Below are 114,029 nucleotides of genomic sequence, written 5' to 3'. Positions count from 1 at the left end.
CCGCACCGCGGTGTACTTCGGCGACGACACATTGACCTTCCGCGAGGTCAACGACCGCGCCAACCTGATCGCCCATCACCTGCTGGCGGCCGGTGTCGCGAAGGGCGCGCACGTCGCGCTGCTGGTGAACAACGGTCTGGACTCGATTCCGATGGACTTCGCGGCCATCAAGACCGGTGTGGTCCGCGTCCCGCTGAACGCGCGGCTGTCGCTCGACGAGCACGCCGCGATGCTGGAAGGCTCGCGTGCGACCGTCGTCGTCGCCGATGCCTCGCTGATCGACCGGGCCGAGGAACTGCGCGAGCGGTTCCCGGAGCTGACGGTGCTCGGGCTCGGTGTCGTTGCGCCGGCTTCCGGGGTGGATCTGCTCGCGCCGACGTCGGAACCGGTGGGCGAACCGGACGTCGAGTTGGTTCCCGAGGATCCGACGCTCATGCTCTACACCTCCGGGACCACCGGCAAGCTCAAGGCCGTGATCCACACCCAGGCGTCCTACGGTGCGGTCGGTGCCAACATTCTGGCCAACCTGCTCGATCCCAAGCACGACTCGGTGATGCTGCACGCGGCCTCATTGATCCACGCCAGCGGCACCTTCGTGCTCCCGTACTGGATTCGCGGCGGTGCCTCGGCCATCCTCCCGGCCTTCGATCCGGCCGCGTTCGCCGCGGCCGTCGGCCGGTATCGCGTCACCGAGCTGAACCTGGTGCCCACCATGTTCGCGATGCTCCTGAGTACCGGCGTGCTCGACGACGCCGATCTGAGTTCGCTGCGCAAGGTGATCTACGGTGCGAGTCCGATGCCCGCACCGGTGCTGGAGCGGTCGATCGCCGCGTTCGGCCCGATCCTGGCGCAGTACTACGGCCAGACCGAAGCGCCGCTGGTGATCGCCGCGCTGAGCGAAGAAGATCACGCGGATCGCTCGCTGTGGGGCGCCTGCGGCATTCCGTCCGCCGACCTGGAACTGAAGCTCCTCGACGAAGACGGCAACGAGGTGGCGCCCGGCGAGATCGGCGAGATCACGCTGCGGGCACCGTTCCAGATGGCCGGCTACTACGACGCCGATGAGCTCAACGCGGCCACCTTCACGGCGGACGGCTGGATCAAGACCCGTGACCTCGCCCGCTTCAACGAGCGCGGCTACCTGGTGTTGGTCGACCGCACCAGCGACATGATCATCACCGGCGGTTACAACGTGTACCCGCGCGAGGTGGAGGACGCCCTCGCCAGCCATCCGGCCGTCGCCGAATGTGCCGTCGTCGGCGCCCCGGACGCCACCTGGGTGGAGGCCGTGACCGCGTTCGTCGCCGTCAACCCCGGCGCCGAAGTCACCGAGGCCGAGCTGATCGCGCACGTCCGCGACCAGATCGCCGCGCACAAGGCGCCCAAGAGCGTGCACTTCGTCGACGCGATCCCGAAGTCGGCGGTGGGCAAGATTCTGCGCCGCGCGCTGCGCGAGCCGCTGTGGGAGGACGCCCGATGAACGACGTGCGGATCGAACGCGACGGCGACGTATTCCTGGTGATCATGGCGCGGCCGGAACGGCACAACGCCGTCGACGGTCCGATGGCCGCCGAACTGGCTGCGGCCTTCCGCGAGTTCGACGACTCCGACGCGAAGGTCGCGGTGCTGGCCGGCGACGGCCCGTCGTTCTGCGCGGGCGCCGACCTCAAGGGGGTGGGCACCGAACGCAGCAACGTGGTGGCCGTCGACGGCGACGGCCCGATGGGCCCCACCCGGCTGGACCTGGACAAGCCGGTGATCGCGGCGATCCACGGCAACGCGGTGGCCGGCGGTCTGGAACTGGCGATCTGGTGCGATCTGCGAGTGGCCGACGACGACGTGACGCTCGGCGTGTTCTGTCGTCGCTGGGGCGTGCCGCTGATCGACGGCGGCACCATCCGCCTGCCGCGCCTGATCGGGCACAGCCGCGCGATGGACCTGATCCTCACGGGCCGCCCGGTGGACGCCGCCGAGGCGCTGTCGTTCGGCCTGGTCAATCGCGTGGTTCCGGCCGGTACGGCGCGGGAGGCCGCAGTGGCCCTGGCCCACGAGATCGCCCGGATGCCGCAGACCTGCATGCGTGGGGATCGTCGGTCGGCGCGGGAGCAGTGGTCGCTCGACGAGCCGGCCGCCCTCGAGCGCGAGTACCACCTGGGCGTCGCGTCGCTGACTGCCGACGGGCTCACCGGTGCCGGTCGCTTCGCGTCGGGCAAGGGCCGCGGCGGCGACTTCACCGATATCTGACCGCGCCGTTCGCGGCAGTGCCGCACACGGGCGGCTCCCCACCCCACAGGCGGCAGCCGGGGGAGCCGCCTGGGGGGTCGGGTGCCGCCTTCGTGTCCGGGTGACGCCTTTGCGTCGCGGTGGCACTAGGGCTGCAGCTGCAGGTGGAGGATCGGGTAGGGGCGGCCGTCGCCGTCGAGGTCGTCGCGCCCGACCTGGGTGAAGCCGTGGTGGAGATAGAAGCCGAGCGCGCCGGGGTTCTGTTCGTTCACGTCGACGGCGCGGACGCCGAGGTCGGCGATCGTCGCGCGCAGCAGCGCGGTACCGACGCCGGTGCCGCGGGCGTCGTCGGTCACGAAGAGCATTTCGAGATTGCCGTCGGCCACTCCGGCGAAGCCGACGGGCGTGCCGCGCCGTTCGGCCACGAGCAGGGTCACGGCGGGGAAGTACAGCGCGGCGAGACTGCCCTCGATGCGTGCGAAGTCGGACTCGGCGAGGAAGTCGTGCGTCGCACGCACCGCACTGCGCCAGATGTCGACGAGGGCCGGGTACTCCTCGGTGCCTCGGGAAGCGCGAATCTCGGTGTCGTGCGGGTTCGGCATGGAAGGCTTCCTTGTCGTCCGAGTCGACAGCGCGAGACTGGTCGGCAGCTCATGACCGGTCAGCAGAATGTCGTGTTGTGGTTGTCAGAGCCCCACAACCCTACACTCTGTGACCGACTGGACGCGGCGCTCGTAGGGCAAAAGCGCTGGTAGTGGGCTTTGGAAAACTATTCGAAAAAAGTTTCGACGAACGGTTGTGCTAATCGAATATGAGGCGTAACTTGGAGTTAGACGATGCGGATACCTCTGCCCGTCTGCCGAATCGAGTGGCTGCTCTGACCGACCGTCACCGCAGCTCGACCGGTTCATCGCTGTAACTACTCTCCGACCCGGAGGTGTCCCAGGTGGACGCAGCAGGCTTGACCGAACTCGCCGACTTCATGGTCGACGACGTCACCGACAACGACGACACCGTCGACAATCTCGCACGCTTCTTGGCGCGGGTTCGCGCGGTGGACGACGACCGGGAACTCCTCGCGGTGGCCGCAGCCGTGTTGCGGCTGCGCAACGTGGTCGATTACTCGCTGGCTGCGGTGTGCGCGGCGATCGAGCGGAGTGGCCTGCCCGCCCGCAAGCACGTACGGTCCGCCGCGTCGATCGTGACCGAGCTCGGTGCGGCACCAGCGGTTGCGTACCGGGCGGCCCGCATCGCATGGGCGATCGCTGATGAGGGCCTACGCGCGGTGACCCGTGGGATCCGCGACGGTGCGGTGTCGGCGGAGAAGGGCGATGCCGTCGTGACCGGTGAGGGTCACGTGGAAGGTCGCGTCGTGGATCTCTCCGAGGAGGATCGTGCGCGTGTGGTGCACTCGCTGATGGTGCAGACCACCCCGGCGCGGGTGAAGGAGAAGGCGCGCGCGTGGGCGATCAAGCTCGCGCCGGTCGAGCTCGGTGAAGGTCAGGTGCCGCTCGCTGAGCGCGACGATCTCAACGAGATGACCATGGATCGGACCGACGATGGACGCGTGGCCGTGACCATCGATCTGGACACCGTGGCGGCCGAGGAGTTGTTCGCGGCGCTGGATCCGTTGACGCGGCCTGTTCCCGAGCCGGACGGCTCGAATGACAAGCGGTCCGCCAAGCGGCGCCGAGCCGACGCGATGACCCAGGTGGTCCGCACCTATCTCGCGCACTCCGAACGCCCGGAGAGCGGGGGAGTGCTGCCGCACGTGACCCTGTCGGTGCCGGCGGCGGTGGTGATGAACGGTCAAGTGCTCGATTCGGTTGCCGGACAGACGATCTCGATCCCGTTCGCGGATTCCGACACCTCGGTGCCGTGGCTCGGGTTCGGTGGGCCGATCTCCGCGCGCACCGCGGAACTGATCATGTGCGAGGCGTCGGTGGCGATCGCGCTGCTCGATGACAACGGTGCGCCCCTGAACGTGGGCCGTGAGAAGCGACTGTTCACGCCGGCCATCCGCAAAGCGCTGGTGCTCCGTGATCGCGGGTGCGCGTTCCCTGGTTGCGGGTTGCCGCCGTCGTGGTGCGACGGCCACCACGTCGAGCATTGGGAGCACGGCGGGCAGACCTGCCTGGATAACGGCGTCCTGCTCTGCCGTCGCCACCACATGCTGATCCATCAGAGCGGGTGGGAGGTGTTCATCGGGCACGACCGGCACCCGTGGTTCGTGCCGCCGGCCGATCCGGAGCATCCGAAGCGCTTCCGGGAACCGATCCCATCCAACGCCCGGCGCACGCTGACGTTATTGCCCGGCGCGGCCTGAGCCCGCGCTGCGCCGCCTGTTTCCTGAACTGAAGTCCCAACAGCCACACAAGCGCTGTCCACCAACGACTCTCGCCTCGAGCGAGATCTAGAACATTCCAGAATGCAGTGTCGGGAGCGGGTCCCGGTGCGATGTGTTGTTTGAGAATTCCATAGAGAGTGGGTTGCCCCGGCGTCGTCAGGTCAGGAACGACGACGCCGAGGCAGCCAGGTCGAGGAGCGGCTGGGGGAAGACGCCGAGCACCATGGTCACCGCGACGCCGATGGCGATCGGCACCGAAGTCAGTGGGCTCGGCGTCACCACCAGCGGCGCGTCGTCGCGTGCCGGGCGGAAGAACATGGACACGATCACCTGCACGTAGAAGTAGGCGGCGATCGCGCTGCACAGCACGCCCACGATCACCAGCGCCCATGCGCCGGTGGCGCCGGCGGCGGCGAAGACGACGAACTTGCCGAGGAAGCCGCTGGTGAGCGGAATGCCCGCGAACGACAGCAACAGCAGAGACATCAGCACGCCCACCAGGGGCCGTCGTCGACCCAACCCGGCCCACGCGTCGAGCGCGGCTTCTTCGCGCCCAGCCTCGTCGCGCACCACCGCCAGCAACGCGAATGCGGCGAACGCGGCGAAGGCGTACGCGGTCAGATAGAAGAGGGTGCTGCTCACGCCGTCCTCGGTGAGGGTGATGGCGCCGACCAGCGCGAAGCCGACGTGACTGACCGACGAATAGGCCAGCATGCGCTTGATGTCCTGCTGCGTCACCGCCATGATCGTCGCGAGCACCATGGTGGCGATGGCGATGGTCCACAGCGCCGGCCGCCAGTCGTCCTGCAGGCCGGGGAAGGCCACGTGCAGCACGCGCAGCAGCGCGCCGAAGGCGGCGACCTTGGTGGCCGACGCCATCAGCGCGGTCACCGGGGTCGGGGCGCCCTGATAGACGTCGGGCACCCACGACCCGAACGGCACGGCGCCGACCTTGAACAGCAGCCCCACTGTCACCATCACCACCGCGATCAACGCGAGGGTGTGGTCGGCGGTGCCGTCGGCGACGGCCCGCCCGATCCGGTGCAGCGACAGCGAGCCGGTCGCCCCGTAGGCGAAGGCGGTGCCGAACAGGAAGATCGCCGACGCGAACGCGCCCAGCAGGAAGTACTTGAGCGACGCCTCCTGCGACAGCAGTCGACGACGCCGCGCCAACGCGCACAGCAGATACAACGGCAGCGACAGCACCTCGAGGGCGATGAACATGGTCAGCAGGTCGCCGCTCGCGCCGAACAGCATCATGCCGCCGACGGCGAACAGCGCGAGCGGGTACACCTCGGTGGTGTACCAGCGGGCCCGTCCGGCCCGCAGTTCGTCGACCGAGCCGGGCACGGTGGAGCCGGCCGGGGTGAACGCATCGGCCGGCAGCTCCCGGTCGTCGGTGTCGTCGGCGCCGGAACCGACTTCTGCGCCGGGCCCGCCGCCCACAGCGATGCGCGCGCCCGCGGCCGACTGCACCTGCGCCGACGCCCAGACCCGGTCCAGACGACGTTCGCCCATGAACGCCACCGACGCGGCCGCGACCAGCAGGATCACCCCCTGCAGGAAGAGAGCGGGGCCGTCGACGATCACCGCCCCGGCCATCGTCACGTGCGGCTGCGACCCGTCGACGACGGCCACCGCCACGGTCATGCCGAACGCGGCGAGCAGCCCGCCCAGGCCGAGGCCCAGTTGCGTGCGGTAACGCGCGGCGACGTCGGGCAGCAGTGCTTCGACGAGGACCCCGAGCACCGCGACACCGAACACGATCAGCATCGGGGAGAGGCGGAAGTAGTCGATGCTGGGCGCGTCGACGGCGAGGGTGACGGTGTTCCGTGCGAAAGAGCTCATCGCGTGACCTCCGTGCTGACGGTGGCCTCGACGGCCGGATCGACGAAGTCGAGCACCAGGCCGGGGAAGAAGCCGAGCACCAGCAGCGCCGCCACCAGCGGGGCGAGAACCGACTTCTGCCGCAGCGTCAGGTCGCGCAGCGGACCCGGCTGCCGCACCGCGCCGCCGAACATCCGCTGGTACGTCCACAGGATGTACAGCGCCGACAGCACCAGGGCGAGCGCCGCGAGGATCGCCGCCGCCGGATAACGCAGGTAGGTGCCGATCAGGACCAGGAACTCACTGACGAACGGCGCGAGCCCCGGCAACGACAGCGTCGCCAGCCCGGCCACCAGGAAGGTGCCGGCCAGCACCGGCGCCACCTTCGCCACACCGCCGTAGTCGGCGATGAGCCGACTGCCGCGCTGGGTCACCAGGAACCCGGCCACCAGGAACAGCGCGGCCGTGGAGATGCCGTGGTTCACCATGTACAGCGTCGACCCGCTCTGGCCCTGCGCGGTCAGCGCGAAGATCCCCAGCACGATGAACCCGAAGTGGGAGATCGACGTGTAGGCGATCAACCGCATGAGGTCGGTCTGGCCGATCGCCAGCACCGCGCCGTAGAGGATCGAGATCACCGCGAGCACCGACACCAGCGGCGCGAAGGTCTCCGCCGACTCGGGGAACAGGCCGAGGCAGAAGCGCAGCATGGCGAAGGTGCCGACCTTGTCCATCACCGCCATCATCATCACCGCGCTCGCCGGGGTGGCCGACACGGCGGCGTCGGGCAGCCAGCCGTGCAGCGGCCACAGCGGTGCCTTGACCGCGAAGGCGAACAGGAAACCCAGGAACAGCCAGTTCAACGTCGTCGACGAGGCATCCAACCCCTCGCCGGCCGCCAGCTCGCTGAGGGCCGTGAACGAGAACGTCCCGTCGCCGCTGCGGGTGGTCACCACGTAGAGGCCGATTAGGGCGGCCAGCATGATCAGGCCGCCGAGCAGGTTGTACAGCAGGAACCGCACCGCGGCGCGGGACCCGAAGGTGTCCGACGGCCCGTCGTGCCCGCGGTGGGGACGGTCGGCGCCGTAGCTGCCGATGAGGAAGTACATCGGGATGAGCATGGCCTCGAAGACGAGGTAGAACAGCAGCAGATCGACGGCGACGAAGCTCATCAGCACCATCGACTCGACGGCCAACAGCAGCGCGACGTAGGCGTGCACGCTGCGCGCGGACCGCCCGCCGTCGTGCCAGCCGGCCAGCAGCAGCAGGGGAGCCAGGCACGCGGTCAACAGCACCAGCGCCAACCCGATGCCGTCCAGGGCCAGCGAGTAGCGCGCACCGATCGCCGGGATCCAGCTGACGTCCTCGGTCAGTTGGAAGCGGTCGCCGCCGGCGTCGAAGGCGACGGCCAGACCGATCGCCCACCCGGCGGTGATCAGTGCCGCGCCGATCCCGACCTGCTTGGCCGCGGTGGCACGCGCGGACGGCAGGAACAGCACGACGACGGAGGCGACGGCCGGAAGCAGCCAGAGCACGGTGAGCCAGGGCATCGTCACAGCGCGCTCACCACCCAGGTCACGACACCGATCACGGCCGTGCCGACCAGGATCGACGCCGCATACGACCGCACGAAACCGGTCTGCAGCCCGCGGCTGAGCCGGGACAGCCCGGTCACGCCCGCACCCACCCCGTCCGGAATTCGCGCCAGCACCTCGTCCTCCACCAGCACCGCCGTCGCGGTGAGCGCCCGACCGGAGCCCTCGAAGACCGCCTCGTTCACGGCGTCGCCGTACAGGTCGCGCCGCGCGGCGGCGGTGAGCACGCCGACGTCCTGCGGCGCGACGGTCGGCACCGGCCGCATGCCGTACTGCCGCCAGGCCAGCGCGATGCCGGCGCCGACCACCACCAGCACGATGACGGTCACCGCCACCGCCGACAACGGCGACTCGTGGTGCTCGGGTGTCCCGACCACCGGCGCCAGCCAGTCGGCGAGGGTGCTGCCGATCACCAGCAGTCCGCCCGCGAGCAGCGAACCGATCGCCAGCACCACCATCGGCGCGGTCATCACCGCGGGCGACTCGTGCGGGGTCGGGGCGTCGGGGGCGTCGGCCCACCGTCGCTCGCCGAAGAAGGTCATCGCCATCACCCGGGTCATGTAGTACGCGGTCAGGCCGGCGCCGAGCACGGCCACGGTGAACAGCAGCGGGCCACGGATCCCGCCCGCGGCCAGCGCGGTCTCGATGATGCCGTCCTTGGTGAAGAAGCCGGAGAACGGCGGAATGCCGATCAGTGCGAGATAGCCGAACCCGAAGGTGACGAAGGTGATCGGCATGAGGCGCGCCAGCCCGCCGTAGCGGCGCATGTCGGTCTGCTCGTTCATCGCGTGCATCACCGAACCGGCGCCCAGGAACAGGCCGGCCTTGAAGAAGCCGTGCCCGATCAGGTGCGCGATGGCCAGCGCGTAGCCGGCCGGTCCCAGTCCGGCGGCCAGCACCATGTAGCCGATCTGACTCATGGTCGACGCCGCGAGCGCCTTCTTGATGTCGTCCTTGGCGCAGCCGATGATCGCGCCGAACAGCAGGGTCACCGCCCCGACGACGAGCACCGCGGTCTGGGCGCCCGGCGCCGCCTCGAACAGCGGCCCCGATCGGGTGATCAGGTAGACGCCCGCGGTGACCATGGTGGCCGCGTGAATCAGCGCCGACACCGGGGTGGGGCCCTCCATCGCGTCCAGCAGCCACGACTGCAGCGGTACCTGCGCCGACTTGGCGCACGCCGCCAGCAGCAGGCACAGGCTGATCCAGGTGAGCGTCGACTCGCTCGTGCCGTCGACGCCGCCCAGTACGTCGCCGAAGCCGACCGAACCGAAGGTCGCGAACATGATCATCAGCGCGATGACGAAGCCGATGTCGCCGACGCGGTTCACCACGAACGCCTTCTTGGCGGCGGTCGCCGCGGTCGGCTTGTGCTGCCAGAAGCCGATCAGCAGGTACGACGCCAGACCGACGCCCTCCCAGCCCAGGTAGATGCCCAGGTAGCCGTCGGCCAACACCAGCACGAGCATCGCGGCGAGGAACAGGTTGAGGTAGGCGAAGAAGCGACGACGGTTCGGATCGTCGGCCATGTACCCGATCGAATAGACGTGGATCAGCGTGCCGACCACCGTGATCAGCAGGACGAAGCACACCGACAGCTGGTCCAGTCGCAGCGCCGCGTCGACCTGGAAACCGCCGGAGTCGATCACCTGCCAGCCGGTGGAGACCACGGTGCGCGTGGCCTGGTCGCGGGTGATCATCGCCGCGACGGACGCGATCCCGGCGATCGCGGCCATCCCCGAGAGGGCGGTCGCCAGCAGGTGGCCCCACGTGTCGGTGCGTCGACCGCCGAGCAGCAGCACGGCCGCGCCGACCGCGGGCAGGCCGGGAATCCACCACAGCAGCGCGGCCCAGAATCCGCTCGTCACCTGCTCACCGCCTCAACAGATCGGCGTCGTCGACGGACGCGGAACGACGGGTCCGGAAGATCATCATGATGATCGCCAGGCCCACCACCACTTCGGCGGCGGCCACCACCATCGTGAAGAACGCGATGACCTGCCCGTCCAGACTCGAATGCATGCGCGCGAAGGTGACGAACGCCAGGTTCGCCGCGTTGAGCATCAGCTCCACGCACATGAACACCACCAGCGCGTTGCGGCGCAGCAGCACCCCGGACGCGCCGATCGCGAACAGGATCGCCGCCAGGTACAGGTAGTTGGCCGGGTTCACGCGTCCTCCTCCGATCCCGGCGTCAGCCGCGGCGACTCATCGAGCAGATGCGGCAGCGATCGCGGGGTGAGCATCGCGTTCACCGACGCCCGTGACGGGCGGCCGTCCGGCTCGCGCGCCGGGATGTCCACCGCGTTGTGCCGGGCGAAGACGCCGGGCGGCGGCAGCGGGGTCACCTGGCGACCGGCCCGCACCCGCGCGATCGACAGTTCACGCTGCCCGCGGCGCGGGCCGAGTTGCTGCCGGTGCGCCAGCACCATCGCGCCGAGCGTGGCGGTGATCAGCAGCGCACCGGTGAGCTCGAACGCCCACAGATAGTCGACGAAGATCAGCTCGGCCAGCGCCCGGATGTTCGCGTTGCCGCCGCCCGGCTCGGTGCCGCCGCTGAAGTCGGGGGCGCCGCGGAACGGCGCCAGGGTGGCGGTGCCGATGGCCGCGACCAGCAGGATCGCGAAACCGACGCCCAGTCCGGCGCCCAGCCAGCGCTGCCCCCGGATGGTCTCGGTGAGCGACTCCGACGAGTCCACGCCGATCAGCATGAGGACGAACAGGAACAGCATCATCACCGCGCCGGTGTAGACCACCACCTGCACCACCCCGAGGAACAGTGCGCCCTGCAGCACGTAGAACACCGCGAGAATGATCATCGTCATCGCGAGGAAGACCGCCGAGTAGACGGCGCGGGGGCTGAGCACCACGCCGAGTGCGCCGATCACCACGATCACCGCCAACACCCAGAAGGTGACCGCCTCGCCGGTGCCGGTGCGCGTGAGCTCGGCGGCCGCGAGCAGTGCCGACGTCATTGCGGCCCCACTTCGCCGCGATAGTAGTTCTCCGGCCGGGTGCCCGGCGCCATCGGATGCGGCGGCGCGTCCATGCCGTCGGAGAGCGGCGCGAGGAGCTGGTCCTTCTCGTAGATCATTCCGGCCCGGCTGGGGCCGGTCATCTCGTAGTCGTCGGTCATCGTCAGCGCGCGGGTGGGGCACGCCTCCACGCACAGCCCGCAGCCGATGCACCGCAGGTAGTTGATCTGGTAGACGCGGCCGTACCGTTCGCCCGGCGAATAGCGCTCGGCCTCGGTGTTCTCCGCGCCCTCGACGAGGATCGCGTCGGCGGGGCACGCCCACGCGCACAGTTCGCAGCCGATGCACTTCTCCAGGCCGTCGTCGTACCGATTGAGTTGATGGCGGCCGTGATAGCGGGCCGCGGTCGGCGTCTTCTGCTCCGGGTACTCCTCGGTGATCGGCTCGTGGAACATGGAACCGAAGGTGAGACCGAAACCGGCGACACTCTTGGGCAGTCGTGAGCTCTTCGGCGAGTCAGACATCGGTGGCCTCCTTCGCTGGCGGCAGGACCTGTCCGGGGAGCGGCGGCACCGGGAAGCCGCCGGCGAACGGATCGAACGGGGCGGTCGGGTCGGGCGGCACCGGATCGGGGACCGTCGACGACGTGGCGCCGACGACGCGGCCGATGGCCACCACCATCAGTGCGGTCACCACCAGGCCGACCCCGCCGAAGATCAGCCCAGACGTCCACGCGGCCATGCCGCGGGTGGCCTCGGCGATCACCGCGACCACCATCACCCACCCGAGGGCGAACGGGATCAGCACCTTCCAGCCCAGCTTCATGAACTGGTCGTAGCGCAGCCGCGGCAGCGTGGTGCGCAGCCAGATGAAGACGAACAGGAAGCACCACATCTTGATGACGAACCACAGCAGCGGCCACCACCCGGAGTTGAGGCCGCCGATCAGGCTCAGCGGCCACGGGATCTGCCAGCCGCCCAGGAACAGGGTGGTGGCCAGCGCCGACACCGTCGCCATGTTGATGTACTCGGCGAGCATGAACATGGCGAATTTGAGCGACGAGTACTCGGTGTGGAAGCCGCCGACCAGCTCGCCCTCGGCTTCGGGCAGGTCGAAGGGCGCGCGGTTGGTCTCGCCGACCATCGAGATCGCGTAGATCACGAACGACGGCAACAGCACCAGCACGTACCAGCGACCGGCCTGCCCGGCGACGATGCCCGACGTCGACATGGTGGCCGAGAGCAGGAAGACCGCGGCGAAGCTCAACCCCATCGCGATCTCGTAGGAGATCACCTGGGCGGTGGACCGCAGCCCGCCGAGCAGCGGATAGGTGGAGCCCGACGACCAGCCGGCCAGCACGATGCCGTACACCCCGATGGACGTGATGGCCAGGACGTACAGCACGGCGACCGGCAGATCGGTCAACTGCAGCGGCGTGTGGTGGCCGAAGACCGACACCGACGGCCCCATCGGGATCACCGCGAACGCCATGAACGCGGGCACCACCGCGATGACCGGGGCCAGCAGATACAGCACCTTGTCCACGCCGAACGGCGTCATGCCCTCCTTGAGGGCCAGCTTCACGCCGTCGGCCAGGCTCTGCAGGATCCCGTGCCAGCCGACCCGGTTCGGGCCGAGGCGTTTCTGCATGCGCGCCATGATCTTGCGTTCGGCGAGGATCGCGATCAGCACGGTGAGCACCAGGAAGGCGAAGATACCGATCGCCTTGGCCGCCATCAGCCACCAGGGATCGCGGCCGAAGTCGGCCAGGTCGGGGAACTCGGCGGCGTAGGTCATCGCGCCGCCCGCACCTGGACGTCGATCCCGGCGCGACCGCCGAGTCGGGTGGGCACGGTGGCACCGGGGGCGTTCATCGGCAGCCACACCGCGCGGTCGGGCATGTCGGTGATCGCCAACGGCAGGGTCACCTCGCCGCGGTCGGTGGAGCAGGTCACGGCGTCGCCGTCGCGCAGCTCGAGGGCGGCCGCGGCGGCGGGGGACAGACGCACGACGGGACGCCGCGCCGTCCCGGCCAGGTGCGGTTCGTTCTCTTGCAGCCGCCCCGCGCCGAGCAGCATCCGCCACGTGGCCAGCACGAAGGTGCCGGTGCGGCGCGGGGCGGTATCGGACGATTCTGCCGCGGCCACCGGCGCCGGGACCACCCGCTCGCCGTCCCACGGCCCGATGGCCGCGAACTCGCGGTGGATGTCCGCCGCGCTGTCGCAATGCAGGTCCACGTCGACCGCGGCGGCTAGCGCGTGCAGCACCCGATGATCGGAGAGTGTCGCGCGACCGTCGGCCGCGGCCGGCAGCGCCGCCTCGAAGCCCCGCGGGCGGCCTTCCCAGTCGACGAAGGTGCCCGCCTTCTCGGCGACGGCGGCCACCGGGAACACCACGTCGGCGAACTCGGTGACCGACGACGGCCGCTGCTCCAGCGACACGACGAAGGCGTCGCGCAGGGCACGACGACCCGCTGCCGGATCGGGCAGATCGTCCAGGTCCACCGCGCCGGTGACCACCGCGGTCAGCGCGCCGTCGGCCAGCGCGTCCAGGATCTGCGCGGTGTCCCGGCCCGGCTCGGCCGGTGGCACGACGCCCCAGACGGCGGCCAGGTCGCGGCGGGCCCGCTCGGAGGTCACCGGCCGTCCGGCGGGCAGCAGATTCGGTGCGACGCCCACGTCCAGCGCGCCCCGCTCACCGGCGCGCCGCGGCACCCAGGCGAAGCCCGCGCCGGTCGCCGCCGCCGCGTCGATCGCGGCGGTCAGCGCGCCGGGGGCATCGGTGAGACGTTCGCCGACCAGCAGCACCGCGCCCGGAACGGCGAGCTGTGCGCGCACGTGCTCCGAGGCCAGCAGTGCCGCCTCCTCGCCGGGCAGGCACGGCAGCACCGTCGCTGCGGTCTTGTCCGCACCGGGCGTCCGCCACGGCGCCAGCGCGATCACCGTCATCCCATTGCGGCGCACCGACTTTCGGAGGCGCAGATACAGGATCGGGCACTCCTCCTCCGGTTCCAGCCCGGCCAGGACCACCACCGGCGCGGCCTCGACCTGCGCGTAGGTGACGCCGATGCCGGTGCCCGCGACGTGCGCCGCCAGGAAGTCGGTCTCCTCCGCGCTGTGGCTGCGGATCCGGACGTCGACGTCGTTGGTGTGCAGCACCGTGCGGGCGAACTTGCCGTAGGCGTAGGCGTCTTCGACGGTGGCCCGACCGCCCACCAGCATCGCGGCCCGGGCCCCCGCACCGGTCAGCCCGCGCGCCGCCACCGCCAGCGCGTGCGCCCAGGACGCGGGCGCCAGCGCGCCGTCCTCGCCGCGCACCAGCGGCACCCGCAGGCGGTCGGGCGCATCGGCGTAGGTGAACGCCCAGCGCCCCTTGTCGCAGTTCCACTCCTCGTTGACCTCGGGGTCGTCGCCGGCCTGCCTGCGCAGCACGGTGCCGCGGCGATGATCGGTGCGCTGCGCGCAGCCGGCCGCGCAGTGCTCGCACGCGCTCGGGGTGGAGACCAGGTCGAAGGGGCGGGCCCGGAACCGGTACGCGGTGCCGGTGAGCGCCCCGACCGGGCAGATCTGCACGGTGTTGCCGGAGAAGTACGAGTCGAAGGGCTCGTCGGCGTAGACGCTGACCTGTTCCAGCGCGCTGCGGTCGGCGAGTTCGATCAGCGGGTCGCCGGCGATCTCGTCGGCGAACCGGGTGCAGCGCGCGCAGAGCACGCAGCGTTCCCGGTCGAGGAGGATGGCCGGCGACAGCGGCACCGGCTTGGTGTAGATCCGCTTGGTGCCGGTGAACCGGGACTGCGGTCGCCCGGCCGACACGGCCTGGTTCTGCAGCGGGCATTCGCCGCCCTTGTCGCAGGTGGGGCAGTCCAGCGGATGGTTGATCAGGAGCAGCTCCATCACACCGCTCTGCGCGCGTTCGGCCTCGGCGGAGGTGTGCTGGGTGCGCACCACCATGTCCTGCGCCACCGGGATGGTGCAGGAGGCCATCGGCTTGCGTTGCCCGCTGATCTCCACCAGGCACTGGCGGCACGCGCCGACCGGGGCCAGCAGCGGATGGTCGCAGAAGCGCGGGATCTCGATGCCGGCCAGCTCGGCGGCGCGGATCACCAGGGTGCCCGCGGGCACGGTGACCTCCACGTCGTCGATGGTCAGGGTGACCGGGTCCGGGGCGGTCACCGCGGGCCGCCGTCGGCGAAGGCGGTGGCGCGGGCCGGATCGAACGGGCAGCCGCCGGGGAAGTGGGCGAGGTACTCGTCGCGGAAGTACTCGAGCGAGCTCATGATCGGCGCGCCGGCCGCGTCGCCGAGCGCGCAGAAGGCTTTGCCGACGATGGATTCGGTGATGTCGACCAACGTCGTCAGATCCGCTTCGCTGGCGTCGCCGGACTCCAGGCGGCGCATCATCTGCACCAACCAGTAGGTGCCCTCGCGGCAGGGCGTGCACTTGCCGCACGACTCGTGGGCGTAGAACTCGGTCCACCGCGTCACCGCCCGCACCACGCAGACGGTGTCGTCGAAGATCTGCAGCGCCTTGGTGCCGAGCATGGAGCCCGCCTCGCCGACGCCCTCGTAGTCGAGGGGCACGTCCAGGTGTTCGGCGGTGAACATGGGGGTCGACGATCCGCCCGGCGTCCAGAACTTGAGGGTGTGCCCGGCGCGGATACCGCCGGCGCGTTCGAGGAGCTCGCGCAGCGTCACGCCGAGCGGGGCCTCGTACTGCCCGGGGCGGGCCACGTGCCCGGACAGCGAATACAGGGTGAAGCCGGGGGAGCGTTCGGTGCCCATCGAGCGGAACCAGTCGGTGCCGTTGCGCAGGATCGCCGGGACGCTCGCGATGGACTCGACGTTGTTGACCACGGTGGGACTCGCGTACAGACCGGCCGTCGCCGGAAACGGCGGCCGCAGCCGCGGCTGCCCGCGCCGACCCTCCAGCGAGTCGAGCAGCGCGGTCTCCTCGCCGCAGATGTAGGCGCCCGCCCCGGCGTGGATCACCAGCTCCAGATCCAGACCCGAGCCCAGCACCTGGCGGCCCAGCAGCCCGGCGTCGTAGGCCTCGGCCACCGCGGCGCGCAGCCGACGCACCACCGAGGCCACCTCGCCGCGGACGTAGACGAAGGCGTGCCGGGCGCGGATGGCGTACGCGGCGATCGCGATGCCCTCGATCAGCATGTGCGGGGACGCCAGCATCAGCGGCATGTCCTTGCAGGTGCCCGGCTCGGACTCGTCGGCGTTGACCACCAGGTAGTGCGGGGCCGGGGTGTCCTGCGGAATGAACGACCATTTGGTGCCGACCGGGAAGCCGGCGCCGCCGCGGCCGCGCAACCCGGAGGTCTTCACCAGTTCGATCACCTCGTCGGGACGCATCCGCAGCGCCGCCTTGAGGCCCTGGTATCCGTTGCGGCGCAAGTAGTTCGGCAGCGTCCACGACTGCTCGTCGTCCCAGTGCCTGCTGAGCACGGGTGGCTCGGCGGGTTCGGGGACGCTCGACGGCAGGTCGACGGTGATCATCGCTGCTCCTGTTCCGGCACCCCGGCCAGCAGACGCGCGGCCTGGCGGAACGTGCACAGCGACGGCGCCCCGCGGCTGGGCGCCACCGGGTTCCCGTCCCGCAGATCCCGCACCAGCTGCTGCGCGGACTCGGGCGTCTGATTGTCGAAGAACTCCCAGTTGACCATCACCACCGGCGCGAAGTCGCAGGCCGCGTTGCACTCCACGCGCTCCAGGGTCACCGCCCCGTCGTCGGTGGTCTCGCCGACGGCGATGCCCAGGCGGTCGGTCAGCTCGGCCAGGATCGCGTCGCCGCCGAGCACCGCGCACAGCGTGGTGGTGCACACCCCGACGAGGTGCGTGCCGGTCTCCTCGCGCCGATACATCGTGTAGAAGGTGGCGACTCCGGCCACCTGCGCGCGAGTCAATTCCAGGGTGCGAGCACAGAAGTCGATCCCGGCGCGGGTCACGTAGCCGTCGTGGCTCTGCACCAGGTGCAGCAGCGGCAGCAGCGCCGACCGGGACTGCGGATAGCGCGCGACGATCGGACCGGCCTCGGCGGCCAGGGCGGCCGCCACGTCGTCGTCGTACCGCTCCGGCCCGCCGAACGCGATGGGCGGCTCCGCGGGCGCGGTGGAGAACGTCGGGGTCACCGACAGGGGGATCCGGGACGGGGGGATCGGCTCGCTCATCGGTCGACGCCTCCCATCACCGGGTCGATACTGGCCACGGCGGTGATCACGTCGGCCACCAGACCGCCCTCGCACATCGCGGCCACCGCCTGCAGGTTGGTGAACGACGGATCGCGGAAGTGCACGCGGTAGGGCCGGGTGCCGCCGTCGGAGACCACGTGCACCCCGAGTTCGCCGCGCGGGGCCTCCAGCGCCACGAAGCACTGCCCGGCCGGGACACGGATGCCCTCGGTCACCAGCTTGAAATGGTGGATCAGCGACTCCATCGAGCCGCCCATGATCTCGGCGATGTGCGCGGGCGAATTACCCAGGCCGTCGGGGCCGACGGTCAGGTCGGCAGGCCAGGCCAGCTTGCCGTCGTCGACCCTCACCGGACCGGGCTCGAGCGCGGCCAACGCCTGCCGCGCGATCGTGATCGACTCGTACATCTCTTGCACGCGGATCAGGTAGCGGCCGTAGGAGTCGCACGCCGTGTCGGTGACGACGTCGAACTCGTAGTTCTCGTAGCCGCAGTAGGGGGCGGCCTTGCGCAGATCGTGCGGCAGCCCGGTGGACCGCAGCACCGGCCCGGTGATGCCGAGCGCCATCGCGCCGGTCAGATCGAGGTAGCCGACGCCGCGGGTGCGCGCCTTCCAGATCGGATTGTGGGTGAGGAGCGCTTCCACGTCGGCGATCTGGGCGGGCAGCCCGTCGAGCACCGCGGCGATGGACTCCACCGCGCCGTCGGGCAGATCCGCGGCCAGACCGCCGGGGCGGATGAAGGCGTGATTCATGCGGAGGCCGGTGATCTCCTCGAACAGGTCGAGGATGGTTTCGCGGGCGCCGAAGCCGAGGAACATCGGGGTCACCGCACCCAGTTCCATGCCGCCGGTGGCCAGGGCGACCAGGTGCGAGCTGATCCGGTTGAGTTCCATCAGCAGGACCCGGACGGCGGTGGCGCGGGGCGGGATGTGGTCGGTGATGCCCAGCAGCTTCTCCACGCCGAGGCAGTAGGCGGTCTCGCTGAAGAACGGTGCGAGATAGTCCATGCGCGTCACGAAGGTGACGCCCTGGGTCCAGTTCCGGTACTCCAGGTTCTTCTCGATGCCGGTGTGCAGATAGCCGATGCCGCACCGCGCCTCGGTGACCGTCTCGCCCTCGATCTCCAGGATCAGCCGCAGCACGCCGTGCGTGGACGGGTGCTGCGGGCCCATGTTGACCACGATGCGTTCGTCGGCCACCTCGCGGTCGGCGAGGGCGTCGACCAGGTCGGTCCAGTCCCGGCCGCTGACGGTGTAGTTCTGCGGGGTCACCGGTACGACCTCCGCTGGTCCGGCGGCGGCACGGTGGCGCCCTTGTACTCCACCGGGATGCCGCCGAGCGGGTAGTCCTTGCGCTGCGGATGCCCTTCCCAGTCGTCGGGCATCTCGATCCGCGTGAGCGACGGATGGCCGACGAAGACGATGCCGAAGAAGTCGTAGGTCTCGCGCTCGTGCCAGTCGTTGGTGGGGTAGACGGCCACCAGGCTCGGGACGCGCGGGTCGGCGTCCGGCGCCGACGTTTCCACCCGCAGCAGCCGGTTGTGCGTGATCGACCGCAGCGGATACACCGCGGCCAGTTCGCGGCCGGACCGCTCCGGATAGTGCACGCCGTTCACGCCGAGGCACAGTTCGAAACGGAGCAGCGGTTCGTCGCGCAGCGTCGCGGCCACGGCGGGCAGGTGGCGGCGGGCCACCACCAGCGTCAGCTCGTCCCGGTCGATCACCACCTGCTCCAGCGCGGCCTCCGGGTCCACGTCGCGGGCGCGGAGACCGGTGATCAGCTCGTCGACCACCTCGTCGAACCAGCCACCGTACGGCCGCTCCGCCGTGCGCGGCAGCGCCACCGTGGTGCGCAGTCCGCCGAATCCGGAGGTGTCGCCGGTGCCGGGCGGCCCGAACAGCCCGCTCACCGGAGCAGCCCCTTCAACTCCAGTGTGGTCGGAGCCGACAGCGCGGCGCGCTCGGCGGCCCGGGCGGCCTGCTCGCGGTGCACGCCGAGCGGTTCGGCGGCGATCTGCTCGTGCAGGGCGAGGATGGCGTTCAGCAGCATCTCCGGCCGCGGCGGGCAGCCCGGCAGGTAGATGTCGACGGGCACCACGTGGTCCACGCCCTGCACGATCGCGTAGTTGTTGAACATGCCGCCGGAGGAGGCGCACACGCCCATCGCGAGGACCCACTTCGGCTCGGCCATCTGGTCGTAGATCTGGCGGAGCACCGGCGCCATCTTCTGGCTCACCCGGCCGGCGACGATCATCAGATCGGCTTGGCGCGGGGAGGCGCGAAAGGCCTCCATGCCGAAGCGCGCCAGGTCGTACTTGCCGGACGTGGTGGCCATCATCTCGATCGCGCAGCAGGCCAGCCCGAAGGTGGCCGGCCACAGCGAGCCCTTCCGCATGTAACCGGCGAGCTTCTCGACGGTGGTCAGCAGGAAGCCGCCGGGCAGTTGTTCTTCGATTCCCATCGGTTCGGTCCCTCTCCGCTCAGTCCCACCGCAGTCCGCCGCGCCGCCATTCGTAGGCGTAGGCGACCGAGACGTTGACCAGGAACAGGCCGACGGCGAGGAGGCCGAACCAGCCGAGACTGTCGGCGGCCACCGCCCACGGATAGAGGAAGACGATCTCGATGTCGAAGATGATGAACAGCATGGCGGTGAGGTAGTACTTCACCGGAAATCGCTGCACCATCCCGGCCGTCGGCGGCAGCGGTTCGATGCCGCATTCGTAGGCTTCCAGCTTGGCGCGGTTGTGGCGTCGAGGGCCGACGACGGCCGCGAGAACCACCGAGACCAGGGCGAAGGCGAGAGCTACGGCACCAAGCATCAGGATCGGTGCGTACCCATTCATCCCCGATCAGTCCTCCTTGTGCCGCAACCGATTTCACTGCATCCGCGTGATCAGGACCACGCCTGTGACTTGCCACACACACTAGTCACGGTCGGGCGGTTCGTGGGGAAGAAACGCTCACCCGCGGGCGGTGCCGCGACGCAGCAGTGCGGTGACCTCGCGCGAGAGCGCGATCGGATCCACCGGAAGCGTCGCGCTCGCGTCGGCGCGAGACCAGTCGGCGAGCCACCGGTCGGCGGTGCGGGCGATCAATACGAGCAGCGGCGGGCACGGCTCGTACTCGTCGCGCAGCTGCTTGGCCAGTCCGAGCCCGCCGAACGGCGCGGCCTCGCCGTCGAGGATCACCAGATCCACCGTGCCGGTGTCGAGCTCGGCGAGCACGATGGGGGCGGTGGCCACCTCCAGGAACTCCAGCTCCGGCAGGTCCGGATCCACCCGTGGGCCCAGCGCGCCGCGCACGTGCGCGCGGGTGCGGTGGTCGTCGGAGTAGATCAGGACGCGGAGGACCACCCCGTCGCCGGTAGGCCGTGTCATGTGGCCGACCCTACTGCGACGATGTCCGCGGGCGGGGGGCTTAGGCTGGAATCAACGGGTCGGTCCGGTATCGGCCCCCGACAGAAGAGGAGACGGCCGATGACGGCTGCGCTGCGCACGCTGGAGCGAGCGGATCTGCCCTTCGTTCACGGGCTGTTCAACGACCCGGAGGTGATGCGCTACTGGTTCGTCGAACCGACCTATTCGCTGGCGGCGATGGAAGACCGGTACAACCAGCGCCTGCACGATGAGACCGAACGGCGCTTCGTGATCGACGACGCCGGGCGCCGCTGCGGCATCGTCGAACTGGTCAACATCGATGTGCGCCACCGCAATTGCGAGTTCCAGATCATCGTCGCCCCGGACAGTCAGGGCAACGGCTACGCCGGCGCCGCCACCCGGTCGGTGCTGCACTACGCGTTCGCGATCCTGAACATGCACAAGGTCTACCTGCTGGTGGACAACGCCAACGCGGCGGCGATCCACGTCTACGAGAAGGCCGGCTTCGTCAGCGAGGGCGTGCTCCGCGAGGAGTACTTCGCCGACGGCGCCTACCAGGACGTCACGCGGATGGCGATCTTCCAGCGCGACTTTCTCGCCGACTGAGCCCGCGCCTCGACCGCCCCCGTGGGCCGTCTGAGTCAGCCCGCCGCGTTCGCGTCGTACCGATCCCAGAACCGGGTCCGGAGGCGATAGCGCGCCTGCTCGGGGAGGTCGTAGACGTCGATCGCCTCGCACGCGTCGAGCAGCAGGGCGCGGTCGATGTCCCGGGGGATCGACGGCCGGGACAGCGCCAGCGCCGCCTTGGCCTTCTCGTCAGAACTGGTCAGGAACGACGTGAGCACTCGATCGGCGATCTGATCGGCCAGCTCCGCGGTGAGGGCTTCGGCGGCCTCGTCGCACGGCGTCGCGTCGTATTCGGCGGCCACGTAACTGGTGGTGCCGGTCGCGGAGGTGTACGCCAGGACCGGTGCGGGCGCCTTGGCCGGTGCCGGAATGGGGCGGGAGGTCGCCAGGTCGCGCGGTGACGGACCGGGCTTGGGTGCCGGTGTGGCCTCCGCCGCCGGCGCCGGTTCGGTGGGCACCACCGGGGCGGCGTCGAGCTCCACCTTGAGTGCGGCGTCGTCGATGATCGCGCCGTCGATCACGTGCAGATCGTCGACCGCGCGGATCAGATGGCGGTTCACGCCGTGCGGTCGAGTGCCGTTCACCGGTACGGCGAACAGGACCACCTGCACGCCGTGCGCCTGCGCCTCCTCGACGGCTTCGGTCAGATCGTCGTCGCCGCTGACCAGGAAGAACACGTCGGAGGTCTTGTTGCGCGCGTGCGTCACCAGGTCCAGGCCGATCCGCAGATCGACGCCCTTCTGGACGCCCTCGTAACCGAAGCGTCCGAGTCGCAGCTTCACCTTCGCGAGTTCGCCGATGCGCTGCTGCTGCGCGTCCGGCACCCCGTTGTGCGCCGAGTCGTACCAGTGCACGCGGAGCAGCGGTAGGCCCGAATGGTCCTGCGCCAACGCCACCAGGGAATCGATGAGCCGGCGGTACTCCACGTGGATGCCGCTGCGCAGCGACGTACCGGTGACCCGGGTGGCGGCCGAGGCCAGGAGGTAGCCGGTGTCGATGTAGACGGAGCAGGTCGATCGCATGCCACCCACTATGTCAGCGGGGTCCGACGCGGACCGGATTCGGTGAGCGCCGCCAGCGCCTGCTGGGCCTCCTCGAGCTCACGACTGAGGGCGTCCACCCGCTGCCGCGCCTCCTCCCGGGCCGCGTGCAACAGCGCGGTGACGGCCTCGAGCGACGACGGATCGCCGAGCCCGGCGACCGCCGCCTCCACCGCATCCGGGGACACCGGTCGGGCGCGCTGCGGCTTGCGGGCACCGCGCGCGACGGCCACCGACCAGGTGTTGTCCGGGGCGCCGTGCAGCGTCACGGTCACCGACTTGGGCGCGCTCGCCTTGGCCGGCGCGCGCTTGGGCTGAGCACTCTTGATCGGGGCGGCTCGTACCGGTGCGGGCGTCGGCGCTGCGGACGGCGGAGCAGGAGTCGGCGGCGCCGCCGCCTTCTTCGCGGGCGCCGTCTTCTTCGGGGCGGGGGCGGGCGGCGGATTCTTGCTGCGCCGGAGTTCGTCGGCCTCGAAGGGCAGTTCGTCGTCGACGCCGCGGGGGCGGACCACCACGGTCTGACCGTCCACGGAGATCACCCGCGCGGAACTGCCCGGCTCCAACCCGAGACTCGGGGTGCCCTCCACCAGGTACACCGTGGCACGTCGTCCTTCGGCGACGGCGGCAGCGAGGACCGCGAGGTCTTCGGTGGTCAGCGATCCGGTGTTCGCAGATCGGCGGCGCGGCGGCATGAGGCGGCCTCTCTTCTCGGGACGGCACCATGGGTGGGAACCGGGGACTGTGTCAACTGTTGCACACGGCGACGACGTCAGGGGGCCAGCAGTGCCGCGAGATCGGATTCGCCGCGGGCGAGCAGCGCCGCCCGCAGTTCGTCGGTCGACGCGTCCTCGGGCAGTCCGACGGCGACGGCCAGAATCGTCGAGGCCGTCGCGGGGTCGGCATCGGTCGCGCCCACGGCGGCGAGCAGCCGGTCGGTCGGCCGTTCGGCGTCGAGCACCGCGGGTTCGACGTCGAACGCGCCGTCGTCGGTGAAGACGAAGAAGGCCTCGCCGGGCGGATCGTCGGCCGCATCGGCGAAGAACCGGCGGATGCTGCCGAGGTTGGGCTGCAGCGAGGTCCACGACACCGGCTGCGCCCCGCGCGCCGACGACAGCTGGCGCGTCTCGCCGTGCTCCAACGCCAATGCGGTGGTCAGTGCGATCGGCAGGGGAGAGCCGCTGCCGCGCAGGTGCTCGGCGTTGACGGTGACCCGCAGCTTCCACGCCCGGCCGACGCGGTAGAGGTGGCGCGTCTGGGCGGGGGACTTCCGCGGCTGCGGAGCACCGTCGGCGCGGGTCACGACGCCGTCGTCGGTGCGATACGGCGGGGCCGCGGCATAGGCCACGACGCTCGCCGGCTTCACGTCGAAGCGCGGAGCGAGCTGGTCGACGAGCACCTCCAGCGGTGCGCTGCCGCCGAGGTCGTCGAGCAGGTCGCCGATGGCCGCGCGGATGGTGGCGTATTCGCGACCGCCCCACGCGCGCAGGCCCCACTGGCTGCGGCTGACCCGGATGAAGCGCTCGTCCCCGGTCATCTGGTTGACCATCGACCGGGCCGAGCGCTGCACGTGGAACGCCGCCACCAACTCCTCGGGGGTCATCGGCGCACCGTGAATCGACAGCAGGGCCGCGGCGTAGTCCTCGATGGTGCCGGTGCGGGTCAGGATCCGGTCGCGGTAGACCACCGCGCCGACCTCGGCCGCCCAGTCGGTCCGCCAGTCCGGGGTCTCGTCGGGCAGGGCGGCGCGGGTCAGGTCGGCGAACACCGCCGGGTCCACCACGCCGTACTCGTCGGCGTGGGCGTCGAGCAGCGCGGTGGTCTGGTCGCGGGCGGCGGACAGCGTGGGGGAGGCCGCCCAGACGCCGTCGACTTCGAACGGCGCTCCGATACCGACCAGAACCCGCCACAGGGGTCGGCCCACCGCGGTCACCTCCTCGCCGATCGCGGGCAGCGCGGCGAGCAGGTCGTCGAGCGGCCGGACCGCGTCGGTGATCACCACCGCCGACTCGATGAGGAACTGCGCGTCGGAGCTGCCCTCCACCCAGGCGTACAGGTCGTCGAGGCCGCGGGCCTCGTACTGTCGTACGCGTTCGCGGGAGACGCCGTAGCGTTCGCCGATCTCCTCGAGCGGCGTCCGATCGTCGGTGAGACGACGTTCGACGAAGACCTCGCGGTCACGGTCGGCGAGCGCGGCCAGTCGTTCGCTGAGCTGGTCGGCGACGTTCGCGGCGGCCGCCGCGGCGACCAGCGGACCGGCCGCGGTGAGCGCGTGCAGTCGACGGTGTGCGTCGTGGGCCACCGACGGCGCGGCGGCCGGTAGTGCGTCGAGCAGCGGCGTGGTCTGGTCCCCGGTCGCGTACCGCCACCGGGCGATGATCTCCAGATCGCGCACCACATCGTCGACGGCCCGGCGGCGGGCATCGGAATGGTCGCCGCCCACTCGATCGGCGTGCGTGGACAGCTTCACCAGGCGGCTCAGCAGCGGCAGCACCGATCCCATGCCCATGCCGCGGCTGGCGAGAATCGCGGAGGTCGTCACGTCGCGAATGCGGTCGGTGGTGAACGTGGAGGAGGCCAGCAGCCAGTTCGCGGTGCGGGTGGGCAGGTTCGGATCCGGGATGAGATCGACGCCGCCGGGCAGCAGCGGCAGCAGCTCGCCGATCGGGGTGGAGGCCTGCGTCTCCACCACCAGGACCGCGATCAGGTCGCAGTGCGCGCGGGCCACCTCCGGATCGGTGTCGGCGGGCTGGTCGTCGAGCCAGAAGAACTCCGGATCGCTGCGTAGCTCATCGAGCCACGGCGCGGCGTCGAGCCACGAGAGGACGGTGTCGTCGGCGGGTTCGGGCGAATCCGGACTCATGGTCTCCAGTGTTACCCACCGCGGGCGCGGTCGGGCGGACCGGGGGATGTTCAGGCGCGCCGACCGCCGTCGGTACGCCCACGGCGGCGGCGCGAGGAGGTTACGGTGGGGAAGATGAGCACCGATCCGCGTCCACTGTCCGAAGCCGAGGCCGCCGAGCAGCTCCCGCCGGGGTGGCGCGTCGAGAACGACCACCTGCGCGCCGACTATCGCACCGGGTCGATGGTGCGGGGGCTGGCCTTCGTCGCCGACATCGTGGCGGCCGCCGAGGCTCTCAACCACCACCCCGACCTGGATTTCCGGTACGGCACCGTCGGTCTGTCGGTGACCACACACGACGTCGGCGGCCTCACCACCGCCGATGTGCGTCTGGCGCGGCAGGTCGCCGACCTCGCGAGCGTCCAGGATCTGTCCGCCCAATAGTTCTGTCATGCCAGTAGCACGGCCCCGTAGGCGGCGAAGACCAGCAGGTGTGCGGCTCCGTGCCAGGCGGTGAGCCGGCGGGCGGTGAAGGTCACGACCGACAGCGCCAGCGATACGCCGAGCACCATCAGGTTCGCCGTCGACTCGCCGAGCACCACCGTCTGTCCGGTGACGAGGCCGATCACCAGGACCGCCGGAATGGTGAGGCCGACGGTGGAGACCAGGGCGCCGTGGCACAGATTGCTCACCCGCTGCATCTCGCCGGCCGCTCCCGCGCGGATCGCGGTCAACGACTCCGGCAGGAAGACGATGGCGGCGATCAACAGGCCCGCCAGCGGGGCGGGCGCGCCGAGCCGGCCGAGGCCGTCGTCGAGCAGGCTCGCCATGTCGTGGGACAGCAGCACGATGGGGATCGCGGTGACCACCAAGACGGTGATTCGGGTGAGGATCTCGCGGCGATGCGCGGCCCACACGTCGCCGATCGGCGGGTGCGTGGGCGTCGCGGCGGCCGCCGGTTCACGGAAGGCGTCGGCGTCCGGTCCGGTCTGGCGGTACAGAAAGGAGACGTACAACCCGAGCGTGCCGACCGCGACGACGACGGCCTGCGACGTCGAGTAGGCGCCGTCGTCGCCGATCGCCTTCGGCAGCGCGAAGGCCACCACGGTGAGCGCCACCAGCAGGGCGAGGTAGACGCCGACGCCGCGCCGATTCACGGTGAGGCGGCCGCGCCGGCGCAGGCCGCCGACCACCAGGGCGACGCCGACGACGAGGTTCAGGATGATCATCGACACGGCCATCACCGAGTCCCGGGCGATCGTGGGATGCTCGCCCGGCCCCAGCAGGATCGCCGAGATCAGCACCACCTCGATCAGCACGATGGACAGGGTGAGGATCAGCGTGCCGTAGGGATCGCCGAGCCGGTGGGCGAGCGCCTCGGCCTGGGTCACCACGCCGAAGGCGGCGACCACGATGACGGCGACGATGGCGATCAGGGCGGTGATCAGGATCGGTGCGGATGTCGGCGGGGCGAGGAGATCGCGGGAGAGCGCGAGCGCGACGACGGCGCCCCAGCCGAGCACGATGCGTGCGAGGTCTTTCACGAGTGGGTCCACTCCGGGCGGGGTCGTCCCCGCGAGGAAGGAAGCGGCCGGGTCGTCCCGGTCGGCGTGCGCGCTGCGAACGCCCCGCCAGCCTACGGCTTGGAGCGCGGATTATCGAACGTGACCTCGATGGTCTCGAAGCCCTTCTGCCGCTGGGCCTGGGCGAGTTGCCGGTAGGCCTTCTCGTCGCCCTCGGTCAGGTCGACGTCGTCGGTGAACGGGGTCAGCAGGGCGCGCGGGTACAGCTTGTCCACGCGGACGGCGTTGACCTCCAGGCAGACCACCACCAGGGCGGCGGCCAGGTAGATGAAGGCGATGAGGCCGAGGACCATCGCGAAGACGCCGTTGATCTTCTCGGTGCGCGCGATCACGTGCGCGATGTAGTAGCCGCCGAAGTGCTCGAGCAGCTGCCAGCCGGCGGCGGCGATCACCGCGCCGGGCAACACGTCGAACACGCGGACCTTGCGGGCGGTGCCGAACATGAAGGCGAAGGTGAAGACGCCGAGCGCCAGGAGCGCGGTGCCGACGCGGGTGAACAGGTCGCCGAGGCCGGTCACGTCGAACGACGCGGCCACGATGCTGATCGCGACGAGGGCGACCATCGACAGCCCCACGGTGAACAGCAGGACCAGTCCCCGCAGGCGGACCTTGATCGGGTTGGGTCGACTGTTGCGCGGCACGTCCCAGACGGCGTTCATCGCGTTCTGCGATGCCACGGCCACGCCGAGCCCGCCGTAGAGCGCGCCGATCAGGCCGATGAGGACCGCGGTGGTGCCGCCGCTGAGGGCCGCCGGGTCGTTCAGCTGCCCGCCGATCACCGGGATCTCGCTCATCGTCGAGCTCACGATCTGGTCCCGCAGGCCGGGATTGTTCTCCAGGAGGAAACCCAGAATGGTGGTGAACAGCAGCAGCAGCGGGAACAGCGAGACGAACCCGTAGTAGGTGATCAATGCGGCGAGGTAGCCGCCCTGATCGTCGAAGAACTTATAGGCGACGGCCAGGGGAAAGCCGGTCTTGGGGAAGCGACGGTGAAAGCGGTCCAGACGTTCGACGACGGACAACAGACCTCCTCGGCACACCGATGCGAGTGAGACTCCGAGCTGCGGGCAGCAGGTTCGGGGTCTCGTATCGGGGTGCCGAGTAGTGCGTCGGGCAACTCTGCCCCCAGGTCAACGACTCTAGTCAGTACCTGAACCGTGCGGGCTACGAGGTCTCCCCAAGTCGGTCGAGCATCTCAATCGCTTCCGACTGGATCGCGCCTAGATCGCGAGTGAGGTCGCTGCGGAGGGTCTGGTTGGCACGTACCGACGCATTCACGTTGTCGATCTCTCGCACCGCGGCGTCGAACTCTGCGTCGAGTTCCATCCGTACCTGCGTGAGCGTCGACCATGCGATGTCGTCGCATCGGGCCAATACTCTACCTACCAGGGCGTTCCGGCGGCGGAGCTTCTCTTTGGCAACGCGCACCTCCTCGCGCTCGTCACTCACAACTGCGTACGCTTCCAACGCGACCGGGAGGACGAAGGCACCGGCTTTTGCGAACTTTCCGATGTTGTTCGCCCAGCGGACGGCCTGCCAGGGTTCGAAATTCCATCCCGCGAGCTTCCCGACCTTGTACACGATCTGATGACCGCTGCTGCCGGCTGCTTGCTTGAGGCCGTCGCCGGCGCCCCAGGCCTTCTGGAAGCCCTTGAGGTGTTCTGCCGCTTTCGGCCCCCAGGTAGGCCTGCGTCGCTGCTTACGGCCGGTGTCGTGCACCATTCCGGTGTCGGCGGGGATGGCTTGAACCTCGACGACACCCTGGACTTCCAGCTCTCGCAGCTGGTGAGCGTAGGGCGAGGCTTCAATCTCGCGTACCTCCGAGGTGAAGTCCGCGAGTTGCGAACTCACGACAGTGTGCACTCCATCGGTGAATCGCTGGTTGGCCACCGATAACTTCGTGTTCAGTGCGTCGGAGGCTGCGTCGAGTTTGGACCAATCGGGGTTCTCCGACTCCTCGATGGACTCTGCCGCGTCCGCCAGTGTCTCGACAGCGTGGATGCATGCTGACCGAAACTCGGAGGCCTCCCGTTCGAGAGCCGACTCCAGCAGTCCACGGCGATTCGTCAGCGCTCTACGCTGTCGCGCCAGCACGGTGAGGATGGCTTGCTCGTCTGGGTCATCCGCGAGCGCGGCCGACGCTTCTCCGGCGGCCAGCGCGATCTGCTGCAGAGGAACACAGAAGCGGGCCAGCTCCCCACGCTCGCGCGCGATGCGGTTGATCGCATCCGTCACTTCCGCCATGCCGGATGCCTCGAGGCGGCGGCTAGCGCGAAGTTGATCGTTCTCATGGAGGCCGTCGAGGTAGGTCTTGGCATCACACTCGACCCACGGCACTTGATCGGCGAAGGTGCCGAGTGCGGCGCGAACCGCAGCCTCACGCACACCTGCTGCGGCGTGCAGTGTGCGGCTCTTGGTAATGACGACCACGAGCTGCGGTGCCTTCCGCAGGTCTTCGGTGATGTGGCGCAGATGCTCGACCGATCCGTCGTCGAATAGATCGACGGTGACAGCAAACAGGACGAGGTCGGCGCTGCGGAGGGCGTCTTCGGCCAGGCGGTCGTGATCAGACAGGCCGGCTTGCACCCCGGGCGTATCAACGAGGTCGACGAGTCCGTCCCAGTCGAACACTTGGACCTGATCGGTCGCGACGGCAGAGTCGATGACAACCTCTGCGGCCTCGTTGGTCAGCGCCCTGATCAACGTTGACTTCCCGCTGCTGTACTGGCCGGTGAAAACCATCCGTGGACGTTCGTGCTCGTCAATGACGAGCAGGCCGAGGAACTTCGAGCGCTCGTCCGATGGAAGCTGATCGAGCAGTGCCGTCAAGCGCTGGGAGAGCCGACTTACGGCGGCCGGGGCCGCGTGAAATAGCAGGTCATTCATGTCGGGGTGCTCCTAGTGTCGTCGGGCGAACGATGGTGACCTCGGTGCCCAGATGGTCTGAGAGTGTCGCTGACCATGCGGCCAGGACGGGTTCGGGCACACGTCCCTCGATAATGACGGAGGTTCGATCAGAGTCCGAACGCAGCGCCGTGGGCACTTGCTCCGTGAGGCCGAGTACATATGAACTGGCACGCACACCGGGCACCTCGGGAGGCGGGGTACGACCGAAGGTCATGACCTCGGGGGACGACGGTGGGAAGAGCCACGACTCCGCAAAGGATTGCTCAGTCACCTCCATCGCGATGCAGACGCCGGAGAGTCTCGTGACCCGCTTGACCGCATCAGCCAGACGCGGCCGTCCATCCACCCTGAGGAGGCACACAGCGGTGTCGTGGTCGAGCGCTGCGGTGGTGGCGCTGATGAGCTTCTGTTGCCCTGCGAGGCGATCGGCTACGTCAAGCACAGCTGTCTCCGCCTCGGCCCGCTGCTCTGCGGTGGACGACAGGTCGGCGCGGATACGTCCGATGAGCGATTCGGTCTGGCTGCGAGCCTGGCGCTCGACCTCCTCAAGAACGTTGCCGATCTCAACCCGCAGCAGTTCTCGGTTCTCCGCAAGAATTCTGCCTTTCCCGGTGAAGAGGGACTGGACTTTCTTCCGCAGCGAGCTGACCACGGCGGTGCCGATACCGCCAACGATCAGCCCGACACCCGCTCCGATCGGCCCCCCGAGTGCGCCGCCGCCGAGCGCCCCGACTTTGGCGCCCAACAGCGCCGCAGCCAGCGCACCGCCGGCACTGACGACCGCGCCCGCAGCCCGTCGTTTCCAGATACCTCGGAAGTCGTGCAGTCCATCGATCCTGGACGCGGTTGGCATTGCCATTGACCACTCCTGTTGGGCGGCGCTGTTTGCCTCGGCGATGGCTCGGGAGAGTTCGTTGAGGTGCGAGGTCACCGCCTGATCGATCTCGTCGATGAGTGATTCTTGTTCTGCTACCCATTTCTCCGACACCTGCGGCCCGAAGTCGGTGATGCTCTGGTGCCATCCGTGCCGCCGGCTAACGAGGCGAACCGTGTCGTCCTCCATACGCTGCTGGCAGGCGTTCACGAGCCGTGCGGCGCGGAGTTGCTGATCCTCGCGGAGCCCTCGCCCGACACGCACCAGTCCCCGAATCTGTTGCTCGCTGTCGGCCAGGGTGTCGCTCAGAGATTGGGCCTGTACGCGGACCTCGTCAGTGGTCCGCAGTACCCGGCGAGCGGTCCGATGGACCCGTGCCTCGCGCTCAAGCGTGGCCACGAGGTGTTGGACCCTGCTCGCACTCTGGAGAGCCGTGCCGAACTGTTCATCGGTCCGGGCTTGGCGCGCTGCCTCGGCGTGCAGCATCACCTCGGCCACCGGCCGGACTCCGGCGGCTGCGAGGTGAGCACGAATCGTGTCGAAATGCCCTTGGTACTGATCGAACACAGACGTGGGATCTTCCAGGAAGTCCTCACGATCGAGTTCGTCGAAGAGACTCGCTCGGCAGTTCAAGGCGACCACCACGGGCTTGCCTCGAAATGCTACGGCTCGCAGCGCTTGAGCTGTCTCCTCCTGGAAGGAGTCGTTGCTGGCTACCCACAGCACAAGGTCAGCGCCGGGGACCTCGGCCATCGCGAGGGCGACGTCGTCGGCACCATCTTTGGCTCCCACCCCGGGGGTGTCGACGATCTCGACATCCTGCAGATCGAGAGCGGGAGCTGCGAACACATCGCGGGACGTGCGCTGGGCGCCGACCCCGATCCGCTCCGCCGATCCGCCCGTCAGTGCGGCAAGCAGTGTGCTCTTGCCGGCCATCGTGCGGCCCATGAGAACCACGCGCATTGGTCGACCGGCAGTGGGACTATCCGCAATCGCAGCGGTGTCCACGGCTTCCCGGAGATGCGCGGTGACCTCGTTTTCCCCCAGTGCGCAAAGGCTCACTCGGTGAGCTTCGCGGAGAACCGATCGGCATCGCGCAATTGACTGTACGTGCGCGGGTAGCGGGTCGTGATCCCTCGGCTCAGCGCCGAAGAGCTGATCCCGTGCTGGTGGGCACCAATCGTGTCGCGCTTTGCCCTGCAGATTCTCCGGGCTCACGGACGGCCGCCTTGCCTCTCGCTGACCACCCCGAGGTGGGCGGCTATGCCGTCTGCGGGCAGCCACGGCATTGCCACGTTGGTCCTCCGTCGTTGCACGGCACCGAAACGAAGTAGGCCCTGACCCGCTTGTTGGCAGGTCAGGGCCTATTTTCCTTCGGGGTGAGTGACGGGACTCGAACCCGCGACAGCCAGGATCACAACCTGGTGCTCTACCAACTGAACTACACTCACCATCGGGATCTTCGGCTTCGCTTGCGCGTTGCTCGCCGATCCAGGGCTTTACTCTAGCCGCAAACTCCGATGAACTCCAATTGACTTACCTCGGTGTCGTTTACGCAGGTCCGAGGTCTGCGACGGCCGCGGTCAGCGTGTCGGCGTCCGGGCCGGGCTCCGGCACGAAGGCCACTTTTCGGTAGTAGCGGAGCTCGCGGATCGACTCGCGGATGTCGGCGAGGGCGCGGTGCGCCAGTCCCTTCTCCGGCTGGCCGAAGTAGATCGCCGGGAACCACCGGCGGCACAGCTCCTTGATGGAGCTGACGTCGATCATCCGGTAGTGCAGGAAGTTGTTCAGCTCCGGCATGTCGCGGGCCAGGAAGGCGCGGTCGGTGGCGATGGAGTTGCCGGCCAGCGGCACCCCGCCGCCGGGGATGTGCTCGCGCAGATACGCCAGCACCATCTGCTCGGCTTCGGCCACGGTGACCGTCGAACGACGTACTTCCTCGGTGAGACCGGAGGCGGCGTGCATCTTGACCACCACCGGCGGCATGGCCGCGAGCGCGGCGTCGCCGGCGTGGATCACCACGTCGACGCCGTCACCGAGGATGTTCAAGTCGCTGTCGGTCACCAGGGCGGCGATTTCGATGAGTTTGTCGGTGCCGGTGTCCAGCCCGGTCATCTCGCAGTCGATCCAGACCAGTTTGTCTTCCACGGTTCTCGACTGTATCCCTCGGTGCCTACTCGGCGTCGCCCAGCTTCGCGTAGAAGGTGCCGACGATGGGCGCGACGATGGCGCGCGGGCTGTAGCCGCCGGCCACCGACATGGCCTTCGACAGTGCCCCGGGGACGACGCGCATCTTGTTGCGCGCCAACGCATCCAGGCTCATTTCGGCGACGCGCTGGGAGGAGTGCCACAGGAAGTCGGGGACCATCTTGTCGACGATGGATTCCTCGTCGGTGCTTGGCGTCTGGGTGCGCACCGGTCCGGGGGCCAGCAGTGTCACGTGCACGCCGGTGCCGGCGAGTTCGCCGCGCAGCGACTCGCTGAAGGTGTTCACGAACGCCTTGGTGGCGGCGTAGGAGGCGTTGTTCGGAATCGGCATGTTGCCGGCCGCGGAGCCGACCATCAGGATGCCGCCCGCGCCGCGCGCCGCCATCTGCGGCAAGACGGCGAGCGTGAGGTCGTGCACGGCGTTGACGTTGAGCAGCACCTGCGCCTGCTCGTAGTCCGGGTCCAGCTCGACGAGGGGACCGAAGGTGGCGATGCCCGCGTTGTTGCACAGGATGGAGACCTCGCGGGCCTTCAGTTCCGCGCACAGCGCCGCCGTCGCGGCGGCGTCGGACAGGTCGGTGGCGCGCACCTCCACCTCGACCCCGCAGCGCCGACGCAGTTCGCCGGCCAGCTCGTCGAGGATCTCGCCGCGACGGGCGACCAGGATCAGCGAGTGTCCTCGGTCGGCGAGCACGCAGGCCAATGCCATGCCGATGCCCGAAGAGGCGCCGGTGACGACAGCGCGAGCGGAGGAGGTCGGTGCGGGAAGAGCCATGCGTCGGAGTCTAGTTCCTGGTCACCGTTCGTCCGCGATCGAGCAGTTCCACCGGCCCGGAGAGCAGACCGGCGGCGGCCGGTCGGCCGGCGAGTGCCAGCAGCAGGTGCGTCATCGTTCCGGTGACGAGTTCGCCCGCGCCCCACGACCATTCGGTGTCGACGGCGACCAGGTGCACGCCGCGCGGCGGTCGACGCAGCCGAACCACCGGCCGCTGGTTGAGCGCCAGCACCCGGTTGGCGGCGGCCGCGGCGGCGTTCGCGCGGGAGCCGGAGGTCGCCGTCGGCATCGGTTCCGGGAGTTCGCGCCCGAGGGGTAGGCAGATGTCCTGGGTGTGGACGAGGACGTCGATCAGCGGCTCCCGGATCGACACGAACGGCGCGGTCCGCCGACTGCCGACCATGCCGCGCAGTCCGGTGACGATCTCGGTGTGATCGGCGGGCAGCGCGATCGCCGACTCGCGGATCGACGCGTTGAACGAGAAGCGATTCTTCAGCAGCCACGGCACGAGGTCGCGCAGGCGTGCATGCGCCATCGTGAGGTGGGCGGCGACGTCGCGCACCCGCCATCCGGCGCACAGTGATTCGGCGGCCCACTCGGTGTCGTGGAGGTCCTCGAGGAAGTCGGCGAGTGCGGCACGTTCGGCGTCGATGTGCCACCAGATCTGATCGGCGGTGAAGGCGGTGTCAGTAGTCATGACGACCTCGAAGTTAGTCAGATATGCTGACTAAAATATACCGCCGCGCGGGTGGTGCGGTCAATGGTGGAGGGGCGTTCCATGAGCGATGTTCCGGCCGGTGACGACGCCGAGGAGCTGAACGTCGGGGTGGCGATGTTCGTCGCCCATCGCTGGCTGGAGGACCGCGCGCTGGCGGCGGTGCACCGGGCCGGCGGCACCGATGTCACCCCTGCTCAGGCGCGGTTGCTGCAGCGGGTGGATCCGCGGGGAACGCGGCTGTCCGAACTCGCCGAGCGGGCTCTGGTCACCAAGCAGACGGCGGCGACGCTGGTCACGCGGCTGGTCGCCGCCGGTTACCTAGAACGGGTCGCCGACCCCGACGACGGCCGGGCCCGGCTCCTGCGGCTCACCGACCGCGCGCGGGACCTCGCCGTAGCGGCCGATGGTGCGGTCGGCGCGGCGTTGGACGAATGGACCGCGCAGATCGGTGCCGGTCGCATGCGGGAGCTGCGCCGCACCCTCGCACGACTGCGCCCGCTGACCGATCCGTTCGGATCGGCAGCGGGCGCGGGGTCGGTGGCCTCGGCCGGGGACTCGGATCAGGGGAGTCCGGCGGCCACTTCGGTGCCCTGACGGATGGCCCGCTTGGCGTCGAGCTCGGAGGCCAGGTCGGCGCCGCCGATCACGTGGGTGGTGACGCCCGCGAGGGTCAGTGGATCGACGAGGTCGCGCACCGACTCCTGTCCGGCGCAGACCACCACGTTGTCCACCTCGAGGATCCGCTTGCCGGTCTCGTTGCCCTCCTTGTCGTGCAGGGTCAGGTGCAGGCCGGCGTCGTCGATCTTGTCGTAGACGGCGCCCGAGATCTGCTCGACGCCCTTCATCTTCACGGTGGCGCGGTGCACCCAGCCGGAGGTCTTGCCGAGCGTCTTGCCCTGACCGCCGGGCTTGCGCTGGACCATGTAGACCTGACGAACGGCAGGCAGCGGACGCGGCTTGGTGACGAAGCCGGGGGTGTCGAGGTCGTCGGTGACGCCCCACTCCTGCTCCCATTCCTTCAGGTTCAGGGTGGGGGAGTCGTCGACGGTGAGGAACTCGGTGACGTCGAAGCCGATGCCGCCGGCACCCATGACGGCGACGCGCTTACCCACCTCGCGGCGACCGAGCACGGCGTCGGCGTACGACATCACCATCGGATGATCGATACCGTCGATGTCCGGCACACGCGGGGTCACACCTGTCGCGATGATCACCTGGTCGAAGCCGCCCGCGATGATCTCGTCGGCGGTGACGCGGGTGCCCAGGTGCACGGTCACCTGATTGATCTCGAGCTGCCGGTTGTAGTACCGGATGGTCTCGTTGAACTCCTCCTTGCCGGGGATGCGTGCGGCGATGGAGAACTGGCCGCCGATCGCGTCGCCGGCCTCGTACAGGTCCACGCGATGTCCGCGCTGGGCGGCCGAGACCGCGGCCGACAGCCCGGCCGGTCCGGCGCCGATCACGGCGACGCGCTTGGCGTGGCGCGTCTGGCCCAGCGTCAGCACCGTCTCGCGGCCGGCGCGCGGGTTCAGTAGGCAGGAGACCTTCTTGCCCACGAACGCGTGGTCCAGGCAGGCCTGGTTGCAGCCGATGCAGGTGTTGATCTCGTCCGCGCGGCCCTGTTCGGCCTTGTTGACGAAGTCCGGGTCGGCCAGCAGCGGGCGGGCCATCGACACGGCGTCGACCTTGCCGTTCTCCAGGATCTCCTCCGCGAACTCGGGGGTGTTGATCCGGTTCGAGGCGATCAGCGGGATATCGACGACGTCGCGCAGCCGCTCGGTGAACTTCACGAAGGCGCCGCGCGGCACCGAGGTGACGATGGTCGGGACCTGCGCCTCGTGCCAGCCGATGTCGGTGTTGATGGCGTCGACGCCGAGTTCCTCGACCCGCTGGGCGAGCAGGGCGATCTCGTCGAACGTCTGGCCGCCGGTGACGAAGTCGGCCACCGACTGGCGCAGGATCACCGGGAAATCGCGCGGGGTCTGCTTGCGCACCTCCTTGACGATCTCGATCAGGAAGCGCTGGCGGTTCTCGGTGGAGCCGCCCCAGCGGTCGGTGCGGTCGTTGGTGCGCGGGCACAGGAACTGGTTGATCAGATAGCCCTCGCCGCCCATCAGCTCGACGGCGTCGTAGCCGGCGCGGCGGGCCAGCTTGGCGGCCTCGCCGAAGGTGCGGATGACGTGCTTGATCATCTGATCGGTCATCTTCATGTGCTTGAACGGGTGGATCGGCGACGGCTCGCTGCCGGCCGCCACCTTGATCGGGGTGTAGCCGTAGCGGCCCGCGTGGATGATCTGCAGGGCGATCTTGCCCCCCTCGGCGTGCACGGCCTTGGTGAACTCGCGGTGGCGCAGCACGTCGGCGTGGTTGGTCATCTTGCCGGCGAACGGCAGCAGCAGGCCGGTGCGCGTCGGGGAGAAGCCGCCGGTGATGATCAGGCCCACGCCGCCGCGGGCGCGTTCGGCGTAGTAGGCCGCGAGCTTCGGGGTGTCCCAGATGCGGTCTTCCAGGCCGGTGTGCATCGAACCCATGACGACGCGGTTCGGCAGGGTCATACCGCCGATCTGCAGCGGCTCGAAGAGCTTGGGGTAGTGGGCGTTAGGGGCGCTGGTCGGGGCTGACATGGCGACCTTTCTTGATCGGGGCGGACACCTCGGGCGAGGCGCTCGCTGGGCTGGGGTCGGGGTGCGCGGGGCGCGGGTCAGTGCTCGTTGTCGAGTTCGCGTTGCAGACCGGCGATGGTCTCGTCGCACCAGTCGACGGTGGCTTGCGAGGCGCGGACTCCGCCGCGCAGCACCAGGTACTGGTGCAGTTTGCGGCCGGTCAGGGCATCCGGGTCCGGGTAGTAGTCCCGTTCGAAGCCGCGGTACAGCTGGAGCTGGGCGTCCGCCTCGTCCCGGTGCGCCTTGAGTTCGCCGAGGATGCGGGCGAGGTCGCCGAATTCGGCGGCCCGGAGCTTCACTCCGAGGTCGCTGCGGAGCGGGACCAACGCGGTGGGGCTCTCGACCCACGACGTCAGCAGGGCCCGTCCGGCGTCGGACAGCGTGTAGACCTTCTTGTCCGGGCGGCCGTCCTGCACCACCGATTCGAAGGTCACCAGGCCGTCGGCGTCGAGCTTCTTGAGGGTCCGGTAGATCTGCTGGTGGGTGGCCGACCAGAAGTAACCGATCGAACGCTGGAACTGCTGTCCGATCTCGTATCCCGTCCCGGGGCGCTCGGCCAACGACACCAGGATGGCGTGTTCAAGTGCCATGCCTGAAATCTACGCCTGCACCTACGCACTATGCAACAGTGACACTATGAATCAAGGTGAATAGGCACCAGGGTTCGTATCGTCGACCGAACAGGACCAACGGCCCGAGCGAGCGCAGGCCGATCCTGATATGACTGACACCGTGACTTCTTTTCGCCGCATCGCCCTCCCCGGAAACGGCCCCGAGGACGTGGTCTGTCTGCCGGACGGACGCGTGGCAGCCGGCCTGGACGACGGTCGGCTCGTCGCCGTGACTCCCGCGACCGGCGCGGTCGAGGTGCTCGCCGACACCGCCGGGCACCTCCTCGGTCTGGAAGTACTGCCCGACGGTTCGCTCCTGCTCTGCGATCACGACTTCGGGCTCATGCATCTGGAGGGCGGCCGCGGTCGGCCCTCGGTGCTGGTCGACACCGTCGACGATCGGCCGCTGCACTTCGCCAGCAACGTGGTCTCCGCGGCTGACGGCACCGCCTACTTCACCGCGTCGTCGCAGCGCTTCCGGATCGATCAGTGGCGCAGCGACATCATCGAGCACAGCGGCAGCGGCCGGTTGATCCGACGCACCCCGGATGGCGAGGTGGTGGTGCTGCTCGACGACCTCCAGTTCGCCAACGGCGTGGTCCTGGCGCCGGACGAGTCGTACCTGCTGGTCGCCGAGACGGGGGCCTCGCGGATCACCCGCTATCACCTGACCGGCGAGCAGGCCGGTGAGGTGGACGTCCTGCTCGACGATCTGCCCGGCTACCCGGACAACCTGTCGATCGGCTCCGACGGGCTGGTCTGGTGTGCCCTGGCGTCGCCGCGAAATCCCTTGCTGGAGAAGATCTTCCGCCTCCCGCCGCGGGCACGACGGGTGCTGGCGCGGGTACCCGAGGGGCTCGGCCCCTCGCCCGAGGACGTGGTGTGGGTGATCGCCTTCGACTTCGACGGCACCGTGGTGCACGACGTGAAGCCGGCCGACGTCGACTACACCTTCGTGACCAGCGTCGCCGAGCGCGACGGCGTGCTGTACTTCGGCACCATCGTCGACAACGCGATCGGCGTCTACGCGCTCAACTGAGCCGGTCGGTCGGCGATCAGGGGCGGCAGGCGTCGACCCAGGCGGTGTCGCCGTCGACGTAGCTCTCGAACTTCCAGATCGGGACCTGGGTCTTGATCTCGTCGATCACCCGCGAGCAGACCGCGAAGGCGGCGCCGCGATGCGGGGCGGCCACGGCCACCACCACGGCGAGGTCGCCGATCGCGAGGTCGCCGATGCGGTGCTGGGCGGCGATCCGGACGTCATCGGTGCGGTGGCGTGCGAGGAGTTCCTGCAGGAACCGGTCCGCCCGCGGGTGGGCCTCATATCGCAGCGCGCGCACGGCCCGGCCGCCGTGGTGATCGCGGACGACGCCGGTGAAGGTCACCAGGGCGCCGTCGGCGTCGGTCCGTACGCGGTTCTCGCAGACGCGCGGATCGAGCGGATGCTCGACGATGTCGGATTCAGTCGCCATGTCCTGCGCCTTTCGCCAGGTCCACCAGGTGGTGCAGGAGCGGTGTGAGCACCTCCAGGCCGTCAGCCACGCCGCCCGGTGAGCCGGGCAGGTTCACCACGAAGGTGCCGCCCGCCAGCCCTGCGCGCCCACGACTGAGCGCGGCCAACGGCGTGGCCGCCCGGCCCCTGTCGCGGATCGCCTCGGCGATGCCGGGCAGTTCGGTGGTCAGCGTCGCCGCGGTGCCCTCGGGCACCAGGTCGTCGGCCGTCGGGCCGGTGCCGCCGGTGGTGATCACGACGGCCGGGGCGGTGGTGAGCACGCTGCGCAGCGCGCCGGCGAAGTCGACGTCGGCCACCACCACCACCGGATCGGGGGTGAAGCCCTGCTCGATGAGCCATTCCGCGATCCGCCCGCCGGTCCGATCGGTGCGTTCGCCGGCGGCGACGCCGGTGGAGGCGACGATGACGACGGCGCGGTCGGTGGGGTGCAGTGCGACGCGGCCCGGCGGCGGCGGGGGCGTGGCCTGTGCGGAGTGGGTGGCACGGGTCCAGCGTCCGTGCCGTCCACCGGTCTTCTCCACGAGGGCGACGTCGGTGAGCGTGGCTGCCGGGTCGAGGGCTTTGACCATGTCGTGCAGGGTGAGGCCGGCGACGGCGACCGCGGTCAGCGCCTCCATCTCGACGCCCGTCTTGCCGGTGGTGGTGGCGGTGGCGCTGATGACGATGTGGTCGCCTTCCAGCGCGAAGTCGACGGCCACCTTGGACAGCGGCAGCGGATGGCACAGCGGAATGAGGTCCGAGGTGCGCTTGGCGCCCTGAATGCCCGCGATGCGGGCGGTGGCCAGGACGTCGCCCTTGGCCACGCCGCCGCCGCGGATCGCATCGATCACCAGCGCGGTGGTGGCGAAGGTGCCGCGCGCCAGGGCGGTGCGCTTGGTGACGGCCTTGTCCGAGACGTCGACCATCGCGGCCGTGCCGTCGGCGCGCAGGTGCGTCAGGCCGCCCGGATGGGGCGGTTCAGGTGTCGCGTCGGGTGCGGTCAGGTCAGCGGCCACGTAGTCACCTCCGTGCCTGCGGCCAGTTCGGTCGCGTCGGTCTCGATCTCGATGAGCAGGTCCGCGGCGGCCGCGGTGATCGCCAGATGACTGCCCGGTCCGCCGACGGGGGAGACGGTGCCGTCGGGGTTGCGCACGCCCCGCAGGAACTGGGTCTTGCCCGGCGCCGAGGCCACCTTGCGTGCCAGAGGCGCGGTGCTCGGCTCGACCGGGGGGAGCCCGGTGACCGCGCGGAGCGCGTCGCGGAGCAGCACTTCGAAGGACACCAGGATGCTGACCGGGTTGCCGGGGAAGCAGCAGACCGGCGTGTCCTTCCAGGTGGCCAGACCCTGCGGGCCGCCCGGCTGCATCGCGATCGGCCCGAACCAGCCGTGGTCGCCGAGCAACTGCCGGACCGGCTCCCGCTCGCCCATCGAGACGCCCCCGGAGGTCAGGACGAGGTCGGCGTCGATGCACGCGGCGGTGAGGATGGTTTCGAAGTCGCCGTCGTCGCGCGCTGCGGCCACGAAGGTCACCTGCGCGCCGTGCTTCGCCGACAACGACTGCAGCACAAGGGAATTGGACTCGAAGATCTGTCCGGGCTCGGGCTTCTGGCCGGGGCGGATCAGTTCACTGCCGGTGGAGATCACCGCGACCGTCGGTCGACGATGCGCCTCGATCGTCGGCACGCCGCTGGCGGCCAGCGCACCGAGGTGGCGCGGTCCGAGGCGGGTGCCGGCGGCGACCACCAGGTCGCCGACGGCCACATCGTCGCCCGCTCGGCGGACGAAGGCGCCGGGCTCGGGACGGTGCTGAAAGCGGACTGCGCCGTCGGCCTCGTCGGACTGCTCCACCGGGATCACCGCGTCGGCGCGGCGCGGCAGCGGCGCGCCGGTCATGATGGCCATCGCGGTGCCGCCCTGCAGCGTGCGGGATTTGGCGTCGCCGGCGAAGATCCGTCCCCGGACGGGCAGCGGCTGGCCGACGGTCACGTCGGCGGCGCGGACGGCGAACCCGTCCATCGCGGAATTGTCGAACAGCGGCAGCGTGTACGGGGCGCGGACGATGCGGCTGGTCACTCGATCGAGCCCGGAGGTCACCGGGATGGTCTCGGTGCGGGCCAGTCCGGCCACGTGGGCCGCCACCTCGGTGCGGTGGTCGGCGATAGGTCTGCGCTTCACAGGCCTAACCCTAGTGTCAACCCCCAATCGTCGAGGCGGTAGACACGGAAGGCGGCACCCCCACCCATCGGCGGCCCTCCCCACCGAAGGCGGCATTCCCGGCGGCTGCCTTCGGGGCGGACTGCCGCCTGTGTGGGCCGGTGCCGCCTCCATGAGTGGGCTCGTGGTGCTCGGCGTCGGGACCCCTTCGACGAGCGCAGGAACCGGCGACCCGACGACTGCTAGCCTCGCAACTATGACCGGGTTGCAGCCGCAGACCTCAGCCGTCCTGGTGGACGGGCTGGGCAGGCGGGCACGCGATCTGCGGATTTCGCTGACCCAGGCCTGCAATCTGCGGTGCCGGTACTGCATGCCCGAGCAGGGGCTGCCGATCATGCCGCGCGAGGAACTGCTCTCGGCCGACGAAGTGATCCGGCTGGTCGACGTGGCCGTCGACGACCTGGGCATCGGTGAAGTCCGGCTGACCGGTGGCGAACCGCTCATCCGCCGGGACCTGGAGCACCTCATCGAGGGGATTCGCACCCGCCATCCGGAGCTCCCGGTCGCCCTGACCACCAACGGGCTCGGCCTGGAGCATCGCGCGCACGCGCTTGCGGCAGCGGGACTTTCGCGGATCAACGTCTCCCTGGACACCGTCGACCGGGAACTGTTCGCGACCATCACCCGCCGCGACCGTCTGCCCGACGTGATCGCCGGGATCGACGCGGCCGTCGCCGTGGGCCTGGCTCCGGTCAAGATCAACGCCGTGGCCCTCCGCGAGAACCTGCCGCACGCCGCCGATCTGCTGCAGTGGTGCCTGGACCGCGGGCTGCAACTGCGCTTCATCGAATCCATGCCGCTCGACGCCGAAGGCACCTGGCGCCGCGACGAGTACGTGACCGCGGCCGAGATGCTGGCGGTGCTCGGCGAACGCTTCGACCTGACCGCCATCGACCGCGAAGACGTCGGGGCGCCGGCCGAACGATGGCGCGTCGGCGACGGTCCGGGCACGGTCGGGGTGATCGCCTCGATGACCCGCTCGTTCTGCGGCGCCTGCGACCGCACCCGCATCACCGCCGAGGGACGCGTGCGCCCGTGCCTGTTCTCCGACGACGAGATCGACTTGCGTGCCATTCTGCGCGGCGGGGGCGACGACGCAGACCTGGCCGCAGCCTGGCGGGAGGTCACCTGGCGCAAGTCGCCCGGGCACCTGCCCGCCGACGTCCTGACCCACCCGCGTCGCCCGATGGGAGCTATCGGTGGCTGAGACCATCACCGTCAACTACTTCGCCGGTCTCGTGGACCGCACCGGCTGTGCGCGCGAGCAGTTCGCACTCGACACGCTGACCGTCGGCGCGCTGCGCGCGGCGGTCGCCGAGCGCCACGGCAGCGCGACCGGGGAACTCGTCGACCACTGCTCGGTGCTCGACGGCGACGACCTCCTGCGCGACGATGCCGCGGCGATCGGCACCGAGGTGGATCTGCTTCCGCCGTTCGCCGGTGGCTAACCGCTCGACCTCTCGGGAGGAACGAAAGATGCAGCTGTCCAACCGCTTTCGAGCCACCAGCGTTCGACCCCGGAGATTTCGGCGGGGGATGGTGGTGCTGGCGGCGGCGGTGCTGGGGTTGACGGCGCTCGCCGGCTGCTCGAGCGACGACCCCGGACAGATCCGGGTGGTGGCCGCGGCCTCGCTGGTGGACGTGATGGAACCGCTGTCGGCCGCCTACAGCGACGAGCACGACGGCGCGCAGGTGCAGGTGGACGCGGCCGCCTCGTCGGCACTGGTGCAACGACTCCGCTCGGGCGCCGACGCCGACGTGCTGATCACCGCCGACACCGCCACCATGGATCGCGCCGTGGACGACGGCCTCGCCACCGACCCGGTGGTGGTCGCCACCAACAAACTCGTGATCGTGGTGCCCGCCGGCAATCCCGGTGAGGTGACCGGTCTGGAGGCCTTCACGCAGGCCGGCACGCGCACGGTGATCTGCGCCGCCGAGGTGCCCTGCGGCCGGGCCGCGGAGAAGGCCCTCGGCGCGATCGGCGGCACCCCGCAGCCGATGACCCGCGCCGTGGACGTCCGCGCCGCCCTGGGGGCAGTGACCAGCGGGGAGGCGAACGCCGCGCTGGTCTACGAGACCGACGCGCGCTCGGCCGGCGACAAGGTCGACGTGGTGGAGTTCCCGAATGCCCCGGTCAATCAGTACCCGGCCGCCGCGGTGACCGACGAGGGGCAGGAGTTCGTCGACCTCCTGGTCTCGCCTCGCGGCCGGGAGATCCTCGCGGACGCGGGCTTCGGCCTGCCGTGAGTGCGCCACGCTCCGAGGGATCGACGCCGGGTCGCCCGGCGTCGGGCGGCACGCTGCCGCGCGCGATCTCCGGAGTCGGGGTGCTGGGACTGGTGGTCCTGGTAGGACCGCTGATCGCGCTGGCCTGGGCCGCGCCGTGGAGCCGTATGTGGACGCTGCTCACCGAACCCGCGGCGCTGCAAGCCCTCGGTCTCTCGGTGGCCGGTGCGTCGTTGGCGACCCTGTTGGCGCTGGCCCTGGGGGTGCCGTTGGCCGCGGTCCTGGCCTCCGGCGTGATCCGCCCGGTCCGGCTGGTACGACTGCTGGTGGTGGTCCCGATGGTGATGCCGCCGGTGGTGATCGGCGTGGCGCTGCTGACGCTGCTGGGCCGGCGCGGGCTGGTGGGGCAGTACCTCGACGACTGGTTCGACTGGACGCCCACCTACACCTTCGCGGCGGTGGTGATCGCCCAGCTCGTCGTCGCGATGCCGTTTCTGGTGGTGAGCGTGGAGGCGGCGCTGCGCAGCCGCAACCTCGACGCCGAGGAAGCGGCGTACACCCTCGGTGCGAGCCGGATGACCACCTTCTGGTGGATCACGGTGCCGGAGATCCGGGCCGGGATCGGCGCGGGCGCCATCATGTGCTTCGCCCGCGCGCTCGGCGAATTCGGCGCCACCGTGACCTTCGCGGGGAACGTCGAAGGGGTCACGCAGACGATGCCGCTGGCCATCTATCTGTCGCTGCAGCGCGACGACGAGTCGGCCATCGCCATGGCCGTCGGCCTGGTGGTGCTCAGCCTGCTGGTGCTGATCGGCATGCGCGGGCGCTGGCTGCCCGCCTTGAACTGAACCGTACTGCTGAGCCGTTCTCACAGGCGCCCGCCGCCCGGCGAGAGAACCTGATTACCGGGCGGAGACCCACCCGGCACGCCCCGGGAAAGTTCGGTTCGTACGCTCGCAGGAGCCTGACAGGGGTCAGCGCGGTAGGGCGAGGAGAATACGTTGGTGCACAAGAGATCTCACACGATCACCGACTGGGATCCGGAGGACCTCGAGGCGTGGGAGTCCGGGGGAGCGCGGGTGGCCCGCCGGAACCTGATCTGGTCCGTGGTGGCCGAGCACGTCGGCTTCTCCGTCTGGTCGCTGTGGTCGGTGATGGTGCTGTTCATGCCGACCGACGTCTACGGCATCACCCTCGGCGACAAGTTCCTGATCGGCGCCGTCGCGACGCTCAGCGGCGCCCTGCTGCGGCTCCCGTACACCATGGCCACCACCCGATTCGGCGGCCGCAACTGGACGGTCTTCTCCGCCTTCGTGCTGCTGATCCCGGTCGCGGCCACCATCGTGCTGCTGGCGAATCCGGGCCAGCCGCTGTGGATGTACCTGCTGTGCGCGGCGCTGACCGGCCTGGGCGGCGGCAACTTCGCATCGTCGATGACCAACATCAACGCCTTCTACCCGCAGCGACTCAAGGGGTGGGCGCTCGGCCTCAACGCCGGCGGCGGCAACCTCGGGGTGCCCGCGGTGCAGCTGCTCGGGCTGCTGGTGATCGCCTGGGCCGGGGACCGCCAGCCGTACTGGGTGTGTGCGTTCTATCTGGTGGCGCTGGTGATCGCCGGTATCGGGGCGGCGCTGTTCATGGACAATCTCGACGGCCCCGGCGTGGACCTGGCCGCCATGCGCGCGGCCGTGCGCAACCGGCACACCTGGACCATCTCGCTGCTGTACATCGGCACCTTCGGTTCGTTCATCGGCTTCTCGTTCGCCTTCGGCCAGATGTTGGCGCTCAACTTCGCCGCCGACGGCCAGTCGGTCGCGGAGGCGTCGCTGCACGCCGCTCAGATCGCCTTCGTCGGACCGCTGCTCGGTTCGCTCAGCCGAGTCTGGGGCGGCCGCCTCGCCGACCGCTTCGGCGGCAGCGCCGTGACCCTCGTGGTCTTCGTCGGGATGATCGCCGGCGCCGCTGTGCTGATCGCCGGCGGCACCTCCATCGCCGCCTGCGCGGTCGGCTTCGTGGTGCTGTTCGTGCTCTCCGGGATGGGCAACGGATCGGTGTACAAGATCATCCCGTCGGTGTTCGACGCCGCAGCCCGCGCGCTGCCGCTCGACGAAGCGGGCAAGGCCGCCTACTCGCGTTCGATGTCCGGTGCGGTGATCGGTATCGCCGGCGCCGTCGGCGGCCTCGGCGGCGTCGGGATCAACCTGGTGCTGCGCCAGTCCTACGCGGCCACCGGCGCGGCGACCTGGGCCTTTGTGATCTTCGCCGTGTTCTACGCGGTGGCCGCGGTGATCACCTGGCGGGTGTACCTGGCCGTCCCGCGTGAGCGCGGCGGCGCACCGGAGGCCGCCCCGACGTCTGCGACACTTGCTTCATGACCAACTCAGAGCAGCCGTTGACCGGCTTCACGGTGGCCGTCACCGCAGCGCGCCGCGCCGAAGAGTTCACCGCTCTTCTGGCGCGGCGCGGCGCGCGTGTGGTCGGCGCCGCCGCGATCACGATGGTCCCGCTGCCCGACGACGCGGCGCTGCGCGCGTCGACCGAAGAACTGCTGGCGCAGCCGCCGGACATGCTGATCGCCACCACCGGCATCGGTTTCCGCGGCTGGATCGAGGCGGCCGACGGGTGGGGACTGGCCGAGGACCTGCTGGCCGTGCTGTCGCGCGCCCGCGTGATCTCCCGCGGCCCCAAGCCCACCGGCGCGCTGCGGGCGGCTGGGCTGCGCGAGGAGTGGTCGCCGGACTCGGAATCCTCCGCCGAGGTCCTGGACCACCTGCGCGGCGAGGACCTGACCGGACTCCGGGTCGCGGTGCAACTGCACGGCGCCTCCGACGACTGGGACCCGAATCCCGAGTTCCTGCCCGGCCTGGCTGCGCTCGGCGCCGACGTGGTGGGGGTTCCGGTGTACCGCTGGAAGACGCCCGACGATCCGACCGCACTGGACGCGCTGATCTCCGACATCGCCACCGGCGGGGTGGACGCGGTGACCTTCACCTCGGCTCCGGCCGTGGCCTCGATGCTCGGGCGCGCTGACGAGCTGGGACTCACGACCTCGCTGCGGCAGGCGCTGCTCACGCGTGTCGAGGTCTACTGCGTCGGTCCGGTGACGGCGGCGCCGCTCGTCCGCATCGGTGTGTCGTCGGTGGCTCCCGAGCGCATGCGACTGGGCGCCCTGGCCCGCCTGGTGGCCGACGATCTGCCCGTCCGCCGCCCGGAACTGCAGGTCGCCGGACACACGCTCGGTGTCCGGGCCGGGAGCGCGGTGGTCGACGGCGAGGCGCGCGAGGTCTCGGCCACCGGTCTGGCGCTGCTCAAGGCGTTGGCGGCGCAGCCCGGTCAGGTGCGCTCTCGCGAGGAGCTGCTGGCTCTGCTGCCGGCAGCGGGCGACGACGCCCACGCGGTGGAGGTGGCCATCGGCCGCCTGCGTACCGCGTTGGGCGTCCGCGAACTGATCGCGACCGTCGTCAAGCGGGGATATCGACTCGCGCTCTGACCGCGCGCACGCGATCGCAGGCGAGACCGACGACGCGGGGATGCAGGCCCAACGGGGCCGCGACCACCTCCGCGTCGGTCTGTGCCAGGCGCTGCTGAAACAGCCCCGGCGCCAACAGGTACGACGCCACCGCCACCCGTCGGCCGCGGCCCCGCGCGGCCCGAACGGCCTCGGTCACGCCGGGGTGCGCCGACCCGTCGGCGGGCGGCGCGGCGAACCCCACCGTCACGTCGGCGCCCAGGATCTCGCCCAGGTGCCCCGCGGTGCGGTCCACGTCGGCGACGGCCAGCGGGTCCGAGGAGCCGGCCGCGGCGAGCACTATCGCGTCGTCTTCTTGCGCGCCGGCCGCTCGCAGACGCAGGGCGAGCACGGCCGCGAGATCGGGCGACGGCCCCAGCGCCGGCGTGAGCGCGGCCGCCGGATGGCCTGCGGCGTCCACGTGCGCGGGCAGGTCGACGCGGACGTGATAGCCGCGCGCCAGGAAGGCCGGCACCACCGCCACCGGTGCCGCGCCGGACTCCGCGTGCTCGTCGTCGAGCCGTCGGAGCACCTCCGTCGGCGACGGACCGAGCACGTCGACGAAGGCCGCGTGCACCGGCTCGTGCAGGCGCGCGGACATCGCCGCCGCGAGGTCGCCGATGAGGGCGACCCCGCGCGGATTGCGGGTACCGTGGGCCACCAGGACGGTGGTCATCGGAGCGTCCGATCGCGCAGAGCGTGCTCCGGGCGTTCGTCGTCGGCATCGGCCACGACGGGCACCGGCCGATAGGCGAAGCGCACCTCGGGGGAGTTCGCGACGAAGACCGTGCCGTCGAGCCCGATCCGCGTGCCGTACACCGGCACCGAGACGCCCTCGGCGTCCAGGCACCGGCCGTCGATCAGGCTGAACGCCTGCTTCTTGAGCGGGGAGTGCACCACCGGGAAGCCGTTGCGGTCGCCGACGATGCCGCGCGACAGCACCGCCGCCCGGCCCAGCGGATCGATGTTTCCGACGGCTTTGAGTCGGTCGTCGGCCAGCCGGAACAGCGCCACCTGGGCGCCGTCGGGCAGCAGCACGGCCACGCCGCGCAGCGGCTCGAGGGCCGCCAGCGGGCAGGCCGCGGTCCAGTCACGACTCCACCGGTGCAGATCGAAGGCGAGCGACATGATCAGGCTCCATTCTGGGTAGCAGGCAGCGGGGACACGGACCGCGGGGCGACGGTCGGCTGGCCGAGTAACACGGGCACCTTGCGGCCGTGGTTCTCGCCGAAGCTCACCGTCGGGTCAGGGGATTCGGGGGCGTTCACGAAGGACACGAAGCGGGCCAGCTTGGCCGGATCGTCGAGCACGCCCTTCCACTCGCAGGAGTAGCTGTCGACGTGCCGGGCCATCGCCGCCTCGAAGTCGGCGGCCAGCCCGAGGGCGTCGTCGACCACCACCTCGCGCAGGCGATCGAGCCCGCCGTCGAGCTCGTCGAGCCACGGCGCGGTGCGCTGCAGTCGGTCCGCGGTGCGGATGTAGTACATGAGGAAGCGGTCGATGTAGCGGATCAGGGTGGCGGTGTCCAGGTCGCCGGCCAGCAGCTGCGCATGCTTGGGGGTCATGCCGCCGTTGCCGCAGACGTACAGGTTCCAGCCGGCCTCGGTGGCGATGACGCCGACGTCCTTGCCGCGGGCCTCGGCGCATTCGCGCGCGCACCCGGAGACGCCCATCTTCAGCTTGTGCGGCGACCGCAGCCCGCGGTAGCGCAGTTCCAGGTCGACGGCCAGCTGCACCGAGTCCTGCTGACCGTAGCGGCACCAGTCCGAGCCGACACAGCTCTTCACGGTGCGCAGCGACTTGCCGTAGGCCTGCCCGGACTCCATGCCGCCGTCGACCAGTCGCCGCCAGATCAGCGGCAGCTGCTCCACGCGGGCGCCGAACAGGTCAATGCGCTGGCCGCCGGTGATCTTGGTGTACAGGTCGAAGTCGCGGGCGATCTCGCCGATCAGGATCAGCTGTTCCGCGGTGATGTCGCCGCCGGGCACCCGCGGCACCACCGAGTAGGTGCCGTTGCGCTGGATGTTCGCCAGGAAGGCGTCGTTGGTGTCCTGGAGGGTGGCCTGTTCGCCGCCGAGGATGTGGTCGGAGCCGGTCGACGCCAGGATCGACGCGACGGTCGGCTTGCAGATGTCGCAGCCGGTGCCGGTGCCGAACCGGCCGATGAGCCCGGAGAAGGTCCGCACGTCGCTGGCCAGGACCAGCTCGAACAGTTCGGCGCGGGACTGCGTGAAGTGCTCGCACAGCGACCGCGACTGCACCACGCCCGACTCGTCGAGGATCTTCGACAGCAGCGGCACGCACGAACCGCACGACGTTCCGGCGCCCGTGCACTTCTTCAGATCGGCCACCGTGCACGCGCCGTCGGCGACGGCCGCGCACAGGGCGCCCTTGCTGACGTCGTTGCAGGAGCAGATCTGGGCGTCGTCGCCGAGCGCCGAAAGACCCAGCGCCCCAGCCGAATCCGAGGCGGGCGAGATGAGGCTCACCGGATCGCCGGGCACGGTGGCACCGACCAGCGGGCGCAGCATGCCGTAGGCGCTCGCGTCACCGACCAGCACGCCGCCGAGCAGGACGCCTGCGTCGTCGGACAGCACCAGCTTGGCGTAGGTGCCGCCCACCGGGTCGGAGACCACCACGCTGAGGGCGCCCGGGGAGGTGCCGAGGGCGTCGCCGAAGCTCGCCACCTCGACGCCGAGCAGCTTGAGCTTGGTCGACAGGTCCGCGCCGGGGAAGGTCGCGTCGCCGCCGACGAGACGATCGGCCACCACCTCGGCGGTGGCGTAACCGGGGCCGACGAGTCCGTAGCAGCGGCCGTCGATCGCGGCGACCTCGCCGATCGCGTAGATCGACGGGTCGCTGGTGACGCCGGTGCCGTCGGTGCGGACGCCGCCGCGTTCGGCCACGTCCAGTCCGGCCGCGCGGGCCAGCTCGTCGCGGGGGCGGACACCGGCGGCGAATACCACCAGTCCGGCGTCCACCGTGCTGCCGTCGGACAGGGCGACGCGCACCCCGCCGTCGGCGCGGGTCTCGATGCTCTCGGTGGCGACGCCCAGGCTCAACGTGATGCCGAGCTCGCCGATCATCCGCGCCAGGTGCTCGCCGCCGCCGGCGTCCACCTGGTTCGGCATGAGGCGCGGGTTGTATTCGACGACGTGCGGGGTGAGGCCGAGCTGGCGCAGAGCGTTGGCCGCCTCGAGGCCGAGGAGGCCGCCGCCGATCACCACGCCGACGGCCGCGCTGTCGCGGGCCAGCGCCGCAGCGGCGTCGGCGGCGAGGTCGTCGAGGTCGTCGAGGGTGCGGTACACGTGGCGGTGCGGCCCGGCGTGGCCGGGCACCGGCGGCACGAAGGCCGACGACCCGGTGGCGAGCACCAGGGTGTCGTAGGTCAGCTGCTCGCCGTCCTCGGTGACGACGCGACGGGCCTGCCGGTCGATGGCGGCCACGCGGGTCCCGACGCGCAGGGTCACGTCGGAGTCGTCGTCGAATCGGTTGTCCGGCAAGGCGAGAGCCGCGCGGTCCCACTCGCCGACGTAGCTCGACAGCGCGACGCGGTCGTACGCGGGATCGCTCTCCTCACCGGCGATCACCACCCGGAAGCGCTGCTCCGGGTCGCGGGTGCGCAGCGCCTGAACGAAGCGGTGACCGACCATTCCGTGGCCCACCACGAGGACTGTTCGTTGCATGAGATTGCCTTTCCTGGCCGTGTGGAATCACGGTAGGAACGGCGTGTTGCCCGGATTCTGCTGCGATGTGGCCGCGCGATCACATCGAACGCACAACCGGGGCTAGGGCGGTGTGCGCAGGGGGTGTGTACAGGCGGTGCGCGCGGTCAGGACAGGCGCTGCACGCCCGCGGCGGACTCGGTGGGCGGGATCAGCGCGAGGCCCCGGTGGCCGATGGCCGACGCGAGGTGTCCGGTGCCGCGACCGGCGGTGGCCACCCAGGCGCCGGCACCGTCCGGCTCCACCGGGAGTACCCGCCAGCGGGTCGGCATGCGCAACTCGTCGGACGCGGTCAGGTCCAGGAGCTCGGGCGGGCGGGGCGCTCGGCCCAACAGCGCGTCGGTGATCGCGGGTACCAGCACGGCGGTCCCGGCCACCGCGGCGAGCGGATTGCCGCCCAGGCCCAGAAGCACTGTGCCGCTGGGCATTCGAGCCACGAGGAGAGAACCGCCCGGCCGCAGGCGGATGCCGTCGACCAGCAGTTCGGCGTCCTCGGCGGCCAGTGCCGCGCGGAGGTGATCTGCCACCCCGTGCCCGGTCGCGCCAATCACCACGATCAGGTCGGCGGGGGCGGTCAGCGCGGCGCGGAAGGCGTCGACGGTGTCGGCGAGGTGACCGCCCGCGGTGGTCTCGACCCCGGTGTCGTGCAGCAGTGCGGTGACCGGACCGGACGCGGCGTCGGCGATGGTGCCGTAGGGCAGCGGCTGCGCGCCGGAACAGTCGGCGACGACCTCGTCGCCGGAGGTGTGCAGGCGGGCGCGCACCGGCCCCCGGACCGTCAGCTCCAGCACGCGGGCCGCGCGGGCCACCGACCGGACGGCGGCGTCGGCGTCGTACCCGGCCGGGGCCAGCGCGGCACCGGCCGGCCACGCGCTGCCCGCGCGCCGGGTGTCGTCCCGGCCGGTCGAGGTCTCGGTGAGCCGGTCGCCGTCGAGGACGGTCTCCTCGTGGCGCAGCGCGCGGTCGGCCCCGGTCGGCAGGGCGGCGCCGGTGGCGATGCGGGCGGCCTGCCCGTCGGTCAACGCCGCGGTGTCGGTGTGGCCGGCCGCGCGCGGAGCGTCGACCAGTCGCCAGGGGCCGGGCCCGGCCACCGCGAAGCCGTCCATGGCGGAGGCGTCGAACGGCGGGAAGGGTTCGGCGGCGCGCAGCGGCGCCGCGAGCACCGTGCCCGCGGTGTGGTCGGCGGCCTTGACGACGGCCGGTAGCGGCGGCAGCGCGCTGCGGACGATGGCGCGCGCGGCGATCGGGTCGGGGCCGACGGCCGCGCGGCGACGCGCGTGATCCAGATCGGCGGGCGTGTCGACGTCCGCGGTGCCGGCGATCGCCCGGAAAACGGCCCCGGCCGGGAGGAGACTGCGCACCGAGGCGCCGGGCGCCGCCGCGCGGACGGCCGCCAGGGCGCGAGAAGTCCACGCGCCCAACAGGTACTGGGCATGGCCGCCCTCGTCGCTGGCGAAGACGGCCGGACTTCCGTCCTCGTCCAGGGCGCGGAGCAACTCGGCGACCTGACCGGCCGTGGCCTCCGGCAGGTCGCTCGCCAGCACCACGACGGGCACGTCGGTGCGGCCCGCGGCGTCGAGGGCGGCGAGGCCGGCCGCGATCGCCGCGACCGGTCCGGAGTACGGCGGCTCCTCGCGCGCGGTGAGCACCTGCGCGGGCAGCCGCCGATCCGGTCCCACCACCACGACGCTGCGGGCGCCGGCGACGGCGTCGAGCGCGATGTCGATCAGGCGGCGGCCGCCGACCGATGCGGCGGGTTTGTCGGCACCGGCCAGGCGGCGGGCCCGGCCGCCGGCCAGGACGATGGCGTCGAACACGGGCTGCGTCACGGTCACCGCCCGACCATACGACGCCGGTGGGCGTGGTCAGTAGACATCGCGCACGTAGCGCTTCTCGGCGCCGAGCGCGGTGACGAAGGCATCGACGGCGGCCGGGGCCAGTCGGCCCTGCTCGGCGACGATGCGGCGCAGGGCCACGTCCACGTCGCGGGCCATGCGGGTCGCATCGCCGCACACGTAGACGTACGCGCCGCGCTGCAACCACGACCAGACGTGCCCGGCGTTGGCGAGGAGTACGTCCTGCACGTAGATCTTCTCGGCCTGATCGCGGGAGAACGCGGTGTCCAGCCGGGTCAGCAGGTCCGACTCGAGGAAGCCGGTGAGCTCGTCGCGGTAGTAGAAGTCGGTGGCGCGGTGCTGTTCGCCGAACAGTAGCCAGTTGTCCCCGGATGCGCCGGTCGCCGCCCGATGGTGCAGGAATCCGCGGAACGGTGCGACGCCGGTACCCGGGCCGATCATCAGCATCGGCGCCGCGGTCTCCGTCGGCGGCGCGAAGCTGCGGTTGGGGGCCACGAAGATCGAGTACTCGGCCGCACCCGGGACACCGGAGGCGAGGAACGACGAACAGACGCCCGCGCGCCGCCCGTGCGCGCCGTCGAACCCGACCACCGAGACGGTCGTCTCCACCCGCCCCGGATCCACCGCCGGACTCGACGAGATCGAGTACAGGCGCGGCGCCAGCCGGCGCAGCACGGCCAGCCAGTCGGCGACCGACGCGGTGATCGGGTAGTCGGCGAGCAGGTCGACGGCCTGCCGGTTCCACGACCAGTCGGCGAGTCGAGCCGGGTGCTCGATCAGGTCGGCCAGCGCGGCGTCCGGGTGGCGGGCGTTGATCATCCGCACGAGGTCGACGGTGATCCGGGTGATGTCGTAGTGCTCGGTCAGGGCCTGCGTCAACGAGACCTCGGCGCCGTCGACCTCGACGAGCGTCGCCCCGTCTCGCGTGACCCTGTCGAGCCCCGTCGCGGCCAGCCACTGCGCCACGGTGTCGGCGCTGTTGCGCGGCCACACGCCCAGCGCGTCCCCCGGCTCGTAGGTCAGGGTGTCGGGCGGGAGCTCGAAAGCGAAGCGGCGTACCTGTTTCGCCGATCCGGGCGCCGACAGCAGGTCGTTGGCGACGAGGCGGGCGCGCAGGGGAGCGGCCCGCGAATACCCGGCGGCGGCCTGCGGCGCGGGGGTCGCGGCGAGTCGCTCGGCGCTGACCCCGAACGCCGAGCGCACCGCGGCCAGCCACGTGTCGGCGGGCGCATGGGAGTCGGGTTCGCACGAGCTCCGCCGGGTGAGGCGCTGCGCCTGCAGGTGGGCGAGGCGTCCGTCGAGCTTGCGGGCGAAGCCGCAGAAGTCGGCGTACGACGAGTCGCCGAAGCCGAGCACCGCGTACCGCAGGTCGATCACCTGCTCGGAAGTGGCCGCGCCCAACGCATCCCAGAGTGCGAGCGCGTCGTCGGGCGCATCGCCGTCGCCGGTGGTGGCCACCACGAACAGCACGTCGCCCCACAGGTCGTCGAGACCGACGCGGTCGGCACAGGCCAGTACCACCGGGCGACCGTCGGCGCGCAGCGTCTGCGCGCAGTGCTCGGCGTACGTTTGGGCGGTGCCAGTGGTCGACGACCACACCACCAGCACCCGATCGGCGGGCGGCGCCACGTCCTCCGTTGGCGACGTCGCGGTCTCCGACGAGACGACGACCGGGGCGGCGGTCACCGGGGCCGCGGTGACCGAGACCGCGCAGAGCTTGAACTCGGGTTGCAGAGAGTCGGCGTCGACGGCGTCGCTGGTGACGGCGTTGATCGCCTGCAGCTCGCCGCTCCAGTGCATCGGGACGAAGCACAGGCCGGGGGAGATCGCGTCGGTGAGCTGGGCGGGCAGGCGCACGGCGCCGCGGCGGGAGGCGACGTCGACCGGTGCGCCGGGGCCGATGCCCAGCGCGGCGGCGTCGTCGGGGTGCAGCTGCACGAAGGGGTGCGGATTGAGCTTCTCCAGCTTCGGCACGCGCGCGGTCTTGGTGCGCGTGTGCCACTGGTGGGCGAGCCGTCCGGTGGTCAGCAGCATCGGGTGCTCGCCGTCGGGCGCCTGCTCCCGCGGCAGGTCCGGGCGTGCGAGGAACCGGGCCCGCCCGGAGGGGGTGGGGAAGACCGGCCGCAGCGTGCCGTCGTCGGCGGGGTGCAGATAGCGGATAGGGTTGCGGTCCGCGCCGCCGGGCGGGACCGGCCACTGCACGGGTCCGTCGGCCAACCGCGCGTGGTGCGCCCCGCGCACGTCCCACCCGGTGCGCGGGTTCACGAATCGGGCGAGTTCGTCGAAGACCGCGGCGGCGTCGTCGAAGGCGAAGGCGTCGCCGAAGCCCATCGCGGTGGCCACCTCGGCGATGAGCTGCCAATCCGGGCGCGCCTGGCCCGGCGCGGGCACAGCGGGCGTGCACAGGCTGAGGGAGCGCTCGGAGTTCACCATCACGCCGGCGGCCTCGGTCCACAGCGCCGCCGGGAGCACCGCGTCGGCGTAGGCCGCCGTCTCCACATCGGTGTAGACGTCTTGCACCACCACGAACTCGGCCTGCTCCAGGGCGCGGATCACCGTGTCCCGGTTGGCCACCGAGACCACCGGGTTGGTGCAGATGATCCACACCGCTTTCACGACGCCCGCGGCCAACTGCTCGAACAGGTCGACGGTGCCGCCGCCGGCGGCGTCCGGAATCGTGTCGACCGGCAGCCCCCAGAGCGCCTCGACGTCGGCGCGGTCGCGGGCATCGAGCGCGGAACGTTGGCCCGGCAAGCCCGGCCCCATGTAACCCATCTCGCGGCCGCCCATCGCGTTCGGCTGGCCGGTCAGCGAGAACGGACCGCTTCCGGTGCGGCAGATCGCACCGGTCGCCAGGTGCAGATTGCACAGCGCATTGGTGTGCCAGGTGCCGCGCACCGACTGGTTCAGGCCCATGGTCCACAGGCTCGTCCAGTCGTCGGCTTCCGCGATCATCGCCGCAGCCCGCTCCAGGTCGGCCACCGACAGACCGGTGCGGGCGGCCACCTTCTCGACCGGATAGTCGTCGAGCAGGTTCAGCAGTTCCGGCCACCCCTCGGTGTGCGCGGCGATGAAGTCGTGATCGACGGCGCCGGCCTCCACGAGCAGCCGCAGCAGACCGTTCAGCAGCGCCAGATCGGTGCCCGGCCGGACCGCCAGGTGAAGGTCCGCTTTGGCGGCCGTCGCCGTACGTCGCGGATCCACCACGATGAGCTTCGCCCCGGCCTTGACCCGGTCCATCATCCGCAGGAACAGGATCGGGTGGCAGTCGGCCATGTTGGCGCCGATCACCAGGAACAGGTCGGCGTGGTCGAGGTCGTCGTAGCTGCCCGGCGGCCCGTCGGCGCCCAGCGACTGCTTGTATCCGGTCGCCGCGCTGGCCATGCACAGCCGCGAGTTCGACTCGATCAGGGGCGTCCGCAGATAGCCCTTGGCCAGCTTGTTCGCTAGGTATTGCGCTTCGATCGACATCTGCCCGGACACGTAGAGCGCCACCGCGTCGGGGCCGTGGACGTCGCGGAGCTCGGTGAACCGACGGGCCACGCGGACGATCTCGTCGTCGACGTCGACCGGTGTCAGCGGATCCTCCCGCGTCGCCCGGGACCATGCGGTCGTCAGTCGGCCGGGGGCGCGCAGCAGGTCCACGGTGGTAGCGCCCTTGGTGCACAGCCGACCGCGGTTGGCCGGATGATGCGGGGTGCCCGTCGACGCGGTCACGGCGTCGTCGACGACGGTCAGCGTGAGTCCGCAGCCGACGCCGCAGTACCCGCAGACCGTCGCCACGGTGCGCTCCTCGGTGATCGTCATGGCACCAGGCTGTCGCGGCGGTGTTACGCATCGGCCGACCCCGCCGTTACCCGCCGATCACGGCGATCTCACCGCCGCTCGCGGCGCCGTGTGCGGACCGACCTCGACGGCGGCGAGCCGGTGACGGGTGCCACAATGGCGGCCATGAGAGATGCAGTCATCGTAGAAGCGGTCCGCACCCCGATCGGCAAGCGCAACGGCGCGCTGTCCGACGTCCACCCCGGCGACCTCACGGCGCACGTCCTCACGCAGGTCGCCGAGCGCACCGGGCTGGATCCGGCCCTGGTCGACGGCGTGATCTGGGGCTGCGTCAGCCAGGTCGGTGATCAGGCAGGCAGCATCGGGCGCGTCGGCGTCCTCGCGGCCGGGTGGCCCGAGTCGGTACCGGCCACCGTGGTGGACCGCCGGTGCGGTTCGGCGCAGCAGGCCGTGCACTTCGCCGCGGCGGGCGTCATCGCCGGCCAGTACGACATCGCCATCGCCGGCGGCGTCGAGTCGATGTCGCGGGTGCCGATGGGCTCGGCCCGCGGCGACGGCCAGCCCTACCCGCCGTCGGTGCTCGACCGCTACGGCGTGGACGGCTTCAACCAGGGACTGGGCGCGGAGATGATGGCCGCCAAGTGGGGCCTGACCCGGACGCAGCTCGACGAGTACTCGGCGCGATCGCACGAGCGCACCGCCGCCGCCATCGACGCCGGTGCGTTCGCCGGGCAGCTGGCGCCCGTCGCAGGACTGGAGAACGACGAGGGCCTGCGCCGCGGCACCACCGTCGAATCGCTGGCCAAGCTCAAGACACCGTTCGACGCCGACGGCGTGGTCACCGCGGGCAACGCTTCGCAGATCTCCGACGGTGCGGCCGCACTGCTGGTGACCACCACCGAGATCGCGCTGGCCAACGGCTGGCAGCCGATCGCCCGCGTGCACACCGCCGTCCTGGCCGGCGACGACCCGGTGATGATGCTGACCGCCCCGATCGCGGCGACCGCCAAGGCGCTCAGCCGCTCCGGACTGTCGGTGTCCGACATCGGCGTCTTCGAGGTGAACGAGGCCTTCGCGCCGGTGCCGCTGGCCTGGCAGGCCGAGATCGGCGCCTCCGACGACGTGCTGAACCCGCTGGGCGGCGCCATCGCCGTGGGTCACCCGCTCGGCGGGTCCGGCGCGATCCTGATGACTCGCATGGTGCATCACATGCGCGACAACGGCATCCGCTACGGCCTGCAGACCATGTGCGAAGCCGGCGGCATGGCCAACGCCACCATCCTGGAACTGCTCTGATGGGTACCCACAGCGTGGAAACCGACAGCGCGGGGGCCGATCCGTTGCTGATCGAGCGCGACGGCGACGTGGTGGTCTGGACGCTCAACCAGCCGGAGACCCGCAACGCGATCTCCGACGAGGCCGTCATCGACGCGCTGGTCGGCGCGGTCGACGCCGTCAACCGCGACCCGAGCGTGCGGGTGGTGATCCTCACCGGTGCCGGCAGCGCATTCTCCGCGGGCGGCAACGTGAAGGACATGGCGGCCCGCACCGGGCTGTTCGGCGGCGGCCCGCACGAGCAGCGGGTGGGCTACCAGCTCGGCATCCAGCGCATTCCGCGCGCCATGGACACCCTCGAGGTGCCGATCATCGCCGCCGTCAACGGCCCGGCGGTGGGCGCGGGCTGCGACCTGTCGCTGATGTGCGATCTGCGGATCGCGTCGTCGAACGCCTTCTTCGCGGAGAGCTTCGTGAAGCTCGGCCTGATTCCGGGCGACGGTGGGGCCTGGTTCCTGCCGCGCGCGGTGGGGCAGGCGCGGGCCGCCGAGATGGCGCTGACCGGCGATCGGGTGGATGCGGTCACCGCGCTGGAGTGGGGGCTGGTCTCGCGGGTCACCGAGCCCGACGACCTACTGCCGCAGGCGCACGCGCTGGCCGCCCGCATCGCGGCGAATCCGCCGGTGACGGTTCGGATGACGAAGAAGCTGTTGCGTGAGTCGTCGCGGCAGAGCCTGGATCAGCTGCTGGAACTGTCGGCCACGATGCAGGCCGTCGCGCACCAGACCGCCGATCACCACGAGGCGGTCTCGGCGTTCCTGGAGAAGCGCCCCGGCCGCTTCACCGGCGAATAACACACCGGCCGGCCGCGTACGGGTATGAGTTCACTCACCTGTACGCGGCCGACCGGGACGGTGCCCCCGGCAGGACTCGAACCTGCGACCTCGGGATTAGAAGGCCCTTGCTCTATCCACCTGAGCTACGGAGGCGGGTAGCCGACAGCGAGGGTCACTATATCGCGACCTACAGTGGATCTCATGAGTATGACGACCGCGCGGCCGGACGCGACCCATGATCGGGACAGTTTGCGAGACCCGTCGAGCATGCGTCGACTGCTGATCGCCGGTCTGCTCGTCGTCGGTGCCGTCGCCGCGGTGATCGTGACGGCCGTCAGTGCGGCCACTGCGTTGAAGCTCACCGGTCTGCCGGATCCGGGCTGGGTGCCCACCTACGGCCTGCCGGTGGTCACCGTGATCGGCCAGTTGCTGGCCGCCATCGGTTTCGGTAGCGCGATCTTCGCCGCCTTCTTCGTACCGCCGCAGGCCAGCGGCGAGCTCGACATCGGCGGCTATCGCGCGCTGCGCTGGTCGTCGGCGGCCTTCTTCGGCTGGAGCCTGGCGGCGTTGGCGCTGATTCCGCTGTCGGTGGCCAACGCGAGCGGCAGCCCCCTGGGAACCACCCTCTCCGAGTGCTTCGGGAGTATCGGGCAGGGCGGCATTCTGGGCGCGTGCGGGCAGGTCGCCGAGACGCGCTATTGGCTGTGGACGGCGATCTTCGCGATCTTCGCGGCGGTGCTGGCCAAGGCCGCGATGCGGTGGGGTTGGACCATTCTGGTGATCGGCCTGGGCTTCCTCTCGCTGATGCCGTCGGCGCTGGCCGGGCACTCGTCCGCAGGCGGCAACCACGACCTCGGTACCAACAGCCTGATCCTGCACATCGTCGCCGCCGCGGCCTGGACCGGCGGCCTCGTGGTGGTGCTGGCCTACGGCTTCGGCAACGGTCGGTGGCGCACCCTGGCGGTGCGCCGCTACTCGCGGATGGCGTTCTGGTGCCTGATCGTGGTGGCCGCCAGCGGTGTGCTCAACGCGCTGGTGCGGATGACGTTCGCTGAACTCTTCACCACCACCTATGGATTGGTGGTGCTGGCCAAGTTCGTCACCCTGCTGATTGCGGGCGCCTTCGGTGCCGTGCACCGCGGGCGCACCATCGCCGAACTGGAGAAGACCGACGCCCCGCAGAAATCGCTGTTCGTGCGGCTGGCCGCGGTGGAGACGGCGGTCTTCGCGATCGCCTTCGGCCTCGGTTCGGGACTGTCCCGAACGCCGCCGCCCGTTCTGGAGACCGCGGACGTGTCGCCGGTGGAGCTCGAGATCGGCTACCGCCTCGACAGCCCGCCGAGCTTGAAGACCCTGGCCCTGGACTGGCGCTTCGACCTGATCTTCGGCACCGCCGCGATCGTCTTGGCGATCGTCTACCTGATCGGTGTGCAGCGGATGCGCCGGCGCGGCGACACCTGGCCGATCGGGCGGACCGTGGCGTGGCTGCTGGGCTGCCTCGCGCTGCTGGTGGCCACGTCGTCGGGCCTGGGCCGCTACTCGCCGGCCGTCTTCAGCGTCCACATGATGAGCCACATGATCATGTCGATGCTGGTGCCGGTGCTGCTGGTGCTCGGTGCGCCGATGACGCTGGCATTGCGGGCCATCGCACCGGCCGGTCGTGGCCAGCCGCCCGGGCCACGCGAGTGGATCTTGACCGGGATTCACAGCAAGTACTCGCGCTTCGTCACGCACCCGTTGATCGCCATCGCGGTCTTCGTCGGCAGCTTCTACGTCCTGTACCTGGGCGGGCTGTTCGAGAACATCGTGGACAACCATTCCGCGCACCTCGCGATGAACCTGCACTTCCTGATCTCCGGGTACATCTTCTACTGGGTGGTGATCGGCATCGATCCGGCGCCGCGCCAGGTGACCCCGGTCGCCAAGCTCGGCATCGTGTGGGGCTCGCTGCCCTTCCACGCGTTCTTCGGCGTCGCCCTCATGCTGACCACCGCGGTGATCGCCGAGGACTGGTACAAATCGCTGGTGCTGCCCTGGCAGAACGATCTGGCCGGGGATCAGCAGACCGGCGGCGGCATCGCGTGGGCCACCGGCGAGTTCCCGCTCATGCTGGTGATGATCGCGCTGCTGGTGCAGTGGCAGCGCCAGGACCGACGGCAGGCGCGGAACTTCGACCGCAAGGCAGCGCGCGACCACGACGCCGAACTGGACAGCTACAACGCGATGCTCGCCCAGATGCACACGCCGGACGCCGGCTCGCCGCGCGGATCGGAGAGCTCGGAGACGACGCAGGATACTGCCGCCGACGACACCGCGGATGTCTCGGCGGACGCGCCTGTGGAGAAGTCGCCGCCGGTCGCCTAGCTGCCCACAGCGTCGATCCGCGGTGTTCCGCGACGGGTCGTCGTTCGTCATCCTCGAATCGGGGAGTCCGGCACGGACTCACTGTGACACGAGACGAGGAGTGGGCGAGATGTTCGAGACCTATGCGACGGTCACCGGCCGGGTGATCACCGAACCGCGGCGGGCACAGACCAACGGGCACGGCGACGTGGTGACCTTCCGGATGGCCTGCAATTCGCGGCGCCTGGACCGTGAGTCCGGTCAGTGGAGCGACGGGCCGTCGCTGTTCCTGACGGTCAAGTGCTGGAACCGACTCGCCACGACGGTGCCCGACGCCGTGCAGCGCGGCGCGCTGATCATCGCGCACGGGGCGCTCTACACCGACGAATACGTCGGCAACGACGGCATCAAGCGGTCCTCGCTGGAGATGAAGGCGGTGTCCCTGGGACTCGACCTCGCCCAGCCTGGTGCGCGCGAGAAAACAATCGAGGCCCCGCGCAGTGGCGGGGCCCCGATCGAGGGAGAGTGGGTCGGTCTGCCGAACTAGGCGTGGACCGGGCGCGGCGAGATGCGGGTGTACGCGGTCCGCGCGTGGGTCAGCATGGTGCGGCGGTGGTACGCCAGGTTGGTGCCGACCACGGTGCGGGTGCGCTCGACGACCGCGTTCGACAGGGCGCCGGCGCGCTGCAGCTGACGGCGGATGAACGACGTCGCGCGGTGGGCCCAGGCGAACTCGGTGGCCAGCACGGCCAGACCGAGGAACAGGGTCACCCAGCCGGGGCCGGGGATGGGCAGGGGAATCATCACCAGGCCCGCGAGCATCATGACGGTGCCCACGACGCCGACCGCCAACCGATAGATCTGATTGAGGACCGGGCGCTGTCGAATGACGAAGCGTTGTTTCCGGTGCCAGATCTTCAGCCGCAGTCGCATGCGCGGGCCTCCCGAGAGTCGATGGGGTGGGGACTTTCCCTGAACCAAAGTACGGGGAAATCCACGAAAAACCAGGGGGCGAGCCGGATTGGCAGCCGATTCTCAGGAACTGCTCGGTCGTGGTTCAGACTGCCGCCACCGGTGCCGATGTGCGCATCTCGGGCCGAGCACTACACTGGAGGGCTGTTGTGACCATGTGCGGTTGAGAAGAGGTAAGGCGTGGCTGGCGAGTTCATTTACACGATGAAGAAGGTCCGTAAGGCGCACGGTGACAAGGTCATCCTCGATGACGTCACGATGTCCTTCTACCCGGGTGCCAAGATCGGCGTCGTGGGCCCGAACGGCGCCGGCAAATCGTCGATCCTGAAGATCATGGCGGGCCTGGATCAGCCGAGCAACGGCGAGGCCTTCCTCGATCCGGAGGCGACCGTCGGCATCCTCCTGCAGGAACCCCCTCTCAACGAGGAGAAGACGGTCAAGGAGAACGTCGAAGAGGGCATGGGTGAGATCGGCGTCAAGCTCGCGCGCTACAACGAGATCGCCGAACTCATGGCCACCGACTACTCCGACGAACTGATGGAGGAGATGGGCAAGCTCCAGGAAGACCTGGACAACGCCGATGCGTGGGACCTCGACAGCCAGATCGAGCAGGCGATGGACGCGCTGCGCTGCCCGCCGGGCGACTCCCCGGTGACCCACCTCTCCGGTGGCGAGCGGCGCCGCGTGGCGCTGTGCAAGCTGCTGCTGAGCAGCCCCGACCTGCTGCTTCTCGATGAGCCGACCAACCACCTCGACGCCGAGTCGGTGCTGTGGCTGGAGCAGTTCCTGGCTACCTATCCGGGCGCCGTCCTGGCGGTGACGCACGACCGGTACTTCCTCGATCACGTCGCGCAGTGGATCTGCGAGGTGGACCGCGGCAAGCTGCACCCGTACGAGGGCAACTACTCCACCTACCTGGAGAAGAAGGCCGAGCGTCTGGAGGTGCAGGGCAAGAAGGACCAGAAGCTGCAGAAGCGCCTCAAGGAAGAGCTCGCCTGGGTGCGTTCGGGTGCCAAGGCCCGCCAGACCAAGAACAAGGCGCGTCTGGCCCGCTACGACGAGATGGTGACCGAGGCCGAGAAGCACCGCAAGCTCGACTTCGAAGAGATCCAGATCCCCACTCCGCCCCGCCTGGGCAGCGTGGTGGTCGAGGTGAACAACCTGGACAAGGGCTTCGACGGCCGCGTGCTGATCAAGGACCTGTCGTTCACCCTGCCGCGTAACGGCATCGTCGGCGTGATCGGCCCGAACGGCGTCGGCAAGACCACCCTGTTCAAGACCATCGTCGGGCTCGAGGAGCCGGACTCGGGCACCGTCAAGGTGGGCGAAACCGTCAAGCTCAGCTACGTGGACCAGACCCGCGCCAACATCGATCCGAAGAAGACGGTGTGGGAAGTGGTGTCCGACGGCCTCGACTACATCGAGGTGGGCCAGAACGAGATGCCCTCGCGCGCGTACCTGAGTGCGTTCGGCTTCAAGGGCGGCGATCAGCAGAAGCCGTCGGAGGTGCTCTCCGGTGGTGAGCGCAACCGACTGAACCTGGCGCTGACCCTGAAAGAGGGCGGCAACCTGATCCTGCTCGACGAGCCGACCAACGACCTGGACGTGGAGACCCTGAGCTCGCTGGAGAACGCGCTCGAGCAGTTCCCCGGCTGCGCCGTGGTGATCTCGCACGACCGCTGGTTCCTGGACCGGACCTGTACCCACATCCTGGCGTGGGAGGGCAACGTCGAAGAAGGCAAGTGGTTCTGGTTCGAGGGCAACTTCGAAGCGTACGAGGAGAACAAGGTGGAGCGTCTGGGCGCAGAGGCCGCGCGCCCGCACCGTGTGACCCACCGCAAGCTCACCCGCGACTGAGACAAAAGTTTGCAATTGCCGTTCGGAAATGAGAAGTTTTTCCCAGAATGGGGACTTGACTCGGAGGCGGCGATAGCGAAGTGCACTCTCGTTCGACGGCGGGCACGCGGCAGGTAGCGACCCTCGGGCTGGCGCCGGCGGCGATCCAGGCGTGGCAGACGACGATCGGCGCCGAGCATCCGCTCGGCGCCGATCCCACGCGCTACCTCCATCGTGTGGGGCAGCAGGGTCTCGACAGTGAAATGGAGACCTTCGCGGTCACGGCCGACGATCCCGCGGCCTTCGAGGAGTACCTGTACTGGCGTCCGCTGACGCACCTGATGGCCTTCTCCCTGCTGCGGACCCCGTGTACCACGGACCGCACCCCGGAACTCGTCAAGAAGTTCCGGTCCGACTTCGTGCTCGTCGGCACCCAGCAGTTGGTCGGCGGGGGCACGGTGTCCGCCGGCGATCACTCGCGCACCTACAGTCATCCGCGGCAACTGGTGGCCGTCGACAACGGCGCGCCGTTCGTGCACACATCGCGCGCGGTCGCCGATCTGGCGGGCATCTGGGTGCCCACCGAACTCCTCGGGCCGCGGCCGATCGGCGGCTGGTCGATGGCGCCACTGGTCGACGACTCGCCGCTGGCGCGCGCGACCGCGGCCTTCGTCACGCGTTTCGCCAACGACGTGGCCGTGCGGCAGTCGCCGATCGATCCGGGCGCCGAACTCGCCGTCGCCGAACTGATCCGGGCGGCCCTCGCCCCGCACCGGGCGGACAGTTTCCGGGCCGCCGACAGCGAGTTGTACGTCCGGGAGGTGACCGCGCAGCTCATCGAGCAGCACTACCGCGACCCCAGCTTCGACGGGGACGCCGTCGCGCGCATGCTGTATCTGAGCAGACGGCACATGTACCGCTTCTTCGCCGACACCGAAGACACGCCCGCCGTGCTGATCGCGCGCCGACGACTGGCACACGCGCGCGACCTGCTCGTCCGGCAACCGCGAATGAGTCTGCGAGAAGTGGCGGCCGCCTCCGGCTTCAGCTCCGCGGGCACGCTGTCCAAACGCTTCAGCGCCGAGTTCGGGCTCACCCCGAGCCAGTTCCGACAGGCTGCGCGGGAGGGCGACGCCGATGCTGGTGCCTGACGCACCGGCACGGCTGTCCGGTGCCGCCGGGCTCACCGGACATCCCGCCTTCGGGTCGATCACGGCCGCCCCGCCGGGTGCCTTCCGCGCGACGGTTCAGCGGGCCGAAGGCCGCCTGGTGACCACCGAGCTCACGCGGCTGTCGCCCTGTCGGCTGGAGCAGGCCGGGGACCCCGTCGATCCCGACCCCGCCGACGAGAAGCTGCACGCGGCGGTGGCCGACACCGCGTCGACTCTGCGTCTCTGCGGCGGCGCGGTGCAGATCGAGTGCGCCGCCGGGCACCTCGTGCTCTACTCCCCGCACCGGGAACTCGACTGGACCTTCACCGAGCCGACCCGCTTGGCGGTGCTGTCGGCACCCGCGCGGCTGGTGGACCAGCGAGGTGAGGGACTTCGACGAACCGGCGCCACGGTGCTGGACACGCCGTTCAGTGCGGCGGCCGCCGAATTCGTCACGCAGTTCGTGGTGGACACCACCCGCGGCAGTCGGCCGATCGGTGTCGCGGAACAGCAGGCCGTGGTCGACCTCATCGGCGGTGCCCTCGCCCAACAGCGGCTGGCGGACGATTACGTCCTCGCCGCGGTGCGCGAGCGGATCGACCGGGATTTCGCCTGTCCGGATCTGTCGGCGTCGACGATCGCCGAGGGGCTGAGCATGAGTCTCCGCCAGTTGTACCGGTACTTCACCGATACGGGGATCACCGTCGCCGGACTGATCACCGAGCGGCGTCTCGACTGCGCACGCACTCTGCTGCAGGCACCGGAGACGGTCCGGCTGGCCGAGATCGCCGCAGCGTCCGGGTTCCGGTCCGTCGGCACGTTCCGTCGTCGTTTCGAGGCGGTCGTCGGACAGACCCCCAGCGCGTATCGCGAGCAGGCGCTCGCGCGGCGGCGGCTGGATCCGGACTTCGGACGGGTACTCGTCGAATCGCCGGAGCGCGGACCACGCCGCCCGGGTCGGCCGGTGACGGCCGCCTACGACTATGTGTGACCGGCCACGGTGACCCGACGGGCGCGGCTAGCCTCCTGAACATGGGAGGTTCCATGACCGACGATCAGTTCCCCGACGTGCCGGCCGCTGCGCAGGTCCGGTTGCCCGGCACCTCGGTGGTCGCGATCATCGACTCCGACGACGCGACGGTGGAGATCGCGGTGGTCGTCGCCGATACCCCCCTGCTGGTGGAATCGGTGCTGACCGTGGTGGAGGCCTTCGGACTGTCGGTCGCCGGGATCGAGCACCCGATCCTGCCGGTCCTGCGCGCCGACGACGGGCGGCTGCTGGCGTTCGGCGACGACTCGTCGGGGTATGACCTTTCAGGACATGACGCTGCGGCGGCCGTCGACGAATCCTGGATCAGGGTCCGCGTCTTCCGCTCCGCCGACCTCGACGCGGACCGACTGCACGCGGCCGTGTCCCGTGCGGTGGAGCTGGTGGGTGCGCTGGCCCGGGATGCCGACGCGATCGCCGCCCGGCTGACGACACTCGGGGACGTGCTCGTGGCGCCCGACGACGAACGCGACGAGTATCGCGCGCTGGTCGAGTGGATCGCCGACGGCGTGAACTTCCACATCGTCGGGTATGCGCGCGCAGACGGCGGAGAAGGTCTGGGGGTCTGGTCCGATCCGACGACGGCGCGGGTGGCGCCGCTCGACGGCGAGCACGCCGCGTCGGTCCGCAGGCGCCCGGTGATCGATCGCGGCTACCTCGCCACCGGGGTGCTGCGGACGCGATACCCGGTGATCCTGCGGTTCTTCGACGGTGCCGTGGAGCACCAGTTCGTCGGCGCGTTCAGTTCGATCGGCATCTACCAGTCCGTTCGGGACATTCCGGTGGTGCGTCGAAAGGTGGCCGAGGTGCTGGAGGCACGCGGCTACGACGAGGACTCCTTCAACGGCCTCGCGGCGGTCGAACTACTGCAGACTTACCCGCTGGTCGCGTTGTTCTCCGGCGGCGTCGACGAGATCGCGCACCGCCTCGACGAGCTGCTCGCGGCCAATGTCGATCGATCGGTGCGACTGTTCGCGCGGCGCTGCCACGACGACCGAGCGCTCAGCGTGCTGGCATTCCTGCCGCGGGACCGGTACTCGTCGGACGTGCGGGCGGCGATCATCGACGGACTGGAACGGGAGCTCGGCGGATCGCGGTCGGAGTTCGCGACGCGACTGGGCGACGGACCGCTCGCGCAACTGCAGGTGATGATGCGGGTGGACACCGGTGCAGGCTCCGAGGACGTGCGCATCGGCTCGCCCGCCCATCAGCGACTGGAACAGTTGGTGACGCAGGCGGCGGCGAGCTGGGAAGACGAGGTCCGGGCGCTGCTCGCGCCGGGCGGTCCGGCGGCCGGTCTGCTGCCTGCGGTGTCCACCCGCTACCGGGAGGAGCGTGCGCCGTCCGACGCTGCTCGCGACCTGCCGCTGGTCGTCGACCTCGCGCCGGGAGATGTGCACGTGGAGCTGCGCACCGCGGACGACGGACCGTGGTCCTTCGTGCTGTACCTGGCTGACCGGGATGCCGCCCTCACCGAACTGTTGCCCATGCTGGCCAGTCTCGGACTGACGGTGCTCGACGAGCACCCGTATCGCGTGGACCGGACCGACGGCGTCGGCGTCCGGATCTACGAGTTCACGGTGCGGCCGGCGAGTCACGTGCAGGTGGCCGATCCGTCGGTCGTCGCCGGGCTCTCGGCGCAGGCCTTCCGTCGAATGTGGTTGGGCCACACCGACATCGACGAACTCAACGAGCTCGTCCTGCGGGCGGGCATGAGCAGCGCGGAGATCGCCGTGCTGCGCACCTATGTCCGGTACCTCCAGCAGTGCGGGCTCGGCAACAGCGTCGCCCACTTCGCCGAGGTCCTCGGCGACTACCGGGCCGCGACGCGCGGGCTCATCGATCTGTTCGACGCTCGGCTCGATCCGTCGATCGACGACGCAGAGCGCGGCGACCGGCTCGCCGCCGCCGAGCAGGCCCTGGACGCGGAACTGGCCGCCATCCTCAGCCTGGAGGCCGACCGGGCACTCAGTGCGATCGCCGCCGCGATACGAGTCACGTTGCGCACCAACTTCTTCCGTGCCGACGACCCGGAATGCCGCCGGATCGACGACGGCTACGCGCCCACAGTGGCGATCAAGCTGGCGACCGCGGAGCTGGCGTTGGCGCCGGCGCCCCGCCCGGAGTTCGAGATCTTCGTGCACTCGCCGCGGGTGGAAGGCGTGCACCTGCGGTTCGGCGCCGTCGCGCGCGGCGGCTGCCGGTGGTCCGAGCGGCGCGAGGACTTCCGCACCGAGGTACTCGGACTGGTGAAGGCGCAGGCGGTGAAGAACGCCGTGATCGTGCCGGCCGGCGCCAAAGGCGGCTTCGTGGTGCGGCGGGCCCCGCTGCCCACCGGGGACGTCGCCGCCGATCAAGCCGCACTCCGCGAGGAAGGCATCGCGTGCTATCGCGCGTTCGTCGCCGCGCTGATCACGCTCACCGACAATCGGGTCGACGGCGCGATCGTCCCGCCGCGCGCGGTGGCGCGCCGCGACGGCGACGATCCGTACCTGGTGATGGCCGCCGACAAGGGCACCGCGAGCTTCTCCGACATCGCCAACGCGGTGGCCGCCGACTACGGTTTCTGGCTCGGCGACGCGTTCGCCTCCGGCGGGTCGGTGGGCTACGACCACAAGGCCATGGGCATCACCGCCCGCGGAGCCTGGGAGGCGGTGAAGCGGCACTTCCGGGAGCTGAACGTCGACGTCCAGTCAGAGGAGTTCACCGCGGTCGGGATCGGCGACATGAGCGGCGACGTCTTCGGCAACGGCATGCTCGCCTCCCGCCACACCCGGCTGGTGGCGGCCTTCGACCACCGGCACATCTTCCTCGACCCGAACCCGGAGGCGGCCGCCTCGTACGCCGAACGCGCGCGGCTGTTCGCGCTGCCGCGCTCGTCGTGGGGCGACTATCGCACCGACCTGATCAGCGCGGGCGGCGGCGTCTACGCCCGCGAGGTCAAGTCGATTCCGGTCAGCGATCAGGTGCGGGCCGCTCTGGGCCTGGCCGAGACGGTGACCGCGCTGTCGCCGCCGGAACTGATCCGCGCGATCCTGCGGTCACCGGTCGATCTGCTCTTCAACGGCGGGATCGGCACCTACCTGCGGGCGAGCGACGAGTCCGATGCCCAGGTGGGGGACAAGGCCAACGACCCGGTCCGCGTGAGCGCGGATCAGCTGCGCGTCAAGGTGGTCGGTGAGGGCGGCAACCTGGGCGTCACCGAACGCGGGCGGGTGGAGGCGGACCTGTGCGGGGTGCGCATCAACACCGATGCCCTCGACAACTCGGCGGGCGTCGACTGCTCCGATCACGAAGTCAACATCAAGATCCTGCTCGACGCGCAGATCACCGCCGGGACTCTGGTGCCGGGTGACCGCGACAGCCTGCTGGAGTCGATGACCGACGAGGTGGCGACCCTCGTGCTGGCCGACAACATCAGCCAGAACGCGGAGCTGGGCTGCGCGCGGCGCCGCGCCGACGACGAGGCCGACCTCTACGCCCGCCTGCTCGCCGAGCTGGCCGAGCACGGAGTGGACCTCGCCCTCGAGACGTTGCCGACCCCGGAGGCGCTGCTGGCACGCCGCGCCGGGGAACTGGGTCGGGGGCTCACCAGCCCCGAACTGGCCACGGTGATGGCGCACGTCAAGCTGCAGGCCAAGGCCGAACTCGTGGCGTCACCGCTGCTCGACGGTGACGTCTTCAGCCCGCTGGTGCGGGTCTACTTCCCGGTGCCGCTGCGGGAACGTTTCGCCGACGGTATCGATGGCCACAGCCTCCGGCGCGAGCTGGCGGCCACCATGCTGGTCAACCAGATGGTCGACGACGGCGGGATCACGCACCTGTTCCGCATCGGGGAGGCCACCACCGCGACGGTCACCGAGATCGCCCGCGCGTTCACCGCGGTCACCGAAGTCTTCGGATTCAGTGCGCAGATCGCCGCGCTCCGCGCCGCCGACCTCGACGCCGCGGTGCTCGACGCCATGACGCAACGAGCTCGTATGCTGCTCTCCCGTGCCAGCCGCTGGTTCCTCGAACATCGGCCCCAGCCGCTGGCCATCGCCGCCGAGGTGCGTCGCTACCGGGACGTCGCGCACCTGACCGACCAGATCGACGGGTGGGCGCGGCCGACGATCGCCGCGGACCTGGAGACGGTCAGCGCCGACTTCGTCGCCCGCGGCGCCGATCCCGACCTGGCCCGGGCCGTGGCGCGCGTGCCGTACCGCGTGCACCTGCTGGACATCGCCGATCTGGCCGAGATCACCGACCGGGCCGTGGCCGAGGTCGGCGACCTCGCCTTCGCCGTCCTCGAGCACTTCGCCATCGACGAGTTGCTGGTGGCCGTCGAGCAGCAGGAACGCCGGGACCGCTGGCACCTGCTGGCCCGCCTGGCGTTGCGCGACGATCTGCACACGCTGGTCCGCTCGATCACCTCCGCGATTCTGGCCCTGTCGGATCCGGGGGAGAGTGCCGAGGCCAAGATCGCGGACTGGGAACAGGCGCGCAGCGCCACCCTGTCGCGCGTGCTGGCCACCGTCGACGAGGTGAAGAACGCGACCGAGCCGGGCGTCGCCGGACTGACCGTGGCCGTGCGCGCCCTGCGCAGCGTGGTGTGACCGCGCGGGGGCGTCGCCGTAGGGTGGAGTGACGAGGAGGTGGCACCGTGCCGCACGACGCAGTCGAGATCGACCCGGGCAGAAGACTTTTCGAGGACAACGGGCACCGGACCCCGGACGGCTACGTCGTCCAGGTGCCGGTGCGGTGGTCGGACATGGACGTCTTCGCCCACATCAACCACGCCCGGATGGTGACACTGCTGGAGGAAGCCCGGATTCCGTGGCTCTTCTACGACGACAAGCCCACGCATCCGATGCGCAAGGGCTGCCTGGTGGCCGATCTGCACGTCAAGTACCAGGGCCAGATCCGGCACGACGAGTCGCCGATCGCGGTGACCATGTTCGTCGAGCGCGTCCGCGCCGTCGACTTCACCGTCGGCTACGAGGTGCGCCCGCACGGCGCCGCGCCGGACAGCAAGCCGGCTGTCGTCGCCAGCACCCAGCTGGTGTCCTTCGACATCGACACGCAGCGTCCGCGGCGCATCCCCGCCGAAGAGAAGGAATACCTGCAGTCGTTCCTGCGCGATCCGGCCGCGTCATGACCGAATCCGCCGCTGCGACACGGGGTTTGACCCTCGCCTCGCCCGAAGACCGCGGTGACACCGCGGCGTTCGTCGCGCGCGCGGTGCGCGTGGACGACTCCGGGGTGCTGCGTCTGCGGCGCCGCGACGACGGCCTGGTGGGCCTGTGGGTCCGCACCGGGTTCGACGTCCTGGCTACCCGCGCGGTGTTCGGCTCGCTGGAGCCGACCGACGTGGTGGCCGACGTCGGCGCGGTGTCCGCCTCGCTGGCCGCCGGCGACGACGTGGTGGCCCTGGGTTTCGCTCTGCCTGCGGCCTGGCGCGGTGCGCTGCCCGGGAGCGACGGCTTCGTGCACGTGGACGACATCCCGGCCCGCGAGCTGATCGCGTTGGCGCGCAAGGGTTCTCAGGTCGCCCGGGAGGAGTCCGGAGCCTTAGGCCCTGCCTCGTCGCTATTGGATCAGACGGTCCTCACCGCGAGTCGCGACGATACGCCGGACGAGCGCGCCGAGATCACCATGCGCGCCGTGTTCGCGTTGACCTCGATGGGCTTCGTGCGCGACGGCGACGGTCGCGAGATCACTGAGGACTCGCCGCTGACCGCGATCGCCGAGGGCGAACCGGTCCGGGTCCGGATGAGCCCGGCCTGGATCCGCGTGGACGCGCGCTACGGCTCGGTGTACCAGCGCCGCGCCCGCCTGGGCCTGTCTCTCCTGTAGTCAGACCAGCCAGGCGGCCGAGTTGGGCGCGAGCATGCCGTCGACCAGCGGGAGGCTGACCAGCAGGATCTCGCCGTGCGGCAGGGGGACGGGCGTCTGCGTGGCGTTCAGTGCGCAGATCGCGCCGCCCGGTCGCCGGAAGGCGAGGCAGCCGTCGGGGGCGCCGTACCAGTCCACGCGGGGCCCGCTGAACTCCGGCCGGTCGTAGCGGAGCTCGATGGCCTGCCGGTACAGCGACAGCGTGGAGTAGATGTCCTCCAACTGCTTCTCCACGGTGAACCGGTCCCAGTCCGCGGGCATCGGCAGCCACGTGTCCGGGTTGGTGCTGAAGCCGAACGGAGGCTCCTCGCCTTCCCAGGGGAGCGGCACCCGGCAGCCGTCGCGGCCGCGCTGGGTGCGGCCGGACCGCTCCCAGACGGGGTCGACGAGCGCCTCGTCGGGCAGTTCCACGTTCGGCAGGCCGAGTTCGGCGCCGTTGTAGAGGAAGACGGTGCCCGGCAGCGCCAGCTCGACCAACGCCATCGCGCGGGCCCGGGCGATCCCGATACCGAGTGCGTTCTCCTCCGCGCGGAGCGCGTCGTCGTCGTTGTCGGTCGCCGGGACGGGCGGTGCGTAGCGGCTCGCTTCGCGCTCGACGTCGTGATTGGACAGCGTCCATGTGGGCGTCGCGCCGACCGCGGACACCGCGGCCAGCGACTCCTCGATGGCGTCGCGGATCGCGGTCGACTCGAAGTCGACGGTGGCGAGCCGGAAGTTGAAGCCGAGGTGCAGCTCGTCCGGGCGCACGTACTTCGCGAACTGGTCGTTGGCGTCGACCCACACCTCGCCGACGTTCGCGGTGCCCGGGTACTGATCCATCACGGCGCGGATCCGCCGGTGGATCTCGTGCACGGCCTCGTTGTTGAACCGCGGGTCGTCGTCGGTGTGCTTGAGCACCACCGCGGGCTCGGTCATGTCCGGCAGGCCCGGCGCCTTGGCCATGCCGTGCGCCACGTCGATCCGGAAACCGTCGACGCCGCGATCGAGCCAGAACCGCATGGTGGTCTCGAGGTCGGCCATCACCTCGGGGTTGTCCCAGTTGAGGTCGGGCTGCTCGGGCGCGAACAGGTGCAGGTACCACTCGCCGAGCTCGCCGTCGGCCTCGCGCACGCGGCTCCACGCCGGGCCGCCGAAGACGCTCGTCCAGTTGTTGGGCGGCAGTTCGCCGGTCTCGCCGCGTCCGGGCAGGAAGTGGTAGCGGGCGCGCTCGGGGCTGCCGGGCCCGGCACCGAGGGCGGCCGAGAACCACGCGTGCTGGTCGCTGGTGTGGTTGGGCACCAGGTCCATCGTCACGCGGATGTCGCGGTCGTGGGCTTCGGCGATCAGTGCGTCGAAGTCGGCGAGCGTTCCGAAGGTCGGGTCGATGTCGCGGGGATCGGAGACGTCGTAACCGTGGTCGGCCATGGGGGAGCGCATCACCGGGGACAGCCAGATGGCGTCGACGCCGAGCAACTCGAGGTAGCCGAGCTTGTCCACGATGCCGGCCAGGTCGCCGATGCCGTCGCCGCCCAGGTCGGAGAACGACCGCGGGTAGATCTGGTAGACCACTGCGTCGGTCCACCAGTCTCCGCCGCCGGGCTGGGCCGCGAACGGCGGCACGGGCAGAACCTCGGTGGGATAGTCGGAAGTCACGCGGTGAATCCTGTCATACGGGGCTGTTCATCAGGGATTGCGCGGCCGCACGCAGATACTCCTGCAGTCGGGCGCGGTGCTCGTCGTCGAGCACGTCGGGCCCGATCGAGGCGACGGCGACGTCCATGCACCGCAGCCAGGCATCCCGCTGCGCAGGGCCGATGGTGTACGGCACGTGCCGCATGCGCAGGCGCGGATGGCCGCGTTCGTCGGAGTACGTGTGCGGTCCGCCCCAGTACTGCATGAGGAACAGGCGCAGGCGTCGCTCGGCGCCACTCAAGTCCTCCTCCGGGTACATCGGCAGCAGAATCTCGTCTTGGGCCACCTCGGCGTAGAACCGTTCGGTGATCGCTCGAAACGTCGCTTCGCCACCGACTTGCTCGTAAAAGGTCGTCACGACCCCCATTGTCCATGACTCGGTGCGCGAGCCTCGGGAACCGTCTACGACGCGCTGTAGGCCCTCCGCGCACGCAACGGGTGGAGGTGGGTTAAATTAGACAGCGAAAGACGGTCCGCAGCCCGCGGACTGGACGCGTCCGGAGCGGACGCTCGTCGAAAGGCTGACAGTGGAAGACTTGGTCGTACCCCTCGGGTTGACAGTGATCGTGCTGGTTCTGCTCGCCGTGGCCCTGTGTGTGGTGTCGATGCTGTTCTCCTCGGGGATCACGCGGCCGCGCATTCCCGAGTACACGCTGGACAAGAAGTGGGACCGCGCCCCGGCGCTGTTCAGTGCAACAGAAATCGAACCCATGGCACTGCCTCGTCATTTCGAGCCTGCCGACATCGAGGGAGGGTACGCAAGTGGCAAGTGGTGAAATCGTTTCGCAGGCCGCCGGAGTCGTCGACCTGGCCGGTCATTCCAACGCCGAGGGTCTGCCCCTCGGTGCCGCGACCACGGCCAGCGGCCGTATCTCGGCGGCGCTGTTTCCCGGCGCCACCTTCGACACGCCCCCGTTCTCGCGTGACGAACTGATCGCGCTCGACGAGGCGCTGCGCGACGCCAGCAACCTCGCCGAGGTGCGGTTCTCCGTGTACATCGGTGACTTGGGCGCCGACGTCCTGGCGGATGCCCGCGCGGTCCTCGCGCAGGCGCCGGAGCCGGCCTACGGCACCCTGATCGCCGTCTCCCCGAACACCCGCGACATCGTCGTGGTCTCGGGCGCCGAGGTGGCCGGTCGTGTCAACGACCGCGTCGCCGAACTGGGTGTGACCGCAGCGGTCTCCGCGTTCCGCGAGAACCAGCTGATCGACGGACTGGTCTCCGCGCTGCGCGTGATGGCCACCGCCGTCGCTCGCCCGTAATACACACCGCACCACCACAAGAACCGCCCCGCACCTTTCGCCAAGGTGCGGGGCGGTTCTTGTTCGGTCGGTCAGCCCGCGTCGACGGTGCGGGCCCGCAGCGAGCGCTCCACACCCGCGCGGCCCTCGACGATCAATCGGGCCAGCGCCGGCGGCAGCTCCCGCGCCAGGAAGGCGTCGGCGGCCGCCAGACTCTCCGCACTGATGTCCCACGTGGGGTACAGACCCACGACGACGGTCTGGGCCACCTCGCTGGAGCGCCGCGCCCACAGGTGCGCGACCTCGGCGAAGTAGCGCTGCGTGTACGGCTTCAACAGCTCGGACTGACCGGGGGCGACGATGCCCTCGACCATGGCACGCACCGTGACGTTGGCGACGGAATCGTCGTCGAACGCGGTGGTCCACGCCTGCTCCTTGGCCTCGGCCAGGGGACGGGCCGCACGGGCCGCGGCGGCATGTCGGGCACCGGCGGCGGTGTTGTCGCGTGCGGCCTCGGCGTCGATGGCGGCCGTGTCGATCGCACCGGCGGCGGCGAGTGACTTGATCAGCTTCCACCGCAGTTCGGCGTCCACCGTCAGGCCGGGCAGGCCCACCGAGGCCGGGTCCGCGTCGTCGAGCAGCGCCCGCAGGACCGACTGCTCCTCGGGGCCGGACACCGCGCCGCAGAGCGCGGACAGGAAGGCGAGCTGATGATCCGAGCCGGCCTCGGCGTCGCGCGCCAGCTCCAGCAGCCGGGCGGCGAAGGCGGGGCGACCGGTGGCGGCGGCCCACCCCGGTTCGCTGTAGGCCTCCAACGCGGTGGCCGCCTGCAGCAGCACGCGCTGGACCACGCCGACCTCGGTCTCGGCACCGATGCCGGCGCTCACCAGGGCCACGAAGTCGCGCGCGCGCATCTCGGCCTGGCGGGTCATCTCCCACGCCGCCGACCACACCAGCGTGCGCGGCATCGGTTCGACGATGTCGGCGACCCGCGCGGTGGCGGTGGCCAGTGATTCCGGATCGAGGCGCACCGCGGCGTAGGTCAGGTCGTCGTCGTTGAGGAGCACCAGCGCGCCGCGGTGCACACCGACCAGTTCGGGAACCTCGGTGCGCGGACCGTCCACGTCGATCTCCACCACGTGGGTCCGGGCGAGTCGGCCGTTCGCGTCGTCGGCGTAGATGCCGATGCGCATGCGGTGCACGCGGGTCTCGCCGCCGCCGGGCGCCGCGCCCTCCTGCAGCACGGCGAAGGCGGTGAACCGGCCGTCGTCGTCGACGCGGAAGTCCGGACGCAGCACGTTGATACCGGTGGTCTTGAGCCACTGATCGCCCCAGCCGGACAGGTCGCGTCCGGAGGCCCGCTCCAGTGCGCCGACCAGATCGGCGAAGGTGGCGTTGGCGAAGCGGTGGTCGTCGAAGTACTCGCGGAGTCCGGCCAGGAACGGCTCCAGACCCACGTAGGCCACCATCTGCTTGAGGACCGAGGCGCCCTTGGCGTAGGTGATGCCGTCGAAGTTCACTTCCACGGCAGCGATGTCGGGGATGTCCGCGGCGATGGGGTGCGTGGACGGCAGCTGATCCTGGCGGTACGCCCAGCTCTTCTCGACGTTGGCGAAGGTGGTCCACGCGTTGGTGTACTCGGTGGCCTCCACCTGCGACAGCACCGAGGCGAAGGTCGCGAAGGACTCGTTGAGCCACAGGTCGTCCCACCAGGTCATGGTCACCAGGTCGCCGAACCACATGTGCGCCATCTCGTGCAGGATCGTCTCGGCGCGGCGCTCGTACAGGTATCGGGTCACGCGGGAGCGGAAGACGTAATCCTCCAGGAAGGTCACCGCGCCGGCGTTCTCCATCGCGCCCGCGTTGAACTCGGGGACGAACAGCTGGTCGTACTTGCCGAAGGCGTACGGGATACCGAACGTGCGGTGGTAGAAGCCGAAGCCCTGCTTGGTCTCGGTGAACAGGCGCTCGGCGTCCATGAACTCGGCGAGCGACGCGCGGCAGAACAGGCGCAGCGGAATGGTGCCGTGCTCGTCGACGTACTCGTCGGACCACACCGCGTACGGACCGGCGATCAGCGCGACCAGGTAGGTGCTCATGATCTCGGTGGTCGCGAAGACGTGCTCGACGGCGCCGTCGGCGGCGGGGGTGGTCTCGACGGTCGCGCCGTTGGAGATCACCTGCCAGTCGGCGGGCGCCAGCACCTTCACCGAGTACGTCGCCTTCAGATCGGGCTGATCGAAGCAGGCGAACATGCGCTTGGCATCGGCGGTCTCGAACTGCGAGTACAGGTACACGGCGTCGTCGGCCGGATCGACGAAACGATGCAGGCCTTCCCCGGTGTTGGAGTACGCGCAGTGCGCGACCACCGACAGGACGTTCTCCTCGGCCAGGTGGGGCAGGGCCAGGCCCACCGACTCGTCGTAGTCGGCGACGTCGAGGTCGATTCCGTTGAGATTGGCCGAAACCAGTTGCGGCGCAACCAGATCGATGAACGTCCGGCCGCCCTCCTCTGCGGTGAAGGTCACCACCGTGTGGGAGACGAAGGTGTCCGGACCGGAGGTCAGGTCGAGGGTGATCCGGTAGTTCTGGACGTCGATGGTCGCCGCGCGCTCAGCGGCCGCAGCGCGAGTCAAATTGGGTGCAGTCACCTGTCCGACTGTAGTCCCGCGCGCGGGTGGTGGGGCGCAGCTCAGGGCGCGATGAAACCGCCCGCGCCCGGGAGCGACGGTTGGGCCGCGTTCGGGTAGGCCCGTGAGCCGATCAGGTGGGTGCTGAGCACGATCTGGCCGGATCCGGTGGCCACGTCCCGGTGGTGCGGTGTCGGGTCCAGGAAGTTGGTGCACGGTTTCACGGTGGCGTTGCCGCTGCGGCCGTTGGTGACGTTGAGCCAGTTGATCGAGACCAGGGCGCCGCCGCCGCTGGCCGAGCAGGTGGTCGCGGGGAACGGGGCGGCCAGTCGGGTGATCCCACGCGTGCCGGTGGTGGCCGCGGTGACGTTCCCGAGTGCCGGCATCGGCACCACGAGGCCGCTGAACTGGAGGCCGACGGCCGGCCACTGCACCACGGAGATCGGTGCGGAGGCGATGGTGACGGCGCCGGGCGGTGCCGCCTGGGCGGGTGCTGCGGCGAGGCCCGCCGCCGCGGCGGTGGCCACGACGGCGCCGACGACGAACGCGGCGCGGGTGGCGGTGGTCTTAGTCCTTGCTCGCGATGTAGTCATCGTGGGAGTCCTTCGACGGTTGCGGTCCCCGACCTGTAATCCAACGTAACGGTGATCACGATCTCCTGGCAACCGGCACCGGAAACCGAAGTGCTTGAATGGCTCTATGGCTGATCGTGATCGTGTGGATTTCTGGTTCGACCCGCTGTGCCCGTGGTGCTGGATCACCTCGCGCTGGATTCTGGAGGCCGCGCAGGTACGACCCATCGACGTGAACTTCCATCTGATGAGCCTGTCGGTGCTCAACGAGGGCAAGGAGATCCCGGACTCGTACCGCGAACTGCTGGCCGACGCGATGGGGCCGGTACGGGTGCTGGCCGCGGCGGCCGATCGCCACGGCGACGAGGTGCTCGGCCGCCTGTACGAGGCGATGGGCACCGAACGACACAATCGCGGCAACACCGACGCCTCGATGATCCCCGCGGCCCTGGCCGCCGCCGGACTGGACGCCGACCTCGCCGCGGCCGCCGACTCCACCGAGTTCGACGCCGCGATCCGCACCAGCCACCACGCCGGCATGGACAAGGTGGGCGACGACGTCGGGGCCCCGACCATCCACGTGAACGACGTCGCCTTCTTCGGTCCGGTGCTGTCCCGGATCCCGCGCGGCGAGGAGGCGGGCCGCGTGTGGGACGGCGTGGTCGCGCTGGCCGGCTACCCGCACTTCTTCGAACTCAAGCGCACCCGCACCGAAGATCCGGCATTCGACTAGTCCGGGCCCCGGCCGGTTCAGAATTTGGGCGGGTTCGCCAACTCGTTGGGCAGACTGCCCGGCGCCGGTCGGGCCGACGACACCGGTTCGTCGATCGGCAGGGTGTGCCCGCTGCCGATACCGCGGGTGGCCTGCCGCGGGCGCAGCACGATCGCACCGGCCCGGGTGCGGTCGCGCAGCGCGGCGGCCCGCCAGGTCAGCACCGGGTGGGTGGAGAGCAGATTCACCAGCGTGACGAAGAAGCCCTTCTCCATCACGGCCCGGTCGGCGAACTGGTCGAAATCCACCGCGCCCAACATGTACTTGCCCGCGGCCATCAGGCCGATCGCGCCGGGCGCGCCGGACGGGCGGGTGTAGTAGCCGTAGTTGTCGGCCGTGTACTCCTGGGCGCGCGAGAGCGTGGTGCCCAGGATCGGAATCGACATCACCGTGCCGGTGAGCAGCTGCCGCCAGTACGACGTGTGGCCTGCGGCGATGTGGCCCACCTCGTGGGCGATGACGAACTCCAGCGCCTCCGGGCTACGGGCCGCGCCGCCCACCTCGAACAGGTCCGAATAGATCACGATATAGCGCCGAAAACCGTGGCCGGAGGCGAACGCGTTGATCGCGCCGTTGCCGTTCACCACGTACCCGTCGGGTACATAGCGCAATCCGTAGCGCGCGGCGGCCTCGACCATCATCCGGTAGCCCTCGGGGAACTGCGTCGGCGTCATCTGCACCGCGCCGACTCGCTGCTGCGCGAACAGCACGCCGCGGGCGAACAGCACCAGGACCGGCAGCGCCAGCACCAACAGGAAGTAGTCGCTGATCTCCCCGGTCGCCACCAGCGCCAGAACCGTGGCGTAACCGCCGAGGCTCAGCAGCACCACGAGAACGAGCATCGGCACCTCCCACGGATGGAAGCGCGGCCTGCTCGAGTACACCGCGGGCGGTCGCCAGAGGGCGTCCGGACCGGGGACGTGAGGCGGCGGAACCACGACGGCGCGGTCGACGATGCCGGGGACCGAGGGGATGGGCGCGTGCGTGTCCACGACCAAACTATAGTGGCAGCATGCGGATCTACCTGGGTGCTGACCATGCCGGTTTCGAACGAAAGAACGAGATCGCCGACCATCTTCGCGCTGCCGGTCACGAGGTGATCGACTGCGGTGCGCACGAGTACGACGCCGTCGACGATTACCCGCCGTTCTGCCTCGACGCCGCCGAGCGCGTCGTCGCCGATCCGGGCAGCCTGGGCATCGTGCTCGGCGGCAGCGGCAACGGCGAGCAGATCGCGGCCAACAAGGTCAAGGGTGCCCGCTGCGCACTCGCGTGGAGCGTGGAGACCGCGCAGCTCGCGCGCCAGCACAACAACGCGCAGCTGATCGGCCTCGGCGGCCGCATGCACTCGAAGGAAGAAGCGCTGGCCATCGTCGACGCGTTCGTGGCGACCCCGTGGTCGGACGAGCCCCGGCACCAGCGTCGTCTGGATCTGATCGGCGAGTACGAGGCCACCGGCGAGAAGAACCTCCCGCAGGCCTGAGCCCGCATGCCCGAAGGTCACGCGCTGCACCGGTTGGCCCGGCGTCAGCAGCGGCAGTTCGGCGGCCAGCGGGTGCAGGTCCAGAGCCCGCAGGGCCGGTTCGGGCCGGAAGCGGCCCTGCTCGACGGCATGCGGTTCGCCACGGCGGAGGCGTGGGGTAAACACCTCGTCTACACCTTCGACGACGGCCCGGAGGCCGCGTCGAGCGCCCGCATGGTGCATATCCACCTCGGGATCTACGGCGCGTTCACCGAGGAAGAACTCCCGATGCCCGAGCCGGTGGGCCAGATCCGGATGCGGATGATCGGCGCCGACCTCGGTGTGGACCTGCGCGGCCCCAACGCCTGCGAGCTCTACACTCCGCCCGACCTCGACGCGCTGCTGGCGCGGCTGGGTCCGGATCCGTTGCGGGCCGACGCCGATCCGGCGCAGGCGGCTGCCGCGATCGCGCGGTCCCGGCGCGCCATCGGCTCGCTGCTGATGGATCAGAAGGTCATCGCCGGGGTCGGTAACATCTACCGTGCCGAGGTGCTCTTCCGCGCCGGCATCGACCCGCTGCGTCCGGGCACGTCCATCACGGCCGAGGAGTTCGCCGAGATCTGGGCCGACCTGGTGGCACTGATGGCGGTGGGCGCCGAGCGCGGGCGCATCCACGTCGTCCGGCCCGACGACGACCACGGCGCACCCGCCTACGCCGCCAACCGTCCCCGCACCTACGTCTACCGACGGGCGGGGGAGCCCTGCCGACTGTGCGGCACTCCGATCGCCTGGCAGGAGATGGAGGGCCGCAACCTCTTCTGGTGCCCGTCTTGCCAGCACTGAGCCGGCTCCCGGGACTATCAGCGACTCCTCAGGTCCCGGACGGTGCCCGTTCAGCCGGACCCGGCACAGTGGGTGCCATGCTCACCGTTCCGCGCGCTCAGCCCGTCACGGTGCTCGCCGTGGGCGGCACCGGGGAATCCTTCGTCGACGACCACCGCACCGATCCGGCCGGAATGCTGGCCGCCGTCACCGAGGCGCTCGACGCCCGGTTCGTCGCGCGCTGGGTGCCGTACCCGGCCAGCTACGGGCCGAGTCCGCGGCTCGCGGGCGACGACTACCAGACGAGCGTGGCCGCGGGCGTGGCGGCGCTGTCGGCCGCGATCGACACCGAGCTCGCCGCTGATCCGGCCGCCACACTGATGTTGATCGGCTATTCGCAGGGGGCCGTCGTGATTCGGCATCTCCTTGCGCAACACCACATTCCGGCGGTGGCTGCGGTCGGTTTCGTCGCCGACCCGCACCAGCCGCCGGGCGTCGTGGCCGGCTGCTCCGGATGGGGCGTGGCCGGACGAGGGCCCGACCTGCCGTCGTCGGTGCCCGCGTACTGGGTGGGCACGTCCGACGACGTGATCTGCAATGCCAGCCCGGACTCGCTGATCCGCGACGTCGCCGATCTGTCCGAGGGCTTCTCGGTGCGCACGCTCGGGCGCTGGGCGGGGCAGGCCTGGAATCGCGTCCGTTCGGCGGACCTGCAGAACGCCGCGGCGACCGCGGTGCGGCCGAGTCAGTGGCGCAAGGACCTCGGCCGGCTGGCCGTGGCGGCCCGCGAGGTGCGGGGTTACCTGCCGTCGCAGCTGTCGCTGCGCGGGCTGGCCTGGGCCAATCCGCTCGGCGGCCGGCACGTCAGCTACGACAGTGAGCCGTACCGTCGTGCCCCGCTGACCGACCCGGACACCACCGGCTGCGAGGACCTCGCGCACTGGTTGCAGGTGCAGGCGACGCTGGGCGCACCCGACCCCGCCGGCGCCGCGGCGTAATCACGAGTCTCCCGATGCGCAACGCGGCCCCTCCCGCGTACGGGAGGGGCCGCGTTGTCAGATCGCCGCGTTGTTAGGCCACGGGGTCGATCAGCCGTTGTACTGGCCGCCGACGGTGCCGCGCACCACGATCGGGGTGCCGGTCTCGATGTTCTCGTAGACCCAACGACCGTTCTCGGTGCTCACGTTGATGCAGCCGTGGCTCACGTTGGTGTTGCCCTGCTGGTTCACCGACCACGGAGCCGCATGGATGAAGATGCCCGAGTTGGACATGCGGGTGGCGTACTCGACGTAGGTGCGGTAGCCGTCCGGGGAATCGACCGGGACACCGTACGTGGAGCTGTCCATGTACATGTCGCGGTACTTCTCCATCGTGTGGTACACGCCGTTGTCGGTGGGGAAGCGGTCCGAGCCCATGGAGATCGGCATCTGCTTGATGTACCGGCCGTCCTTCCACCAGTAGATGGTGTGGGTGGCGTCGTCGGCGAGCGCCACGTAACCGGTCTTGGTCTTCACGTTCGGCATCGCGGGCACGCCGGGAACGGCGGGCTCGGTGGACTGCGGCTTCGGCGTGGTCTTCTCCGGCGGCGTCGGCAGACCCGGGATCTCCGGAATCTCGACGGTCGGGCCACCCGGGAAGATGGTGACCTTGTCGACCGGATTCGCGTCGGCGACAGCGGGCACGGCGAGTGACAGGGCGGCCGCACCCACGGCGACGGCGACGAGTCGGGCAGCCAGGCTGTTACGTCGGCCCGAAGTCTTGGCGTTAAGCAATGGTCAGACTTTCGTTCGATGTCATGGAAGACGTCCCCCCGAGAGACGTACAGAGAGCATCGTTACACAACCGTTGCGATCCTGCCATGTCAATCCGGCCGACCGCGTGCCGTTTCGCGGTGCCGTCGCGGGTCGAACCCGCCGGTGAGCAGCGCGGATGTCGTGTTTAACGGTCGCGGTGGCTTGTGTCACGATTATTCCGAGACGGACGTCGATCCGCCCGCGCACGGCCCGAAACCGGCAGGAAAGGGAACGGCCGACCGGTGCGAACACCGGTCGGCCGGACCGAAACGAGCGGGTGACGGGAATCGAACCCGCGTAGCTAGTTTGGAAGACTAGGGCTCTACCATTGAGCTACACCCGCGTTGCACGACGGCCTCGGAGCGATCCGAAGCGACCTGCGATCCGGAACATTACTTGAGGGTGTTCCAGATCGGCAAAACACCTCCCGCATGTGGGGGTTCGGCGGGTCGCCACGTACTATGTGCGTTTGGCCGTGCCGACCTCTGTCGCGGCCGCCGGGATGTGGCGCAGCTTGGTAGCGCATCCGCTTTGGGAGCGGAGGGTCGCAGGTTCAAATCCTGTCATCCCGACCAATCGAAGTCACCGACGAGCACAGGTAACAAAAAGGAGCACCAACGTCGTGAAGAGCACCGTCGAGCAGCTGAGCCCGACCCGAGTCAAGCTGAATGTCGAGGTTCCGTTCGAGGAGCTGTCCGGCGACTTCGACCGGGCGTACCAGGCGCTGGCCCACCAGATCCGTGTCCCCGGCTTCCGCCCGGGCAAGGCCCCGGCCAAGATCATCGAGGCGCGCGTCGGTCGCGAGGCCGTCCTCGAGCAGGTCGTCAACGACGCCCTGCCGGCCAAGTACAGCCAGGCCCTGGCCGAGACCGAGACCAACGCCATCAGCCAGCCCGAGATCGAACTCGGCGACCTGGTCCACGGCGAGCCCCTGACCTTCACCGCCGTCGTCGACGTGCGTCCGGAGATCACCCTCCCCGAATTCGCTGCACTGTCGGTGCAGGTGGATCCGATCGAGATCAGCGACGCCGACGTCGAAGAGCAGGTCGAGTCGCTGCGGTCGCGGTTCGGCACGCTGGTCGCCGTCGAACGCGGCGCCGAGACGGGCGACTTCCTGACGCTGGACCTGTCGGCGACCGTCGACGGTGTGCCGGAGCCGGACGCCACCACCGAGGGCCTCTCGCACGAGCTGGGCAACGGCGACCTGATCGACGGCCTGGACGAGGCCATCACCGGTCTGAAGGCCGGCGAGACCGCCACCTTCACCACCACCCTGGTCGCCGGCGAGAACGCCGGCCGCGAGGCCGAGGTCACCGCGACCGTGCAGTCGGTCAAGGTGCGCGAGCTGCCCGAGCTGGACGAGGAATTCGTGCAGATGGCCAGCGAGTTCGACACCGTCGACGAGCTGCGCGAGGACCTCCGCCGCCAGGTGGCCGACTCCAAGAAGTACGAGCAGGCCGGTGCCATCCGCGACGCCGTGCTCGACCAGCTGCTCGAAGAGGTCGAGTTCCCGCTGCCGGAGAAGGTCGTCGAGGACGAGCTCGAGGCCACTCAGCACCAGCTGATCCACGCCCTCGGTCACGACGACGAGCAGGTCGCCCGCTTCCTCGAGGCGCAGGGCAAGACCCGTGAGGAGTGGGACGCCGAGTCGAAGGTGGAGGCCGAGAAGTCGGTGCGCACCCAGCTGCTGCTGGACGCGGTCGCCGACGCCGCCGAGACCGAGGTGGACCAGAACGAGCTGACCCAGCAGATCATGCTGCAGGCGCAGCGCTACGGCATGCCGCCGCAGGAGTTCATCCAGCAGCTGCAGGGTGCCAACCAGATCGGCGCGCTGTACGCCGATGTCCGCCGCAACAAGGCGCTCGCCGGGGTGATCGGCGACGTGACCGTCACCGACACCAACGGCGACGTGATCGACACCGAGACCTTCTTCGGTAACGCGAGCGACGACGAGGACGCCGACGACGCCGAGGCGTGATCGACACCCCGTAAGAACGCCGGCACGCGGCCGGGACCGGACATTCCGGTCCCGGCCGCCTGCATCCGCGGGGTCCCCGCTCGGGCCGTCGGGCCCAGGTCGGTTCCGCTGTCAGCGAATCGGCGGGGTGTGCGGAACAACTGGGGGCCCAGAAGTGATTAATCTCGGTGACAGCTTTCAACCGCGGCTCGGGCCTTCGACTGTGATGGCCGCCAAGAGGAGATGGGACTTTCTACTGTGAGCAACCTGTACACGCCGCCCGCTATGAGCTCGGGGGTCGCCGGCCTGAACCTGACCGACTCGGTCTTCGAGCGCCTGCTGCGTGAGCGCATCATCTTCCTGGGCACCCAGGTGGACGACGACATCGCCAACCGCCTCTGCGCGCAGATCCTGCTGCTCGCCGCGGAGGACCCGGAACGGGACATCAGCCTGTACATCAACTCGCCGGGCGGCAGCGTCACGGCGGGCATGGCGATCTTCGACACCATGCAGCTGGCGCCGTGTGACGTCGCCACCTACGCGATGGGCATGGCCGCTTCGATGGGCCAGTTCCTGCTCGCCGCAGGCGCCAAGGGCAGGCGCCACGCACTGCCGCATGCGCGCATCATGATGCACCAGCCGTCGGCGGGCATCGGCGGCACCGCGGCCGACATCGCCATTCAGGCCGAGCAGTTCGCGGCCACCAAGAAGGAGATGAACCGGCTGAACGCGCAGTTCACCGGTCAGCCGCTGGAGAAGATCGAGGCCGACGCCGATCGCGACAAGTGGTTCACCGCCGACGAAGCCAAGGACTACGGCATCGTCGACCACGTGGTCACCAGCGTCGCCCGCCCGGGCGCATGATCTCGGCCGTCCGCCCGACCCACCACCTCATCGGAGAACCCATGTACAACGACCTTCCGGCCGACGTCCGCGCCGGCATTCCCGATTCGGCCCTCGCGCTCAAGCAGATCCAGGCGCGCTACATCCTGCCGTCGTTCATCGAGAACACCCCGAACGGCCAGCGCCAGTACGACCCGTACGCCAAGCTCTTCGAAGAGCGCATCGTCTTCGTCGGCACGCCGATCGACCAGACGGTGGCCAACGACGTGATGGCGCAGCTGCTGGTCCTGGAGAGCCAGGACCCCGACCGCGACATCACCATGTACATCAACTCGCCGGGCGGCAGCGTGCCGGACATGCTGGCGATCTACGACACCATGCAGTACGTGCACTGCGACATCGTCACCGTGTGCCTGGGTGAGGCGGCCTCGGCCGCGGCGATCCTGCTGGCCGGCGGCACCCCGGGCAAGCGCGCCGCGCTGCCCAACGCCACCATCCTGATCCACCAGCCGCGCACCGGCGGCGCGTTCCAGGGCCAGGTCTCCGACCTCGAGATCCAGGCCGCCGAGATCGAGCGGATCCGCAACCGGCTCGACGAGATCCTGGCCCGGCACACCGGCCAGGAGCCGGCCACGATCCGTCGGGACACCGATCGCGACAACATCCTCACCGCCGAGCAGGCCAAGGAATACGGGATCGTCGACGAGGTCTTCGAGTACCGCAAGAAGTCCGCGCGGGCCTAGTCCGGCGGCGCAGCGAGCCGAAGGGCTCGGGTGTCGACACGCCGGGCGATTTCGCCCCGGCAGTGCGTGCCCGAGCCCGTAGGCTCGGAGGTCATCGAGCGGGCGCGGCACGCACAAATCAGTAAGACGAGTAACCAGCGCAGGTACCGTTGAGGTACGCGCCGATCAGGAAGTGGTGGTGGCCCAATGGCACGTATCGGAGATGGCGGCGACCTGCTGAAATGCTCGTTCTGCGGTAAGAGTCAGAAGCAGGTCAAGAAGCTCATCGCGGGTCCCGGGGTGTACATCTGCGACGAGTGCATCGATCTCTGCAACGAGATCATCGAAGAGGAGCTCGCCGAGACCAGCGACGTGAAGCTCGACGAGCTGCCCAAGCCCGCCGAGATCCGCGAATTCCTCGACACCTACGTGGTGGGGCAGGACACGGCCAAGCGGACGCTCGCCGTGGCCGTCTACAACCACTACAAGCGCATTCAGGCGGGGGAGAAGAAGGACGCGCGCGGCACCGAGTCGGTGGAGCTCGCCAAGTCGAACATCCTGATGCTCGGCCCCACCGGCTGCGGCAAGACCTACCTCGCCCAGACACTGGCCAAGATGCTGAACGTGCCGTTCGCCATCGCCGACGCCACCGCGCTGACCGAGGCCGGCTACGTCGGTGAGGATGTGGAGAACATCCTGCTGAAGCTGATCCAGGCCGCCGACTACGACGTCAAGCGCGCCGAGACCGGCATCATCTACATCGACGAGGTCGACAAGGTGGCGCGCAAGAGCGAGAACCCGTCGATCACGCGCGACGTGTCCGGTGAAGGCGTGCAGCAGGCGCTGCTGAAGATCCTGGAGGGCACGCAGGCATCGGTGCCGCCGCAGGGCGGCCGCAAGCACCCGCACCAGGAGTTCATCCAGATCGACACCACCAACGTGCTGTTCATCGTGGCCGGCGCCTTCGCGGGCCTGGACAAGATCGTCGGCGAGCGCGTCGGCAAGCGCGGCATCGGTTTCGGCAACGAGGTGACCAGCAAGAACGAGATCGACACCTCCGATCACTTCGCCGAGGTGATGCCCGAGGACCTGATCAAGTTCGGGCTGATCCCGGAGTTCATCGGCCGCCTGCCGATGATCGCCTCGGTGACGAACCTCGACAAGGACGCGCTGGTCTCGATCCTGTCCGAGCCGAAGAACGCACTGGTTAAGCAGTACTGCAAGCTCTTCGACATGGACAACGTGGAGCTGGAGTTCACCCCGGACGCGCTGGAGGCGGTCGCCGATCAGGCCATCCACCGCGGCACCGGCGCCCGCGGACTCCGCGCCATCATGGAGGAGGTGCTGCTCCCGGTGATGTACGACATCCCCAGCCGCACCGACGTCGCCAAGGTGGTCGTCACCGGTGAGACCGTGCGGGACAACGTCCTGCCCACCGTGGTGCCGCACACGAAGCGTGAGCCCCGCGAGAAGTCGGCCTGACCCGACGCCGCCGCCAGAACTCGAACGCCCGGACCGAAAACGGTCCGGGCGTTCGTTCTTCGCTACCGTGTGAACCATGGGTATCTCACGACGATCCACTGTCCGCCGCAACGCCGCTCGGGGCGCGGGTGGTCTGCTCGTGGCGGTGGCCGCCGCCGCGGCGCTGACCGCCTGCGGTGATTCGGGCGCCGACGCCGACGAGCTGAAGGTGCCGCTGAAGAACGCCGCGGGCGAGGAGATCGCCACGGCCGAGTTCGAGTTCGAGAACGGCTACGTGACGGTCGAGGTCAAGACCACCCAGCCGGGCAAGCTGACCCCGGGCTTCCACGGCCTGCACGTGCATTCGGTGGGCCTGTGCCAGCCGAACTCGACGGCGCCCGACGGGGGCGAGCCGGGCGACTTCCTGTCGGCGGGCGGCCACTTCCAGGTGCCCGGCCACACCGGCCACCCTGCGAGCGGCGACCTGTCGTCGCTGCAGGTCCGCAACGACGGCTCTGCGCTGCTGGAGACCACCACCAGTTCCTTCACCCGCGCCGACCTGGAAGCCGGCACGGGGACGTCGATCATGATCCATTCCGGCAGCGACAACTTCGCGAACATCCCGGCCGAGCGGTACAAGCAGAACGACGGTACGCCCGGCCCCGACGCCAAGACCATGGCGACCGGCGACGCGGGTTCGCGGGTGGCGTGCGGCGTGATCTCGGCGGGCGCGCAGCAGTAGCGCCGATCCCGGCGATCGCCCTTGCCGCGACCGCCCGTGCAGGACAATGGCGAGCATGACTGAGCAGACGCAGCACGGACTGGCCGGAATCATCCTCGCGGGCGGTCGTTCCCGCCGCATGGGGCAAGACAAGGCGGCCCTGGCATGGGACGGCCGCCCCATGCTGAACGTCATCGCCGACGCCATCGGCGCCCGCTGCCGTCCGGTGCTCGTGGCGGCGGCGGAGTCGTCGCAGGCCTACGCGGAGCTGGGCGCGGACTCCGATCTCACCTGGATCACCGACGAGCAGGTCGGCGCCGGACCGCTCGGCGGCATCGTCGCGGCCCTCACCGCGGCGAAGGAAGCCGGTGCGGCGGCGGCCTTCGTCTGCGCCACCGACATGCCGCTGGTCGGCGCCGAGCTCGTCGACGAACTGCTGCGCGCGCTGACCAGCTCGCCCGACGTGGTGATCGCCCACGAGGGCGGCCGCGATCATCCGATGGCCGGGATCTACCGGGTGCGGGCGCTCCCGGTCTTCGAGGAACTGGTGGAGCAGGGCGAACTGCTGATGACCAATGCGCTCGACGCGGTCCTCACGCATCGCGTCGGTGTCAGCGATCCGCGTTGGCTCACCAACATCGACGCCCCCGAAGACCTGCACCGCCTGCGCGCCGGCGCCTGATCCACAGCGTCTGCCGTCTGCTGCAGTCACTATGCGACTGCAGCAGACGGCAGATCGCATCCGGGGCGGTAACGCTGGGGTGTGGCAGTGCGAAGTAGTGGGTACAGCACTCCGGCTGTCACCGACGGGAGGTCGGCCATGTCGATCATCAGCAAGCGCATCATCGCGGCAGCCGGAGCGGGGGTGGCGGCGCTCGCAGCGGGCACGCTGGCCGCGGCGCCCGCTGCGGCCGCACCGCTTCCCGTGCAGCAGGTCCCGGCTCAGGGGATCCTGTCCATGGGGCTCGGCAACTGGAGCGGGTACGCGGCGTCGATCCGGATCGAGACCACCGGCAGGCCCGGGCAGGTGGCACTGAGCGCACCCGGCGGCGCCGCCTGCGGGCGCGGGGCGGCCGGCACGCTGGTGCGGTTCGACTACACCAACCTGACCACCGGTCGGACCGGCTCGGGCACGGTGCGTCCGTGCACGGGACCGTTCAGCGGCCCGTTGAAGACCACCCTGCACACCGGGGCGGGACAGATCGTCGGCGTCATCAACATCGTCGGCAGCGGTGGGCCCTGGCAGATCCCGGGCGGCGCGACATTCGGCGTTCCGCGCTGAGATCTGCGGCCGGTCGCAGGTGGCGTCGCTGCCCGTGACAGCGGGCTCGGCGCCATTGCCTAGAATGGCGGTGTGAGCACCCCTGACGCGAGCAACTCGCTTCCCGCTGCCTGGAATCCCGCTGAACACGAGGAATCGCTGTACGACGGCTGGGTAGCGGCCGGGTACTTCACCGCCGACCCGACCAGCGACAAGCCCGGCTATTCGATCGTGCTGCCGCCGCCGAATGTGACCGGCTCGCTGCACATGGGCCACGCACTGGACCACACCCTGATGGACACCCTCACGCGCCGCAAGCGCATGCAGGGCTTCGAGGTGCTGTGGCTGCCCGGCATGGACCACGCGGGTATCGCGACGCAGAACATCGTCGCGCGCCAGCTCGCCGAGGCCGGGACCAGTAGGGAAGAGCTCGGCCGGGAAGCCTTCATCGAGAAGGTCTGGGAGTGGAAGGCCCAGTCCGGCGGCACCATCGCCGGCCAGATGCGTCGCATCGGCGACGGCGTCGACTGGAGCCGCGACCGGTTCACCATGGACGAGGGCCTCTCGCGCGCGGTGCAGATCATCTTCAAGAAGATGTACGACGACGGCCTGATCTACCGCGCCGAGCGCCTGGTCAACTGGTCGCCGGTGCTGCAGACCGCGATCAGCGACATCGAGGTGAAGTTCGAGGAGGTGGAAGGCGAACTCGTCTCCTTCCGCTACGGCTCGATGAACGACGACGAGCCGCACATCGTGGTGGCCACCACCCGGATGGAGACGATGCTCGGCGACACCGCGATCGCCGTGCACCCCGACGACGAGCGCTACCGCCACCTGGTCGGCACCGAACTCCCGCACCCGTTCCTGGATCGCCTGATCCCGGTGATCGCCGACGACTACGTCGACCCCGAATTCGGTTCCGGCGCCGTGAAGATCACGCCGGCGCACGACCCGAACGACTTCGAGATGGGCCTGCGGCACTCGCTGCCGATGCCGACCATCATGGACAAGGCCGGTCGCCTGGCCGACACCGGCACGCAGTTCGACGGCATGGACCGGTTCGAGGCGCGGGTCAAGGTGCGCGAGGCGCTCGCCGAGCAGGGCCGCATCGTCAAGGAGGTACGGCCGTACCTGCACAGCGTCGGACATTCCGAGCGCTCCGGCGAGAGCATCGAGCCGCGCCTGTCGCTGCAGTGGTGGGTCAAGGTCGACGCGCTCGCCAAGGCCGCCGGGGACGCGGTCCGCAACGGCGAGACCGTGATCCACCCCAAGAGCCAGGAACCGCGCTGGTTCGACTGGGTCGACAACATGCATGACTGGACCATCTCGCGCCAGCTGTGGTGGGGCCATCGCATCCCGATCTGGTACGGCCCGGACGGTGAAGTGGGCTGCTTCGGCCCCGACGAGCAGGCACCCGAGGGCTGGGTGCAGGACCCGGACGTCCTGGACACCTGGTTCTCGTCCGGACTGTGGCCGTTCTCCACCATGGGCTGGCCCGAGCGCACCGACGAACTCGACAAGTTCTATCCCACGTCGGTGCTGGTCACCGGCTACGACATCCTGTTCTTCTGGGTGGCCCGGATGATGATGTTCGGCACCTACGTGGGCGGGCTCGACGACGCCGGTCTCGCCGGGCGCACGGCCGCCGTGCCGTTCGAGAACGTCTTCCTGCACGGCCTGGTGCGTGACGAGCACGGCAGCAAGATGAGCAAGTCCAAGGGCAACGGCATCGACCCGCTCGACTGGGTGGACCGCTTCGGCGCGGACGCGCTGCGCTTCACGCTGGCCCGCGGCGCCAACCCGGGCAGCGACATTTCGGTGGGCGAGTCCAACGCGCAGAGCGCCCGCAACTTCGCCACCAAGCTGTACAACGCCACCAAGTTCGCCATGATGAACGGCGCGCGCCTCGGGGACCTGCCGCCGCGCGAGGACCTCAGCGTGGCCGACCGCTGGATCCTCACCCGCCTCGACGAGGTGCTGGCTCAGGTCGACGAGGGCCTGGACGCCTACGAGTTCTCCAAGGCCTGCGAGGCGCTGTACCACTTCGCGTGGGACGAGGTCTGCGACTGGTACCTGGAGTTGGCCAAGGTGCAGATCCAGTCCGGGCCGGCCGGCGCCGACACCACAGCCGTGGTCCTCGGCACCGTCCTGGACGCACTGCTGCGCGCCCTCTCGCCGGTGATGCCGTTCGTCACCGAGGTGCTGTGGAAGGCGCTGACCGGCGGGGAGTCCGTCGTCGTCGCCGCGTGGCCGCAGCCGTCCGGTGCCCCGCGGGACGACGCCGCCGCCACCGCGATCGACGACCTGCAGAAGCTGATCACCGAGATCCGCCGGTTCCGCAGCGACCAGGGCCTCAACCCGGGTCAGCGCGTGGCCGCACAGGTCACCGGACTCTCCACCGAGCTCGACGGCACCCGGGCCTACCTGAGCGCTCTCGCCAAGCTGACGCCCGCCGACGACGACTTCACGGCCACCGCCACCGTCGAGGTGCGGCTGTCGGACTCGATGCCGACCGTGGCGATCGACACCTCCGGACAGGTCGACGTGGCCGCCGAACGCAAGCGCGCCGCCAAGGACCTGGCCGCGGCCGAGAAGGAACTGGCCGGCACCACCGCCAAGCTCGGCAACGAGCAGTTCCTGTCCAAGGCACCCGACGCCGTGGTCGCCAAGATCACCGCGCGCAAGGAACTCGCCGAGGCCGAGGTGGCCCGACTGACCGCCAAGCTCGCGGAGTTGGAGGCGCGGTGACCTCCGGCGATCAGGCAGCCGAGCTCGCCGAACTGGCGGCGGTCGAGGCCGAACTCGACACCCGCTGGCCGGAGACCAAGATCGAGCCGTCGCTCGCGCGGATCACGGCGCTCATGGAACTGCTGGGCAAACCGCAGCACGCCTACCCGTCGATCCACATCGCCGGCACCAACGGCAAGACGTCGGTCACCCGGATGATCGACTCGCTGCTGCGCGCCTTCAGTCGTCGCACCGGTCGGGTCACCAGCCCGCACCTGCAGTCGGTGACCGAGCGCATCGCGATCGACGGCGAGCCGATCAGCGCCGCCGCCTACGTGGAGACCTATCGGGACATCGAGCCGTACCTGACCATGGTCGACGACTCGTCGACCGCCACCGGCGGCCCGCGGATGAGCAAGTTCGAGGTGCTCACCGCGATGGCCTACGCGGCGTTCGCCGAGGCGCCGGTGGAAGTGGCCGTGGTGGAGACCGGCATGGGCGGACGCTGGGACGCGACCAACGTGATCGACGCCAAGGTCGCGGTGCTCACCCCGATCGCCCTCGACCACGCCGACTACCTGGGCGACACCCTCACCGCGATCGCGGGGGAGAAGGCCGGGATCATCTCGTCCGGCGATCCCGACGCGGTGGTGCCCGACGACCCGGTGACGATCATCGGGGTGCAGCAGCCGGAAGCGATGGAGGTGCTGCTGCGCGCCGCCGTCGACGCGGAAACCATTGTGGCGCGCCAGAATTCGGAGTTCGCCGTGCTCGACGCCGCCACCGCGGTGGGCGGCCAGCTGTTGCGCATCCAGGGGCTCGGCGGCGTCTACGAGGACGTCTTCCTGCCGCTGCACGGCGCGCACCAGGCCGAGAACGCGGCCCTCGCGCTGGCCGCCGTGGAAGCCTTCTTCGGTGCGGGCGCGGACCGGCAGCTCGACGCCGACACCGTGCGCGCCGGCTTCGCCGCGGTGAGCAGCCCCGGTCGGCTGGAGCGGGTCCGCAGTGCGCCGAGCGTTTTCGTCGACGCCGCGCACAACCCGCACGGCGGCGCCGCCCTGGCGCGGTCGCTGACCGAGGAGTTCGACTTCCGGCGGCTGATCGGCGTGATCAGCATGCTCGGCGACAAGGACGCCCGCGGCTTCCTCGGTGAACTCGAGCCGGTCCTGGACACCGTCGTGATCACCAACAACGGATCGCCGCGCGCGGTCGACACCGATCGGCTCGCCGAGATCGCCGAGGAGATCTTCGGCGAGGACCGCGTGGTGATCGAACCCTTCCTGCCCGACGCGGTGGCCGCGGCCATCGGGTTGGCCGAGGAAGGCGAAGACGAGAATCTGTCCGGCGCGGGCGTGGTGATCACCGGATCGGTGGTCACCGCCGGCGCCGGCCGCACCCTGTTCGGCAAGGAGCCCGCATGAGCACCACCCCCGAGTTCTCCGATCCGGTCACCGATCCGTGGAAGGGCTTCCGCGGCATCATGGCCGCGGTCCTGATCCTGGAGGCGATCGTGGTGGGCCTGACCTTCCCGGTGGTGGGCACCCTGGCCGGTGGCGTCTCGTGGAAGTCCGGGCTCTACCTGGGCTTCGTGTGCCTGATCCTGGTGGTGCTCTCCGGCATGCAGCGGCGGCCGTACGCGCTGCAGATGAATCTGGCCGTGCAGGCCCTGGTGATCTGCGGCGGACTGTTCCACTGGTCCATCGCCGTGGTCGGCGTCGTTTTCAGCTGCGTGTGGGCGTACATCGTCTACATCAAGCGCGATGTGCAGCAGCGCATCGAACACGGCAAGCTGCCCGGTCAGCAACGCCTCTGACGTCGGCTAGACTCGGCGGCAATGATCGATGAGCGTCGGGTGAGTGCGATGGGTGGCAAGGTGGCGGTAGCACGCTGGTTCACGGGTGTTCTGGTGGCTGCGGCAGCGGCGACCAGTCTGGCGGCGTCTCCGGCGCTGGCCGCCCCCGACCCGGTGGCACCGACCGCGCCGATGATCGCCGACACCGACGACACCGTGGAGCCCGCCGCGCCGATGCCGGTGCCCACCGGCGCCTTCGGCTACCTGGCGACGCGCAGCGCCACGCTGTGGCTGGCCGACCGTCATCCGGACGACGTCGTCCGCTCCCTGCCGGTGCCGCCGGCCCTCCGGCCGTCGAACGACGCCCTTGCCGCGCAGTTCGAACGCGAACTGGATGCGGCCGTCCGCACCCCGGGTGCATGCGTGCAGATCATCATCGATCCGCAGACCGGGAGCGGCAATCTGTTCGACTACGGCATCTGGTCGGTGGAGAAGCAGTACTGTCCCGCCTCCTGATCGCGACGGCGGGGCAGCGGAGCATTAGACTGGTGCCTCGTGACTGAACAGACTCTCGTCCTCATCAAGCCCGACGGCGTCGAACGCGGCCTGATCGGCGACGTCATCGCCCGTATCGAGCGCAAGGGCCTGCGCATCGCCGCGCTGGAACTGCGCCAGGTGACCACCGAGGTGGCCTCCGAGCACTACGCCGAGCACGCCGAGCGTCCCTTCTTCAACGACCTGCTGGAGTTCATCACCTCCGCTCCGGTCGTGGCCCTCGTGGCCGAGGGCGAGCGCGCCATCCCCGCGTTCCGTCAGCTGGCCGGCGGCACCGATCCCGTCGAGAAGGCCGCGCCGGGCACCATCCGGGGCGACTTCGGTCTCGAGACCCAGTTCAACATCGTGCACGGCTCGGATTCCCCGGAGTCCGCCGCGCGCGAGATCGCACTCTGGTTTCCCCACCTGAATTCCTGACAGATCACCTGATCAACCTCCCTTCCAGCCTCTGCGACGACGCGGCGGCGCGGGGCGCCGATATCGCGTCGGGTGCGGAATTCGGGTGAACGTGTGGGATACTTGTCCGGTCGGGCCTGTCACACTTTGGCATCCCCGACTCGACAGCGAAGCGCAGTGGCCGTCAACCGGCCGCCGACGTGGACTGTTGTCGAGACAAGCAAGGCGTCTTCCTGGACGCAAAGACCACACAACACCCGGCCGCTCGCGGCCGCACACATATCGCAGGCCCTCGCGTGGCCGCGTCGTCGTTTTCGATGGTGACGCGCCCGGGGGTCTCAAGGAGACCACGTGACTGACAACGGGTCGTCGACCGACGCAAACGCGTCGGATACCTCGGCGGAAGCTTTCCCCCCTCGACTCCGCGTGCACGCACTCGCCCGCATGCTGGAAGTGACCAGCCGGGAAGTGCTCGCGCATCTGCAAGAACTGGGCGTGACCGCACGCTCAGCCTCCTCGTCCATCAGTGGCGAGCAGGCCCAATCCGTCGCCGACCGACTGGCGGCGCCAGAAGCACCCGCTGCCGACGAGCAGCCCGTCGCCGACGAATCGGCGCCGGAGGCTCCCGCCCCCGCGGCGGAAGTCGCCGTGACCGAATCGCTCTTCTCCGCGATCGTGGTGGAGGAGCCGACGACGGCCGCTGCGGGTGTCGCCGAGACCGCTCCGCTGTTCCTGCCGCCCACCGCGCCGGTGGAGCCGACCCAGCCCAAGAGCCCCGAGCCCCAGAGCACCGAGGCCAAGAGCACCGAGGCCAAGAGCACCGAGGCCAAGAGCACCGAGCCCAAGGCCGAAACGCCCGAGGCCGACACGGCTGCGTCCGAGGACAAGCCCGCCGAAGCCGCCGCCGACGAAGCGCAGACCGACGAAGCGCAGACCGACGAGGCCCAGACCGACGAGGCCCAGACCGACGAAGCGCAGACCGACGAGAGCGCCGAGTCCGACAGCGACAACGGCGAGAACGGTGAGGGCGAGGCCAGCGGTTCGCAGCGCGCCCGCCGTCGTCGTCGTGGACGTCGTGGACGCGGTCGTGGCCGCGGCGACGCTGCCGAGACCGACGGGGACGACAACGACGACGCGACCGCCGACAAGGCCGACGCCGGCGCCGGGGAGTCCGCCGCGGACGCGGCCGCCGCCGACCAGCCCGAGGCCGAGCAGACCGAGTCTGAGAAGACCGAGTCCGCGGAGACCGGCAGCGGCGAATCCTCGGCCGACGAGTCCGCCGAGGACACGAAGGACGACGAGAACGGCGACAGCGCCACCGACGACGCCACTCAGGACGACGGGTCCGACGAGTCCGAGGACGGCGACGACTCCACCACCCCGAGCAGCAAGCGTCGTCGGCGTCGCCGACGTCGTCGCAGCGGCTCGGACAGCGGCAGCGAGGACGAGGCCGCCTCCGACGACCCGCCCAACACCGTGGTGCACGAGCGCGAGCCGCGTGCCCGTCGCCAGCGCGACGAGGTGCAGGGCATCTCCGGTTCCACGCGCCTGGAAGCCAAGCGTCAGCGCCGCCGGGACGGCCGCGATGCCGGTCGTCGTCGTCCGCCGATCCTGTCGGAGTCGGAGTTCCTGGCCCGCCGCGAATCCGTCGAACGCGTGATGGTGGTCCGCGAGCGCAAGGTGGATCCGGCCGCGGCCGCCGCCGATCCGCACCTGCCCGCCGAGGACTACACACAGGTCGCCGTGCTCGAGGACGGCGTGCTGGTGGAGCACTTCGTGACCACCGAGACCTCGCAGTCGATGGTCGGCAACATCTACCTCGGCCGCGTGCAGAACGTACTGCCCGGCATGGAGGCGGCCTTCGTCGACATCGGGCGCGGCCGCAACGGCGTGCTGTACGCCGGTGAGGTCAACTGGGAGGCGGCCGGTCTCAACGGCGGCGCCCGCAAGATCGAGCAGGCTCTCAAGCCCGGCGACTCGGTGCTGGTGCAGGTCAGCAAGGATCCGGTGGGCCACAAGGGTGCGCGCCTGACCACGCAGATCTCGCTCGCCGGCCGCTACCTGGTGTACGTGCCCGGCGGCACGTCGACCGGCATCAGCCGCAAGCTCCCCGACACCGAGCGCAGGCGCCTCAAGTCGATCCTGACCAAGCTGGTGCCCGACGAGGCCGGCGTGATCATCCGCACCGCCTCCGAGGGCGTCAGCGCCGAGGAGCTCGGCGCCGACATCACCCGCCTGGAAGAGCAGTGGAAGGGCATCGAGGCGGCGGCCGCCGAACACCAGGCCAAGGCCTCGGGCACCACTCGTGCGATGTACGAGGAGCCCGACCTGCTGGTCCGCGTGGTCCGCGACCTGTTCAACGAGGACTTCACCAAGCTCGTCGTCGAAGGCGACCGGGCGTGGGATCAGGTCTCCGGGTACGTGGGTCGAGTCGCGCCGGATCTGTCCGAGCGCGTCTCGCAGTTCACCAAGGACACCCCGACGGCGGCCGACTCGTTCGGCGTCTACCGGATCGACGAGCAGCTGGCCAAGGCGCTCGACCGCAAGGTCTGGCTGCCCTCGGGCGGCACGCTGATCATCGAGCACACCGAGGCCATGACCGTGGTCGACGTCAACACCGGCAAGTTCACCGGTGCCGGCGGCAACCTCGAAGAGACCGTGACCCGCAACAACTTGGAAGCGGCCGAGGAGATCGTCCGCCAGATGCGTCTGCGCGACATCGGCGGCATGATCATCGTCGACTTCATCGACATGGTCCTCGAGTCCAACCGCGACCTGGTGCTGCGTCGTCTCACCGAGGCGCTGGCCCGGGACCGCACCCGCCATCAGGTGTCCGAAGTGACGTCGCTGGGTCTGGTGCAGATGACGCGTAAGCGTCTGGGCACCGGCCTGCTCGAAGCCTTCTCCACCACCTGCACCACGTGCCACGGGCGGGGTCTGATCGTGCATACCAATCCGGTGGAGGTGCGGACCGGGGGCGACGACTCCACGCGCGGCGACGCCGGTGGCAGCAAGCGGTCCCGGCGCAGCAAGCGTCGCTCGGACAAGCCGGACACTCCCGGCGAGGGCGGGGCGTCGGAAGCCAAGGCGCCTGAGGCGAAGGCGCCGCACAAGCCGGCCGCCGAGCACCCGATGTTCAAGTCGATGGCCCATCACGACGAGGACGAGGCCGCGGACGCCGCCGAGAACTCGGTCGTGGCGGACACGCCCGTCGCTGACCAGCAGGTCGACGACAAGCCCGCACAGGCCGAGCGGACCGAGAGCAAGCGCCCCGAGCGTCAGCGCACCGACAGTACGCGCGCCGAGAGCGCGCCCGTCGCGCAGCAGGTCGTCGAACCGGCTGTCGTCGCGGAGCCCGTCGTCGAGGACGCACCGTCCGAGCCGGCGGGTCCGGTGGTGACTCGACGTCGTCGGGTCCGTCGTGCCGTGGCGCCGAGCGCTCCGGCCGAGCCCGTGGTGATCACCACCGAAGCGCCGGTCACCACCGGGGCGGCGGCGCCGACCACCGAACCGGTGGTCGAGATCACGCGCCGGCCGCGTCGACGCGGTGGCCGACGGTCGGCGGGGGCGTCGACGCAGGAATAGTCGGCGTGGCGGGTTTGACCTGCTCGAGCTTCCTGCCGTAACCTTGGCAGGTCGCCTCCGATCGGCGAGCGCGCTTGTGCGCGCAGCGATCGGGGGATCTCCGGATGGAGCCGGAGGCGCAAGAACAACGAGGTAACGCCGGACGCAGACCCTGCGCCCCGGCCCGATAGACGAGTTAAGAGGACAGCGGGAATGGCAACCTACGCCATCGTCAAGACCGGCGGTAAGCAGTACAAGGTCGCCGAGGGCGACATCGTGAAGGTCGAGAAGATCGAGGTCGAGCCCGGTGGCTCGGTGACCCTGCCGGTGGTGCTCGTCGTCGACGGCGCGAACATGACCACCGACGCCGACGCGCTGGCCAAGATCTCGGCTACCGCCGAGGTCGTCGAGCACGTCAAGGGCCCGAAGATCCGGATCCACAAGTTCAAGAACAAGACCGGGTACCACAAGCGCCAGGGTCACCGTCAGCCGCTGACGGTCATCAAGGTCACCGGCATCAACTGACACCCAGTCGTAGAAGATCTTTAGGAGGTCTGAACAATGGCAAGTAAGAAGGGCGCGTCCAGCACGCGCAACGGTCGCGATTCCAACGCCCAGCGACTGGGCGTGAAGCGCTTCGGTGGCCAGCAGGTCAGCGCGGGCGAGATCCTGGTCCGTCAGCGCGGCACCAAGTTCCACCCGGGCGTCAACGTGGGTCGCGGTGGCGACGACACGCTGTTCGCTCTGGCTGCCGGCGCCGTGGAGTTCGGCTCCAAGCGCGGCCGCAAGACCGTGAACATCGTCCCGGAACCGGCTGCGGTCTGATTCTGCGACGTCACGCATAAGCTCGAAGCCGAGAGGGCGGGGCAGGGTCTACTCAAGATCCCTGACCCGCCCTGTCGCATTTCTTACCTAGTTTTCTTGTCCAGGAGGGCAGCGTCATGTCGAGGTTCATCGACCGGGTGACCATCGATGCGGTGGCCGGCAACGGCGGGCACGGTTGTTCCTCGGTGCACCGTGAGAAGTTCAAGCCGCTCGGTGGCCCCGACGGCGGCAACGGCGGCAGCGGCGGCGACGTCGTGCTGGTCGTCGATCCGCAGGTGCACACCCTGCTGGACTTCCACTTCCGTCCGCACGCCCGCGCCGGCAACGGTCGCCCGGGTGAGGGCGGCAATCGCAGCGGCGCCAACGGCGAGGGCCTGCGGCTGCACGTGCCCGACGGCACCGTGGTCCTGGACACCGACGGCAACATCCTGGCCGACTTGGTCGGGGAGGGCACCGAATTCATCGCAGGCAAGGGCGGCCGCGGCGGTCTGGGCAACGCGGCACTCGCGTCCCGCGCCCGCAAGGCGCCCGGCTTCGCCCTGCTCGGCGAGCCCGGCGAAGAACGCGAACTGGTCCTCGAACTCAAGTCGGTGGCCGACGTCGGCCTCGTCGGCTTCCCGTCGGCGGGCAAGTCGTCGTTGGTGTCGGTCCTCTCGGCCGCCAAGCCGAAGATCGCCGACTACCCGTTCACCACGCTCGCGCCGAATCTCGGCGTCGTGACGGCGGGGGAGGACACCTTCACCGTCGCCGACGTCCCCGGACTGATCCCGGGCGCCTCGCAGGGCCGCGGGCTGGGCCTGGACTTCCTGCGCCACCTCGAGCGCTGCGCCGTGCTGGCCCACGTCGTCGACTGTGCGACCCTGGAACCCGGTCGCGACCCGATCTCCGACATCGACGCCCTCGAAGCCGAACTGGCCGCGTACCAGCCGGTGCTCGCCGAGGACCATTCGCTCGGCGACCTCGCGAGCCGTCCGCGCATCGTGGTGCTGAACAAGGTGGACATCCCCGAGGCCGACGAACTCGCCGACCTCGTGGAAGCCGACATCGCCGAGCGCGGCTGGCCGGTCTTCCGCGTCTCCGCGGTGGCCCAGAAGGGTCTGTCCGAACTGAAGTACGCGCTCGCCGCGATGGTCCGCGAGTACCGACGCGCCCACGCCGAGCCGGTCGCCAAGCGCGCCGTGATCCGTCCGAAGCCGGTCGACCGTGCCGAGTTCACCATCGTCGATGATCCCGAGATCCCGGGCGGCTTCATCGTCCGCGGCGAACGCCCGGAGCGCTGGATCCGGCAGACGCAGTTCGAGAACGACGAGGCGGTGGGCTACCTGGCCGACCGTTTGAACCGACTCGGGGTGGAAGATGCCCTGGTCAAGCGCGGTGCCAAGACCGGCGCCGCGGTGACCATCGCCGGAGTGACCTTCGACTGGGAGCCGTCGGTGCCGATGGCCGACGACGTGCCGCTCACCGGACGCGGCACCGACATCCGCCTCGAGCGCAACGAGCGTATCGGCGCCGCCGAGCGCAAGGCCGCCCGCAAGCTGCGCCGCCAGCGCGCCGACGAGGCCGACGGCGAGAGCCTGGGCTGGTCCGACGAGGACGACGACCTCGATGAGTGAGGTGCGCGCAGCCATCGCGCAGGCGCGCACCATCGTGGTCAAGATCGGCTCGTCGGCCATCACCGACCTGGACACCGGCATCGACCACGCCCGTCTCGATTCGCTGGTCGACGCACTGGAAGCGCGGATGCGCGCGGGCAGTGACGTGGTGGTCGTCTCCTCGGGCGCCGTGGGTGCCGGCATCGCGCCGCTGGGTTTGAAGAAGCGGCCGACCGATCTGGCCACCAAGCAGGCCGCCGCCAGCGTCGGCCAGTTGAAGCTCGCGCAGGCCTGGGATGCGTCCTTCGCCCGCTACGACCGCACCGTGGGGCAGGTCCTGCTGACGGCCGACGACGTGTCGAACCGGGCGCACCACGCCAACGCCCAGCGCACCCTGGATCGTCTGCGCGCCCTGCACGCGGTGGCCGTGGTCAACGAGAACGACACCGTCGCCACCAACGAACTGCGCTTCGGCGACAACGATCGCCTCGGTGCGCTGGTCGCGCACCTGACGGTCGCCGACGCGCTCGTGCTGCTCTCCGACGTCGACGGGCTGTACACCGGGGATCCGCGCAAGCCGGGTCCGGACGGGCAGCCCGCACGGCTGATCGCCGAGGTGTCCGGTCCGGAGGATCTGGACGGGGTGATCGCCGGCAGCGGCGGCGCCCTCGGGACCGGCGGCATGGCCTCCAAACTGTCCGCCGCCCGTCTGGCCGCCGACTCCGGTGTCCCGGTGCTGCTCGCCGCCGCGGCCGATGCGAATCATGCGCTGGCGGATGCCTCCGTCGGCACGGTCTTCGCGGCCCGCCCGCAGCGACTGTCGGCCCGGCGATTCTGGGTCCGTCACGCGGCAGAAGCCTTGGGCCGCCTGACGATCGACGCCGGAGCGGTCGAGGCCGTCGTCGGTCGACGTCGTTCCCTCCTGGCCGCCGGGGTGACCGGCGTGAGCGGTGGATTCTCCAGCGGCGACGTGGTGGAACTGGCCGGCCCGGACGGGACGGTGTGTGCGCGCGGTGTGGTGTCCTTCGACGCCGACGACATCGCGACGATGGCCGGCAAGTCCACCGACGACCTCCCGTCGGACCTGAGCCGACCGGTGATCCACGCCGACCAGCTGGTGCGCACCTAGAACGGCGGTACGTACCTAGAACGGTGGTGCGTCGCAGGCTTCGGAGGCACGACGGCGTGCGTTACGGAGGCGAGCTCGGGTGGCGCGGCGCCAGGCGTGCTTGTACGCGGTAGCGGCTCTACGGCCGCCCCCGGAAGTGCACGCATCGGCCGGAGCTCGCGCAGTGAACCCGTCGCCGGGATCGGCCGGTTCGGGCGGAGCCTGGGCCAGGTGATCGCAGCGCAGTTCCGCCAGTTGCGGCACCAGCCACTGGTTGGGTGCGGCGGTGTCCACGCCGATCCCGCACCGAAGAGTCATGGACGTCCACACCGTGCCGTCCTCGGCCACCCACAGGTCGTCGACCCATCCCTCTTCTGGATTACGTTCGCCCAGAAAAGTCTTCAGCAGATGATGGGTCTTGCACTTGGGGCCGATATTGCAGAGACACGTCGGCCCGCCGGAAGCCGGGCAGACGTGATCGAATTCTTCGATGTGGTCGAGTTCGCAGTTCCAGGCCGGTCGTTCGCAGCCGGGGACGGTGCAGGTGGCGAACAGGCCGCGCACCAGATTGTCCAGGGCGGCGGTGGGCCGGTAGGGGTCGGCCGGTTGGCTGGTGTGGACGATCCGCGCGGGGCGAGGACGGTCCGGGTCCGGAGCTTGTTCGGTCAGGTCGTCCAGATCCAGGTCGCGCACGGTGGCGTCGTCGCGGCGGGCCAGATCGCGGGCGTGATCGGCGCTGATGGGACCGTAGCCGTCGAGGTAGGCGGGCTCGTCGTCGGCGCCGTCGAGCGTGGACTTCTGGCAGACCGCGTGGATGACGATCCGCGCCTGCCGGTCCGAGATCTCCTGCTCGCCCAAGGTGCTCACGCAGGTCGACGGGTCCGGGCACTCGCAGCGGAACGCCAGGCCGCGTAGGCGCGCGATCGCCGCGGCGGAGCGCCGCTGCCCCACGGTGCGCGGATCATGCGGGCAGACACCCTCGGCGAGGGCGTTGACGGCCGCTAGGGCGAGCTGGATCTCCTCCGCATCGGCGGTCACGTGGAGGCCGCCCAGCCCGTCCGGGTAGTCGCGGCCGGTGACATTCTTCCGTTTCTGTGCCTTCTCCCGGCGCCGCCGCACGGCGTCACCGTCGTGCCGGGTGACGATCCGGTCCGCGATCCTGCGGGCGCTGGCGTCGGAGATGTGTCCGGCGCCGGCGATGGCTTGGCAGAGGTCGGCATCGACCGCGGCGACCAACGCGGGATCGTCGACGATGTCGGTCCGGTCGACGACGGTGTCGAACATGGTCCGACTGACGATGCCCTCGCGAAGTAGCTGCGCCGTCTTCGGCAGACGCTCGGACATCGTGACGGCGCGACCGACCAGCGATCGTGCCTCCGAGTCGCGGACGGCGAACAGGACGGCGACTTCGGCGGTCGCGACGGTGTAGGGGTCGAACAGGTCCTTCTGCTCGCCGCCGCCGCGCACGGCATCGTCGAGCTTGGCCAACGCGATGTCGAGGAACTCACCGATCGCGGTCAGTTGCGCCCAATACAGATAGGACTGGCCACGATGCGCATTGGCGGCGAACAGCAACCAGTCGTGGCATTGCGTGCGCTCATCGTCGTCGGGCTCCGGTGGGACCATCCCCGCGGGGGAGAGGTCCACGCGATTCCACGGCGAGCTGCGATCGATGTGAACCATGTCGACCCCCTGCCGTATCGGATCACGCGCATCGGCTCATCTGTTCGATGGCTCTGTGGTCCACTTTACCGCACATCTCGGTGTGCGCAAGGGATTTCTCGAACTAATTTTCGACACTTTCCTGGAGCAGTTCGGTGGCTGCGGGGAGCACGATTTCGCAGCGATGGTCGATCTTGAGGGTGGCGAGGTCGTCGCCGCGGGTGCCGCCGCGATTGACGATCACGACGGGTTTGCCGTGCTTGGCGGCGTATCGAACGAAGCGCAGCCCGGACATCACGGTGAGTGAACTGCCTGCCACCAGGAGTGCATCGGCGTCGTCGACCATCGAGAAGGCTTGCGTCACAACGTCTTTCGGCGCCACCTCGCCGAAGTAGACGATGTCCGGCTTCAGCGTGCCGCCGCAGACGGGGCAGCCCACGGTGACGAAGTCGGCGGTGTCGTCGAGGACGGCGTCGGCGTCGGGCGCCACCTCGATGGCGCCGCGTCCGACGACGCGCTCACGGAATCCCGGGTTGGCCGCCTCGAGCGCCTCGTCGAGCCGGTGGCGCGACATCCGGTGCCCGCACTGCAGGCACACCACTCGGCCGTACGAACCGTGCAAGTCGAGCACGCGCCGTGAGCCGGCCTTGAGGTGGAGCATGTCGACGTTCTGGGTGAGGACGCCGGTGATCAGGCCCGCGTCCTCCAATTCGGCGAGGGCACGGTGGGCGGCGTTGGGCTCGCTGGCATCCATGTGCCGCCAGCCCAGGTGATTACGCGCCCAGTAGTGACGCTGGAAATCCGCCGAGCTCAGGAACATGTCGATGGTCATCGGCGTGCGGGCCGGTGACCCGGGGCTGCGGTAGTCGGGAATGCCCGACGGGGTGGACAGGCCGGCTCCGGTCAGCGCGAGTGTGCGCCGACCGGCCAGCAACTGTGCCAGCTCGCGACTGCGCCCGACCGGATCGGGGTCGGGCGCAGTCGGTGGGGCGGGGGTCCAGGCCGCGACGGAGCGCATGCTCCCATGGTGGCACAGGACCGGTGCACAGGGGTCAGGCGTCCACGCTGACCAGCGGATACACGCCGTTCTCGTCGTGCACCTCGGTGCCGACCACCGGCGGGTTGAAGACGCACAGCATCCGCATCGGGATGCCCTGGTCCACGGTCACCGTGTGCCGCTCGTGGCCGTCGAGCAGGTACATGGTGTCCGGCGCCAGGGGGTAGTCGACGCCGGTCTCCCGGTCGGTCAGGGTGCCGGTGCCTTCGATCAGCCAGACGGCCTCGACGTGGTTGGCGTAGTGGAACTCGTTGACCGAGCCGGGCTCGATCGTGGTCTCGTGGAACGAGAAACCCACTCGGTCGCCGCCGAGCACGATGCGCTTGGAGCGCCAGTGCCCGGCTGCGACGTCCCGGTCGGTCCCGGTGATCTCCTCGGTGGTGCGCACGATCATGCGGTCACCGCCTTCGGCGCCGGGTTCACCACGGCGACGGCCTCGCGCAGGATTGACAGTCCGTGGATCAGGTCGTCCTCGTCGATGGTCAGCGGCGGCAGCAGCTTGATCACCTCGTCGTTGGGACCGGAGGTCTCGGCCAGCAGGCCCGATTCGTAGGCGATCGCGCATGCCTCGGCGGCCAGGGAGGCCTCCTCGAACACCAGGCCGGCCACCATGCCGCGGCCGCGGTGGGACATGCCCGGGTGACGCGTGCAGATCTCGTCGAAGGCCTCGGCGATGATCGCGCCCTTGCGAGCGACGTCGCGGGTCAGTAGGTCGTCGGCCCAGAACTTGTTGAGCGCGGCGGTGGCGGTGACGAACGCCGGGTTGTTGCCGCGGAAGGTGCCGTTGTGTTCGCCCGGCGACCACACGTCCAGTTCCGGCTTCATCAGGGTCAGTGCCAGCGGGAGGCCGTAGCCGCCGATCGACTTCGACAGCGTGACGATGTCCGGGGTGATGCCGGCGAACTCGAAGGAGAAGAACTCGCCGGTGCGGCCGCAGCCCATCTGCACGTCGTCGACGATCAGCAGGATCTCGCGGTCGTAGCAGAGCTCGGCGAGCGCACGCAGCCACTCGGCGCGCGCCACGTTGACGCCGCCCTCGCCCTGCACGGTCTCCACGATCACCGCGGCGGGACGGTTCAAGCCGGAGCCCTGGTCGTCGAGCACGCGCTCGAACCAGCCGAAGTCCTCGACGGTGCCGTCGAAGTAGTTGTCGAAGGGCATCGGGGTGCTGTGCACCAGCGGGACGCCGGCGCCGGCGCGCTTGTTCGCGTTGCCGGTGACCGACAGCGAGCCGAGCGTCATGCCGTGGAAGGCGTTGGTGAAGCTGATGATCGACTCGCGACCGGTCACCTTGCGGGCGAGCTTCAGCGCCGATTCGACGGCGTTGGTGCCGGTGGGACCGGGGAACTGCACCTTGTAGTCCAGCTTGCGCGGCGCCAGGATCCGGTCCTGGAAGGTCTGCAGGAACTCACCCTTGGCGCGGGTCGACATGTCCAGGCCGTGCGTGATGCCGTCGCGCACCACGTAGTCGATCAGGGCGTCCTTGAGCGTCGGGTCGTTGTGCCCGTAATTGAGCGCACCGGCGCCGGCGAAGAAGTCGAGATACTGCTTGCCGTCGACATCGGTGATCCACGATCCGCTGGCGGTGTCGAACAGGGCCGGCCAGTTCCGGCAGTAGGTGCGGACTTCGGATTCGTATTTACTGAAAGTGGTGTCGTCCACGTGCGTTTCGAGTGTTGTCATCGTTCTATTCCCCTTTATGGAGTTGTCGTCCTGCATGAGCTCTGCGAGCCCGTAGAATTCCCCGGCCGGTGATTTCTAGCCTCGGGACAGGATGTACAGATCCTCTGGTTGGTGGGCATCCGGAAAGACGTCGGCGTCGAACAACGACTCCGATCGGATGTCGAGGCCGAGCTGCTCGGCGGCCGCGGCGAAGAGTCGCTGCGAGCCGACGTTGTCGGGACTGATGGTGGTGTGCAGGCAGGTCACCCCGGCCGTCTGGGCGCGGGTGAACAGGTCGGTCAGCATGCGGGCGGCGATTCCTGCGCCGCGTTGATCCGCATCGACGGCCACTTGCCAGACCATCAGCACGTTCGGCTGATCAGGTCGGCGATAGCCCGTCACGAAACCCACCGGATTTCCGGCGGATTCGGCCACGATCGACGTCTCGGCGAAATCGTGACACCAGAGCACATAGGCGTAGCTGGAATTCACGTCGAGCACGTGCGTGTCGCGAGCGATCTCCCACAATCTGATTCCGTCGTCGACCACCGGTTTCCGAAATTTCACTTCGGAGTCGCGGTGCTGCCTTGATTTCGGTATATCCGGATTCATGACGTTACCGACGTTAACGAGAACCGAGACCAATGTCAGGTGTGTCCCCGGAATGGGTGACGGATCGGCCGGTTCGTTACTGCTCAGCGGGTAAATGTGGGGTAAGTCACAATGGGTCCGGTCGGGCTTGTCGTCGGGGGCTTAGGATGGGTGCATCATGCCTCGAATCATCGCCGGATCGTTCCGTGGTCGCCGACTGGCGGCACCCGCTCAGAGCACCCGTCCAACCTCCGATCGCGTCCGCGAGGCGATCGCCTCGATGCTCGGTTCGCGGACCGATATCGCCGATGCGCGGGTGCTCGACCTCTACGCCGGCACCGGGGCCCTGGCGCTGGAGACACTGTCCCGCGGCGCCGGGCAGGCCGTGCTCGTCGAAGCCGACCGCAAAGCCGCCACGGTGGCGCGCGAGAACATCGCCCACTGCGGGGCCGGTGACCGGGCGCGCGTCGTGCAGCGCACCGCCGAGTCGTTCCTGGCCGCACCGTCGTCGGTGTTCGATCTGGTATTCCTCGATCCGCCGTACGCGCTCAGCGCCGACGCGGTGACCGCGGTGCTGGCGGCACTGCCACCGCACCTGGCGCCGGGGGCGTGGGTGGTCCTCGAACGCGCGAGTCGCGACGAGGATCCACGGTGGCCGGACGCGCTGGAAGAAGTCGCGCGCAAGGACTACGGCGACACCACCGTCACGCTCGCCCAGTTGGTGTAGCCCCAGTCGGTGTCGCCCCAGTCGGCATTGCAGCAGGTGGGTAAGGTCTGGGCTCATGAGTGCAGCTGTGTGCCCCGGCTCCTACGATCCCTTCACCCGCGGACATCGTTTCGTGGTGGAGAAGGCCGCTCAGCGGTTCGACCGCGTCATCGTCGCCGTGGTGGTGAACCCGAACAAGCGCGGCATGTTCACCGTCGACGAGCGCATCGCGCTGATTGAAGCCGACTGCGCCGATCTGCCCAACGTCGAGGTGCGGAGCTGGACCGGACTGCTGGTGGATCTGGTCCGCGAGGAGGACGCCACCACCATCGTCAAGGGCCTGCGGTCGGAGACCGACTTCGCCTACGAGGTGCCGATGGCCCAGATGAATCGCGAGCTCTCCGGCGCCGAGACCTTCTTCATGGTGACCGATCCGAAGTTCGCGCACGTCTCTAGTTCGCTGGTCAAGGAAGTGGCCAAGCTGGGTGGGGAGACCTCGCCGTACCTGTCGCCGGCCATTCACGCGGCGCTGATGGATCGCATCGAGGACGTCCGCTCGGTCTAAGGGGCGAATCGCGACACGCCCACGCGCCTCCCCAGTCACACGAACAACATTCGGCACAATGGCCTCAGAATTAACGACCAGGCCAGACTTTCGCTGCTGCGCCGGATTGGGGTAACCGTGTACCGCTGCTTCGAGGCAATGGAAGAACTGATCGCGATCGTCGAGGAGGCACGTAGCGTCCCGATGTCCGCGAATTGCGTCGTCCCGCGCGAGGCCGTGCGGGAGCTGCTCGCCGATCTGCGCGAGGCGCTGCCCATCGAGCTCGACGATGCGCAGGACGTGCTCGACGAGCGCGACTCGCTGATCGACAATGCCCGCGAGAGCGCCGACACCATGGTCACTACGGCCGAGCAGGACAGCCAGGCCATGATGGCGCAGGCCCGCGCCGAGTCCGACCGCATGCTGTCCGAGGCCAAGAGTCGTGCCGACCGCATGGTCGACGAGGCCACCGCCCACGCCGCGTCGATCCAGCAGAACGCCGCCGACGAAGCACAGCGCCTGCAGCACAGTGCCCAGCGCGAGCACGAGGCCGTCACCGGCCGCGCCCGTTCCGAGGCCGCCCGCGTGATCGAGGCCGGCAACGCGAACTACGAGAAGTCGGTGTCCGACGGCATCGCCGAGCAGCAGCGCCTGGTCTCCGAGGCCGAAGTGGTGATCGCCGCCAAGAGCGAGGCCGACCGCATCGTCGACTCCGCGTACGCCGAGTCCGATCGCCTGCGCGGCGAATGCGACGTCTACGTCGACGAGAAGCTGGCCGGCTTCGAAGAGGTGCTGACCGGCACGCTGCGTTCGGTGAACCGCGGTCGCCAGCAGCTGCGCACCGGTGCGGCCATGCACGACTACGTCGAGTACCCGCACCAGTACGAGCAGGGGCCGCGCGCAGCCGCCCCGATGGCCGGCTGATCGGAGTTTGGCGCGCACGCTAAAATGTGCGGCGTGAGCGCCTTGCCTAGCACCAGTCCCTATGTGATCGATGTGCGGAGTCTGCCGCGCCGCCCCGGCTCGATGATCGAGGTGGAGCGCACCGTCGTCGTTCCCGAGCGGATCGGCGCCGAGATGATCGGCATCGAGGCCGGCTCGGAGATCGACCTGACCCTGCGATTGGAGTCGGTGTCCGAGGGCGTGCTGGTCAGCGGCACCGCGAGCGCCGACCTCGAAGGCCAGTGCGGTCGTTGCCTGGAGCCGCTGTCCGACGGCGTCACGGTGTACATCACCGAACTGTTCGCCTACCCGGACAGCGTCACCGAGCAGACCACCGACGAAGAGGACGTGTCCCGGCTCGTCGACGACGAGGTGGACCTGGAACAGCTGATCATCGACCTGGTCGGCACTGAGCTGCCGCTGAGCCCGGTGTGCTCGGACGACTGCCCGGGCCTGTGTGCCGAGTGCGGTGTCCGCCTCGCCGACGCCGAGCCCGACCACGGACACGAGCAGATCGATCCGAGGTGGGCCGGCCTGGCCGGCCGGTTCGGTTCCGACTCGGGCGATGCGCCCGGGGACTCGTCGACGGAGTCGGTGGAGGGCCGGTAAGTCATGGCGCGTGTAGCCGACCCGACCGCGCTGACCGCCGCCCTCGGGGTGGAGATCGGTGCCGAACTCCTCACCATGGCGCTGACGCACCGCTCGTACGCGTACGAGAACGGCGGACTGCCCACCAACGAGCGGCTGGAGTTCCTCGGGGACTCGGTCCTCGGCGTGGTCGTCACCGAACGTCTCTACCTGGGCTTTCCCGATCGCCCCGAAGGTGAACTCGCCAAGATCCGCGCGAGCGTGGTGAACATGCACGCCCTCGCCGAGGTGGCCCGCGAGCTGGGCCCCGGCGGTCTGGGTGCGCACCTGTATCTCGGGCGCGGCGAAGAGCTGACCGGCGGCCGCGACAAGGCCAGCATTCTGGCCGACGGCCTGGAGTCGTTGCTGGGTGCGGTGTTTTTGGAGCACGGCATCGCGGTGGCCAAAGAGGTGGTGCTCCGGCTGTTCGAGCCGGTGATCGCCCGCTCCGGCGAGCTCGGTGCCGGCCTGGACTGGAAGACCTCGCTGCAGGAACTGACTGCGGCGCGCAATCTCGGTGTGCCGCAGTACCAGATCACCTCCACCGGGCCCGACCACGACAAGGAGTTCACCGCCGCTGCCGTGGTGAACGGCAAGGCGCGCGGATCGGGGACCGGTCGTACCAAGAAGGAAGCCGAGCAGAAGGCTGCCGCGTTGGCCTGGCGGTCCCTGAACGACGGCGCCGATCCTGCCGACTCCGGCGCGGCGGACGCGGGGGAGACGGGCGCGGGTGCCTGAACTTCCCGAGGTGGAGACCATCCGCCGCGGGCTGCACACGCACCTCGTCGGACGGCGGGTCACCGGGGTGCAGGTGCGGCACCCGCGCGCGGTGCGCCGTCACCTGCCCGGCGGACAGGATCTGGCAGATCGGTTGCGCGGCAAGCGATTCGACGACGTCGCACGTCGCGGCAAGTACCTCTGGCTGGACGCCGCCGACGCGGCCGACGACGTCGCGGTGGTGGTGCACCTGGGCATGAGCGGGCAGATGCTGCTCGCCGAGGCCGGTGCGCCGGACCCCGTCCATCTGCGGATCCGGGCCGAGCTCGACGACGGCAACGAACTGCGTTTCGTGGATCAGCGGACGTTCGGCGGGTGGCACCTGGACGAGTACACCCCGGAGGCCGAGGGCGGGCTGCCGGTGTCGATCGCGCACATCGCCGCCGACCCGTTCGACCCCGCCTATGACCCCGCTGCGGTGATAGAAGTGTTGCGCCGCAAGGACACTGAGATCAAGCGGGCGCTGCTGGACCAGACGGTGGTCTCCGGCGTGGGGAACATCTACGCCGACGAAGCCCTGTGGCGGGCGCAGTTGCATGGGCGTCGTCGTACCAAGGGCATTCCGCGCGCCGGCTTACTGTCGTTGTTGGATCAGGCCCGGATCGTGATGGCCGAGGCGATCACCGTGGGCGGCACGTCGTTCGACGAGCTGTACGTGAACGTCAACGGCGAATCGGGATACTTCGACCGGTCGTTGAACGCGTACGGACGGGAGGGCGAGGAATGCCCGCGCTGCGGGACCCCGATGGTCCGCGAGTCGTTCATGAACCGCAGCTCGTTCTTCTGTCCCCAGTGCCAGCGGCCTCCTCGCCGCCGATGATCGATCGCGAGAAAGAAGCGGCAGTGGGAAGTGCATCGAACCCGCACTATCTCGACATCGACGGGGAGGGGCCGTCGCCGACGACCAGCCACCCGAATTATGTTGCGGCGGTTCCGGATTGGTTTTGGAGCGAGGACGACCCGCGTGCGCCGTTCGGCACCGATGACGGGCACGACACGTTCAGCGCGCTGCAGACGTACTTCGCTGACGGCGGCCGCGATCGAGATGTTCCCGGTTTCGTCGCGCGCCCGATCTCGGGCTGGGATCTGGTCTCGGACGCTATTTGGGACGGCGCAACGGGAGCGGTCATCGCCTGACTCGACGCCGATGCGGTCCACGCCCGTTTCCTCCACGGTCAGATCGACGCGTACGTCGCGGCGGCATGTGGTCAGTTCAAGATCTCGGGTGGGATCCACCCGTCGCTGCGATCTTCGGCCGAGCGTGCCTTGACGCTCATGGAGCTTGCTCTGGTTCCGTGGGCGCAGAAGACCGTCGGCTCGGAGACCGACTGGTACGACGAGAAGGTCGCCGCCACTCGCGCGGTCCTCGCGGCCGCCCCGGAGCCGGCTGAGGAGAGCTAGCCGTGCGGTTCTGGACCCGCCGACCCGATCAGGCAACAGACTCCAGGACCGGTTGTCCGATGTGTCCGAGTACGGCGGTCGAGGCCGGACTCTGGGAGACCGATAGAGTCGGGCGCGAGCAGCGCGCAGGTGACCTGACGCCGCTTGCTGAAGGACATTCTCCAAGCGGGTAGACCAGTGAAAGCGGGAAACATGACGAACGCAGCACAGCGCCGGGCAATCGCGGTGGTGGCCGGGCTGGGAGCGGTGGTTCTGGTGGCGACCGGTTGCAGCAGCAGCGATTCGTCGACGGCGTCGACCACTGCGTCCTCGGCTTCGTCGGTCGCCGAGGCGCCGGTTTCCAGTAGTTCGGTTTCCAGTACTGCCGTGACCGAATCAGAGAAGCAGACGCCGACGACGTCCGCACAGGGCAGCCCTTCGACGATCACAGTGACGGGCGTCGCCGGTCGTGAGGCGACGATGACTGGTCCGATCGCCGCGCGCTATACGTCGACCACCGAGACCGAGAAGAAGATTCTCGGACTGCCGCTGACCGGTGACCACAACGCCGGAACTCGGGACAGCGGGGTGGTGTTCCAGCAGTTCGAGGGTGGCGTCATCACCGCGGTCAATGCGAACGCCGGGACCCCGGCCTACCTCACCTGGGGCAAGATCCGCGACGCCTGGAACGTCGAACGAGATGCCCAGGGCAAGCCGGTTTCTCTCGGAACGAACGGCTCGGCCGGTCCTCTCGGGCCGGTGACCAGCGATGTGATCACGACTGGAGACGTGCAGTCGGCGACCTTCGAGAACGGCACTGTCAGCTACAACACTGCGACCAAGAAGGTGACGGTCATCGTCAACGGCAAGCAGGTCCCCGCGGGCCTCTAGTCGTGACCTAGAAGTGTTGCGCCGCAAGGACACTGAGTGTCGCGGCGCTGCCGGACCAGACCGTGTTGTCCGGCGTTGGGAGCGTTGGTCTGTTCAGACGACAGTCGGCTGCTGTCGGTGGACTCCGCTAAATTGCCCCCATGACCACAGGCAAAGCCGTCGCGTCCACGACGAAGTTCGAGCAGACGTTGCAGGCGTCGACACAGCTACCGGGCGTACGGATCGACCGGAACGCATTCCTTAAGGCCGAGTTGCAGAGGTTCTGTACACCCGAGCAGATTGCGTGCGCGATCGCGTCCACTCCCGCGGAAGCAGGCATTCCGCTGAGCGTGATCGACGAGGTCGCGAAGAGCGTGATCAATTACGAGACGGCTAAGGTGACGACGATCTCGGCGGCGGCTGGGCTGCCAGGTGGTTTCACCGCCATTGCTACTGTCCCGGCGGACATCGCCCAGTACTACGGCCATGTCCTGCGGGGGTGGTGCAGAAGCTCGCCTACCTGTACAGCTGGCCCGACCTGTTCGACCCGAACGGTACGGGACTCAATGCAGCGACTCAGAGCATGCTCACTCTGTTCGTTGGCGTGATGTTTGGCGTGAACGCGGCGCAGGCCGGGGTTTCGCAGTGTCGGCGCTGATGGCCAAGCAACTGCCGAAGCAGGCGTTGACCAAGGGGACGATTTACCCGATCGTCAAGAAGGTCTCCGAGCTGCTCGGGGTCCGGATGACGACGCAGATTTTCGCGAAGGGCGCCTCCAAGGTGGTTCCGGTCGTTGGGGCCGTCGTCTCGGGTGGGCTGACCTTCGCGACATTCAAGCCGATGTCCAAGCGCCTGCAGGGACACCTGCGGTCTTTGCCGCTGACTCATCCGAACCTGGCTGCCCAGCAGGCTTTCGGGTCTGCTCCTGTGGCTCCAGCCAAGGAGCGAAGTTGGAAGCGCAAGATTTCCCGTAGCGCTTCATAAGTTGGGCGCCTGAACGCGAACTGTGGCACGTGTAGTCGCACATTGTCCGTGGGAACCGGCCACCTGCTGGTAGGCCTTCATGATTCGGATAGTGCCCCTTGGGGTGGTGGACTTCGGATCGGGCGTAGAGTCACGCGTTCTGATCAACGAGTCGTTGTGAACGCTATGCGATTTGGGCTTGCGCGTCCAGGAGTGCGGCGGCCTTGTCCT

The 114,029-nt window shown here is 69.7% G+C and carries 105 protein-coding genes and 4 tRNA genes (1 of these 109 running past the window's edge); 58 read left to right on the top strand and 51 right to left on the bottom strand.

Annotated features, from left to right (window positions below; all coding sequences use genetic code 11):
- Window positions 1-1,480, top strand: partial view of an AMP-binding protein gene (locus tag ABD989_RS11125; RefSeq protein WP_345313543.1) — the 3' portion only. It extends 65 nt beyond the left edge of the window; 1,480 of the gene's 1,545 nt are visible here — the last part of the coding sequence; the start codon falls outside the window, past its left edge; its stop codon occupies window positions 1,478-1,480.
- On the top strand, window positions 1,477-2,244 hold the full coding sequence (locus ABD989_RS11120; RefSeq protein WP_345313542.1) for a crotonase/enoyl-CoA hydratase family protein: 768 nt from the start codon (window positions 1,477-1,479) through the stop codon (window positions 2,242-2,244). The genes ABD989_RS11125 and ABD989_RS11120 overlap by 4 nt, the downstream gene beginning before the upstream one ends.
- A 125-nt stretch (window positions 2,245-2,369) precedes the next feature.
- Here ABD989_RS11120 and ABD989_RS11115 read toward each other — a convergent pair whose 3' ends face one another.
- Window positions 2,370-2,825: a GNAT family N-acetyltransferase gene (locus ABD989_RS11115; protein WP_246995183.1), complete on the bottom strand. Its 456-nt coding sequence runs from the start codon at window positions 2,823-2,825 to the stop codon at window positions 2,370-2,372.
- A gap of 344 nt (window positions 2,826-3,169) precedes the next feature.
- Between ABD989_RS11115 and ABD989_RS11110 the strand changes: the two genes are divergently transcribed.
- Entirely contained in the window at window positions 3,170-4,549 is a 1,380-nt protein-coding gene (locus ABD989_RS11110) for an HNH endonuclease signature motif containing protein (protein WP_345313541.1), read from the top strand.
- Between the two features lie 177 nt (window positions 4,550-4,726).
- Here ABD989_RS11110 and nuoN read toward each other — a convergent pair whose 3' ends face one another.
- The 15 genes from nuoN to ABD989_RS11035 all read right to left on the bottom strand — a co-directional run bounded on the left by nuoN (window position 4,727) and on the right by ABD989_RS11035 (window position 20,538).
- Window positions 4,727-6,418: an NADH-quinone oxidoreductase subunit NuoN gene (gene nuoN, locus ABD989_RS11105; RefSeq protein ID WP_345313540.1), complete on the bottom strand. Its 1,692-nt coding sequence runs from the start codon at window positions 6,416-6,418 to the stop codon at window positions 4,727-4,729.
- Window positions 6,415-7,947: an NADH-quinone oxidoreductase subunit M gene (locus tag ABD989_RS11100; RefSeq protein WP_246997011.1), complete on the bottom strand. Its 1,533-nt coding sequence runs from the start codon at window positions 7,945-7,947 to the stop codon at window positions 6,415-6,417. Before ABD989_RS11100 ends, nuoN begins: the two co-directional genes overlap by 4 nt.
- Window positions 7,948-7,949: 2 nt before the next feature.
- Entirely contained in the window at window positions 7,950-9,860 is a 1,911-nt protein-coding gene (nuoL, locus tag ABD989_RS11095) for an NADH-quinone oxidoreductase subunit L (RefSeq protein WP_345313539.1), read from the bottom strand.
- Between the two features lie 4 nt (window positions 9,861-9,864).
- Window positions 9,865-10,164, bottom strand: coding sequence for an NADH-quinone oxidoreductase subunit NuoK (nuoK, locus tag ABD989_RS11090; protein ID WP_246995190.1), 300 nt, complete (start codon window positions 10,162-10,164; stop codon window positions 9,865-9,867).
- A complete protein-coding gene (locus ABD989_RS11085; protein ID WP_345313538.1) occupies window positions 10,161-10,967 on the bottom strand; it encodes an NADH-quinone oxidoreductase subunit J in 807 nt (268 codons plus the stop codon). The genes nuoK and ABD989_RS11085 overlap by 4 nt, the downstream gene beginning before the upstream one ends.
- Entirely contained in the window at window positions 10,964-11,491 is a 528-nt protein-coding gene (gene nuoI / locus ABD989_RS11080; protein WP_246995194.1) for an NADH-quinone oxidoreductase subunit NuoI, read from the bottom strand. Before nuoI ends, ABD989_RS11085 begins: the two co-directional genes overlap by 4 nt.
- Window positions 11,484-12,764 (bottom strand): NADH-quinone oxidoreductase subunit NuoH, encoded by a 1,281-nt coding sequence (gene nuoH / locus ABD989_RS11075; RefSeq protein ID WP_345313537.1) that lies wholly within the window; start codon window positions 12,762-12,764, stop codon window positions 11,484-11,486. The genes nuoI and nuoH overlap by 8 nt, the downstream gene beginning before the upstream one ends.
- Entirely contained in the window at window positions 12,761-15,139 is a 2,379-nt protein-coding gene (locus ABD989_RS11070; protein WP_345313536.1) for an NADH-quinone oxidoreductase subunit G, read from the bottom strand. The genes nuoH and ABD989_RS11070 overlap by 4 nt, the downstream gene beginning before the upstream one ends.
- Complete coding sequence (nuoF, locus tag ABD989_RS11065) at window positions 15,136-16,470, bottom strand: NADH-quinone oxidoreductase subunit NuoF (RefSeq protein WP_345313535.1); 1,335 nt, start codon at window positions 16,468-16,470, stop codon at window positions 15,136-15,138. The genes ABD989_RS11070 and nuoF overlap by 4 nt, the downstream gene beginning before the upstream one ends.
- The gene (gene nuoE / locus ABD989_RS11060) at window positions 16,467-17,141 is read right to left on the bottom strand and encodes an NADH-quinone oxidoreductase subunit NuoE (RefSeq protein WP_345313534.1); all 675 of its coding nucleotides are present in this window, start codon (window positions 17,139-17,141) and stop codon (window positions 16,467-16,469) included. Before nuoE ends, nuoF begins: the two co-directional genes overlap by 4 nt.
- A complete protein-coding gene (gene nuoD, locus ABD989_RS11055; RefSeq protein WP_345313533.1) occupies window positions 17,138-18,433 on the bottom strand; it encodes an NADH dehydrogenase (quinone) subunit D in 1,296 nt (431 codons plus the stop codon). The genes nuoE and nuoD overlap by 4 nt, the downstream gene beginning before the upstream one ends.
- A complete protein-coding gene (locus ABD989_RS11050) occupies window positions 18,430-19,071 on the bottom strand; it encodes an NADH-quinone oxidoreductase subunit C (RefSeq protein WP_425556524.1) in 642 nt (213 codons plus the stop codon). The genes nuoD and ABD989_RS11050 overlap by 4 nt, the downstream gene beginning before the upstream one ends.
- Entirely contained in the window at window positions 19,068-19,622 is a 555-nt protein-coding gene (locus ABD989_RS11045) for a NuoB/complex I 20 kDa subunit family protein (RefSeq protein ID WP_246995208.1), read from the bottom strand. Before ABD989_RS11045 ends, ABD989_RS11050 begins: the two co-directional genes overlap by 4 nt.
- A 19-nt stretch (window positions 19,623-19,641) precedes the next feature.
- Window positions 19,642-20,004, bottom strand: coding sequence for an NADH-quinone oxidoreductase subunit A (locus ABD989_RS11040; RefSeq protein ID WP_345313532.1), 363 nt, complete (start codon window positions 20,002-20,004; stop codon window positions 19,642-19,644).
- 117 nt (window positions 20,005-20,121) lie between these two features.
- Window positions 20,122-20,538, bottom strand: coding sequence for a hypothetical protein (locus tag ABD989_RS11035; protein ID WP_345313531.1), 417 nt, complete (start codon window positions 20,536-20,538; stop codon window positions 20,122-20,124).
- A 99-nt stretch (window positions 20,539-20,637) separates the two neighbouring features.
- Between ABD989_RS11035 and ABD989_RS11030 the strand changes: the two genes are divergently transcribed.
- Window positions 20,638-21,144 (top strand): GNAT family N-acetyltransferase, encoded by a 507-nt coding sequence (locus ABD989_RS11030; protein WP_345313530.1) that lies wholly within the window; start codon window positions 20,638-20,640, stop codon window positions 21,142-21,144.
- Window positions 21,145-21,179: 35 nt separating this feature from the next.
- Here the strand turns inward: ABD989_RS11030 and ABD989_RS11025 are convergent, their stop codons facing one another.
- The 3 genes from ABD989_RS11025 to ABD989_RS11015 all read right to left on the bottom strand — a co-directional run bounded on the left by ABD989_RS11025 (window position 21,180) and on the right by ABD989_RS11015 (window position 25,065).
- A complete protein-coding gene (locus ABD989_RS11025) occupies window positions 21,180-22,187 on the bottom strand; it encodes an NYN domain-containing protein (protein ID WP_345313529.1) in 1,008 nt (335 codons plus the stop codon).
- An 8-nt stretch (window positions 22,188-22,195) separates the two neighbouring features.
- Window positions 22,196-22,897: a DUF6319 family protein gene (locus ABD989_RS11020; RefSeq protein ID WP_345313528.1), complete on the bottom strand. Its 702-nt coding sequence runs from the start codon at window positions 22,895-22,897 to the stop codon at window positions 22,196-22,198.
- Between the two features lie 77 nt (window positions 22,898-22,974).
- Entirely contained in the window at window positions 22,975-25,065 is a 2,091-nt protein-coding gene (locus tag ABD989_RS11015) for a sigma factor-like helix-turn-helix DNA-binding protein (RefSeq protein WP_345313527.1), read from the bottom strand.
- A 114-nt stretch (window positions 25,066-25,179) separates the two neighbouring features.
- Between ABD989_RS11015 and ABD989_RS11010 the strand changes: the two genes are divergently transcribed.
- A complete protein-coding gene (locus ABD989_RS11010) occupies window positions 25,180-25,488 on the top strand; it encodes a 4a-hydroxytetrahydrobiopterin dehydratase (RefSeq protein ID WP_345313526.1) in 309 nt (102 codons plus the stop codon).
- A 5-nt stretch (window positions 25,489-25,493) separates the two neighbouring features.
- Here the strand turns inward: ABD989_RS11010 and ABD989_RS11005 are convergent, their stop codons facing one another.
- The 8 genes from ABD989_RS11005 to ABD989_RS10970 form a co-directional block, all read right to left on the bottom strand.
- Window positions 25,494-26,588, bottom strand: a complete 1,095-nt coding sequence (locus ABD989_RS11005) for a calcium:cation antiporter (RefSeq protein ID WP_345313525.1) — start codon at window positions 26,586-26,588, stop codon at window positions 25,494-25,496.
- 92 nt (window positions 26,589-26,680) lie between these two features.
- Complete coding sequence (locus ABD989_RS11000) at window positions 26,681-27,649, bottom strand: YihY/virulence factor BrkB family protein (protein WP_345313524.1); 969 nt, start codon at window positions 27,647-27,649, stop codon at window positions 26,681-26,683.
- A 142-nt stretch (window positions 27,650-27,791) separates the two neighbouring features.
- A complete protein-coding gene (locus ABD989_RS10995; protein WP_345313523.1) occupies window positions 27,792-29,513 on the bottom strand; it encodes a GTPase domain-containing protein in 1,722 nt (573 codons plus the stop codon).
- Window positions 29,506-31,356 (bottom strand): GTPase domain-containing protein, encoded by a 1,851-nt coding sequence (locus ABD989_RS10990; protein ID WP_345313522.1) that lies wholly within the window; start codon window positions 31,354-31,356, stop codon window positions 29,506-29,508. The genes ABD989_RS10995 and ABD989_RS10990 overlap by 8 nt, the downstream gene beginning before the upstream one ends.
- A 430-nt stretch (window positions 31,357-31,786) precedes the next feature.
- Window positions 31,787-31,859 (bottom strand) — tRNA-His (locus ABD989_RS10985).
- A gap of 100 nt (window positions 31,860-31,959) precedes the next feature.
- Window positions 31,960-32,556, bottom strand: coding sequence for an oligoribonuclease (gene orn / locus ABD989_RS10980; protein ID WP_345313521.1), 597 nt, complete (start codon window positions 32,554-32,556; stop codon window positions 31,960-31,962).
- Window positions 32,557-32,581: 25 nt separating this feature from the next.
- Window positions 32,582-33,391 (bottom strand): mycolate reductase, encoded by an 810-nt coding sequence (cmrA, locus tag ABD989_RS10975; RefSeq protein ID WP_345313520.1) that lies wholly within the window; start codon window positions 33,389-33,391, stop codon window positions 32,582-32,584.
- Window positions 33,392-33,401: 10 nt separating this feature from the next.
- Complete coding sequence (locus ABD989_RS10970; protein WP_345313519.1) at window positions 33,402-34,088, bottom strand: maleylpyruvate isomerase family mycothiol-dependent enzyme; 687 nt, start codon at window positions 34,086-34,088, stop codon at window positions 33,402-33,404.
- Between the two features lie 81 nt (window positions 34,089-34,169).
- Here ABD989_RS10970 and ABD989_RS10965 point away from each other — a divergent pair, with 81 nt between their 5' ends.
- Window positions 34,170-34,703 (top strand): MarR family winged helix-turn-helix transcriptional regulator, encoded by a 534-nt coding sequence (locus ABD989_RS10965; protein WP_345313518.1) that lies wholly within the window; start codon window positions 34,170-34,172, stop codon window positions 34,701-34,703.
- Here ABD989_RS10965 and ABD989_RS10960 read toward each other — a convergent pair.
- Window positions 34,670-36,733, bottom strand: coding sequence for an NADPH-dependent 2,4-dienoyl-CoA reductase (locus tag ABD989_RS10960; RefSeq protein ID WP_246995229.1), 2,064 nt, complete (start codon window positions 36,731-36,733; stop codon window positions 34,670-34,672). The genes ABD989_RS10965 and ABD989_RS10960 overlap by 34 nt on opposite strands.
- A 77-nt stretch (window positions 36,734-36,810) precedes the next feature.
- Window positions 36,811-37,362 (bottom strand): PadR family transcriptional regulator, encoded by a 552-nt coding sequence (locus tag ABD989_RS10955; RefSeq protein WP_246995231.1) that lies wholly within the window; start codon window positions 37,360-37,362, stop codon window positions 36,811-36,813.
- Window positions 37,363-37,504: 142 nt separating this feature from the next.
- On the opposite strand from ABD989_RS10955, the gene ABD989_RS10950 reads away from it, so the two are divergent.
- A complete protein-coding gene (locus tag ABD989_RS10950) occupies window positions 37,505-38,422 on the top strand; it encodes an SMP-30/gluconolactonase/LRE family protein (RefSeq protein ID WP_246995233.1) in 918 nt (305 codons plus the stop codon).
- A 16-nt stretch (window positions 38,423-38,438) separates the two neighbouring features.
- Here ABD989_RS10950 and ABD989_RS10945 read toward each other — a convergent pair whose 3' ends face one another.
- From ABD989_RS10945 to ABD989_RS10935, 3 genes are read right to left on the bottom strand one after another with little or no spacing between them, the layout of a single operon-like run.
- Entirely contained in the window at window positions 38,439-38,855 is a 417-nt protein-coding gene (locus ABD989_RS10945; protein ID WP_246995235.1) for a molybdenum cofactor biosynthesis protein MoaE, read from the bottom strand.
- The gene (gene moaCB, locus ABD989_RS10940) at window positions 38,845-39,891 is read right to left on the bottom strand and encodes a bifunctional molybdenum cofactor biosynthesis protein MoaC/MoaB (protein ID WP_308221359.1); all 1,047 of its coding nucleotides are present in this window, start codon (window positions 39,889-39,891) and stop codon (window positions 38,845-38,847) included. Before moaCB ends, ABD989_RS10945 begins: the two co-directional genes overlap by 11 nt.
- The gene (locus ABD989_RS10935; RefSeq protein ID WP_345313517.1) at window positions 39,876-41,051 is read right to left on the bottom strand and encodes a molybdopterin molybdotransferase MoeA; all 1,176 of its coding nucleotides are present in this window, start codon (window positions 41,049-41,051) and stop codon (window positions 39,876-39,878) included. The genes moaCB and ABD989_RS10935 overlap by 16 nt, the downstream gene beginning before the upstream one ends.
- A gap of 151 nt (window positions 41,052-41,202) precedes the next feature.
- Between ABD989_RS10935 and moaA the strand changes: the two genes are divergently transcribed.
- The 6 genes from moaA to ABD989_RS10905 all read left to right on the top strand — a co-directional run bounded on the left by moaA (window position 41,203) and on the right by ABD989_RS10905 (window position 46,809).
- The gene (gene moaA, locus ABD989_RS10930) at window positions 41,203-42,297 is read left to right on the top strand and encodes a GTP 3',8-cyclase MoaA (protein WP_425556523.1); all 1,095 of its coding nucleotides are present in this window, start codon (window positions 41,203-41,205) and stop codon (window positions 42,295-42,297) included.
- Window positions 42,290-42,538 carry a MoaD/ThiS family protein gene (locus tag ABD989_RS10925; RefSeq protein WP_246995240.1) on the top strand — a complete coding sequence of 83 codons (249 nt, stop codon included), beginning with the start codon at window positions 42,290-42,292 and terminating at the stop codon, window positions 42,536-42,538. Before moaA ends, ABD989_RS10925 begins: the two co-directional genes overlap by 8 nt.
- Before the next feature lie 88 nt (window positions 42,539-42,626).
- Window positions 42,627-43,340, top strand: a complete 714-nt coding sequence (gene modA, locus ABD989_RS10920) for a molybdate ABC transporter substrate-binding protein (RefSeq protein ID WP_246995242.1) — start codon at window positions 42,627-42,629, stop codon at window positions 43,338-43,340.
- A complete protein-coding gene (modB, locus tag ABD989_RS10915; protein WP_246995244.1) occupies window positions 43,337-44,167 on the top strand; it encodes a molybdate ABC transporter permease subunit in 831 nt (276 codons plus the stop codon). The genes modA and modB overlap by 4 nt, the downstream gene beginning before the upstream one ends.
- 156 nt (window positions 44,168-44,323) lie before the next feature.
- Window positions 44,324-45,694, top strand: a complete 1,371-nt coding sequence (locus tag ABD989_RS10910; RefSeq protein WP_345313515.1) for an MFS transporter — start codon at window positions 44,324-44,326, stop codon at window positions 45,692-45,694.
- Entirely contained in the window at window positions 45,691-46,809 is a 1,119-nt protein-coding gene (locus ABD989_RS10905; RefSeq protein ID WP_345313514.1) for a uroporphyrinogen-III synthase, read from the top strand. Before ABD989_RS10910 ends, ABD989_RS10905 begins: the two co-directional genes overlap by 4 nt.
- Here ABD989_RS10905 and ABD989_RS10900 read toward each other — a convergent pair.
- From ABD989_RS10900 to ABD989_RS10880, 5 genes are all read right to left on the bottom strand, one after another.
- Entirely contained in the window at window positions 46,781-47,503 is a 723-nt protein-coding gene (locus tag ABD989_RS10900; RefSeq protein WP_345313513.1) for a sirohydrochlorin chelatase, read from the bottom strand. The genes ABD989_RS10905 and ABD989_RS10900 overlap by 29 nt on opposite strands.
- Entirely contained in the window at window positions 47,500-47,955 is a 456-nt protein-coding gene (gene nirD, locus ABD989_RS10895; RefSeq protein ID WP_345313512.1) for a nitrite reductase small subunit NirD, read from the bottom strand. The genes ABD989_RS10900 and nirD overlap by 4 nt, the downstream gene beginning before the upstream one ends.
- Window positions 47,956-47,957: 2 nt before the next feature.
- Window positions 47,958-50,513 (bottom strand): nitrite reductase large subunit NirB, encoded by a 2,556-nt coding sequence (gene nirB, locus ABD989_RS10890; RefSeq protein WP_345313511.1) that lies wholly within the window; start codon window positions 50,511-50,513, stop codon window positions 47,958-47,960.
- 146 nt (window positions 50,514-50,659) lie between these two features.
- The gene (locus ABD989_RS10885; protein WP_345313510.1) at window positions 50,660-52,387 is read right to left on the bottom strand and encodes an NTP transferase domain-containing protein; all 1,728 of its coding nucleotides are present in this window, start codon (window positions 52,385-52,387) and stop codon (window positions 50,660-50,662) included.
- Window positions 52,388-52,417: 30 nt separating this feature from the next.
- Window positions 52,418-56,215, bottom strand: coding sequence for a bifunctional nitrate reductase/sulfite reductase flavoprotein subunit alpha (locus ABD989_RS10880; protein WP_345313509.1), 3,798 nt, complete (start codon window positions 56,213-56,215; stop codon window positions 52,418-52,420).
- Between the two features lie 144 nt (window positions 56,216-56,359).
- On the opposite strand from ABD989_RS10880, the gene ABD989_RS10875 reads away from it, so the two are divergent.
- Together ABD989_RS10875 and ABD989_RS10870 are read left to right on the top strand one after the other, a co-directional pair.
- On the top strand, window positions 56,360-57,490 hold the full coding sequence (locus tag ABD989_RS10875) for a thiolase family protein (protein WP_345313508.1): 1,131 nt from the start codon (window positions 56,360-56,362) through the stop codon (window positions 57,488-57,490).
- Window positions 57,490-58,323, top strand: coding sequence for a crotonase/enoyl-CoA hydratase family protein (locus ABD989_RS10870; protein ID WP_345313507.1), 834 nt, complete (start codon window positions 57,490-57,492; stop codon window positions 58,321-58,323). The genes ABD989_RS10875 and ABD989_RS10870 overlap by 1 nt, the downstream gene beginning before the upstream one ends.
- A 61-nt stretch (window positions 58,324-58,384) precedes the next feature.
- On the opposite strand, the gene ABD989_RS10865 is transcribed toward ABD989_RS10870, so the two are convergent.
- Window positions 58,385-58,458, bottom strand: a tRNA-Arg gene (locus ABD989_RS10865).
- Between the two features lie 48 nt (window positions 58,459-58,506).
- On the opposite strand from ABD989_RS10865, the gene ABD989_RS10860 reads away from it, so the two are divergent.
- Window positions 58,507-60,669 carry a bifunctional copper resistance protein CopD/cytochrome c oxidase assembly protein gene (locus tag ABD989_RS10860; protein WP_425556522.1) on the top strand — a complete coding sequence of 721 codons (2,163 nt, stop codon included), beginning with the start codon at window positions 58,507-58,509 and terminating at the stop codon, window positions 60,667-60,669.
- Between the two features lie 109 nt (window positions 60,670-60,778).
- Window positions 60,779-61,195 carry a single-stranded DNA-binding protein gene (locus ABD989_RS10855; protein WP_345313506.1) on the top strand — a complete coding sequence of 139 codons (417 nt, stop codon included), beginning with the start codon at window positions 60,779-60,781 and terminating at the stop codon, window positions 61,193-61,195.
- Here ABD989_RS10855 and ABD989_RS10850 read toward each other — a convergent pair.
- Window positions 61,192-61,581 carry a TIGR02611 family protein gene (locus ABD989_RS10850; RefSeq protein ID WP_345313505.1) on the bottom strand — a complete coding sequence of 130 codons (390 nt, stop codon included), beginning with the start codon at window positions 61,579-61,581 and terminating at the stop codon, window positions 61,192-61,194. The two genes, ABD989_RS10855 and ABD989_RS10850, sit on opposite strands and share 4 nt — an antisense overlap.
- 219 nt (window positions 61,582-61,800) lie before the next feature.
- Between ABD989_RS10850 and ettA the strand changes: the two genes are divergently transcribed.
- From ettA to ABD989_RS10820, 6 genes are all read left to right on the top strand, one after another.
- Entirely contained in the window at window positions 61,801-63,477 is a 1,677-nt protein-coding gene (gene ettA / locus ABD989_RS10845) for an energy-dependent translational throttle protein EttA (RefSeq protein WP_345313504.1), read from the top strand.
- Between the two features lie 80 nt (window positions 63,478-63,557).
- The gene (locus tag ABD989_RS10840; RefSeq protein WP_345313503.1) at window positions 63,558-64,607 is read left to right on the top strand and encodes an AraC family transcriptional regulator; all 1,050 of its coding nucleotides are present in this window, start codon (window positions 63,558-63,560) and stop codon (window positions 64,605-64,607) included.
- Window positions 64,594-65,598 (top strand): helix-turn-helix domain-containing protein, encoded by a 1,005-nt coding sequence (locus tag ABD989_RS10835; RefSeq protein ID WP_345313502.1) that lies wholly within the window; start codon window positions 64,594-64,596, stop codon window positions 65,596-65,598. The genes ABD989_RS10840 and ABD989_RS10835 overlap by 14 nt, the downstream gene beginning before the upstream one ends.
- A gap of 41 nt (window positions 65,599-65,639) precedes the next feature.
- On the top strand, window positions 65,640-70,250 hold the full coding sequence (locus ABD989_RS10830; protein ID WP_345313501.1) for an NAD-glutamate dehydrogenase: 4,611 nt from the start codon (window positions 65,640-65,642) through the stop codon (window positions 70,248-70,250).
- Window positions 70,251-70,318: 68 nt separating this feature from the next.
- Window positions 70,319-70,792 carry an acyl-CoA thioesterase gene (locus tag ABD989_RS10825; protein ID WP_345313582.1) on the top strand — a complete coding sequence of 158 codons (474 nt, stop codon included), beginning with the start codon at window positions 70,319-70,321 and terminating at the stop codon, window positions 70,790-70,792.
- The gene (locus tag ABD989_RS10820) at window positions 70,789-71,490 is read left to right on the top strand and encodes a DUF8185 domain-containing protein (RefSeq protein WP_345313500.1); all 702 of its coding nucleotides are present in this window, start codon (window positions 70,789-70,791) and stop codon (window positions 71,488-71,490) included. Before ABD989_RS10825 ends, ABD989_RS10820 begins: the two co-directional genes overlap by 4 nt.
- Here the strand turns inward: ABD989_RS10820 and ABD989_RS10815 are convergent, their stop codons facing one another.
- Together ABD989_RS10815 and ABD989_RS10810 are read right to left on the bottom strand one after the other, a co-directional pair.
- Complete coding sequence (locus tag ABD989_RS10815; RefSeq protein ID WP_345313581.1) at window positions 71,491-73,128, bottom strand: glycoside hydrolase family 13 protein; 1,638 nt, start codon at window positions 73,126-73,128, stop codon at window positions 71,491-71,493.
- A gap of 46 nt (window positions 73,129-73,174) precedes the next feature.
- On the bottom strand, window positions 73,175-73,567 hold the full coding sequence (locus tag ABD989_RS10810) for a globin (RefSeq protein WP_345313499.1): 393 nt from the start codon (window positions 73,565-73,567) through the stop codon (window positions 73,175-73,177).
- Window positions 73,568-73,727: 160 nt separating this feature from the next.
- On the opposite strand from ABD989_RS10810, the gene ctaJ reads away from it, so the two are divergent.
- Window positions 73,728-73,976 carry an aa3-type cytochrome oxidase subunit CtaJ gene (gene ctaJ / locus ABD989_RS10805; protein WP_345313498.1) on the top strand — a complete coding sequence of 83 codons (249 nt, stop codon included), beginning with the start codon at window positions 73,728-73,730 and terminating at the stop codon, window positions 73,974-73,976.
- Entirely contained in the window at window positions 73,963-74,463 is a 501-nt protein-coding gene (locus tag ABD989_RS10800; RefSeq protein ID WP_345313497.1) for a DUF5130 family protein, read from the top strand. Before ctaJ ends, ABD989_RS10800 begins: the two co-directional genes overlap by 14 nt.
- Before the next feature lie 71 nt (window positions 74,464-74,534).
- Here ABD989_RS10800 and pepN read toward each other — a convergent pair whose 3' ends face one another.
- Entirely contained in the window at window positions 74,535-77,093 is a 2,559-nt protein-coding gene (pepN, locus tag ABD989_RS10795; protein ID WP_345313496.1) for an aminopeptidase N, read from the bottom strand.
- A 41-nt stretch (window positions 77,094-77,134) separates the two neighbouring features.
- Entirely contained in the window at window positions 77,135-77,665 is a 531-nt protein-coding gene (locus tag ABD989_RS10790; protein ID WP_345313495.1) for a hypothetical protein, read from the bottom strand.
- 106 nt (window positions 77,666-77,771) lie between these two features.
- Here ABD989_RS10790 and ABD989_RS10785 point away from each other — a divergent pair, with 106 nt between their 5' ends.
- On the top strand, window positions 77,772-78,377 hold the full coding sequence (locus ABD989_RS10785; protein ID WP_345313494.1) for a mycothiol-dependent nitroreductase Rv2466c family protein: 606 nt from the start codon (window positions 77,772-77,774) through the stop codon (window positions 78,375-78,377).
- A 17-nt stretch (window positions 78,378-78,394) separates the two neighbouring features.
- Here the strand turns inward: ABD989_RS10785 and ABD989_RS10780 are convergent, their stop codons facing one another.
- Window positions 78,395-79,408, bottom strand: coding sequence for a M48 family metallopeptidase (locus ABD989_RS10780; RefSeq protein WP_345313493.1), 1,014 nt, complete (start codon window positions 79,406-79,408; stop codon window positions 78,395-78,397).
- A gap of 20 nt (window positions 79,409-79,428) precedes the next feature.
- Between ABD989_RS10780 and ABD989_RS10775 the strand changes: the two genes are divergently transcribed.
- The 3 genes from ABD989_RS10775 to ABD989_RS10765 all read left to right on the top strand — a co-directional run bounded on the left by ABD989_RS10775 (window position 79,429) and on the right by ABD989_RS10765 (window position 81,698).
- Window positions 79,429-79,899, top strand: a complete 471-nt coding sequence (locus tag ABD989_RS10775) for a ribose-5-phosphate isomerase (RefSeq protein WP_345313492.1) — start codon at window positions 79,429-79,431, stop codon at window positions 79,897-79,899.
- Window positions 79,900-79,905: 6 nt separating this feature from the next.
- A complete protein-coding gene (locus ABD989_RS10770) occupies window positions 79,906-80,721 on the top strand; it encodes an Fpg/Nei family DNA glycosylase (RefSeq protein WP_345313491.1) in 816 nt (271 codons plus the stop codon).
- 77 nt (window positions 80,722-80,798) lie between these two features.
- Window positions 80,799-81,698, top strand: a complete 900-nt coding sequence (locus ABD989_RS10765; RefSeq protein ID WP_345313490.1) for a PE-PPE domain-containing protein — start codon at window positions 80,799-80,801, stop codon at window positions 81,696-81,698.
- 90 nt (window positions 81,699-81,788) lie between these two features.
- On the opposite strand, the gene ABD989_RS10760 is transcribed toward ABD989_RS10765, so the two are convergent.
- Together ABD989_RS10760 and ABD989_RS10755 are read right to left on the bottom strand one after the other, a co-directional pair.
- Complete coding sequence (locus ABD989_RS10760; RefSeq protein WP_246995306.1) at window positions 81,789-82,472, bottom strand: L,D-transpeptidase; 684 nt, start codon at window positions 82,470-82,472, stop codon at window positions 81,789-81,791.
- Window positions 82,473-82,765: 293 nt separating this feature from the next.
- Window positions 82,766-82,836: transfer RNA gene (locus ABD989_RS10755), tRNA-Gly, on the bottom strand.
- 155 nt (window positions 82,837-82,991) lie between these two features.
- On the opposite strand from ABD989_RS10755, the gene ABD989_RS10750 reads away from it, so the two are divergent.
- From ABD989_RS10750 to proB, 18 genes are all read left to right on the top strand, one after another.
- Window positions 82,992-83,068: transfer RNA gene (locus ABD989_RS10750), tRNA-Pro, on the top strand.
- Window positions 83,069-83,115: 47 nt separating this feature from the next.
- Window positions 83,116-84,471: a trigger factor gene (gene tig / locus ABD989_RS10745; protein WP_345313489.1), complete on the top strand. Its 1,356-nt coding sequence runs from the start codon at window positions 83,116-83,118 to the stop codon at window positions 84,469-84,471.
- 264 nt (window positions 84,472-84,735) lie between these two features.
- Window positions 84,736-85,314 carry an ATP-dependent Clp protease proteolytic subunit gene (locus ABD989_RS10740; protein ID WP_345313580.1) on the top strand — a complete coding sequence of 193 codons (579 nt, stop codon included), beginning with the start codon at window positions 84,736-84,738 and terminating at the stop codon, window positions 85,312-85,314.
- A gap of 41 nt (window positions 85,315-85,355) precedes the next feature.
- Window positions 85,356-86,036 carry an ATP-dependent Clp protease proteolytic subunit gene (locus ABD989_RS10735; protein ID WP_246995310.1) on the top strand — a complete coding sequence of 227 codons (681 nt, stop codon included), beginning with the start codon at window positions 85,356-85,358 and terminating at the stop codon, window positions 86,034-86,036.
- A 186-nt stretch (window positions 86,037-86,222) separates the two neighbouring features.
- Window positions 86,223-87,497: an ATP-dependent Clp protease ATP-binding subunit ClpX gene (gene clpX, locus ABD989_RS10730; RefSeq protein ID WP_345313488.1), complete on the top strand. Its 1,275-nt coding sequence runs from the start codon at window positions 86,223-86,225 to the stop codon at window positions 87,495-87,497.
- A 76-nt stretch (window positions 87,498-87,573) separates the two neighbouring features.
- Window positions 87,574-88,218, top strand: coding sequence for a superoxide dismutase[Cu-Zn] (sodC, locus tag ABD989_RS10725; RefSeq protein WP_345313487.1), 645 nt, complete (start codon window positions 87,574-87,576; stop codon window positions 88,216-88,218).
- Between the two features lie 55 nt (window positions 88,219-88,273).
- Window positions 88,274-88,879 (top strand): molybdenum cofactor guanylyltransferase, encoded by a 606-nt coding sequence (locus tag ABD989_RS10720; RefSeq protein ID WP_345313486.1) that lies wholly within the window; start codon window positions 88,274-88,276, stop codon window positions 88,877-88,879.
- A gap of 138 nt (window positions 88,880-89,017) precedes the next feature.
- Window positions 89,018-89,479, top strand: a complete 462-nt coding sequence (locus ABD989_RS10715) for a hypothetical protein (protein WP_345313485.1) — start codon at window positions 89,018-89,020, stop codon at window positions 89,477-89,479.
- A 72-nt stretch (window positions 89,480-89,551) separates the two neighbouring features.
- A complete protein-coding gene (locus ABD989_RS10710; protein ID WP_345313484.1) occupies window positions 89,552-92,206 on the top strand; it encodes a valine--tRNA ligase in 2,655 nt (884 codons plus the stop codon).
- A complete protein-coding gene (gene folC / locus ABD989_RS10705; RefSeq protein WP_345313483.1) occupies window positions 92,203-93,606 on the top strand; it encodes a bifunctional tetrahydrofolate synthase/dihydrofolate synthase in 1,404 nt (467 codons plus the stop codon). Before ABD989_RS10710 ends, folC begins: the two co-directional genes overlap by 4 nt.
- Window positions 93,603-93,998, top strand: a complete 396-nt coding sequence (locus ABD989_RS10700; protein WP_345313482.1) for a DUF4233 domain-containing protein — start codon at window positions 93,603-93,605, stop codon at window positions 93,996-93,998. The genes folC and ABD989_RS10700 overlap by 4 nt, the downstream gene beginning before the upstream one ends.
- Window positions 93,999-94,019: 21 nt before the next feature.
- The gene (locus tag ABD989_RS10695) at window positions 94,020-94,493 is read left to right on the top strand and encodes a hypothetical protein (RefSeq protein ID WP_345313481.1); all 474 of its coding nucleotides are present in this window, start codon (window positions 94,020-94,022) and stop codon (window positions 94,491-94,493) included.
- A gap of 39 nt (window positions 94,494-94,532) precedes the next feature.
- Window positions 94,533-94,949, top strand: coding sequence for a nucleoside-diphosphate kinase (ndk, locus tag ABD989_RS10690; protein ID WP_246995329.1), 417 nt, complete (start codon window positions 94,533-94,535; stop codon window positions 94,947-94,949).
- Between the two features lie 330 nt (window positions 94,950-95,279).
- Window positions 95,280-98,513, top strand: a complete 3,234-nt coding sequence (locus ABD989_RS10685) for a translation initiation factor IF-2 N-terminal domain-containing protein (protein WP_345313480.1) — start codon at window positions 95,280-95,282, stop codon at window positions 98,511-98,513.
- A 192-nt stretch (window positions 98,514-98,705) separates the two neighbouring features.
- Window positions 98,706-99,017, top strand: a complete 312-nt coding sequence (gene rplU, locus ABD989_RS10680; RefSeq protein WP_246995333.1) for a 50S ribosomal protein L21 — start codon at window positions 98,706-98,708, stop codon at window positions 99,015-99,017.
- A gap of 36 nt (window positions 99,018-99,053) precedes the next feature.
- Window positions 99,054-99,317, top strand: a complete 264-nt coding sequence (gene rpmA, locus ABD989_RS10675; protein WP_246995335.1) for a 50S ribosomal protein L27 — start codon at window positions 99,054-99,056, stop codon at window positions 99,315-99,317.
- A 116-nt stretch (window positions 99,318-99,433) separates the two neighbouring features.
- On the top strand, window positions 99,434-100,930 hold the full coding sequence (gene obgE, locus ABD989_RS10670; protein WP_246995337.1) for a GTPase ObgE: 1,497 nt from the start codon (window positions 99,434-99,436) through the stop codon (window positions 100,928-100,930).
- On the top strand, window positions 100,923-102,038 hold the full coding sequence (gene proB, locus ABD989_RS10665) for a glutamate 5-kinase (protein WP_246995339.1): 1,116 nt from the start codon (window positions 100,923-100,925) through the stop codon (window positions 102,036-102,038). Before obgE ends, proB begins: the two co-directional genes overlap by 8 nt.
- Window positions 102,039-102,053: 15 nt before the next feature.
- Here proB and ABD989_RS10660 read toward each other — a convergent pair whose 3' ends face one another.
- From ABD989_RS10660 to ectA, 5 genes are all read right to left on the bottom strand, one after another.
- Window positions 102,054-103,700 (bottom strand): HNH endonuclease signature motif containing protein, encoded by a 1,647-nt coding sequence (locus ABD989_RS10660; RefSeq protein WP_345313479.1) that lies wholly within the window; start codon window positions 103,698-103,700, stop codon window positions 102,054-102,056.
- A 103-nt stretch (window positions 103,701-103,803) separates the two neighbouring features.
- Window positions 103,804-104,697 (bottom strand): Sir2 family NAD-dependent protein deacetylase, encoded by an 894-nt coding sequence (locus ABD989_RS10655; RefSeq protein ID WP_345313478.1) that lies wholly within the window; start codon window positions 104,695-104,697, stop codon window positions 103,804-103,806.
- 34 nt (window positions 104,698-104,731) lie between these two features.
- Window positions 104,732-105,130, bottom strand: a complete 399-nt coding sequence (locus ABD989_RS10650; protein ID WP_345313477.1) for an ectoine synthase — start codon at window positions 105,128-105,130, stop codon at window positions 104,732-104,734.
- Window positions 105,127-106,419: a diaminobutyrate--2-oxoglutarate transaminase gene (gene ectB / locus ABD989_RS10645; RefSeq protein WP_246995347.1), complete on the bottom strand. Its 1,293-nt coding sequence runs from the start codon at window positions 106,417-106,419 to the stop codon at window positions 105,127-105,129. The genes ABD989_RS10650 and ectB overlap by 4 nt, the downstream gene beginning before the upstream one ends.
- A 75-nt stretch (window positions 106,420-106,494) precedes the next feature.
- Window positions 106,495-107,010, bottom strand: a complete 516-nt coding sequence (gene ectA / locus ABD989_RS10640; RefSeq protein WP_246995349.1) for a diaminobutyrate acetyltransferase — start codon at window positions 107,008-107,010, stop codon at window positions 106,495-106,497.
- 157 nt (window positions 107,011-107,167) lie between these two features.
- On the opposite strand from ectA, the gene rsmD reads away from it, so the two are divergent.
- The 11 genes from rsmD (at window position 107,168) to ABD989_RS10585 (ending at window position 113,819) form a co-directional block, all read left to right on the top strand.
- Window positions 107,168-107,716: a 16S rRNA (guanine(966)-N(2))-methyltransferase RsmD gene (rsmD, locus tag ABD989_RS10635; protein WP_246995351.1), complete on the top strand. Its 549-nt coding sequence runs from the start codon at window positions 107,168-107,170 to the stop codon at window positions 107,714-107,716.
- 55 nt (window positions 107,717-107,771) lie between these two features.
- Window positions 107,772-108,260: a pantetheine-phosphate adenylyltransferase gene (gene coaD / locus ABD989_RS10630; protein ID WP_246995353.1), complete on the top strand. Its 489-nt coding sequence runs from the start codon at window positions 107,772-107,774 to the stop codon at window positions 108,258-108,260.
- A gap of 117 nt (window positions 108,261-108,377) precedes the next feature.
- Window positions 108,378-109,163 (top strand): DivIVA domain-containing protein, encoded by a 786-nt coding sequence (locus ABD989_RS10625; RefSeq protein ID WP_345313476.1) that lies wholly within the window; start codon window positions 108,378-108,380, stop codon window positions 109,161-109,163.
- 24 nt (window positions 109,164-109,187) lie between these two features.
- A complete protein-coding gene (locus ABD989_RS10620) occupies window positions 109,188-109,790 on the top strand; it encodes a YceD family protein (RefSeq protein WP_425556521.1) in 603 nt (200 codons plus the stop codon).
- Window positions 109,791-109,793: 3 nt separating this feature from the next.
- Window positions 109,794-110,546, top strand: a complete 753-nt coding sequence (rnc, locus tag ABD989_RS10615) for a ribonuclease III (RefSeq protein ID WP_246995357.1) — start codon at window positions 109,794-109,796, stop codon at window positions 110,544-110,546.
- On the top strand, window positions 110,539-111,405 hold the full coding sequence (gene mutM / locus ABD989_RS10610; RefSeq protein WP_246995359.1) for a bifunctional DNA-formamidopyrimidine glycosylase/DNA-(apurinic or apyrimidinic site) lyase: 867 nt from the start codon (window positions 110,539-110,541) through the stop codon (window positions 111,403-111,405). The genes rnc and mutM overlap by 8 nt, the downstream gene beginning before the upstream one ends.
- A complete protein-coding gene (locus tag ABD989_RS10605) occupies window positions 111,402-111,722 on the top strand; it encodes a hypothetical protein (protein ID WP_345313475.1) in 321 nt (106 codons plus the stop codon). The genes mutM and ABD989_RS10605 overlap by 4 nt, the downstream gene beginning before the upstream one ends.
- 138 nt (window positions 111,723-111,860) lie before the next feature.
- Window positions 111,861-111,986 (top strand): hypothetical protein, encoded by a 126-nt coding sequence (locus ABD989_RS10600; RefSeq protein WP_345313474.1) that lies wholly within the window; start codon window positions 111,861-111,863, stop codon window positions 111,984-111,986.
- 366 nt (window positions 111,987-112,352) lie between these two features.
- Window positions 112,353-112,856 (top strand): LGFP repeat-containing protein, encoded by a 504-nt coding sequence (locus ABD989_RS10595; RefSeq protein ID WP_345313473.1) that lies wholly within the window; start codon window positions 112,353-112,355, stop codon window positions 112,854-112,856.
- 140 nt (window positions 112,857-112,996) lie between these two features.
- The gene (locus tag ABD989_RS10590) at window positions 112,997-113,443 is read left to right on the top strand and encodes a hypothetical protein (RefSeq protein ID WP_345313472.1); all 447 of its coding nucleotides are present in this window, start codon (window positions 112,997-112,999) and stop codon (window positions 113,441-113,443) included.
- A gap of 49 nt (window positions 113,444-113,492) precedes the next feature.
- Window positions 113,493-113,819, top strand: a complete 327-nt coding sequence (locus ABD989_RS10585) for a hypothetical protein (protein ID WP_345313471.1) — start codon at window positions 113,493-113,495, stop codon at window positions 113,817-113,819.
- Window positions 113,820-114,029: the final 210 nt, after the last annotated feature.

The organism is Gordonia alkaliphila (assembly GCF_039542465.1).
Classification (GTDB): Bacteria; Actinomycetota; Actinomycetes; order Mycobacteriales; family Mycobacteriaceae; genus Gordonia; species Gordonia alkaliphila.
This window is presented reverse-complemented; position numbering and strand designations above follow the sequence as displayed.

Excerpts from the sequence above, each read along its gene's own strand:
- ABD989_RS11120 (WP_345313542.1), top strand. The coding sequence starts at position 1,477 with ATGAACGACGTGCGGATCGAACGCGACGGCGACGTATTCCTGGTGATC.
- ABD989_RS11115 (WP_246995183.1), bottom strand. The coding sequence starts at position 2,825 with ATGCCGAACCCGCACGACACCGAGATTCGCGCTTCCCGAGGCACCGAG.
- nuoN (WP_345313540.1), bottom strand. The coding sequence starts at position 6,418 with ATGAGCTCTTTCGCACGGAACACCGTCACCCTCGCCGTCGACGCGCCC.
- ABD989_RS11100 (WP_246997011.1), bottom strand. The coding sequence starts at position 7,947 with ATGCCCTGGCTCACCGTGCTCTGGCTGCTTCCGGCCGTCGCCTCCGTC.
- ABD989_RS11085 (WP_345313538.1), bottom strand. The coding sequence starts at position 10,967 with ATGACGTCGGCACTGCTCGCGGCCGCCGAGCTCACGCGCACCGGCACC.
- nuoI (WP_246995194.1), bottom strand. The coding sequence starts at position 11,491 with ATGTCTGACTCGCCGAAGAGCTCACGACTGCCCAAGAGTGTCGCCGGT.
- nuoH (WP_345313537.1), bottom strand. The coding sequence starts at position 12,764 with ATGACCTACGCCGCCGAGTTCCCCGACCTGGCCGACTTCGGCCGCGAT.
- nuoF (WP_345313535.1), bottom strand. The coding sequence starts at position 16,470 with ATGATCACCGTCGACCTGCCGTCGAGCGTCCCCGAACCCGCCGAGCCA.
- nuoE (WP_345313534.1), bottom strand. The coding sequence starts at position 17,141 with ATGAGCGAGCCGATCCCCCCGTCCCGGATCCCCCTGTCGGTGACCCCG.
- ABD989_RS11045 (WP_246995208.1), bottom strand. The coding sequence starts at position 19,622 with ATGGGAATCGAAGAACAACTGCCCGGCGGCTTCCTGCTGACCACCGTC.
- ABD989_RS11040 (WP_345313532.1), bottom strand. The coding sequence starts at position 20,004 with ATGAATGGGTACGCACCGATCCTGATGCTTGGTGCCGTAGCTCTCGCC.
- ABD989_RS11035 (WP_345313531.1), bottom strand. The coding sequence starts at position 20,538 with ATGACACGGCCTACCGGCGACGGGGTGGTCCTCCGCGTCCTGATCTAC.
- ABD989_RS11030 (WP_345313530.1), top strand. The coding sequence starts at position 20,638 with ATGACGGCTGCGCTGCGCACGCTGGAGCGAGCGGATCTGCCCTTCGTT.
- ABD989_RS11025 (WP_345313529.1), bottom strand. The coding sequence starts at position 22,187 with ATGCGATCGACCTGCTCCGTCTACATCGACACCGGCTACCTCCTGGCC.
- ABD989_RS11020 (WP_345313528.1), bottom strand. The coding sequence starts at position 22,897 with ATGCCGCCGCGCCGCCGATCTGCGAACACCGGATCGCTGACCACCGAA.
- ABD989_RS11015 (WP_345313527.1), bottom strand. The coding sequence starts at position 25,065 with ATGAGTCCGGATTCGCCCGAACCCGCCGACGACACCGTCCTCTCGTGG.
- ABD989_RS11010 (WP_345313526.1), top strand. The coding sequence starts at position 25,180 with ATGAGCACCGATCCGCGTCCACTGTCCGAAGCCGAGGCCGCCGAGCAG.
- ABD989_RS10995 (WP_345313523.1), bottom strand. The coding sequence starts at position 29,513 with ATGAATGACCTGCTATTTCACGCGGCCCCGGCCGCCGTAAGTCGGCTC.
- ABD989_RS10990 (WP_345313522.1), bottom strand. The coding sequence starts at position 31,356 with ATGGGCCGCACGATGGCCGGCAAGAGCACACTGCTTGCCGCACTGACG.
- cmrA (WP_345313520.1), bottom strand. The coding sequence starts at position 33,391 with ATGGCTCTTCCCGCACCGACCTCCTCCGCTCGCGCTGTCGTCACCGGC.
- ABD989_RS10970 (WP_345313519.1), bottom strand. The coding sequence starts at position 34,088 with ATGACTACTGACACCGCCTTCACCGCCGATCAGATCTGGTGGCACATC.
- ABD989_RS10965 (WP_345313518.1), top strand. The coding sequence starts at position 34,170 with ATGAGCGATGTTCCGGCCGGTGACGACGCCGAGGAGCTGAACGTCGGG.
- ABD989_RS10960 (WP_246995229.1), bottom strand. The coding sequence starts at position 36,733 with ATGTCAGCCCCGACCAGCGCCCCTAACGCCCACTACCCCAAGCTCTTC.
- ABD989_RS10955 (WP_246995231.1), bottom strand. The coding sequence starts at position 37,362 with ATGGCACTTGAACACGCCATCCTGGTGTCGTTGGCCGAGCGCCCCGGG.
- ABD989_RS10945 (WP_246995235.1), bottom strand. The coding sequence starts at position 38,855 with ATGGCGACTGAATCCGACATCGTCGAGCATCCGCTCGATCCGCGCGTC.
- moaA (WP_425556523.1), top strand. The coding sequence starts at position 41,203 with ATGAGTGGGCTCGTGGTGCTCGGCGTCGGGACCCCTTCGACGAGCGCA.
- modA (WP_246995242.1), top strand. The coding sequence starts at position 42,627 with ATGGTGGTGCTGGCGGCGGCGGTGCTGGGGTTGACGGCGCTCGCCGGC.
- ABD989_RS10905 (WP_345313514.1), top strand. The coding sequence starts at position 45,691 with ATGACCAACTCAGAGCAGCCGTTGACCGGCTTCACGGTGGCCGTCACC.
- ABD989_RS10900 (WP_345313513.1), bottom strand. The coding sequence starts at position 47,503 with ATGACCACCGTCCTGGTGGCCCACGGTACCCGCAATCCGCGCGGGGTC.
- nirD (WP_345313512.1), bottom strand. The coding sequence starts at position 47,955 with ATGTCGCTCGCCTTCGATCTGCACCGGTGGAGTCGTGACTGGACCGCG.
- nirB (WP_345313511.1), bottom strand. The coding sequence starts at position 50,513 with ATGCAACGAACAGTCCTCGTGGTGGGCCACGGAATGGTCGGTCACCGC.
- ABD989_RS10880 (WP_345313509.1), bottom strand. The coding sequence starts at position 56,215 with ATGACGATCACCGAGGAGCGCACCGTGGCGACGGTCTGCGGGTACTGC.
- ABD989_RS10875 (WP_345313508.1), top strand. The coding sequence starts at position 56,360 with ATGAGAGATGCAGTCATCGTAGAAGCGGTCCGCACCCCGATCGGCAAG.
- ABD989_RS10870 (WP_345313507.1), top strand. The coding sequence starts at position 57,490 with ATGGGTACCCACAGCGTGGAAACCGACAGCGCGGGGGCCGATCCGTTG.
- ABD989_RS10860 (WP_425556522.1), top strand. The coding sequence starts at position 58,507 with ATGAGTATGACGACCGCGCGGCCGGACGCGACCCATGATCGGGACAGT.
- ABD989_RS10855 (WP_345313506.1), top strand. The coding sequence starts at position 60,779 with ATGTTCGAGACCTATGCGACGGTCACCGGCCGGGTGATCACCGAACCG.
- ABD989_RS10850 (WP_345313505.1), bottom strand. The coding sequence starts at position 61,581 with ATGCGACTGCGGCTGAAGATCTGGCACCGGAAACAACGCTTCGTCATT.
- ABD989_RS10835 (WP_345313502.1), top strand. The coding sequence starts at position 64,594 with ATGCTGGTGCCTGACGCACCGGCACGGCTGTCCGGTGCCGCCGGGCTC.
- ABD989_RS10830 (WP_345313501.1), top strand. The coding sequence starts at position 65,640 with ATGGGAGGTTCCATGACCGACGATCAGTTCCCCGACGTGCCGGCCGCT.
- ABD989_RS10820 (WP_345313500.1), top strand. The coding sequence starts at position 70,789 with ATGACCGAATCCGCCGCTGCGACACGGGGTTTGACCCTCGCCTCGCCC.
- ABD989_RS10810 (WP_345313499.1), bottom strand. The coding sequence starts at position 73,567 with ATGGGGGTCGTGACGACCTTTTACGAGCAAGTCGGTGGCGAAGCGACG.
- ABD989_RS10790 (WP_345313495.1), bottom strand. The coding sequence starts at position 77,665 with ATGACTACATCGCGAGCAAGGACTAAGACCACCGCCACCCGCGCCGCG.
- ABD989_RS10785 (WP_345313494.1), top strand. The coding sequence starts at position 77,772 with ATGGCTGATCGTGATCGTGTGGATTTCTGGTTCGACCCGCTGTGCCCG.
- ABD989_RS10775 (WP_345313492.1), top strand. The coding sequence starts at position 79,429 with ATGCGGATCTACCTGGGTGCTGACCATGCCGGTTTCGAACGAAAGAAC.
- ABD989_RS10770 (WP_345313491.1), top strand. The coding sequence starts at position 79,906 with ATGCCCGAAGGTCACGCGCTGCACCGGTTGGCCCGGCGTCAGCAGCGG.
- ABD989_RS10765 (WP_345313490.1), top strand. The coding sequence starts at position 80,799 with ATGCTCACCGTTCCGCGCGCTCAGCCCGTCACGGTGCTCGCCGTGGGC.
- ABD989_RS10740 (WP_345313580.1), top strand. The coding sequence starts at position 84,736 with ATGAGCTCGGGGGTCGCCGGCCTGAACCTGACCGACTCGGTCTTCGAG.
- ABD989_RS10735 (WP_246995310.1), top strand. The coding sequence starts at position 85,356 with ATGTACAACGACCTTCCGGCCGACGTCCGCGCCGGCATTCCCGATTCG.
- clpX (WP_345313488.1), top strand. The coding sequence starts at position 86,223 with ATGGCACGTATCGGAGATGGCGGCGACCTGCTGAAATGCTCGTTCTGC.
- sodC (WP_345313487.1), top strand. The coding sequence starts at position 87,574 with ATGGGTATCTCACGACGATCCACTGTCCGCCGCAACGCCGCTCGGGGC.
- ABD989_RS10720 (WP_345313486.1), top strand. The coding sequence starts at position 88,274 with ATGACTGAGCAGACGCAGCACGGACTGGCCGGAATCATCCTCGCGGGC.
- ABD989_RS10715 (WP_345313485.1), top strand. The coding sequence starts at position 89,018 with ATGTCGATCATCAGCAAGCGCATCATCGCGGCAGCCGGAGCGGGGGTG.
- ABD989_RS10700 (WP_345313482.1), top strand. The coding sequence starts at position 93,603 with ATGAGCACCACCCCCGAGTTCTCCGATCCGGTCACCGATCCGTGGAAG.
- ABD989_RS10695 (WP_345313481.1), top strand. The coding sequence starts at position 94,020 with ATGATCGATGAGCGTCGGGTGAGTGCGATGGGTGGCAAGGTGGCGGTA.
- rplU (WP_246995333.1), top strand. The coding sequence starts at position 98,706 with ATGGCAACCTACGCCATCGTCAAGACCGGCGGTAAGCAGTACAAGGTC.
- rpmA (WP_246995335.1), top strand. The coding sequence starts at position 99,054 with ATGGCAAGTAAGAAGGGCGCGTCCAGCACGCGCAACGGTCGCGATTCC.
- obgE (WP_246995337.1), top strand. The coding sequence starts at position 99,434 with ATGTCGAGGTTCATCGACCGGGTGACCATCGATGCGGTGGCCGGCAAC.
- proB (WP_246995339.1), top strand. The coding sequence starts at position 100,923 with ATGAGTGAGGTGCGCGCAGCCATCGCGCAGGCGCGCACCATCGTGGTC.
- ABD989_RS10660 (WP_345313479.1), bottom strand. The coding sequence starts at position 103,700 with ATGGTTCACATCGATCGCAGCTCGCCGTGGAATCGCGTGGACCTCTCC.
- ABD989_RS10655 (WP_345313478.1), bottom strand. The coding sequence starts at position 104,697 with ATGCGCTCCGTCGCGGCCTGGACCCCCGCCCCACCGACTGCGCCCGAC.
- ABD989_RS10650 (WP_345313477.1), bottom strand. The coding sequence starts at position 105,130 with ATGATCGTGCGCACCACCGAGGAGATCACCGGGACCGACCGGGACGTC.
- ectB (WP_246995347.1), bottom strand. The coding sequence starts at position 106,419 with ATGACAACACTCGAAACGCACGTGGACGACACCACTTTCAGTAAATAC.
- ectA (WP_246995349.1), bottom strand. The coding sequence starts at position 107,010 with ATGAATCCGGATATACCGAAATCAAGGCAGCACCGCGACTCCGAAGTG.
- rsmD (WP_246995351.1), top strand. The coding sequence starts at position 107,168 with ATGCCTCGAATCATCGCCGGATCGTTCCGTGGTCGCCGACTGGCGGCA.
- coaD (WP_246995353.1), top strand. The coding sequence starts at position 107,772 with ATGAGTGCAGCTGTGTGCCCCGGCTCCTACGATCCCTTCACCCGCGGA.
- ABD989_RS10620 (WP_425556521.1), top strand. The coding sequence starts at position 109,188 with ATGTGCGGCGTGAGCGCCTTGCCTAGCACCAGTCCCTATGTGATCGAT.
- rnc (WP_246995357.1), top strand. The coding sequence starts at position 109,794 with ATGGCGCGTGTAGCCGACCCGACCGCGCTGACCGCCGCCCTCGGGGTG.
- ABD989_RS10605 (WP_345313475.1), top strand. The coding sequence starts at position 111,402 with ATGATCGATCGCGAGAAAGAAGCGGCAGTGGGAAGTGCATCGAACCCG.
- ABD989_RS10600 (WP_345313474.1), top strand. The coding sequence starts at position 111,861 with ATGGAGCTTGCTCTGGTTCCGTGGGCGCAGAAGACCGTCGGCTCGGAG.
- ABD989_RS10590 (WP_345313472.1), top strand. The coding sequence starts at position 112,997 with ATGACCACAGGCAAAGCCGTCGCGTCCACGACGAAGTTCGAGCAGACG.
- ABD989_RS10585 (WP_345313471.1), top strand. The coding sequence starts at position 113,493 with ATGGCCAAGCAACTGCCGAAGCAGGCGTTGACCAAGGGGACGATTTAC.